Consider the following 114000-nt stretch of genomic DNA (forward strand, 5'->3'; position numbering starts at 1 on the left):
GGCCTTCTCCATGACGGGCGCCAACGCCGTGACCAGGCCGCCGGGAGAGCGGCGCCAACCCGTAGAGCCGTCGTCGTCCGTTACACGATCCACCGGAAGCCGGTTGGACACAACAATGAACTCGAACTCGCCAAACTCGGGTTGTGTGCTCTCTGCTGGACTCACTGTGCTCCCTTGGGGTGTCTGACATACCTTAGTTCGACTTTAGCCCTTGTGGAAGTGTTCTGTCCGGCCCCGAACCCCGATGGCCAGTTGCTACACGAGCCGCTGTTTCGGGGAGGTTGTCTTCGAAGGGTCCCGTTCAGCGAGGGAGCCGATGGCCTCGTCGATCTTGCTCATGGCCTCGCCGTCGAGTTTCACACCGGATGCCTTGACGTTGGACTCAACCTGCTCCGGCTTCGACGCCCCCATGATGGCCGCTGCGACGTTCTGGTTCTGCAGCACCCAAGCGATAGCGAGCTGCGCCATTGTAATGCCGAGCCCATCCGCGACCGGCTGGAGCTTCTGCACGCCGGTGAGGACGTCGTCGGACATCCACTGCTTGATCATGTCGGCACCACCGCTGGTGTCCGTGGCACGGCTACCGGCCTCGGGCTCCTGACCGGGCTTGTACTTGCCGGTCAATGCGCCCTGGGCCACTGGGGACCACACGATCTGCGAAATGCCCAACTCTTCCGATGCCGGAACAACCTGATCCTCAATGACCCGCCAGAGCATGGAGTACTGCGGCTGGTTGGAAATGAGTTGGATGCCCAGATCCTTCGCCAGGGCGTGACCGGCGCGCAGTTGTTCTGCATCCCACTCGCTCACCCCAATGTAGAGTGCCTTGCCCTGACGGACGACGTCGGCGAACGCCTGCATGGTTTCTTCCAGCGGTGTCTCATGGTCGTAGCGATGGGCCTGGTACAGGTCCACATAGTCAGTGCCGAGGCGGCGGAGCGAGCCGTTGATGGACTCCAGAATGTGTTTGCGCGATAGCCCGGTGTCATTAGGGCCTTTGGGGCCGGTCGGGAAGTAGACCTTCGTGAAAATTTCCAGCGATTCGCGGCGCTCGTCCTTCAGAGCGTCGCCCAGAACTTTCTCAGCAACCGTATTGGCGTACGTGTCAGCTGTGTCGAACGTGGTGATCCCCACATCCAACGCCGCTCGCACACACTGGGTGGCGACGTCGTTCTCCACCTGGGAACCGTGCGTCAACCAGTTGCCGTAAATGATCTCCGAAACCTTGAGCCCGCTATTACCTAGATACCTGAATTCCATGACTCCGATGCTAGCCCTGCTTTCGGGGTGGCGTACAGGTCCGAGTGTTCACCGGGAAGTCACCTGAGCCACTACTCGACGTTCCCTTCCACGCCTACGGTCGGAAATTACCGGACCACTGATCCATCGCCTCCAAGGAGAATAGTTATGTCCAAGTTCCCCGCTGCGGCCCTCGCCGTCGCTCTCACGGCTACGCTCAGCGCCGCCGTCGTACCCGCCGCCACCGCTGCCCCCACCAATGAAATCGTGTCGGACGCGACGTCGTCGCCTCTGCAAGCCAACGAACGCAACGGCAGCTTCGATCTGCAGTCCCACCGTGGCGGGCGGGGTGAGTGGACTGAAGAGTCACTTGCCGCGTTTGCGAACTCTTTGGAGCTGGGGGTGAGCACCCTGGAGCTCGACACGCACCTCACGCAGGACGGGAAAGTTGTGGTGTGGCACGACGACGTGCTGACGCCAGCCAAGTGCGCCGATACTGCTCCAGCGTTCGACGGCGACCCTGAATTTCCGTACGCAGGTGACCGTGTGCGCGAGTTGACGCTGGCGCAGATCCAGACGATGGACTGCGGATACCAGCAGCTGCCGGGCTTCCCCGAACAGGACAATATTGAGGGGAACCGTATTGCCGAACTTGCGGATGTGTACAGCTTGGCCGGGCAGTACAAGGCGAAGAAGGTTCGGTTTAATGTGGAGACCAAGGTGGAGGTTCACGGGCCCGAAGGTCAGGCGGAGATGGAAGTGCTGACGTTGCGTGTGCTGGAGGAAATCCGGTCATCGGGCCAGGGACGCAGGACGACGCTGCAGAGTTTTGACTGGGCGTCCTTGAACCTGGCCCAGCAAGAAATGCCCGGGCTGTCGCTCGTGGCGTTGTCCAGTGGCGACAAGTGGTTGGGCGTTGGCCAGCCGGGGGTCACCGAGCACCTGGGCGGAGCCGATATTGACGACTACGACGGTTCGCTGGCTCTCGCCGCGAGAGCTCTGGGGTACGACGCCGTCTCGCCGACGTGGAAGTCGGTAACGCCGCAAATGATCGCTGAGGCACATTCATTAGGTCTGCCGGTGGTCCCCTGGACTGTCAACGACGCGTCGGAGATGGAACGGCTCATGGATATGGGGGTGGACGGGATCATCACTGATTACCCCACAACGCTGCGTGAAGTCATGGACATGCGGGGGCTGAAGCTACCGAAGGCGTACGCGTTGAGATAGGTCTTTATAGTAACTGGAAACTGTTGCGCCCCCTCATGCGTTGCACGAGGGGCGGTATGTTGTCTGGGATCACCTAAACTTGGTTCGGGCGGCAGGATCGCCCGTGCATGCCCATGATTCAACAGACTCACATGAGGACTTATGACTCCGCAGAACTCCAACACGCCCAGTAAGGCTGAGCGCAATTCCGCTGCACGCGAGCGGGCACGCCAGATCCGCGAAGGTCAGCAGAAGAAGGAAAAGCGCACCAAGACGCTCACCATCTGGGGTGTGGTGTTGGCGGTTGTCGCGATCATCGTCGTTGTGGCCCTGGTTGTGGTCAACAGCATGAAAGCTGAAGTGCCTGATGCCGGCCCTGCGCCTCAGTACGGCAATGAGCACGGTGGCGTGACTCTGATCAAAGACGGTTTCGCGGAAACCCCCGATGTCACGGTGGATCTGACCAGCCTGCCCGCGCAGGGTGATATTGAGGAAGGTGCGCTTCCCCCCGGAATCGAGGCTGCGCCGGACGGCGAGCCAGCACAGATCGTTATTTACGTGGACCTTGGATGTCCCGCCTGTAAGCAGTTCGAGCTGGCGTACGAGGACTACCTGACGGAGCTTGTTGACAGCGGCAAAGCAACAGTTGAATACCGTGTTGTGAACTTCCTGGACCGTGTGTCCAGCACCAATTACTCATCACGGTCTGCCAACGCAGCAATGTGCGTGCTGGATTCGCAACCGGAGAAGTTCAAAGATTACGTCGCTGCACTGTTTGAAAAGCAGCCGGAGGAAGGCGGTGCTGGTCTGGATAATGACACGCTCCGTTCCATCGCTGAAGACGTAGGCGTGGACACCTCGGCCATAGAAGACTGCATGAAGGAGGACACCTACCGCCCGTACGTGAACTACGCAAATGGTGTGTTCAATGTTTACGGAGTTGGCGGAACCCCCGGAGTCTATGTTCAGGGTGTGAAGTACAACTCGCAGGAAGACGGCGACTTCCAGGCCTACGCCGACGCCGCGATCAGTGGCGAAAAGCCCAAGAAGTAGATTGATTTTCGCGTGAATGGGGCCGGTCAGTTTTCCTGCCCGGCCCCATTACGCTAATCTTGTCTAGCTGATACGCGCTCCAACGCCGTCAGCGGCTGCAGTTTATCTGCCGCCACGCCTCCTTAGCTCAGTTGGCCAGAGCACCTGTCTTGTAAACAGGGGGTCGCCGGTTCGAATCCGGCAGGAGGCTCCAGCAAAGAACATCTGACTCGACGTTTCGTGAAAAACGAAACGTCGAGTTTTCTTTTCGTCGCGCTAACCGTTACCAATCCGCCGAGCCTGAAAACAGTATTGAGATTCCGGTGGACGTCTTCGCGACTAACCAAATGTATAAGCCGTAACCACGAATTCGCCGTCGCCGTCATCTTTGCCGTCGCCCACGGGTTGCCCGGCCCAGCCACCGTAAACTCGCTCAACATCGAACCCAGCTCCAACGAGGAGTCGGTGGATGGTCTTCGCGGACCTGAAGTAAAGGGACGCATCGCTGACCAACTCTTCGCCGTCGGGCCACGTGTAGTGGTGCGTGAAGTCAACACGGTCTCCCTCGATAGCCGTCACCTCCGTCCAGATATCAACCGTGTCGCCGTCGTCCAGCGTCACCTGATGTCGAGAGTCGACAGGATTCCAACCCTCCCAAGCCCGGTAGCTGGGATCGCGAGAATCAAAGATCAAGCGCCCGCCCAGGACAAGGGCGCGTGCCACATCGCTGAACGTATCCCCGAACTCGTCGTCACTGAGGAACTGGGCAACATGGGCTGACATAACAGCCGTATCGAAAGCGGAGTCAGAAAGATCTGAGGCAACACCCTCAACCCACGTGACCTTCTCTGAGCCGGCCTTGGTCTGGGCTCTGTCCAGGGACGCACGCGCTGGATCAACACCCGTGACGACATGCCCCGCGGCAGCGAGCGCCAGCGTTACCCGGCCGGTGCCACAGCCAAGATCGAGAACCCGTGATCCCGGGGTCTTATTGGCGAATGCCAAGAAAAACTCGTCATCACGTCCCCACAAGCACTCGACGTCGTAGACCTCGGTCAGTCTCGGGTTGTTGAACTCAGCATTTCGCATACCCTCAGGCTAGCAACGGCTGGGCAGCGCAGAATCAGCACAATGGTTCCGAAAGTAGTGTGGTGCGCCTATTCTTCAGTCAGATAAGCTCTTTTCGGAATGATCTTGCCGAATAGGCCATAGTGCCGCACAATTGAACGCGTAAGGATCGGTAATCGGAAAAATACTTCTGCTCAGGGGGATCGCATGGAAGATGCGGCTGTGGTTGGTCATGCCATCCGCGATGCTCGAAGGAATCTGGGACTGACCCAGACGCAGTTGGCAGAGTTGGTAGGCCTCTCCGATCGAACTATTCGCGATATCGAGAAGGCTGCAGGCGGCCCGAGCTTCACTTCTGTAGTTACCGCCGCTAACGCAGTAGGGCTTCGGCTGGTGGTCAGCTGATGTCCTCAAAAAGTCTTGAGGACTTGCGGTTTGTGGCAGCCGCAGACGTTTACAAAGCTGGACAGATAGCAGGCAAACTACAGCGTACGTCCACCGGGGCCGTCGAATTCCGATACTCGCCCGACTATGAGGGTGCTCCAGTGGCTTCGACTCTGCCGATCGACGAAACAATCCACTGGTCCGGCGTCGGGCTGCCGACGTTCTTCGTTGGGTTGCTGCCCGAGGGGCATCGCCTGACGGTATTGCGCCGAGCGACCAAGACGAGCATGGACGATGAACTGACCCTGCTTTTGGCTGTAGGCGCCGATACGCCAGGGGATGTGCAGGTTGTACCTGCGGGCCAGACGCCGAATCCTCAGGACGCACTTGCTGCCACTGGTCCGTCCGACCTCGACTTTGCGACTCTGGCTAACGTCCCAGACCGTCATGCCATACCCGGCGTCCAGTCCAAGGCGAGCGCAACAATGTTGACCACTCCCTTGGCGGGCCGCGGGCTGCGTTCTATCCTCAAGCTCGACCCTCCAAACCACCCCCACCTCGTGCTCAATGAGGCACTCCATTTGGAGGCGGCCAGATCATTGAAGATTCCGGTAGCGAACGCAGCTGTAGTTCGAGACCGAAATAGACTCCCGGGGCTCCTGATCGAACGGTTCGATCGCGTGAATGACGGCGACAGGTGGCAGAGCCTGAGCATGGAGGATGCCGCGCAGGCCATGGACCTGTTGCCTGCAGCGAAGTATTCCGTCGACGCCGAAAAAGTAGTCGCATCTCTCGTGTCCCTTGTGAGAGCCAAACCCGTGGCGGTGCGGAACTTATACCTGCAGTTCGTGTTTGCCTGGTTGACGGGCAATGGAGACTTGCACGCAAAGAATGTCTCGGTCCTAGCGGACAAGTTGGGCAATTTCACTGTTTCCCCCGTTTACGACATTCCCTGTACCTTGCTCTATAGGGACGAAACCATGGCGTTGCCCGTGGCAGGCCGTACAAACAGGATCCGCGCGCGTCACTGGGCCGAATTCGCGGACGCCATTGGCCTACCGCAAAAGGCAGCACGAAGCGCCAACAGGCTTGCCATGAAGGCCGCTGGATTCGTGGACCTTTCATCGCTTCCGTTTGAAGGCTCACCGTTGAATGGGGCGCAGCGAGAACTCCGGCACCGCCGGGCGCAGCTCGATGGGTAGGCAAACCTCCAGCCCGGAGATCGATAGGATCACCTCATGACCTCCGCGTACCAAGCCATCCCCGCGTTACTGGTGGCATTGGCAATTCTGGTCATTCCAGGCACAGCTGTCATGGTCGTCCTGCGGGTCCGCGGCCTCACGGCGGTGGCGCTCACCCCGGCGATGTCGATTTCGATCGTGGGCGTCAGCGCCGTCGTCGGGCCCCTGATCGGTCTGCGATGGAGCTGGCTGGTGGTCGCCGTCGGGCTGGCCGTAGTGCTCATAGCGCTACTGGTCCTGCGACGGCTGGCGCCGGTCCTGGCCAACGCCGTCGCGAGTACCAAGGTAGAGGCGGGCCCCCTGAAGTGGGCTCTCGCAGGAGTGACGGTTGCGGCCGTGGCGATCACGGCACGGTTCCTGCTCGCCATCGACAATCCCGAGCAGTTTACGCAGAACTACGACACCGTCTTCCACCTGAACTCCGTCCGCTACATTCTCGAGGAGGGGAACGCGTCGTCGTGGTTCGTCAACGAATTCACACGGCCCGACGCTGGTGCGCCAGCGTTCTACCCCGCTGTCTGGCAGGGCCTCGTCAGCCTCCTCATTCAGCTCACCGGCATCAGCATCCCCGTGGCAACCAACGTGATGTGGTTGGCGGGAGCCGCCGTCGTCTGGCCGCTCAGCGCCGTCTTCCTCACCCGCATTCTGGTCGGTGCGCGCCCCGTTGTCCTTGCGGCAGCCGGGGTCCTGAGCGCAGCCTTCGCCGCGTTCCCCTTACTGCTCCTTCAGTACGGCACGGTCTATCCCAACGGGCTGTCAACGTCGCTGCTGCCCATCGGCGTCGCGCTGACCCTGGTGATCCTCAAACAGGGCCGCGAAAGTCCACTGCCCCCTGTCGCCGCCTGGTTGCTGCTGGTCCTTTACCTTCCCTCGCAGGTGCTCTCGCAACCCAACGGCATCTTCTCCATCGCGTTTCTCTTGACTCCGCTGCTGCTGATTCTGTTGGTGCGCTGGCTTCGCGCCGGTTTCGACGTATCCAACAGCAACGGTCGACGCCGGATCCTCCTGGCTCTTGTGATCGCAGCTGTCGGCTCAGTCCTGTTCTTCACGAACCCCACGATTCAAGCATTGGCAACCTGGGCGAATCCGCAGACCATGCCGTTCATCGAGGCACTCTGGCGTGCGGCAGCGAACTTCCCAGTGCCTGCGTGGACGCCAGCCATTGTCCTCACAGCGCTGGTGCTCGGCGGGCTCATCCTGCTCGGCAAACGCGACGGTAGGGGGTGGCTCACCGTCACATGGGTCATGGTGGTCATCGTTTATGGGCTGGCGATCGGATCCGCTAACTCAGTGGGCAACGCACTCATCTCTCCCTGGTACGGCAACCCAGACCGGTTGGCGTCGATCATGCCCGTCATCGGCGTCCCCCTCGCCGCTGTCGGGATCGAATGGCTCGTCAACGCAGCCCACCGCAAATCCGGTTGGGCCGTGTTGAAGAACAACGCGCCGTTCATGGCTATGGCCGCCGCCGTCGTCGTCGCGGCGGCCAGTCCACCGCTGTGGCAACTCAACGCGCGCACCGCCATGGCGTTCACGATCCCCACGACACCCGATGAATCCAAGCAGCTGGACACCGACGAACTTGCGCTACTGGTTCGGCTGGACGAACTAGCCCCCGAAGACGCGGTGCTGGCAAACAACCCGTGGAACGGCTCCGCGCTGGCCGTCGCGCTCGCAGACCGCGACGTCCTGTATCCGTACATGACCATGACCGCGATGGGTGCGGACCGCACGCTGTTGAGTAAACGACTCGACGACGTCGGGACCTCCTCCCGCGTTTGCGACGCAGCTCAGCGGGTAGGTGTGACCCATCTGCTGGACTTTGGCGATGACCTCATCTCTGCCTCCGAAAATGAGGGGGCCCGTGCTTATCCTGGGATTGACGGCGCGGCCGAATCGGGGGCGTTTGAGCTCATCGCTGCTGAAGGACACGCGAAGCTGTACCGGCTGAAGGACTGCGACTAGGCGGTGGAGCGTCACCAGATCGCCCTGTATTTCACGGCCATCGCTGCCGGAGGAGTCATAGGGTGGTTTGTGCCCGGAGCACAGGGCCCACTGGCAAACGTGATCACCCCCGCTCTGGGACTGCTGCTTTACGCAACGTTCCTCGGTGTTCCCTTCGTGAAGATCGGCGCCGCCATTCACGACGGACGTTTCATGGCAGCCATACTGGTGCTGAACTTCCTCATGGTGCCTGCCGTCGTGTTCGGTCTATCCCGCTTTGTCGCCGATGACGTTGCGCTCCTGACGGGCGTGCTGCTGGTGCTGCTGACGCCGTGTATTGACTACGTAATCGTCTTCTCCGGACTGGCCGGTGGAGCCACTGACCGGCTGTTGGCGGCAGCTCCGATCCTCATGCTGACCCAGATGGTCCTCCTACCGGTGTATTTGCTGATGTCCATGGGACCGAATCTTGTGACATCGATCGAGCCGAAACCGTTCATCGAAGCACTCGTTTTTCTGATCATCGTTCCCTTGGCACTGGCTGCTGTAACGCAGCGGTGGGCGCGCAGAGCAGGCACAGGGCGGACCATCATGTCGTTCATACAAGGCCTCATGGTCCCTCTCATGATGCTCACACTGGCCGCCGTCGTCGGTTCCCAGATAGCAGACATCGGTGCGCAGATTGGATCGCTGACGCGCGTTGTCCCGGTCTACATCGCTTTTCTAGTGCTGATGGTTCCGCTCGGGTTATGGGCATCGCGGATAGCTGGCCTGAACGCCGCCAGCGCGACGTCAGTCGTCTTCAGCGGAGCAACGCGCAACTCCCTCGTGGTGCTGCCGCTGGCTCTTGCGCTTCCGGAGTCGCTGAGCCTGGTGCCACTGGTGGTCGTCACGCAGACCATCGTGGAACTCATAGCCATGGTCATCTTCGTGAGGTTGATCCCGCGGCTGGTCTCCCGAAGTAGGGCCCGTTAGTCGCGGCGATGGCCGATCGTTTCAAAATCGCTCCCCGAACGCCCCTGTAACCGGCGGTGGATGGACTGGGCAATACGCTGAGCTTGAATCTTGGCCAACTCCGCTTTTGGTCCCGACCAGTGCTCGTCGACATTCGTGGTCCAGAGGCTGAGCCAACGGTTGAAGTGTTCGGCCCCCAGCGGCGTCTTTTCGTTTAGGTCCAGGTGCTGCTGCAGAGCATTGCGTTTATACAGACCCGCACGGAAGAGTACGGTTTCCCAGAAATCACACATGATCGGCATGTGTTTGGCCAGATCCATCCGAGCCACGTCAATGAAAACAGGGCCTAAGAGTGGGTCCGCGAAAGCCCTCCGATAGAACTCGCTGACCAGCTCATAGACGTCGTCGCGATCCTTGAGATCATGCAGGGCGGTATCCATACCAGTCATTCTACAGTTCGTAGAAAAGGTGTACGTTGGATGACATGAGCACAGCGCCGCTTCCCGCAGAAACACCTCCACGAGCCCCCGAACGCGTATGGGGGACAAACCCCTTCCGCATCCTCGGAACAGCATGGGTCATTGCCGGCGGTCTCGTGGCCGCCGTCACCAGTCCACTACAGTTGGCCCACGGATCCTGGGCGGCGGCCTATCAGGTGCTCGTAGCCGGTGTAGCGCAGAACGCGTTTGGCACCGCCCAGCGCGCACTGGCGCCCGCACCACCGTCGTCGCGCGTTGTTGCAGCCGAACTGCTCACCTGGAATGTTGGCAGCGCAGCGGTTATCGGCGGAACGCTCATCCGCAACCCCTACGTGGTCGACGGCGGAGGACTGCTGCTCGTCATCGCGCTGGCCATTATGATTCGTACCGTCCGCGGCAAGGGGGAGGGCCCCGCATGGGCGCTCTGGCTGTACCGGATCCTGCTGGTGGTGATTCTGGTCAGCATCCCGATCGGCCTGACCCTCGCTCACGTCCGCGCCGGGTAGAGCGGCCCTATCCCGCTTCCATCACGGTCTTCAGCTTCTTCAAAGTGCGCCGGATGTTGCCCTTCTGAAACTCCGCGAAGGTACTGCCTCCGGTCGCAGCCCAGTCGAAAGCCCGGACGAGCAACCGTGGCCAGCGCCGGTTGTCAGTCCACGTTTCCGTGACCAGTGTGCCGCCGTCGGCTGCCTCAAAGAGGTAATCCCACGAAGCAACCCGGCCGCGGATCCGCGGAACCCGCACGCCAATCGCCTCGACCCGGAAAGCAAAGCGCTCGCCGGGATCAGCAACCGTCACTGTGCAACGGGTCACCCAGCCGACTCCTCCGCGCTTATTGGTGCCCTCGAACTCAAGGCCCACTTGGGCCCCGGTGCGCCCGCCAGTGACGGTCGCACCCGTGTTCTCAGAACTCCATTCGCCCATGCGCGTCACATCACTGACTGCTGCATAGACGGATGCGGGGTCCACCGCGATAACAACGCTGTCTGAGACAGCCAAAATTCGGTCCATGTGCGCCAACGTTACCGCCCAGTAGAGGTCTGCGCCCCTCTGTCGTGCAAATCAGGGGCTGTGCAATCGGAAAGCGGCCCATAACCTGCACGACAGACGCGGAACGACAGGCGGGGCGCGATGGACTGAGGCGGACACACGCGGCAGATCCGTCTAACGGTCGCTGTTCTCCGGGTCAAAGTCGCTGAGCGGCGATCCACCAAGGTTCGCCGGGTCATCACTAGCGTCGGCCGCGTCTGGATCGCCGGACTGCGGGAAATCCACATCCTGCGCTGCCTCTCCGATCGTCGGCTCTTCCGGTGGCACCTGCTCTTCGCCATCGCGGTAGCGTTCTTCTTCGGTTTCGTCCCGTAGCTCCTGGTCCGACTCCGGTAGGCCGCCATCTGAGGTTTGCTCACCTTGGATCAGGGGATCCTCATCCCAGTGATCTGGATTGTTCTCCGCAGCTTCCGGATACTGGTCCGGAGCCGCCTCGAGATTGCCATCCAGCGTCCCTGGTTCCACGGCGTCCACACCTTCGTCGGGAATCAGGGGGTCTTCGCCCACCACTGTCAGCTCTTCATCGGGGAGGTTCTGTTCAGTCATCGCTGCACCCTTTCGTGGAAGGAATTGAACGGGGCTGACCACGCAGCCAACCCTTGCCAGTCAGCCTACTGATGATTAAATGATCACGCCATCTCGTACGTGAACCGTCGACCGCTCATACCAGCGACTTCACAGAGCCCGCTGGTATGCTCAAATGCGATGAAACTCCGTTCAGCAACACTCCAGGAAGCCCAGCAGTGGGACCGCCACATCCTCACCAACCCTGACGGCGGGGACCTGCTCCAGAGCACTTTCTTTGCCCAGCAGAAACGGGCCAACGGATGGGTCCCGCGCTACATGGTCTACGAGGCCGAGCACAGCATCTACGCCCTGTTCCTCGTCAAGAAGGTTTATGGCCTGGGCCAGCTCTGGTATTCACCAAAGGGGCCGGGAACGCCCGACGGCGGTCTCTTGAAGGACATCGAGGGAGCCAATGCCGACTACGCACGAAGGCACAAGGACATCTTCCTGTTCACCATGGAACCGGAAGTTCCCGCGGACACGGCTCTGCCGGCGTCGTTCGTCGCTGTGAAGCCCATTCAACCGAACGTGCACACCATCATCGTGGATCTCACACCGAGTGAAGAGGATATTTTCGCAAGCTTTCGCCAGCGCGGTAGGCGGTCCGTCCGCAAAGCAGAGAAGCAAGGCATCACCGCAGAGACGCGTCCAGCGACAGCCGAAACCATGCAGCTGATGTACGCGCTCTACAAAGAGACGGCTGAACGCGGGGGCTTTTACCTGCGTGACTACGCCTACTACGAGCACTTCTGGGGCTCGGCAGCGCAGCAAGGCCGCGGGTCTTTCCACTTCGCCATCAAGGATGGTGAACCCGTCGCCGGCATCTTCGTCACCCACTTTGGTACCAAGGGCCTCTATAAGGACGGCGCCAGCTCGAAGGCTGTCGGCAACTCAGGGGCTCCGTACCTACTGCAGTGGGAAGTCATGAAGCACCTGAAGTCACAGGGCGTCACCAGCTACGACCTCCACGCCACCCCGCCGCCAGAAGCGATGGAAGATAAAGACCATCCCAGCTATGGGCTCGGGCAGTTCAAATCCGGCTTCTCCAACGACATCGTGTCCTACATCGGTACCGTTGATCAGCCCGTCCGGAAAATTCCTTACATGTTCTGGCAGCGGATCGGTCAACGGGCGGCGTTGTCCCTCTCCCACCGAATCCGCCACCGAATCTACTTCTAGACCACCGTTCACCACCACTGACTGATGGGGGCCCGCCTTGGCTCGTTTCGAAGCACGTCACGCCTCGGCCCAGGAGATCGCCGCCTGGGACGAGCACGTCATTGCCAATCCCAATGGCGGCAACATGATGCAGTCACAGCCGTTCCTTGAGGTGAAGCAGGAGCAGGGATGGACGCCCATTCACCTGGTCATCGAGGGCGAAGGGGTAGTTTCCTATAACCCCGTACTGGAGAAGAGCTTTCCCGGTCTCGGGAAGCTCTGGTACATGATCAAGGGCCCAGACACAGCCTTCGGTGAGGACATCCCGGACATGGTGGAAGCGGTAGCTGGACTGGTCCGCCGTGACCGGCTCAGGGTCTTCGCCATCAAAATAGAACCCGACGTCGTCGACTCGGTTGGTGTTCGCGAACAGTGGACAGCCAGGGGGCTGGTGAAGTCTTACAACATTCAGGTCAACGACAGCACAGCCATCCTGGACGTGAGTCTGGACGAGAACCCGTTGCTGCGTACCCTGCATTCACGTGGCCGCAATGCTATCCGCCGGGCCATCCGTGAAGGTGTTGAAGTACGGAACGTGCACGGCAACGAAGAAACCTTCCAATCGATGTACTCCATGATCTGCACCGCGCAGCAGGGCAAACTCTCTGCCATCCCCAGGCCTTATGAGTACTACAAGAGTTTCTGGGAGAAGTTCCTTTCTGCCGGTCTTGGCCGATTCCTGTTCGTCTACGAGGACGGAAAGCCTTCGGTGGGAGCGTTCGTCGTCAAGTACGGAAACAAGGGAACCTACAAGGATGGTGGGTCCGTACCCAACCGGAACCAGTACGGCGATTCGCACCTGCTCCAATGGACAGCGATCAACCAGCTCAAGGCCGAAGGCATCACAGAGTACGACTTCTGTGGCACGCCTCCGGCAGACGATGTGAAAGACAAATCACACCCCCATCACGGCATGGGTTTGTTCAAGACGAGCTTCACCAAGACTGTGACGGACTTCGCGGGCTGCTATGACTTGGTGCTCAGTCCAGTGAAGTACCGTTTGTGGAATACCGTGGGCGAGCGAATTACACGACAACTCTACTGGCGTAAATACCAGCAACCGTTTTACTGACAGACACGGGCCGTCGAAAGGCTGGCCAACCGGAAGAGGTGATCCTGTGAACAACGAAACAGACAACGATCAGGAACGCCCTGCCACGGACAGTCAGCCCAAGGCAGGCCTCATTCCGCGTGTGCCGGCGCCGTCCAGGGTTCAGAAGCCCGAGCCACGGCCAGCTGAGCAGCGGAAACCGGTACGCAAACAGTCCAAGCCGCTGAAACAGGCAAAGTCGGGCAAGACGGTGCGCCCATTGCCCACGGACGCACTGCCTACCACCCCGCACACGGTCAAGCCGGACAAGTCTCAGCTGGCGTCGCGAAGGATGCTGCGCAAACTCGTCCAGGGTGAATCTCCGCCAACCCAGGCGATGAGTATCGTTGAGCGACTCGCCGGAAGCCCGTACTCAAACCCCTTGATCGCACGCAATGGGCCTGATGCCAGCGCTCGTAAAACTCTGGACTTCGCCCTTGGCCTAGCCGAAACCATGTTCCGGTACGGCGCGGGTGCCCTGGAAGTAGAGACAAGCATTATCGCGGTGACCACGGCGTTCGGCCTCGAAAACATCGAAGTCGACATCACCAATCAGTCCGTGGTGTTGAATTACTCGCCCAAGGAGCACACGCCGACGTCGGTCCTGCGCGTCGTCCGGTCGTGGACCAATAACTATGCTGGCCTCACCCAAATTCACCAGTTGGTGACGGACATCATCGATGGTGGGCTCACACGTGTCGAGGCCTCCGAAAGACTGAAAGAGATCACCACACGCACCAAACCCTTCGCTCGTTGGATGGTGACGGCCGCGTTCGGTATCTTCGCCGCAGCGATCGTCGCGTTCATCGGCGGAGGCCTGCTGGGCTCACTCATAGGCTTTGGGATCTGCATGGCGGTGGATCTCGTCTCCCGAACGCTGGGCAAATGGCGTGTTCCCGAGTTCTTCGCTGTTGCGACGTCAGCGGCGCTTGTGACGTTCACCGCCATGGGGTTCTGGTGGCTGAAAGTGGACATCGAGCCTGCACTGGTGGTCTCCGCCGGGATACTTCTCCTCTTGCCAACTGGACGTCTTGTCTCAGCTACCCAGGACGCGATCAACGGTTTCCCCGTCACCGCCGGCGGAAGGTACCTGTCCGCCTTCTTTGTCTTCGCTGGCATTGTCGCCGGAATCGCCGTCGCGCTGGTGGTTGGCCTCATGTTGGGTATAGAGCAGTTGGACGTCATCGTCTCGCAGGGATCCATTTATCCGCTGCCCGTGGTGGTGGTGCTGGTGTTCATAGCGGTGGCCATGATTTGTATCGCGGAACAGACCGACGTGAAACTTGTGCTGCCGACGTCGCTGGTCGGTGTGGCAGGCTACCTGCTGTACTACTGGGTGCTGACGTTGGGCTTCGGATACCGGCTGGCACCAGCCGTAGCTGCTGTTTTCATTGGAATGCTGGCCAGGATCGTGTCGCTGAAACTCGGTGCACCTCAGCTGGTTGTCGCTGTCCCAGCCGTCATGTTCCTCTACCCCGGGCTGACTATCTTCCGCTCCATGTATGACCTGAGCGTGGAATCAGAAGTCATGACCAGCGGCGCCGTCGGGTTGTTCAATGCCTTGACTATCATTCTGGCGATTGCTGGCGGCGTGGTCCTTGGCGACAACTTGGCCAGGCCCTTCACCCGTGGTCTCAGCAGCAACGAACGTCGAAGCAACCGACGCCGCTAGCAGCCCGGGAGCTACTCACGGATCTAACCGCCAGTCCACGGGGTCCCCACCCTGTGCGACCAGCATTTCGTTGACGCGGCTGAACGGCCGCGACCCAAAGAACCCGCGTGCGGCGGACAACGGACTGGGGTGGACGGATTCCACAGTGGGAATATCTTCAAGGAGGGGCGCTAGCTTCTGTGCGTCGCGTCCCCAAAGAATTGCCGCCATTGGTTGACCGGTCCGACGTCGGCTCGTCACCAGTGCACGGACGGCCAGATCTGTCACGTTTTCCCACCCTCGGTTTCGGTGGGAACCGGCATCGCTGACACCAACGGTGAGGCATCGGTTGAGCAGAAGTACCCCCTGCCGAGTCCACCCCGAAAGATCCCCGTGCGGGGCAGTCGAGATCCCCACATCCGTGGCCAACTCGCGGTAGATGTTGTTCAGGCTTCGCGGCAGTGGGCGAACCCCTTTGTTGACAGCGAACGCGAGGCCCACTGAATGCCCCGGTGTGGGGTAAGGATCCTGCCCAACGATGAGAACACGGACCTGTTCCAGCGGTTGCTGAAAGGCGCGCAGAATGTTCTCCGATGACGGCAAGAACGGCCGTCCAGCGTCCAGTTCGCTCTGCAGAAACGCTGCGAGTTCATGCAGCTGAGGTTCCGCGGACGCCATTGGCCCCGCCCATCCGGGCCCAACCACGTCGTCGACTGTTGCCGGGGACGCGAAGAGCAGGGGCGCAGGTTCCTCACTGGGCAGGGTGAAAAGTGCTTCATCGGAGTTCACTCCTCCATCTTGGCCGACTTCTACCGTCTACCGCGAAACGGGCCTACGTTGTTGTACTGCTGAATGACACGTGTGTCATTCGCGATTATCATTGAAGCGGGACAGCTTTGTTCACAAAAGATTTATTCACTACAGGGAAGCGCGGTGCACCATGGCCCAGCCCGAAGCAATCATCCATGAGGATGCCGTTGACCAAGAAAGCCCTCTGAGCGCTCGTGACCAGCAGATGCTCGCCCTGGAGCGGCAGTGGTGGAAGTACGCTGGGGCCAAAGAGCAGGCCATCCGCGAACTGTTTGATCTCTCCGCTACGCGTTACTACCAAATCCTCAACGCCCTCATCGACACAGAGGACGCGCTGGCCCATGACCCCATGTTGGTCAAGAGATTGCGTAGACTACGAACAACCCGGCAGCGCGCCAGAACGGCCCGGCGGTTGGGCCACGAAGCTTAACCTCTAGTCAACGCCTTAAGGACCCTACCGGACATGACCCAGTATCCACGCGACGAGTTCGATAAGGTTCCGGAGTCAACGTCCCGTCAGGGTGTTCACCGCGAACGGCTCGTTACTCCTGGTTCCGGTGGCCTTGGCTTGATCATCACGGTGGGCCTGCTGGCACTGCTTGTGGGACTCGCGGCCTATTTTGTCCTCCCGAGAATGGGGTTGAACGCCGGTGATGACGGCACGGCATCGGTGTCTACAGCACAGACCTCCTCGCCCGCCTCCACGGATTCAGCCAGTGCGTCGGCAAGTGCTTCCGCGAGCGCGGATCCAACCGAGGACCCTCCGGCCAACCCCGAAACGAGCGAACCAGCCGTGGAAGAAAGCGCTGAGCCCACCGAGCCCGCTGCCACGGTCAATAAGAGCCAGTCTGTAGCGGTCATGAACGCGACTGTGGTCCCGGGGCTGGCCAACAGCGCAGCCCAACGCATCAGCGCTAATGGCTGGACTCCTGGAGCCATCACGAACTGGGCTGGACAACCATTGCAGGCGTCGATCATTTACTACAACGGATCTGAGCAGCTACCGAACGCCCAAGCGCTAAGCGCGTTGCTTGGCATCCCAACGCTTGTGGACTCCGCTGCCGTTGGACCTCTTGCCGTTGTCCTGGGACCTGGATTCCAGTAAGTCGCAGCGCCCTCCCACCCAATGGGACATTCCTGCCGTTTTGAGACCTAACAGGAGCGTGGAATGAGCAGTTTTCTGATGGACGGGGCTCAAGTTCGTCTTCGTGACTGGCAGCCAGATAATCTACCTGTCTACCGTGAGTGGCTGCGTCCCTACCAGCAATGGCATCTCTGGGACGGACCGTATTTTCCGCCTCCGCCGCCGCCGCCGTCGGATGCGGAGGCCGACGCCGCCGTCGAACGTCTTGAGCATCACATCACCACCGACGATTGGCCGGATACGCGTACCCGGGTTGTCATCGCGGACAGTGTCACAGACCAGCGCATCGGCATCACAGTGTTCGACGTCGGTACCCGCGGGTGCGGCGTTGGCACAGAAGCGTTGGGGCTCTGGGCGGGCTACCTTTTCGGTGGGACCGATATCCGGCGCCTCGACTACTCCACGTGGTCGGGGAATACGGCCATGTGCAGGGTGGGGCAGAAGCTCGGGTGGAAAGAGGAAGCCCGTTTCCGGGACGCCCGGGTGGTGCGCGGTGAAGTCTTTGATTCCGTGGTGTACGGCATCACGCGGGATGAGTGGCACCGAGCGCGCACGATGACGGTGGGACAAGAACTTTGACAGCCAGCGGCACTACCTCCACTGATGCTGGAAGGGCGCACACCATCTCGCCGTCGGCGTAGACGTTCAACGGTTTGTTGGCGGTGATGGTCACTCTTGAGCCCCGGTCGAAGCTGATGCTGCGTTGTTTCAGGTGCGTGCCGCGGTAGGAGCGCAGGAATGTGGCAATCATGGAGAGAACTCCCGCCCGGCCGAGCGATACCACGTCGAGCAGGCCGTCGTCGGCTTTGGCTTCCGGGCAAATTCGTAGCCCGCCGCCGTACTGGCCCACATTCCCGACGGCGACAAACCAGCCGGAGAACGTCGTCGGCCGGTCATCGGTTGTGACGGTGAATGTCACGTTGCGCCAGTTTAGAATGGCCTTGAGCCCGCCGTAGAGGTACACGAACGGACCGAGGTACAGCCGGGCGTTGTTGCCGTATTCGTTGGCGAGTCCGTCAAATCCGACGTTAGCGACGCCGAAGTATGCTCGCCCATTGATCAGGCCCAGATCGAGTGCCTTGACGTCGAGCGTCGTGAGCGCACGCACGGTTGTCACCGGGTTCAACGGAAGACCGAGCCGGCGGACCGTATCGTTTCCCCTCCCGCCAGCCAGGGGGAGGATGACGGCACCGGAATCGCGCGCTCCGGCTGCGGCCGCTCCGAGGAAACCGTCCCCGCCGAGAACTGCGACGAGATTGCCGGGTTCAGCCTGGCGTGCCTGAGCGGTGGCGTCGTCAAGGCTCTCGGTGATGGTGACAGTGAGGGTGAATCCGACCGCACGCAGGGCACTGGCCGTCTCTGGCCAGAGTTTGAGGCCGCGGCCGCTCCCCGAGACTGGGTTCACCAGAAGCAGAGCCTCGCGGCCAGTGATGGCGGTCATTCGGGCGTCCCTTCGCCATGGGCGTATGGATGGGGGATGCCGGCTGCAAGGGCGATGATCTCTTCTGCCATGGGCTGTGCCTTGGCGGCATCGGCGGGTACCAGAGCCAATCGTGTGCGGCGTTCTAACAGGTCCTCCACGGTAGTGGCGCCTTCGGCGAGCACGCTGAACAGCAGCTCTGCGCCGGTAATGTCGGTGCCCTCGAAGAGTGGCTCTCCCAGCGCTGGATACTGTCGCTGGAGCGCGCAGACGCTGACGGCATCTGTCCCATATTTTTGGATCAGGCGGGCGGGCGCCTGGACGTCGTCGAGCTCGTTCAGTCCGGAGGCTCCCACCAGCGGTAGGGTGCGCGTGTTGCACGTGCGTCCGTAGCCCAGCCGACGAGTCACGACGTCGACGGCGTCCTGTGCCATCCGCCTGTACGTGGTCAGCTTTCCACCGACAACGGTGATGGGCTCGCCAGCGACATCCTGGATGAGATGCCGGCGTGAGATGTCCGCAGTGCCGCGAACGTTGTTCTCATTGGTGGACTGCACCAGCGGCCGCAGCCCGGCGAAGGAGCCGACGACGTCGTCGCGCGTCAACGGGACAGCAAGGGTGGTGTTGACAACGCCGAGGAGGAAGCCGACGTCGTGCTCGGGAACCTGTGGTTGGTGGCCTTCCGCCTGCTGATCCTCTTCGTCCGTCAGCCCAATGTAGACGACGCCGGTGGATTGCGGCAGGACGAACACATACCGGCCAAAGAGACCGGGAACGGCGACGGTGTGCGCGGTGTGCGGGTTACCCAGCCGCTCCGCGCGCACCACGAGATGCGTTCCCCGGCTGGGAGTGATAGTCAGACCTGGCTCAAATTCAGCGGCCCAGACGCCGGTGGCGTTCACCACTGTACGGCCGTGGATCGTTATCGCCTGAGCTGTTCGGGTATCGACCGCGTTCACCGAGGTAGCCGTCATACCGGTGGCTTTGAGGTTGCGGATCACGTGTGCGCCGAGGCCCGCCGCCGTCCGCACAATGCCCAGGACAAGGCGGGCGTCGTCGATCACCTGTCCGTCCCAGTAGAGGATGCCGCGCCGTATCTGATCCGCATCCAGTGCCGGGACCATGGCCGCAACGGCTTGGCGGGACAGGAGTTGTGGTCGGGGGAGTATGGCACCACTCATGCCGGAGAGCCTGCGCAGGACGTCGTAGATGACGACTCCAAGTCCGGCGGTCGCCGCCTCGAGCGGATGCGCCCTGCGGCTGTCGGGGATAATGAATCCCAGCGGATGGACCAGATGTGGCGCGATGCGGCTCATCAGCCAGCGCCGTTCCACCGCGGATTCCCATGCCACCGCAAAGTCCATTTTTGCCAGATAGCGCAGCCCACCATGGACAAGTTTTGAGCTGTAACCGCTGGTTCCTGAGCCGAAGTCGTTGCTTTCGACCAGAGCGACACTGAGTCCCCTGCTTGCAGCGTCGAGGGCAACGCCCGCGCCCGTCACACCTCCGCCCACCACCACAACGTCGACAGTGTGGCTGGCTACGTGATCCAGTGCCAGCTGGCGTGTGGCGTCGTTGATCCACGTTTGATTTTCCGCGGAGTTCGCGTTCATGGAAGTGCCCCAGCCGTCTTGGTGCCGGGCGGCGTCAGATAGCGATCCAGCATTTTCCGCAGTTCCGCAATCGAGTCCTCAAAGGCATCGATCCGGAGTAGCATCCGCGATGAGAGTGCTACTCCCTGCAGGGCTAGCAGCAGTGTTGTGGCAGTCCCGGGCCCGGCTTCGATGGTGCCGTCCGTGACGCCGTCGTCGATCAGAGCACCCAGTTGGTCGAGAATGAGCTGCTGGCTTTTTCCAAACCTGTCCGTCACATACGGGATGAGGAATTCCGGATCGCGCTCGCCGATCGAGGTGAGGAGGTCCGACGTCGCGAAGACGCGGACGCTTTCGACCGCAAAGTGGACGAGTGTTTCGCGTGCCGGACCGGACGGGGATACTACCTGGACAGTGCGCGTGTAAACGCGGAATTCGCGGGTGAGTGCCTGCAGCACTGCGTTCTCCACAGATCCCATTCGCCGGTAGAAGGTCATGCGGGATATGCCTGCGCGGTCCGCGATGTCATTGGCTGTCGTTCGCCTGATTCCATGGAGAATCACTGCGTCTCTGGTGGCGACGAGAAGTTCCTCGTCGGCATCCCGAGTGATACGTTGCGACTTCATGTGTAACACTGTATCTCATGGTGACTAACATCACAGAAGAGGTCGGCCGCTCAGTCTGGTACGGCTGGGGCAACCCAGACAGGGCCAGACCGCTCAGCCCCAGCGCCCGGAAATTTCTGCGGCGAACGTTGAAGCTCACGAGCGTCGACGACGCCCGCCCGCCCGTTGATTGGTCTGGTGCCCGGGTTGGTGCCGTTGCCATTAGCGACGAGGTGCTGAGCGAACTCCGTACTGCGCTCGGCGCGGACCATGTCTCTACCGAATCCGTGGACCGCATCCTCCACTGCGGCGGAAAGAGCACCCCGGACCTCCTGCGCCGCCGCAGCGGAGACGCATTGTACGCGCCCGACGTCGTCGTCTTCCCCGGCAACACCCAAGACGTTCGCGAGATTCTGGACATCAGCCTCCGACGGCGGCTGGCAGTGGTGCCCTTCGGCGGCGGAACCTCCGTGGTGGGCGGGGTAGAGCCCGTGCGCGGCCCGTTTGAAGCCGTCGTCGCACTGGACCTGCGGCGCCTGAACAGCCTCCTGCACATTGACCCGCTGAACCGGACAGCAACCTTCGAGGCCGGCATCAGGGGCCCTGCTATTGAGGCGGCGCTCGAACCGCATGGCTTCACGCTGGGCCACTTTCCCCAGAGCCATCAGCAGGCCACCCTGGGCGGCTACGTCGCCACCCGGTCCGCCGGCCAGGCTTCCACTGGTTACGGCCGGTCCGATGACCTCGTGAAGTCCGTTCACGTCGAAACCCCGGCCGGACCGCTCGACGTCGGATCCTCCGCGCCAGGCACGGCCGCTGGCCCGCAGCTGCTCGACGTCGTCGTCGGAAGCGAAGGCACCCTTGGTGTCATCACGACGGCCACGGTCAAGATCACCCCGAAGCCGGACCACAAGACGTATGGGGCGTGGTCGTTCCCATCGTTCGCCGCTGGAGCCGAGGCGATGAGGCGATTGCAGCACGACGGCGTGCGCGGCGACATGCCGCACGTCTGCCGACTCAGCGATACGGATGAAACGGCGTCGACCTTCAAACTAGGCGGTTGGAAGACCGGTGCGCTCTCGCGGTATCTGGCAGTCCGCGGCCAGAAGACTCCGTCGCTCGCCCTCTTTGTCTGGGAGGGAAGTGCCAGCGAAATCGCTGGCCGTAAGCGCCGGAGCGCCCGGATCCTGAGGGAATCCAGGGGCATAAGATTGGGCCCCATGCCCGCGCTGGCCTGGGAACATGGCCGGTTCAGCGGCCCGTACCTGCGTGATGAGCTGCTGACCCGGGGCATTTACGTTGAAACCGTCGAAACCGCGGCGACGTGGAGCAGGGCGGAACAAACGTATCGGAGCGTGCGCGCCGCGATCCTCGAAGCACTTCGGACGAACGGTGGCGGTGCCTTCGTTCAGACGCACATTTCACATGTGTACTCCGACGGTGTGTCCCTCTACTTCACGTTCCTTGCCGGACTCGAAGATGACGGTTTGGCGCAAAACGCGCGGGTCAAGGAAGTCGCGTCGAGCGCCATCGTGGCAGCAGGCGCAACGATCACGCATCATCACGCCATCGGAATGGACCACTCTCCCTACCTTGAAGCAGAAATCGGTGGGCTGGGCGTGAAAGTCCTGCGTGGCATCAAACATACTCTCGACCCTGACGGCATCATGAATCCGGGAAAACTTATCCCGGCACACAAGGAGGAACAGCAATGAGCAGTACTTTGGGATCTATTGCAGGATCATCAGTTCTGATCACCGGCGCCGCGATGGGCATGGGCAAAATGTACGCTGAACTCGCGGTGAAGGACCATGCCGCGCACGTGATCCTGTGGGATATCAACGCCGAGCTGCTCGAAAAAGCTGCCGCGGAACTATCCGGTCAGGGATCGCAGATCCACCCCTACGTCGTGGACATCAGCCAGCTTGAAGCCATCGAGGCGGCAGCCGAGAAGGTAAGAAACGACGTCGGCAATCCCGACATTCTGTTCAACAACGCTGGAATCATCCGCGGGAAATACTTTTGGGAGCACGACCAGCGCTCAGACATTGCTGCCACCATGGCAATCAATGCGCTGGCCCTCATGCACATCACCCGCGAATTTCTGCCGGGCATGATCGAGGGCGGACGAGCATCCAGGATCGTGAATGTGGCTTCGGCGGCAGGCCTGATCGCGAACCCGCGGATGAGCGTCTACACGTCATCCAAGTGGGCGGTCGTGGGGTGGAGTGACTCGCTGCGGCTGGAACTGAAGCAGGCGGGGCACCACCATATTGCGGTGACCACGTTCTGCCCGGCCTACATCAAGACTGGGATGTTCGAGGGGGTGCGTGGGCCGCTGATGACCCCGCTGATGGAGCCCAAAGCCGTCACAGAGCGCGTGTGGCAAGCCATGAGAGAGGGAGCCCCGATCCTGATGATGCCGTGGACAGTGAAGCTCAGCAAGGCACTGCGCGGAGTCCTCCCGCTTCCCGTCTGGGACATTGTTGCAGACAAGGTGTTTGGCGTGTACAAGTCCATGGAGCACTTCACCGGGCGCAAATAGTTCACTCGTGAGGCGTTATTCCTTGAGCGGAACGCCGCGCGCATCTCGGCGGAACGGCTCTGCGCCAACCAGGATCATGATGCCCTCGATAAAGCCCCACACCGCGCCAACACCAAACGTTACTAACGTTACGACGATCTGCAGGATGCCGATACCTGTGTGACCCAGATAGAAACGGTGAACGCCGAAGCCGCCGAGCAGGATACCAAGCAGCCCGCCAATCAGCTTTGACTTCTGTTCCACGTATGGCTGGCCCGGCATCCCATAGGGCTGCTGGCCGTAAGTGGGCGGCTGTTGCCCGTATTGCTGCTGTTGGCCGTAGGCCGGAGGCTGCTGCCCGTATTGCGGCTGCTGCCCATACTGCTGGCCGTACGGCGGCTGTTGACCGGAGGGTGGGGGCTGTTGCCCGTACTGCTGCTGGCCGGGGGTGGACTGCGGGTTCTCCTGCGGGTTGCCGTACTGGGGCTGCTGATCCTGATCGTCAGGAGTCTGTGACTGGTGGTCGTCCGGAGAGTCCGGGGTGCGTTCTGACATGTTTGTCTCCTAGCTAGTGTTCTTCTGCAAATAACGTATGTCACCTGACAGGCTTTCACCATGGGGACCTTCCCCCATTCTGCCGTCAGGGTTCGTTATCGTCATGCGGGTTGTGGTCCGCCTGAGACGACGAAGATGTACTCCATGGCTTGCACTCGGCAGGGTAGAGTGCTAATTATGGAGTTAGCACTCTCGCGTGTGGACTGCTAAAACTTCACGCGTAAAGTGAACCTGACAGTTCCTGTGGTGAGGGATGGTGTCGGAACGTACAGAGATCGTTCCGGGGCATTCCGTCCGTCGCGGGCACCTCCGGAATTGTCAAGACCTTGCATTGAGGCAGACCTGTCCCTGAAAGGACCCAAGCCGTTATGGCCAAGATCATTGCATTTGATGAAGAGGCGCGTCGCGGCCTCGAGCGTGGGTTGAATATCCTCGCCGATGCCGTCAAGGTAACGCTCGGCCCGCGTGGTCGCAACGTTGTCCTTGAGAAGAAGTGGGGCGCCCCCACGATCACCAACGATGGTGTATCCATCGCCAAGGAAATCGAGCTCGACGATCCTTACGAGAAGATCGGCGCAGAGCTCGTCAAGGAAGTTGCCAAGAAGACGGACGACGTCGCTGGCGATGGCACCACGACCGCAACGGTGCTTGCCCAGGCACTGGTCAAAGAAGGCCTGCGCAACGTCGCAGCCGGCGCTGACCCGCTGTCCCTGAAGCGCGGCATCGAGAAGGCCGTTGAAGCAGTGACACGGGAACTGCTGGCCTCCGCTGTGGAAATCGAGACCAAAGAGCAGATCGCAGCCACCGCTTCGATCTCCGCCGGTGACCCGCAGATCGGTGAGCTGATCGCCGAAGCGCTGGATAAGGTTGGCAAGGAAGGCGTCATCACGGTCGAGGAGTCCAACACCTTCGGCCTTGAGCTGGAACTCACCGAGGGTATGCGCTTCGACAAGGGCTACATCTCCGGTTACTTCGTGACGGACGCAGACCGTCAGGAAACGGTTCTCGAAGATCCGTACATCCTGATCGTCAATTCCAAGATCTCCAACGTGAAGGATCTCGTTGCTGTTCTGGAGAAGGTCATGCAGTCCGGCAAGCCGCTGCTGATCATCGCCGAGGACATCGAAGGCGAAGCACTCGCAACGCTCGTGATCAACAAGATCAAGGGAACGTTCAAGTCGGTCGCCGTCAAGGCTCCGGGCTTCGGCGACCGCCGCAAGGCACAGCTTGCTGACATTGCCATCCTCACCGGTGGCCAGGTCATCGCTGAAGAAGTGGGCCTCAAGCTCGAGAACGCGACGCTGGACCTGCTAGGCAAGGCCCGCAAGGTTGTTGTCACCAAGGACGAGACCACCATCGTTGAAGGTGCCGGAGACGCTGAAGAGATCGCTGGCCGGGTCAACCAGATCCGTGCGGAGATCGAGAACTCGGACTCTGACTACGACCGCGAGAAGCTGCAGGAACGTCTGGCCAAGCTGGCCGGCGGAGTTGCAGTCATCAAGGCTGGTGCCGCAACGGAAGTTGAGCTCAAGGAGCGCAAGCACCGTATCGAGGACGCTGTGCGCAACGCGAAGGCTGCCGTGGAAGAGGGAATCGTCGCCGGTGGCGGCGTTGCCCTGATCCAGGCTGGCAAGACTGCTTTTGAGGGTCTCCAGTTGACGGGCGACGAAGCAACTGGCGCTAACATCGTCCGGGTTGCCATCGACGCACCTCTGAAGCAGATTGCGTTCAACGCGGGCCTGGAGCCAGGCGTTGTTGCAGACAAGGTCCGCGGTCTTCCCGCTGGCCATGGTCTGAACGCTGCAACCGGCGTCTACGAGGACCTGCTCGCCGCAGGCGTCAATGACCCAGTAAAGGTAACGCGCTCCGCTCTGCAGAACGCTGCTTCCATCGCGGGTCTGTTCCTGACCACCGAAGCCGTAGTGGCCGACAAGCCGGAGAAGAACGCTCCTGCTGGCGGTGGCGACGACATGGGTGGCATGGGCGGTATGGGCGGCTTCTAGCCACTCAACCGGTCGGCCAGGCACGGCCTGGCTGCACCATCTGAACACCATAAATGGAGCGTCCCGCATCACGCGGGGCGCTCCTTTGTTTCGTCCTCTCGACATCCCGCGGTCCCATACGCAGAAACGTGGCGGAGGTGCAGATACGTGGTTTCGGCACAACGCCTCTGCACCTCCGCCACGCGTTTGTGGGTACCGGGCATCGGACCGGCAATGCGGGTGTTGAGCGTCACCGCAATCGCGGTTGCGGGCTTCGCGCTGTTCCGTGCACTTAGACGAGACCGATAGCACGCTTTGTCAGCTCCGGGTGGGCGATCTGACGGCTCGCAACCTCACACAGCAGAAGGCCCTCGGTGGGCAAACGGTGTACTGAACCACTTCACCCTGGAAGGCCTTCGTCACGTAATGAGGTCGCCCTCTCGACATCCCGCGGTCCCATACGCAGAAACGTGGCGGAGGTGCAGAGGCGTGGTTTCGGCACAACGCCTCTGCACCTCCGCCACGCGTTTGTGGGTACTGGGGCGTTGTTCCTAATGCATGAACAACTGGGTGTTGGCCTGCTCCGCCTGCGCGTATTGCTGCGATGCCATGGACAGCGCGGAGTTGATGTTGGCGAGGGACTCCTCAACTTTGGCCTGTGTACCGCGCCAATCGGCAATGAGCATCTGAAAGTTGGTGGCCGCTGTACCCTGCCACAGGCCTTCCAACTCCTGAAGGCCGGCCTGCATGGCGTTGACCTCTCCCTGAAGCCGTCCAATAGTGCCCTGAACTGCGCTGCTCTTTACGGCCAGTGCTTCGCTGTCGACGTGAAAAGTTGCCAAGGTGTTTCCTCCAGAAGTAGTTCGTTCCCGTAACTCTCTAGACATTATGGGAGTTGCGGCAGGCCCGAACGTGATTGCGAATATCTGTGGATAAACCCTGCTGTGGAGGACTCGTCACGGGTTGTCGAGCTCGTCGTCGTTAGCTGTGTGAGGCAACCGAATCGACATGGTAGCCCCACCCCCATGGGTTTCCGTGAGGCGCACGCTGCCATCGTGCTGGGCAACAATGGCAGCCACGATGGCCAAGCCAAGACCCGTGCCTCCTGTGCCACGCTGACGCGAGGAATCCGCTCGGTAAAACCGCTCAAAAACCCGTGCGGCATCCTCATCCGAAATACCCGGGCCGTGATCGCGCACCTCGATCACTGAATCCATTCGGTCATCAATCACCGGGGCAACACCCACAGCGATCTCCAGCGGCGTGCCAGACGGCGTGTACCGGAGAGCATTCGTGATCAGATTTCCGATGACTTGCCGGAGTTGGGCTTCATCGCCGGTGGTGGGGGCTGGGGCTGGAACACCGCCATCGAGCCCGATGACCTTGATTTCGCGGTTCTGGGCGCTGGCCCGCGCATCCAGAGCTGCATCGTTACCCAGCAGCATCAGGTCCACTGGACGCACTTCGTGTTTTCGCTGCTCATCCATTCGTGCCAACATCAGCAGGTCCTCAACCAGCTGGCCCATACGTTTGGCCTCACTTTCGATGCGTCCCATAGCCGCATCGACATCTTCCTTCTCTGGAATACCACCATGGCGGTACAGCTCCGAGAAGCCACGGATCGTTACGAGGGGGGTACGCAGCTCGTGCGATGCGTCCGCGACGAACCGCCGCATCTTCTTCTCCGACTGTGTGCGCGAGGCAAACGCCGACTCGATATGGGAGAGCATTGCGTTGAGTGAACGGGAAAGCCTGCCCACTTCTGTACTCGGATTCTCCACGTTCACGCGGCGGGACAGGTCCCCAGCGGCGATCGCCGCGGCAGTCTGCTCCACCCGACGCAACGGCCGAAACTGGCGCGTTACAGCGAGATACGCAACACCTGAGGAAATGACCGTGCTCAGCAAACCGATGCTGAAGAGGAGATTCGCTGTCTTCTCCACGGCGACATCCACCTGATACATAGGAAGAGCTACAACCACGTATCCACCGTTGTCCACGGTGAAGACCCGGGCCCGCCAGCCGCTGCTGTTGGGGGCAGTTCCCGGCACGAAGACACCGGACTGCTCATTCTGCGCAAGTTCTGAAACAACGTACTCATCCATATCCGGAGTGTCACCCTCGCTCGCCGGATAGGTGGTTTTTCGAATCACACCATCAGGGTCCGCCAGCATTCCGTAATAGCGCTGCAGCGATTCGTCGCCGCGGGTCTCGTTGTAGAACAGCGAGTTTGCTACCTGCTGTTTATTGGTCCCGATGTCCGTGTCCAACCCATCAATCAGGTTGTCACGCAGAAGGTTGATGGTTGCCAGGCCAGTGATGCTTACGGTAATCACCATGAGCACGGTCATGATGGCTACGAGTTGGGACCGCAGGGACGCGGACGTCCATCGGTGCATCACAGGGTGGGAATTCCTAGCGTTTTTCGGCCGTGCGCAACAGGTATCCGACACCGCGTTTAGTCTGAATCAGAGCCGGTGAGTCGGAGCTGGCGTCGATCTTGCGGCGAAGGTAGGAAATGTAGGATTCCACGATCGACGCGTCGCCGTTGAAGTCGTACTCCCAGACATGGTCCAAAATCTGGGCTTTGGACAACACGCGGTTGGGGTTCATCATGAGATAGCGCAGGAGCTTAAATTCCGTGGGGGAGAGGTCAATGTTCTTGCCACCTCGGCGAACCTCATGGGCGTCGTCGTCGAGCTCAAGATCGTCAACGCGGATCACGGCGTCGTCATTGTCCTGCGGCTGCGTGCGGCGCAGGACCGCGCGAATTCGGGCCACGACCTCATCGAGGCTGAAGGGCTTGGTGACGTAGTCATCGCCGCCGACGGTGAGGCCCGTGACCTTGTCCTCAGTGTCATCTTTGGCGGTCAGGAACAGGACGGGGAACAGCCTGCCAGCGGCGCGGAGCCTGCGGGTTACGGTGAAACCGTCCATGTCTGGCAGCATGACATCAAGAACCGCGAGGTCAGGGTTGTGTTCCTCAGCGGCGATTAGCGCCTCACGCCCGTTGGCCGCGGCGACGACGTCGAATCCTGCGAATCGTAGGGAAGTGGACAGCAGTTCCCGAATGTTGGGTTCGTCGTCCACTACGAGCAGCTTGGCTTCTGTTCCGGTCTTTTTCACGTGTCCAGTCTCTCTCGTGTTTCTGGGAGTCTCCTGAGAGTTCGCTGTAGGTGAAAGGCTATTCGGTGCCGACGTCCGTCGCGTCCAGTATGCGGTAAGCATATCCCTGCTCGGCCAGGAAGCGCTGGCGTTTGGCAGCAAATTCCTGGTCCAGAGTGTCCCGGGCAACCACTGTGTAGAAGCGTGCTGCCCTGCCGTCTGCCTTCGGCCGCAGCAACCTGCCCAAGCGCTGCGCCTCCTCCTGACGGGAACCGAAGGAGCCGGAGATCTGGATGGCGACGGACGCTTCGGGAAGGTCGATCGAAAAGTTCGCGACCTTGGATACCACCAGGGTGTGAAGTGTTCCTTCGCGGAACTCCTGAAAGAGACGTTGGCGCTCCTTGACCGACGTCTCGCCCTTGATAACCGGCACATTCAAACGATTTCCGATGTCGTCCAGCTGATCAATGTATTGTCCGATCACCAGCAGCTGCTCGCCAGTGTGCGATGCGACGAGCTGTTCGACTACACGGCTCTTGGTTTCCGAGGTCGAGCACAGGCGGTACTTATCGCCGTCGTCGGCCATGGCATATGCCACGCGCTCATCACGAGGTAGGTCAACGCGGACCTCGACACAGTCGGCTGGCGCAATATAACCCTGCGCTTCGATGTCCTTCCACGGCGCGTCATAGCGTTTGGGCCCGATGAGGGAGAAAACCTCTCCCTCACGACCGTCCTCACGGACCAGCGTTGCAGTCAGTCCCAGACGACGGCGCGCCTGGAGGTCCGCGGTCATGCGGAAGATCGGGGCGGGCAGCAAATGAACCTCGTCGTAGACAATGAGTCCCCAGTTATTGGCATCCAGCAGCTCCAGGTGCGGATAGAGCCCGCCGCGACGCAGGGTGAGCACCTGATATGTGGCGATGGTCACGGGACGGACTTCCTTGACGGCACCGGAATACTCCCCGATCTCGTCCTCCGTCAACGACGTGCGCTTCAGCAGTTCTTCCTTCCACTGCCGAGCCGAGACTGTGTTGGTGACCAGGATCAGTGTGGTGGTCTGGCTAGTAGCCATCGCAGCAGCGCCTACGAGTGTTTTACCCGCACCACAGGGCAGGACAACGACGCCGGACCCGCCGGCCCAGAAATTCTCCGTTGCCAGTTTCTGGTACGGACGCAGTTCCCAACCGTCTTCCTTCAGCGCGATCGGATGCGGGGTTCCGTCCACGTATCCAGCGAGGTCTTCGGCGGGCCAACCCAGCTTCAGGAGCAACTGCTTGAGTTGCCCTCGCTGCGAGGACTGCACCACCACGGTCTCGCCGTCGATCCTTGGCCCCAGCAGCGGCTGGATCTTCTTGGCGTGAAGCACTTCTTCCAACACGGGATAATCCGTTGTCCGCAGAACCAGTCCGTGCTGCTCATCCTTCTCCAGCCGCAGCCGACCGTACCGGGACATCGTTTCCTCAATGTCCACGAGAAGAGAATGCGGGACAGGGAATCGTGAATACCGAAGCAATGTGTGCAGCACTTGTTCGGCGTCGAGCCCTGCGGCCCGCGCGTTCCACAGGCCCAACGGCGTCAACCGGTAGCTGTGGACATGCTCGGGTGCCCGCTCGAGTTCGGCAAAGGGCGCGATCGCGTGACGCGCCTCCACGGCTTCCTCGTGGTCCACTTCGAGAAGGATGGTTTTGTCGCTCTGGACAATCAGCGGGCCGTTAGCCATGGGCAGGCGTTCCTCCAGGTGGATCAAGAAGTTCCACGTCCATGACGCGGTGAATGGATACTACGTGCTCGGTCTCGCGTGCCGGATCGAAGACCCTGACGCGACCACCGGACACAGATAGGGGAACAAGTTCGTCTTGCCGCTGATTCCCGGCACGGTCGACGACGCCGATGCGGACTTTGCGTTTCAGCCGGATGGCTTTGCGCAGGGTTTCCAGTCCAAGCAGTTGTTCACTCTCCGCGGCACCAGCGGATGGCCCGGCCGCAGCACCCCTTAGGGTGCGCACCTGGGCGGCGGCGTCGTCGTCCGTTAACTCCCACGGGTTGGTTCGGACGTCCGATGCGGGCGCGCTCTCCGGTGCGTGCGGGCGGCGTCGCGCACCCCCCGACGCGGAATTTCGTCCTAGCGACGCTGCCGTGCCACCAACCCTCGACGTTGTGTAGCCCAAGCTGCGCAGCGTCGCGACGAGTTCATTGGCGCTGGCCGCAGAAACGACGACGGTTGGGGCAATTCGTTCCAAAGCGAGCGTCGTGGTCCGTGCATCGGCGAGGAGCTCCGTCAGCAGATCCGCGTGATCACTGCGCAGATAGCTTCCAGCCTGCCCGACCTTCAGCTGTCCGTGCCTGATCGCTGTGTCCTCCACCAGGTACATCAGCGGTTGGGGGACAGGTGTGGCGGAGCGTTGGGACAGGAACGCGAGAATCGACTCAGAGGTCAGACCCGAGTCCAGCCCGTGCCGTATTGAGGCCTCTGAGAACCGGTAGACCGCCGCTGGGCCCTGACCCTCCGGGGTGGAAATCAGGGCAAGGAACTGCGCGACTTCGGGGTCCAGATAACCCGGGGCAACTGCGGTGAGGTCAGCTTGGACCATGAAATGGCTCAGTGCATCGGGGAGTTCGCTAGCGAGCGTGGCGACGGCGTCGTCGAACTGTTCCGCCTGAACCTGCCGCCCCAGCTCGGTCAGCGCAGAGGACCCGAGCAGTCCTAGATAGGAGGTCTCCAGCAGCATTCCGGGTACCAGCCGCGCGAACCTGCGGTTCAGCCTCGGCTGGTACCAGCTCAGGCGGTCGACGACGGCGGCGCTGTGAAGGATCGCTGGCCCGTCATCCGATGAGCACAGCGAGTCCAATTCGGAGAGGGTCGCGAAGAGGCTCCGACGTACGTGTGGCGCATCCGGCCGTGACGCTTCGGCGGCCAAAGCATTGACCGTTCCCCCGGAGGACACGGCTGTACCGAACAACGACGGCGCTCGGGGGCTCGACAGCCATCCGCGAACGAGCCGCTCCCACTGCCGGCTGCGATCGAGTTCCTGCCAGTTATCGTCAGGTGCGGGAATCCATCGAGAGGTGTCCACATTGAGTTCGATAAGTGACGCCATGGAGGCCAGTTCCAGCAGCCACGCTGTTTCGGGTTGTGGAATCCGAAGTTTCTCCGACAGCCGCCGAACTTCACGGACGCCGACCCCACCGGAGCGCAGAGTGGTGACGGCACCATCGTGCACCAGGTGCAGCAGGTCAGTCACGAGCCGGAGGGTCTCTGCCACGGCGCTGTGAGCAGCATTGTCCCGGCGTGCTGCGGTTGTCCCGGGAAGATCAGGGACGGGCGGGTTCAACCGCAGTCGAGAAATGATGAGATGTCCGCGGGCGGCCTGGCCCACGGCCCTGGGCAACTCGACGTGATCAGCGTCGACGGGGGCCAGTAGCCCGCTCTCGAGCAGCCATTGGATGGTTGCCATGGACTCGCCACGGGGCAGTGTTCCCACCGGGGAGGACGTGAATCGGTGTAGCAGCTCCATGGTGCCGGCAGGCGCAGATTCGCTCACTGCCGCCCAACTGTCCGGCTGGCAGACCCAATGTTGCATGGCGAAGGCAGCAGTTTCAGGTGAATCCGCTTCCTCCAGACTGAAACCGCGGGAACGCAATTTTGCGACGACCCGGACAAGTTTCTGACCAAATTCTGGGTTGGCTACAACAAGAGACGAGTAGGGACGACCAAGGCCAGCGGGGTAGGGCCCGAGTGCTTCCTGCAGGGACGGCACCGGAAGGTAAAATCGGCGTCGATGGTCGCTTTTGGGGGTTCCAGGATGCGCTGGGGCACGGCGGATCAACGCCAGCGAGTGCAGCCGGTCAAGGATGGGATCAAGGCTTTTCGCTGTGGAGCCGCCAATGTAGGGCTTGAGCCAGGAAGCTGTGGTGCTGAGCTGGGATTCCTCGCTCGTGGTGAGCTCGATGGTCTGCAGCGTGTCCATCTCGGGTTCGGTCAACCGCTCTAGAGCACGTTGGACGCTGACTCGCGTGGAAGCTCGTGCCGACAGCGCCGAAAAATCTGGGACGGGAGGAAGCGCCAGATCCGGCCGTGCCAGCAGGAAAGAGCGCAGCTCATCGTCACTACGCGAAATCAAGTCTTCAGCCAAAGCACGGATCGCAGACATTGTCTTAACCGTACCCCTACCGCTATCAATCATGGCACGCCTTAGCCGTTGCAGCGGGCTGATCAGCGGTCAATGCCGGCGGCGGCGCACCAGACCGACAACCACCATCGCAGCCAACACGATAAAAGCAACGGGTAGACAGGTATAGGCCAAGAGCAACAGTCCGGGCCATACCTGCACTCCGACCGCAGCGCTGATGAGCACTGCTACCAGCGACGTCAGGCCAATGGCAGCAAGAACGACGGCGGCAACCGTGCCCGCGCGCAGAATCCGGTCCTGCGGAGCATGTTCGGGCGCAATCTCCGGTGAGCTGTTCGTCATGGCGATAACGCTAACAGCGGACATTCCACCATCAAAGTCACCGTCGGGGGCGCGGACGGGTTAACCTTGGAGGACAGACTTCTCCCGTTCGCGGCTCCTGTCGAAGGGCCGGCACCGATTGCTAGCAGGACTGGGAATGTAGAAAACGCGGCAGCGGGCGTCAACAGCTGCACCCGCATGAGTTAAGAAGAGGTAAGCACAGTGCCAGTTGGCAAGGTCAAATGGTTTGATACCGAAAAAGGTTTCGGGTTCTTGGCGGCCGATGACGGTCAGGAAGTATTCCTGCATGCGTCGGCGCTTCCAGAAGGCGTTAAAGAGGTAAAGCCGGGTACGCGGTTGGAGTTCGGTGTCGCCGATGGCCGGCGTGGTCTGCAGGCGCTGTCGGTCCGCATCCTCGAATCCCAGCCATCCGTCGCGAAGGCCTCGCGGAAAAATGCAGATGACATGGCGATCATCGTCGAAGATCTCATCAAGTTGCTGGACTCCGCCTCCAACGGGTTGCGCAAGGGCCGCTACCCGGAACGTGAGCACGCCCGCAAGGTGGCATCGGTGTTACGCCATGTCGCCGATGAGCTTGACGCTTAGGTAGCAATGACCGATTCAATAGATACGCCAGTATTGGAGGCTGACTCAGTGTTGAAGGCTGATCCAGTGTTGAAGGCTGATCCAGTGTTGGTAACGGAGCCTGCCACTGTGCCTGTCAAGCGACGGGCGCCGCGCAAGCCCAGCAAGCCCGATGCCGTGTTAGCTGCGGCCGTTGATAAGGCCCGCGAGGGTTTACTTGACGTGGTTCCGCAGACGCAGCTCGGTGAGCACATCTCGGTCGCTCCTGAGGCCGATCGGCTGGTCACGCACCGGTTCGCTGCCCGGCTTCCCGGTTATGAGGGCTGGCAGTGGTACGCCACCCTCTCGCGGATGCCCCGGGGAAAGGACGCCAGCGTGTGCGAGGTCGGTCTGCTGCCGTCGGCCGACTCCCTCTTGTCGCCTGAGTGGGTCCCCTGGGCGGATAGAGTTTTGCCCGAAGATGCCGGCGATACTGAGGAAGCCGGTCCGGAAGTCCACGGAGGCAAATAACTTTCTCGGATCCGATTGCGATTGAGGGCGGAAGGAGCACTGACATCTGATGTCCATGTTCCGCTCACTGCAATTCTTCAACTACCGCATCTGGTTCGTCGGCGCGATGGTCTCCAACGTCGGCACGTGGATGCAGCGGACAGCCCAGGACTGGCTCGTCTACGACATCCTTACAGAGCAAGATGCAACGGCCATGGGCATAGTCCTTGCCCTGCAACTTGGACCGCAGTTGCTGCTCGCCCCATGGGCAGGGCTCGTCGCTGACAGCTTTGACCGCCGTCGGATCCTCATGGTCACCCAGATTGCTATGGCACTACTCGGCGTAGCCCTAGGGCTTATGGTGTTGGCCGATACAGCGGTTCTTTGGCACGTGTACGCCTTTGCCCTAGCGCTCGGCGTCGTCTCGGCAGTGGATGCCCCAGCGCGCCAGACGTTCGTGTCCGATGTCGTCCGCGATGACTTCCTACCCAACGCCGTGGCCCTGAACAGTGCTTCCTTCAACGTTGCCCGAATGATCGGTCCCGCGATAGCGGGCCTCCTGATCGTGGCTGTGGGGCCGGGCTGGGTATTCCTGATCAATGCACTCACATTCGGTGCGATGTTGGTCGCGCTGGTAAAGATCAAACAGGATCAGCTGCGCGACGTTCCGAAGGCGCCACCAGGCAAGGGTCGAATACGGGCAGGGCTGCGCTACGTTCGCTACCGACCGGACCTGATCATGGTGCTTGTAGCGATATTCATTATCGGCACATTCGGACTGAACTTTGCGGTTTTCATCGCCGTTATGGCCAGAACTGAATTCGGGCAGGACGCCGGAATCTTCGGTGTCCTTTCCTCCGTGCTGGCCATTGGTTCAGTTGGTGGTTCACTTCTCTCCGCCCGAAGAGATCGGCCACGGCTGCGCTTCATCTTCGGCGCCGCGGGCGCATTCGGGGTCACCTGCGCTTTCGCGGCACTGGCGCCCACCCTCTGGACTTTTGGGCTGGCCCTGATTCCTGTCGGTTTCTGTGCGCTGACCATCATCACCAGCGCCAACGCCTACGTCCAGACGACCACGGACCCGGTCATGCGGGGCAGAGTCATGGCTCTCTACTTCGCGATCTTCCTCGGTGGAACCCCGCTCGGCGCACCTCTGGTGGGTCTCGTGGCGGACCTCGCAGGGCCGCGCTGGAGCCTGGGGGTCGCAGCAGCGGCTGGGCTGTTGACCGCCTTCATTGGATTCGTATGGAAAGTACGTTCGGCGCCTCGAATTGGCGGCGAACCAGTTAGGCCCTAACTGTTTTCCACCACATAGTCGATGCAGTTCAGGAGAGCAGTCACATCCGCTGGCTCGATCGCGGCAAACGTGGCTATCCGCAACTGATTACGTCCCAGCTTGCGATACGGTTCTACATCGACAATCCCGTTGACGCGCAGGGTACGCGCCACTGCTGCCGCATCGACGACGTCGTCAAAGTCCACCGTTGCAATGACATTCGACCGCTGGGACGCGTCGACGACAAAGGGGCTGGCGACGTCGGATGTCTCAGCCCAGTTATAGACGCGTCCGGCCGAATCCGCTGTCCTCGCCGTCGCGAAGGGCAGCCCGCCGTTGCCGTTTAACCATTCGAGCTGGGCGTTGAGCATCACCAGAGTGGACAACGCCGGAGTGTTATAGGTCTGGTTCAACCGCGAGTTATCGATGGCGGTCTGCAGGTTCAGGAAATCAGGGATCCAGCGGCCAGACACATTGATCGACGCGGCGCGCTCCAACGCCGCCGGAGAAAACAGCCCCAGCCACAATCCGCCGTCGGATGCGAAGTTCTTCTGCGGCGCAAAGTAGTAGACGTCCGTTTCGTTGACATCAACGTTCAGCCCGCCTGCCGCTGACGTGGCGTCAATCAAGACCAGAGCGTCGTCGTCGGCGCCCTGCACACGTCTGACGGGCGCGGCCACTCCCGTGGAGGTCTCATTCTGGGGCCAGGCATAAACATCGACGCCGGACTCCGCGCTCGAAAGCGGATGGGACCCAGGTTCGGACGTGATAATCGAGGAATCCTCAAGAAATGGGGCTCTGTTCGTGGCAGCGGCAAACTTTGAGCCGAACTCGCCGAAGGACAGATGCTGGGCTTTGTCGCGAACGAGCCCACATGTGGCCACATCCCAGAACGCGGTTGACCCACCTACGCCGAGAACAACCTCGTAGCCGTCAGGGAGCTGGAACAGCTCACTCAGTCCGTCACGGACCTGACCTACAAGGTGCTTCACCGGCGCTTGTCGATGGGAGGTGCCTATCAGGGTTCGCGACGCCGCTACCAGGGCATCAACCTGGGGTGCACGGACTTTTGACGGGCCGGCCCCAAACCTGCCGTCCGCAGGCAGCAAATCAGCGGGAATTATGGTCGAGGGGAATTCACTCAATGCTGGCTCCAAAAGGGTGTGATGCCGGTGCTGGTGTGGTGAAGTCCATTGTGCACCCGTGGGCGCTGCGAGCCTTCTTTGTTAAGTGGGGGCACTCACCTGACCACCTGAGCCCATGAAGTAACGTAGGGGGCGTGACAGACCTGATTGATACCACAGAGATGTACCTGCGAACCATACTGGAACTGGAGGAGGAGGGCATTGTTGCCCTTCGCGCACGCATAGCCGAGAGGCTGCGCCACTCCGGTCCCACAGTGTCCCAGACGATTGGCAGAATGGAGCGCGACGGACTCGTCATAGTCTCCGGCGACAGGCATCTCGAATTCACCGAGGTCGGCCGCCGTCGGGCGGTGGAAGTGATGCGCAAGCATCGTTTGGCGGAACGGCTCCTCGCGGACGTGATCGGGTTGGACTGGGCCTACGTCCACGAAGAGGCATGCCGCTGGGAACACGTCATGAGTGAACGCGTGGAACGGCGGCTCTTCGATTTGCTGGACCGCCCGAGCGAATCGCCGTACGGTAACCCGATCCCCGGGCTTGAAGCTCTCGGCGGAGCCCCGGCGCCGGATTTCACCTCAGGAGTGGCCAATCTGTCGACCATCATGGCTAGCGGGAATCTTGAGGATACTTATCTGGTGAAACGGCTTTCAGAGCCTATCCAGGTGGAACCGGAGCTGCTCGGGCAGCTGGAGGAGGGTGGGATTAGGCCGGGGGCCACTGTAAGTCTTGAGGCAGTCGGAGACTATGTCTCTGTGCGCGTCCCCGGGGTGGCTGGTGCACTTGAACTTCCGCCCGAGGTGGCTTCCCACATTTTCGTTGCGACCTCCTAGCCCTGCACAGACCCCATGACACCGGCCATAACGAGTGCTATGATCGCTCTCGATAGTGCAGAAGACCTGGCGTAGGATAACAGGATTGTTACGACGGCGTCAGGCAACCTATAGTTGTTCGCGGACGTCGAGACATCGGCGTTACCTTTCCGTCAGCCGAGCCCTGCCAGCGGAAAGCGTTCAGTCAAAAGTTTGGCAGGGGTGGAGGATCCATTTTCGGCGGCCCAGCAATGGTGCCGCCTTGGGGTGAAGTCCCAAAGACCGTCAGCACAACCGTGTGCCGCCGCGTCCAGGGGCCGGGCTACTCTCTAGCCCGAATCCGACAGCTAACTTCGCAGGCGTATCGGAGAGGAAAATATGTCGAAGCACAGGGCTTCGCCGCGTCACGTTGCGCCGGAATCCATGCCGGAACCGCGCCCCCGTGATGCTCATCGGGCGGCTAGGCGTCGTCAGCCCGTGACACCACGCAACACCTACTCATTCACGGGTATTGGACAAAAGGTAGCGATGGTAGCGGCCGTGTCCGGGATCGCCCTCACCGTAGCCTTGCCCACCACAGCAGCAGCCCCCAACGCGGAAGCTGAAGCACCCAAGCCGCAGACGAGCAAGCTGGTTTCCGCTGCATCTACAGCACAAGTCAGCTTTCAAAGGGTTCAGCTCGGCAGCGAATTCGATCCAGAGCGCAAACTAGACTCCATCATGGCCGCGTCCGGTGGGAATCTTGAACTGGCCCAGGCGGAAGGTTCACTCGCCGCACCCCTGAAGACTCTTGAGCCGACGTCGAGCTTTGGATACCGTGGCAGTCCCATCACAGGAATAGCCGAGATGCACTCGGGCCAGGACTTCGCCTCTCCCTGCGGGTCGGATGTACTGGCGGCGGCCTCCGGAGTCGTGAAATCCGCCGGGTGGCATGCTTTCGGCGGTGGTAATCGGGTTGTAGTCGATCACGGCAACGGCTTGGAAACCACGTATAACCACATGTCGGCCATTACCGTCACGGTAGGGCAGCAAGTGGAACGCGGAGACAATGTTGGAGCCAGTGGAAGCACAGGCGCCTCCACAGGGTGTCACTTGCATTTCGAGGTTCTTGTTGACGGCAAAGCCGTCGACCCCAATGGCTGGCTGTGATAAGCAACACGTTCGTTCGTGACCTGAGCGTGACATCATCACGAAACTGTTGTACCGTCTAACTCGTGCCAAATTCGCAAAGATTTGGCACACTCGGACAGATCGCCAAACTCTGCCACTGACCGAGGTCCGTTCGCATAAATCGCATGGCAGAGGCGGGGGAACCAATTTTGGGTCTGGTATCACCAGATCCTTGGGGTTAAGTCGTGGAAGTTCGTCTCGTACGAAAGCCGCGGCCGGGTGACTCCCATCCGAATCCGACAGCTCACCCCGCAGGCATTGGGAGAGGCAACTTCTGTGTCTATTAGTACTATTTCAGGACGCCATCGTGCGGCCACCGTCAAGTCCAGCCCTCTGACTGCCATCTCCAAGGCAGTCTCCTCAAACGCAGGCACAGTGGGCCGTAACGCTGCTGTTATAGCCGCCACGTCGGGGCTCATCCTCACCGCGGGCCTTCCCGCACAAGCTGCTGAGAGCATGGACCGCGAGGCTCTGTCCACCACGGTGCTCAGCCAGACCAGCCTGCAGCCAACCACAGTCTCTGTCCCGGCAACTGCCAAGGTGTCCTTCGAGCGCGAAGCCGCCGTCGTGGCCGAGCCATTTCAGGCTCCGATTGTAGAAACCGAGACTGCACCGGCACAGGTTGTCGAAGCTCCCGAGGCCGTTGAGGCCCCCGCAGCTGAACTGGCCACGGCACCGGCGCAGGCGTCCGAACCTGCACAGCCAGCCGCGCAGGCCGCTCCCGCACCGGAAGCCGCTCCCGCACCGGAAACCAAGGAAGCACCGGCACCCGTAGCTTCCAGCAGCGTCGGCGCAGCCCTCGTTGCTTCGGCATACGGCCAGCTTGGCATCGGGCAGGACTGCACTGCGATGGTCGAGAAAGCTCTGCGGTCCGTCGGTAAGACCGTCGGAGACATCGGCCCGGCCGGCTTCTACGCGTACGGCACTGTCGTGAGCACTCCTGCTCCCGGGGATCTCATGATCCGCCCAGGCCATGTGGCCATCTATGTCGGCAACGGACAGGCCATCAGCGGTGGCTTCAACGGCTTGAACACCGTCCTTCACGATGCATCCGTCCTTTCCGGCTCCACCTTCGTTCGCGTCAGCTAATCCTAGAATCAACCGGAGAAACGAATATGACACCTCGTGCCACTATCTCGCGCCACCGCGCGGACGTTCAGCGGTCAACCCCGCTGACGTCACTGGCGAAAGCCGTCACCTCGAACGCTGGGGGAGTCGGCCGTTCAGCTGCCGTCATCGCAGCAGCTTCGGGTCTTGTGCTGACGTCCGGCGTTGCAGCTAATGCGGCGCCCGTGAGCCCCGATCGCCAGTCCGTCACCACGACGCTGGAAATGCAAGCAGCACCGACCACGGTCACCGTTGCCCCAGACGCCAACGTAAGCTTCGAGCGCCAGGCTGCGGTAGCAGCCGTTGCTGCTCCAGTGGTCGAGGCGCCCGTCGTGCAAGCGGTAGCCAATGAAGTAACTCAGACTCAGCCAGCTGTCGTTGAGCAGGTTGCAGCTCCCGCTGCACCCGCAGCGCAGACGCCTGCTCCGGTCGTTGAAGCGCCTGCCCCCGTCGTCGAAGCTCCGGCTCCTGCTGTTACCTCCGGCGTGGGCGCAACTGTCGCTGCCGCCGCGAAGGCCCAGGTGGGAGTGTCTCAGGACTGCACTCGGCTGGTCAGCAACGCTTTGGCGGCTGCTGGCATCAACTTTCATGGATGGCCGATCGGCTACATGTCTCTCGGCACGGTTGTCGGCGCCGCTCAGGCGCAGCCCGGGGACCTCATCTACTACGACGACGCCGGTGCAGGAGTTCCCCACATCGCCGTATACATCGGTGGCGGCCAGGCCGTACACGGTGGCTTCAATGGCGGGACCACCGCTATTGCACCGGCCGAGCTCGGCTCCGGTGGCGTCTATATCCAACTCGGTGGCTAGAACGTCACAGACTTGTCCAACGAACTCCGTCCACAAGGACGGGGTTCGTTGTGCTTAACGAGCCCGGTGTTAGCGCGACAGCGCTGAACCGTTTACTCTTGCACTGTTGAAGATGCCACCCATGGTGGTGGATCCAACGCCGCCATGTGCGGGCAAGGTTCGGTCAACGGTCAGTATAAAGGGAACGTGTCATGCGCACTCTCGTTCTGAATGCAGGATATGAGCCACTGGCGGTTGTCACCTTCCGCCGGGCGATCGTCCTTGTGCTGACCGGCAAAGCGAGTGTCATTGCGGAAGAGGATGAACCGGTGGTTGGACCCAACGAAATCTTGGCGCGCCCCTCCGTCATCCTGCTCAACAGGTACGTTCGAGTACCCCACCGTAGCGGCACAGAAGTGTCCCGACGCGGCGTGCTCCGGCGCGACAATCACCTCTGCGCCTATTGCGGTAAGCCAGCCTCAACACTTGACCATGTCTTTCCCCGTTCCCGCGGAGGAGGGGACAGCTGGGAGAATCTGGTTGCGTGCTGCCTCCCATGCAACAACCTCAAAGGAAATCGGACCCTCGTCGAAATCGGCTGGCAGCTGCGGTCCCTGCCACGGCCGCCTCGTGGCCGCATGTGGCAGATTCGAGAACTGGAACGCCCCGCACCACGGTGGGTCGAGTTCCTCGAACAGAATCCTGCGGCATAGCAGTGCCCAGTCTCGATGCGATCATTGTTGCGGGTGGTCGTTCCAGCCGGCTCGGCGGAAGCTCCAAGGCTTTGCTGGAATATAAGGGGGTTAGTCTGCTGACCCGGACCGTGACCGCGGTTCAGGATGCTGGGGCTAACCACACAGTCGTCGTCGGCCCGGATGACGTACTGCGCCCACGCTTACCGGGCATCGTCCTTATGACACGTGAAGTCCCACCCTTTTCTGGGCCGGCCGCGGCCATCGGGGCGGGATTGCGTTCACTACTTGAGGCGCGGGGGCACTTGCTTGACTCAGCGTTGGACAGTGACGACATCACCCTGTTGCTAGCGTGCGACATGCCACAAGCGCCGTCCATCGTCCATACCCTGCTGAACGCCGTCGAACTCCGGCCAGGCTTCCATGCCTGGGTGCCGCAAGACCCAAGCGGCAGGGCGCAGTATCTGGCGTGCGCTGTCAGAACGGCGGCCCTCACCGACGCTGTCGGGGCAGCTGGGGACCTGGCTGGCAAGCCAGTAAGAGTTCTCCTTGCTAGTCTGCAGAGGTACACCTTCACCTCCGATTCAACGGCCGACGTGGATACTCCAGCGGACGCCGCGATGTTCGGGATCACGGTGCAGAACGGGACACGTCACTGACGAGGAGCGGATAATGACTGGGCACATTGAGGTACTTGAACCCTGGGTGGAGGAGCTGTTGACCGCTCTTGAGATCGAGGGTACTCCCATAGACATCGAAGCCGTTCTTGATCTAGCTGGCGAAGCCGCGCACCAAATTGTTCGTCCTGCGGCACCGGTGACAACCTTCATCGTGGGCTATGCGGCCGGACTCGCGGCAGCTACGGACCAAGCTACGTCGGTTGTCGCGATGAAGGCTGCTTCGGGGGTGGCCAGTCGTCTCTGCGCCGAACGCGCGGAACGCGCCGGAAACAGCGCGGAATCACCCGCAGCGGAAGAGTAATGAAATGACCGCCAGTTCGTGGCCGTATGCCCGAATAGTCGCCTACAGTGCCTTACGACCACTTGAACCGAAGCAGTATCCACTTGCTGCCTGCGTCGGCGCCGCGGTGGCCGAGGATGTCCATGCTCTCGGGCCAATGCCGCATTACGCATCCTCTGCCATGGACGGGTGGGCTGTGACAGGGGACGGACCCTGGAGGCTGCAGGAGCCAGGCGCGCTGAGCCCCGGGGTGGCGAGCACGATCATCACGGGCGCGCCGATTCCGCAGGGTGCTACAGCAGTGCTCCGTAGTGAGTCGGGAACGGTGACGGACGGCATTCTCAGCCTCAATTCCAGAGCGAAGGCACATGCGCCCTGGGCGGGCCAACACATTCGCCCGGAAGGCACGGAAGCCTCAGCCGGTGAACTGCTGATTCCTCAGGGGACCATCCTGACACCGGCATGGGTGGCGGTAGCGGCAGGCGCCACCCGCGACGAGCTGTGCATCACTCGCATGCCCGTGGTGGACCTGGTCTCCACCGGCGACGAAGTCATCGCTGAAGGAACTCCTTCGGCTGGCCAGGTCCGCGACACGTTCAGTCTGCTATTGCCGGACGCAGTGCGCGGTCTCGGTGCGAGGACGCGCACAGTGCTGCATGTACCGGATGACTCACAGCAGCTCACGGCTGCTCTTCTCCGCCCAGGGGCCGACGTCGTCATCACCACCGGAGGAACTGGAACCTCGAGCGCGGATCACCTGCGGGAGGTTCTTGCCACACTGGGCGCGAACGTCATAGTGCATTCCATAGCCATGAGGCCGGGTCATCCCGCTCTATTGGCACTCCTGCCTGATGGCAGGGCTGTCGTGGGTCTGCCTGGAAATCCGCTCGCTGCCATGATGGCGCTGCTCACCCTCGCCGGACCGTTGATTGCGAGGCTGGCGGGAAGACCGCAGCCAGAGACGCGGAGCTCAGTGTCGGCGTTGGACGTGACGCCGCTGCCGGGGCGTCACCGACTGCTCCCGGCGAAGGAATCGGCGGACGGCGTGACAGCTGTGGAACGCATCGGTTCAGGGATGCTCCGCGGGCTCGCCACCGCAGATTGTGTGCTCGTGGTTCCACCAGAAGGGCTGGTCCGCGGTGCTACCGCACAGGTTATGCATCTGCCGTGGTAGCGGAAGGCTGGCGGGGGTTTCCGCGGCCGCCGTCGGTCCACCAGCTGAAGCCAGTGCGGAGCATCGCAACCGTGGACAGCAACCAGACGATGCCCGCTACCCAAATCCCTGCGTGTCCAATACCGATCATGAAGGCCAGATTTTTCTCAACGCCATAAAACATGCTGGCAACGGAGTACATGCCGAGGGGAAAGACGATGCTCCATAGTGCGGTCTCGTATTTTAGCGGAGCCCTCCGTACGCCGTGGCGCCAGATCCCAAAAATGATGAGCAATGGTATCCACCACAGACCCAGTGCCCAGAGAAGGTAACTCATACCGGAGACGAAAGCTCCGGTGGTGGCCATGATCGGTAGGTCATCCGGTAGAAGCAGAATTCTCGAGCCGGCGAGCACAGAGATTGCGGTTGCGCCCATGTAAATCCAGTAGGTGGGGCTAAGGTTCGTGGGTGAATTCTCGTTGACGAGCATTCTGAGCGTCACCAGGGTGGCCACGAGAAGATAGAGTGCGATTCCGACACCCCATAGACCCACTGCTGCGGGTCCGAGAAGTTCTGGGTGAAAGGACGGTGCTGTGATGGCGGCCGCCGTCGCTACGGACTGCGTGCCGACCACCCAAAGGAACCAACTGCCATTGACATCCGCCATGACGGAGCGCTCGCCGTGTCCGAAGAGGACGAGCGCCGGTAGAAGATAGGTGAGCACCAGCCATACCAGGGCGGCGAATACAAAGAGAGCGATCGCGAACGCGGTGAATTCTGTGCTGCTCAGGTAGGCGCCGAGGACATTCGCGGCGGCGACAATGGTGAAAAACCCAAATGTTTTTGTCGGGTTCTTAACGTCGCTGATGACGCTGGCGCGATAACGGACGAAGCGCCATATAGTGGCGACAGTGAGAAGGAACGCGCCGCCCATAGAACAATAGAAAAGTACCAGAGAGATGACGTCGCGTTCGATGATGCGGAATCCCAGGGCGGTAATAGCGCTTGCCATGACAAATGCGAATGAGGCCGGTGGAAGGTTGCGCATGGCAGCGTCCACCCTCGGCATACTTACAAGCTGGCTCATGTTAATTTTCATCTCCACACATCTACCTTGCCGGTGAACCTTCGTCCACATTCTACGAAGCTAACGGTTGAGTCACAGGCTGGACGTTCCGTTACTGACGCGTGTAATGCCCTTCAATCTGTATCATTATGATCCTTCCAGGAGACGTTCCGTATGCCGCACGCTTGCCCGCGTGGACAATATGAGCTGAATCACATCTAATAATGTGTGCACAACATTTCCGATCCACCGGTTCTGTTGTGCAGCGCCTCTATGAGGTTGTCGGAGCGTGTTCGGCAACCTGCGCTGGAAAGGCACGGGCCGATCCAGCGGGATTGTCCTCGAAAGGATCATTTGATGAAACGTACAGCCAAATCTATTTTCGGCGCCGGGTTGCTTACCGCAGCACTGGCACTGACCGCCTGCGGAGGATCCGACGACGCCGGGCAGAAGAGCGCCGAAGACAAGCCCGTTCAGATCGGCATCACGCAGATTGTCGAGCACGACGCTCTCAACGCTGCTCGCGAAGGCTTCAAGAAGGCACTGAAAGAAAACGGCTATGAGGACGCCGTCTTCGATGAGCAGAACGCCCAGGGCGACCAGGCGACGGCAACAACGATCGCGAGCAAGTTCGCCAGTGACAAGAAGGATCTCATCCTTGCCATTGCAACGCCTACGGCTCAGGCCGCAGCGCAGTCCATCCAAGACATCCCGATCCTCATCACGGCCGTGACCGAGCCCGAAGAAGCGGGTCTTGTAGACAGCTGGGAAGAGCCTGGCGCAAACCTGACCGGCACCAGCGACCTCAACCCGGTTGAAAAGCAGTTGGGCCTCATAACAGAACTGGCCCCGGACGCTAAGAGCATCGGCGTCGTCTACAGCTCCGGTGAAGTGAACTCCGAGGTTCAGGTTGAACTGGCCCGCCAAGCCGCCAAGAAGATGGGGCTGGAGCTGAAGGAAGCTACCGTCACCAACTCCAGTGAAGTGCAGCAGGCAGCCAACTCACTCGACGTCGACGTAATGTACGTCCCCACGGACAACGTTGTTGTTTCGGCTCTGAAGTCAGTTGTCCAGGTCGCCGAGTCCAAGAAGATGCCACTAATAGTGGCTGACACGGGCAGCGTGGAGGGTGGCGGCATCGCAACGTACGGCATCGACTACGAGAAGCTTGGTTACCAGACCGGCATGATGGCCATTAAGGTCCTCGAAGGTGAAGACCCGGCAACCATGCCCATTGAAACCCTTGAAGAGGTCCAGCTGATCCTCAACCCTGCCGCTGCCAAGCGCATGGGCGTCACTATCCCGGACGAGCTGCTTGAAAAGGCCGACCAGGTCATCAAGTAACGCGCCATCGCGCTTGTTTGTTCTGAACCGCGAAATGACAAAGGTAACGCTTAATGATTACAGCTGTTGAATTAGGGCTGATTTACGCGGTAATGGCTCTAGGGGTCTATCTGACCTTCCGCATCCTGAACTTCCCCGATCTGACGATTGACGGGAGTTTCACCACGGGGGCCTCCGTTGCGGCCATCATGATTGTCAACGGAGTGTCCCCGCTCCTGAGTACGGTGGCCGCCTTCGCGGCCGGCCTGATTGCAGGCATCATCACGGGCCTGCTCCATACCAAGGGGAAGATCGACGGTCTCCTGGCCGGAATCTTGACCATGATCGCGTTGTATTCAATCAACCTTCGGATAATGGACGGGAGCGCAAACATACCGCTCCTGCGTGAGGACACGCTGATCACGCCGCTGCGGGAGAATGACTGGCTGGGTTCTTGGCAGTCCATCCTCATTTTCGCCGTTGTTGCACTCCTCGTGAAGTTTTTCCTGGACTGGTTCCTACACACTGATCTCGGCCTTTCCATGCAGGCCACGGGCGATAACCAAGAGATGATCCGAAGCTTCGGCGTCAGTACGGACCGGATGAAAATTCTGGGTCTGGCGCTATCCAATGGATTCGTCGCATTGTGCGGTGCACTCATCGCGCAATATCAGGGATTCTCTGACATCAGTATGGGTATTGGTCTCATCCTCGTTGGTCTGGCATCGGTGATTCTGGGCCAGGCGATTTTCGGAGCGCGTCTGATCATGATCTCCACACTGGCGGTCATTCTGGGGTCCATCCTGTACCGCATCGTCATCTTCGGTGCATTGGAGGTCGGTCTCAACCCCTCGGATATGAAACTTATCTCCGCGCTGTTGGTTGTTGTTGCGCTGGTGATGCCCCAGTGGAAATTTATCAAACGGCTACAGGGGCTGACCACGCTGAAGAAACTGAGCACTAGTGCAAAGGCCAGGGGTAGCTATGTTGGAAGTTAGCGACGTTCGGAAGACGTTCTTTGCCGGTACCGTCAATGAACGGATCGCACTGGATAACGTCTCGCTGAAGCTCGACGCCGGAGACTTCGTCACGGTCATCGGCAGCAACGGCGCCGGTAAGTCGACCCTCCTGAACATCACGTCAGGAAAGCTGAAGCCGGATACAGGGACGGTGAAGATCAACAACAACGATGTCACCAAACTGGATGACTTCCAGCGGGCAAAGTTTATTGGCCGTGTCTTCCAGGACCCCATGGCAGGGTCCTCGCCAACCATGACGATCGAGGAGAACCTGTCGATCGCTCATGGACGGGGAAAAAGGCGGGGTCTGCGCAGGGGAGTGACCAAACGCAAGCGAGAGTTCTTCTGCACAGAATTGGAATCGCTGGAGTTGGGATTGGAAAGCAGGCTCAAGTCCAAGGTTGGTTTGCTCTCCGGCGGGCAACGGCAGGCGCTTTCGCTGCTTATGGCCACCTTCAGCCAGCCGGACATCCTTCTCTTGGATGAGCACACCGCCGCACTGGATCCGCAGCGTGCGGAACTGGTGTCCCGGCTGACCATGGACGTGGTGGAACGCCACAAGCTCACCACCCTCATGGTTACGCACAATATGGAGCAGGCCCTGCGGATGGGGAACCGCCTCATCATGATGCACGAAGGACGCATCATTCTGGACATCGATGAGGAACAGAAGCGGAAAACCACCGTGGAAGATCTCCTCAAGGAGTTCGAGAAAATCCAGGGGAGCAAGTTCGCCGACGATCGGGCGATGCTTCAGTAACGCTGGAAATTTCGTACAGTTGGTACGGGCCTGATCTTTCAGGTCCGCACCAATTGCATGCTCAATGCGAGCAGCCTGACGGCGAGGAGACCGCGTGGGCCGGATGACACAGCGAGTCAAGGTCACCACCTACTCGGCTAATGCCCCTGCACGAAGCGTGCAGGATGTCCTCGCAGCCGAAGAGCCGCTGGAAATCCGTGTGAACGGCCGCTCCTTGAGCATCACTATGCGCACTCCGGGCGACGACTTCGACCTCGTGGCTGGTTTTCTGGTATCTGAGGGCATCATCGGGCATCAGGAGCAGCTCGCGACGATGCGCTTCTGCGCCGGGGAGGACGAAAGCGGCCTCCAGACCTACAACGTCATCGACGCTGAGCTGGCTCCCGGCGTTGAACCTCCATCGAGGAACCTGCATCGGCAGGTCATTACCTCCAGTGCTTGCGGTATTTGCGGAACTGCGTCCATCGATGCTGTGACTCGGAGCTCCAGGTACACACTGAGCCTGGATGAGGTACGGCTCGACGTCGGCACGCTCCTTGGTCTGCCGGACATCCTCCTTGCCAACCAAAAACTTTTTGACCGCACCGGTGGAGTGCACGCGGCCGGGCTCTTCAGTAGCGGAGGGGACCTGCTGTGCCTACGGGAAGACGTGGGCCGCCACAATGCTGTCGACAAGGTCATAGGGTGGGCGCTGCGGGAGGACCTGTTGCCACTGTCGGGGACCGTCCTGCAGGTCTCCGGAAGGGCGTCCTTCGAACTCGTGCAAAAAGCGTTTCTTGCGGGAATCCCCGTCCTCTCGGCCGTCAGCGCGCCGTCGTCGCTCGCCGTAGCGCTGGCAGAAGCCTCTGGCCTCACTCTGGCAGGTTTCAGCAGGGGTGCGCGAGTCAACGTCTACACACATCAAGAGCGGATCACCTCGGGAGGACACTGACGATGTCGGTGCCGGCGAGTAGGCTGGAGTCCGATCAGATGGAGGCCCTTGCATGAGCATGGAAGGCGCGGCCTGGAGTTCCCTTCACCGGATCTCCACCGCCAAGGACAGCAAGAACAAATTCTCGAAGGAAACGTTCAAACGGATCTTCTCCTTCGCTGAACCGTACAAGAACAAACTCATCGCCTTTGTGCTGCTCTCGGTCGTTGGCGCCTTTCTGGCCATCGCCACGCCCGTTCTGGCCGGCGAAGTAGTCAACGCCATCGTTGCCAAGGATCCCGTCGACGTCGTCATCCGGCTCGCCATCATCATTGCGGTAGTGGCGCTGTTGGACGCCGCTGTCAGCATGTTCACCCGGTGGTACTCCTCGCGTGTCGGGGAGGGCGTGATCCTCGACCTCCGCACTGCGGTATTCAACCATGTTCAAAAGATGCCGATAGCTTTCTTCACCCGTACTCGCACCGGTGCCTTGGTAAGCCGGCTGAATAACGACGTCATCGGCGCCCAGCAGGCCTTTAGCGGCGCGCTGTCCGGGGTGGTGAGCAACGTTGTACTGCTGGCGCTGACGCTCATGGTCATGTTGAACACCTCGTGGCTTGTGACACTGCTTGCGGTGATCATGTTGCCGGTCTTTCTCCTGCCCGCGCGGCGGATGGGTCGCCGGCTGGCTGCCCTGCGGAGGGAAGCTGCGGATCACAACTCGGCCATGGGGACGCAGATGACTGAGCGTTTCTCTGCTCCGGGAGCAACACTCGTGAAACTTTTTGGCCGACCTGCTGAGGAGTCGCAGGAGTTCGAGGTCCGGGCCTCGCGGGTGCGTGACATTGGTATCAAGATGGCCATGATGCAGTTCATCTTCGTCGCAGCCCTGATGCTGGTCTCAGCCCTGGCTCTGGCGCTGGTCTATGGACTGGGCGGCTCCCTGGCAATTCAGGGGCAACTGGATGCCGGCGAAGTTGTTACCCTGGCCCTGCTGCTGACGCGTCTTTATGCGCCGCTGACCAACCTGGCCAATGCACGGGTGGAGATCATGAGTGCCCTCGTCAGCTTCGAGCGGGTATTCGAAGTCCTCGATCTGGTTCCTCTGATCCGGGAACGGGACAACGCCCGGGAGGTCCCGGAAGGTCCCGTCGCAGTAGAGTTCGACGACGTGCGATTCGGTTACCCATCGGCGGACAAGGTGTCTCTGGCGTCCCTCGAGGAAGTGTCCACCCTTGATACTCGGGGTGGCGAGGAAGTCCTGCACGGAATTTCCTTCCGGGTTGAGCCTGGGCAGACCGTTGCGCTGGTGGGTTCATCGGGTGCGGGAAAGTCAACCATCGCTCAACTGATGGCCCGACTGTACGACGTTGACGGCGGGACGGTGCGTCTGGCGGGAACCGATATCCGGGACGTCACCTTCCAGTCGCTGCGCGAAACGCTCGGCATGGTCACCCAGGACGGTCACCTCTTCCACGAGACCATCAAATCGAATCTGTTGCTGGCCAACCCGGAAGCCACGGATGAGCTGATTTGGGACGCGCTGCGGCGGGCACGGCTCGAAGCTTTGATCCAATCACTCCCGGATGGGCTGGATACCATGGTAGGGGAGCGAGGATACCGACTGTCCGGCGGAGAGCGTCAGCGCATGACCATTGCGCGGCTGCTGCTGGCAGAACCGCGCGTGGTTATCCTCGACGAGGCGACTGCGGCGCTTGATTCAACGTCGGAAGCTGCGGTGCAAGCGGCCCTGAGCGAAGCGCTGCACGGACGAACAGCTGTCGTCATAGCTCACAGGCTGTCCACCATTCGTTCGGCACATCAGATTCTGGTGGTTGAGGCTGGCGAGATCATTGAGCGGGGTAGCCATTCTCAGCTCTTGGCACTCGGTGGTCGTTACGCCGAATTACACCGCACACAGTTCGCGTCGCAGGACGATGATATTTCTGCGGCTAGCTCCGGGCTGAGGCCTGCGTAGATAAGGGTCCGTCAGGACTTCTCTCCATCCCCATTTCCTTGGCGAGCGGTAACCTCGCGGACGCTGGGAGCGCCCTGGCGATTCCACATGAAGAGTGTCAGGTGCCAAAGCTGCGGCTTCTTGCGTGATGGGTCAATCAAGCCGTGGGCACCTAACCGCTCCAGAGCTTCTCGAACTCGCCATGAGGCGGTGACTCACCTCTCGCGAGAGTCTCCTGCCAGTCTGCCGCCGCCTCCGCAGGGTCAATCCCCAGTGACCTCAGTGCATCATGTTCACGAAGATCAACGATCCAGCCGGCATCGACTTCGAATCTCAGCACCTTGAGGTCGGGAGTGCGATCGTCAGTGTGCGCAATCATTGCAGCGGCGACACCGTCCAGTGAGGCGCTGAGGTAAAGCGTTGGGACGTCCGGTGGAGAATATCGACCAGCGGACCGCGATCCAGCAAGCGCGAGGGCACGGTAGGCAGGATCCACTGCACGATAGAACGAACCTTTCACTGTGCGCATGAGCGGATCGTCCCCGCTTACAACTGGTTGGTCTTGCCGCATCCTTACGCACAGCGGGTATCGAGCCGGTATATCGAGACGTGGCTTCGGGACTCCGCAGTGAATGCGCTGCGGTCCAAGTCTGCCCATCGGGTTTCCAGTTCGAAGCCGGCAAGCCGTGCCATAAGATCGAGCTCACTGGGCCAGATATAGCGGTGCGGTGTACGACTGATCCGCGCCTCCCGCCCGTCTGCCAGGTCCGGACCGAACCTCACGTGATGGGAGATCACCTGCTGGCGAAGCGTGTCATAGGTGTCGACGAGGAGATACCCGGGGTTACTCACCTCGACACTTCCACCGTGGCCCCGTGGTAGCGACCGCAGCTGTGGTACCCATAACTCGATGACGAAGCGCCCACCCGTCTGCAGATGCCGCGCAGCGTTGCGGAAGCACTCGACTTGGTCATGCTGTGTCAGGAGGTTCGCGATGGTGTTGAACACCAGAAAGGCAAGCGTGAAGTTCTTGCCAACTACCTCTGTGGTCATGTCGCCCTGTGTGACGGGAATGCTGCCCTCGTCGACCTTTAGACGCAGCTGAGCGATCATTGCATGGGAGAGCTCGATGCCGCTCACTTCGATCCCCGTCTCCGAGAGAGGAATGGCAACACGGCCGGTGCCGATGGCGAACTCCACCGCTGGACCGCCCTCCGCGAGCTCAGCCAGGACTTCCACCGTGGGGCCTAGAACTCCATCCGAGAACATCGCCTCGCCAGGAGTGTCGTAGTTCTGCGCGGCTTCTACATCCCAGAGCTGCTGTTGATCAACCATCCAATCATCCTTTCGGGCGACCAGCGTCGAGCGCAACCAGGAAACCGACCCCGCAGCTCATCTAGGATCGAAAATCGGCGCCAGGGGTGCGATGTGGATGGGTAGAAGTGCCCACCGTGGTGCCCCCGACCGGAATCGAACCGATGACCTGCCCTTTAGGAGAGGGCCGCTCTATCCTACTGAGCTACGAGGGCGGAATATCCGCACCTATCCTACTATCTGGCTGGCTCAGCTGGGACAACAGTGTCCCTGCCGTGGTGGCTGCGACGCGACAGAATCAGTGCGAGCAAGGCAGCCAGTACGCTGAGGCCCAGCAAGATCCAGCGCGCTACGGTCAACGTGCTGGCCAGGGCGATGGCGCCGTCGTCTGGAGCGGTGGCGCCCAGAAGTGCATCGATGGCGAAGTTCTCCCAGATGTCGATGACGGCAAAGAGGATTGGCGGAAGCCACAGGAGCCGACGCAACCCACGTTTGATCGTATTGCTGCCGATGAGCAGCAACCATACGACCGCAAAGAACAGTGGGAAGAGCAACCCCGCGGTCTTGTGCAGATAGTTGAGCTGACCGCGTGCGTCTTCGTTCATGGCGTTGCGAAGTGACTCGATATAGGCGGGGTCATAGCCGCCGATCAGTGAGTCCGGCATGGCGAGGCCGCCACTGAGTTGCGTCATTTGGTTGAGCGTCAGCAGGTGGAAGTACCAGAACAGAAAGAGGACAGCTACGACGCCGGCTATCAACACGAGGTTCCCGTTGCGCTGGCCCTCCGAGGGGGAGTATGACGACGGAGCGGTGCCTGGGTAGAGCCGAGACTGGAGCCCGGGTGCCGGACGGCTGGGTCGCTCCGCACTGCCATGTTTGGCGGCGCGCTGTGCTGGTGTCTTTCCCATAGGTTTCCAGTATGGCTGATGCGAACGCGTTGGTTGCAATTGATCGTTATAGCAGGCACAACCACAAACGACCAATTTAGGTCTCGGTTTGATTAAGTTGTGCCGTGAATCACATGGCGGGCTTGCGATTGTGTAGCAAATGTCTGTTTCTTGTTAAGTATGTCCTTAGGATCACTCGCACCCCTGGCCAATCCGGCCGACCAAGTTGGTTGGCTATCCGCTCTTGAAGACGGCATCGACGCCGTCTTCAAACCGATCACGGAAGTATTCTCGACAATAGTCTTTTTCCCCATCACCATTGGGGAGATCTCGTTCCCGTTCGTGGTGGCCTGGCTCATCGCAGCTGCCGTCATCTTTACCATCTACTTCGGTTTCATCCAGTTCCGTGGCCTCGGGGTCGCCCTGGACGTTGTCCGCGGAAAGTTCTCAAAACCCTCCGACCCCGGAGAGGTACCCCATTTTCAGGCGCTGACTTCAGCGCTGTCCGGAACAGTCGGTCTCGGCAACATTGCCGGTGTCGGTGCATCCATGGCCCTCGGCGGCCCGGGGGCAACGTTCTGGATGATCCTCGCCGGTCTCCTCGGCATGTGTACCAAATTCGCGGAATGCACCCTCGGTGTGAAATACCGTGAGATCCACGCAGACGGAACTGTCACAGGTGGCCCGTTCAAGTACCTGCCCGTAGCGTTCAGCAAGTTCGGTAAGTGGCCCGCAAAAATTTTGACCGGGATCTTCGCTGCAGCCATTTTGTTCTTCGGCGTTGCCGGCGGCAATATGTTCCAGGCCAACCAGACGTTTGCACAGATTCAGAACGTCACGGGCGGCGAGGACGGCTTCCTCGGAAGCGTCGGCGCCGCGTTCATTTTCGGTATCGTTCTGGCCGCACTCGTTGCGGCAGTAATTCTCGGTGGGATGAAGTCCATCGGCGCTACCACCTCAAAGCTGGTGCCCTCCATGGCCATCGTTTACGTGCTCGCCTGTCTTGTGGTCATCCTGACCAACCTCAGCAACGTTCCGGATGCATTCGCCTCCATTATCAACGGCGCATTCAGCCCCGAAGGTATGGCCGGTGGTGTCATCGGCGTCATGATCGTTGGGTTCCAGCGGGCCGCGTTCTCCAATGAGGCCGGTCTTGGTTCGGCTCCGATTGCCCACTCCACCGTCAAGACGCGCCGCCCGGTGTCGGAGGGCTTCGTGGCGTTGTTCGAACCGCTGGTGGACACCGTGTTGATCTGTACCATGACGGCATTGACCATCATCATCGCAGGAGCTCCCAGCTTCGGCGAAGGAATGGCTCAGGTTCAGGCTGGCGGGGCGACTCCCGACGGCGTGACGCTCACTTCGGATGCGTTTGAAACGGTTATTCCGTGGTTCCCGATCGTCTTGGCCATCGCGGTTGCGCTCTTTGCCTTCTCCACACTGATCACCTGGTCCTATTACGGCCTCAAAGCCTGGGGCTACCTGTTCGGCGAGAGCAAGGTCTCCGAGATCATTTACAAGTGCGTCTTCCTGTTCTTCACCGTTGCAGGTTGTGTGCTGACCTTCGGTCAGGTTCTCACGTTCGCAGACGCCGCACTGTTTGTCTGTGCATTCGTGAACCTGCTCGGTGTGTACATGCTGCTGCCGGTCATCAAGAAGGAAATGAAGGAGTACCTGGCAGACCGCAAGAGCGGAAAGCTATACGACCTCGGCGAGGAAGAGTCAGAGCTCGCCGAAACCAACCGTTAGTTCCATCGCTTCATTACATCGCATCGGGAAGGAAGCCCGCCGGGACCATGGTCCAGGCGGGCTTCCGCTTTAAGCGATGGGGCCTTCGGGCGTGGATGTCAGTGCCACGCCCTACACTGGAAACCACCATGGATATGCTGTTTGACCCCTATGAATCCGCCCCCGCTACCCGCCGCTCCGCCCTGCAGGAACGTGAGACTGACGCAGGCAGTGCCGGCGTGGGCCCCGTTAATGACGTCCCGACTACGCTGCTGCCTGAGGAGTTGCTGGCGGGGCTGAATCCGCAACAGGAGGCCGCCGTGCAGCACAGCGGCTCACCCCTGCTGATTGTTGCTGGCGCAGGATCCGGCAAAACCCGTGTGCTCAGTCACCGGATTGCCTACCTGTTGGCTACCCGGCGTGCTCATCCCGGGCAGATCCTTGCTATCACGTTCACCAATAAGGCCGCGGCGGAAATGCGCGAGCGGATTGAGGCGCTGGTTGGTGATGCAGCGAAGCGCATGTGGATTTCCACCTTCCACTCATCGTGTGTGCGGATCCTGCGGCGGGAAGCACAGAACGTGGGGATGCGCTCTAATTTCTCGATCTATGACTCCGCGGACACGTTGCGGCTCATCACGCTCGTTGCCAAGGGACTGGACCTGGATCCCAAGCGCTTTGCACCAAAGATGATCCAGCACAAAATCTCCGCCCTGAAGAATGAGCTGATCGACGACGAATCATTTGCTTCTACGGCTAACCATTCGGATCCGATTGAGCAGGCGGTCGCTCAGGTCTACTCCGGGTACACGCAGCGCATGCGTCAGGCCAACGCCATGGACTTCGATGACCTGATTGCACAGACCGTCTTCATGTTCCGTGCGTTCCCGGGAGTGGCGGACTATTATCGACGCCGGTTCCGCCATGTGCTGGTGGATGAATATCAGGACACCAACCATGCCCAGTATGCGCTGGTCCGCGCACTTACCGGTGCTGTCGCGGAGAGTGGGGATCCTGAGGCGGAGCTGACTGTCGTGGGCGATTCTGACCAGAGTATCTACGCATTTCGTGGTGCCGATGTCCGCAACATCGTGGAGTTCGAGAAGGACTACCCAAGGGCTCGCACCATCCTGCTGGAACAGAACTACAGGTCCACGCAGACCATTCTCATTGCTGCCAACGCGGTCATTTCGCGCAACCCGGACCGCCCCGACAAGCATTTGTGGACCGCAGAGGGCAACGGGGAAAAGATCGTCGGCTACGTTGGCGAGAATGAGCACGAAGAAGCCCGCTTCATTGCTGACGAGATCGACCGCTTGCAAGATGATGCAAACCTTCGGCCCGGCGACGTCGCTATTTTCTACCGCACCAATGCACAGTCGCGGACCATCGAGGAAATTCTTATGCGGGTGGGCCTGCCATACAAGGTGGTGGGCGGTACCCGGTTCTACGAGCGCAAGGAAATCAAGGATGCGCTTGCGTACCTGCGCGTGCTGGTGAACAAGGATGACGTTGTGAACCTGCGGCGCATCCTCAATGAGCCCAAGCGCGGCATCGGCGACCGCGCGGAGGGAGCCGTGGCCGCGCTGGCGGAACGGGAGCGCATCAGCTTCATGGACGCGCTCCGCAGGGCCGACGAAGCCCCCGGTCTGGCAACCCGCTCACTGAATGCGGTCAACGGCTTCGTGAAGCTGATTGACGACCTCGCAGAGGTTGCAGATGGATCGGGTGCCGCTGCAGCGCTGGAAGCCGTTCTGGAGCAAACCGGTTACCTCGAACAACTGCGGCGAAGCGCGGATCCCCAGGATGAGTCCCGGGTGGAGAACCTCGCCGAGCTCGTGGCCGTCATCCGTGAATACGTGCGTGATAATCAGGACGGAACGCTGGGAGACTTCCTGGAGCAGGTGGCTCTCGTCGCTGATGCAGACCAGATCCCGGATATGCCCGAAGGGTCATCAGAGGAGATTGCTGCGGCCGTTGAGGAATCCAGAAGGCAGGGGGTTGTCACCCTGATGACTCTGCATACCGCTAAGGGCCTCGAATTTCCTGTTGTCTTCCTGACTGGTCTGGAACAGGGCATCTTCCCGCACCAACGATCCGCCACGGATCCCAAAGAGCTCGCGGAGGAGCGCAGATTGGCGTACGTGGGCTTGACCCGTGCGCGGCAACGCCTGTACCTGACGCGCTCGGAAGTCCGGAGCATGTGGGGCCAGAGCCAGTACAACCCTGCAAGCCAGTTCCTCTCCGAAGTGCCCGAAGCGCTCATCGATTGGAAGCGTGAAGGTACTGAAAAACCATCGTGGGGCGGCGGTACCACCACGAGCCGATATGGAGGCTCTCACTGGGGCACAGGGTCAGGTGGGGCAGCCCCGGATACAAGTCCGCGCCGCTCCGCCGTCGGGCGTGTTCAACCGCAGAAGGAGGTCATCTCCGTCAGCGTTGGCGACAAGGTGAACCACACGTCCTTCGGAAATGGAACTGTCATCGGTCTTGAAGGTTCTGGGGACAAGACGGTGGCGAAGGTCAAGTTCGACATCGGAGACAAGCGGCTGCTGCTACGGTATGCGCCGTTGGTCAAAGTTGATCAGTGACTTAGCCGGTTCGCGGCGAAAGCTTGGGGGAGAACGTTGAAGGCCAGGGCGCGCATGCACGCGGATCGAATCAGGCCCATTCTCGTGTTGGCGTGCCTGCTGCTGGCTATGCTCACCGGGTGTGTCCAAGTGCCAACGGGAAATGCCTCACCCACCAGCCAGAGCCCTGAGCAGTCACCCAAGGAGCAACTTCTTTCCATGAAAGAGGTTGATTACGAATCACTATCCGCGGATCAGGATGCACTCCCGCTGGCGTTCCTCTCCATGGACCGTAATGCCTACTGCGTCATCGGGCCCAAACAGGGCGGGGTGTTGCAGAACCCCGTTGATCCACTGATGGGTTCAGGGGAAAAGGACGACACCAAACTTGAGGTCGCGGCGGTCTACTGTGAGTTCGCAACCTATCCCGAGCCCGCGGAAATTGCCGATGACTGCAACGGGACGAACCTGGGTTTCAAGGGCGGAACCATGATGCTGACCGCCAAGGATGCTACGTACGGAGGCTGCCGGGTAGGAGTGACGGTGATGGAATCAGAATTCGGTCCTGGCGCAACACCCTCTGATGGGCCCGTGGCTTCCCTGCCGCTCCTGCGTCAAGGGAATGCCGTGGAAGCTGGCGGGTACCGTTGCGGTGATAACGGTGCGGGCATGATCTGCATGGAGCTCGACAGCGGACTCGGTTTTCACGTTTCCGGGGACGAGTACATAATCTTTGGCAAAGCGCCTACCAAATAAAGTGTCATTTCTACAACCGATAGAAGAAGTGGGTGGTGTGTGCTTCATCACTAAAGCGGTAGTCTGGGGACGGCCCCAGACGCCAAGGGACTAATGTTCGGTAAGTAAACCTACTTCGACGTAGAAGGACGCAAGCCCGTGGACCTGTTTGAATATCAGGCGCGCGATTTGTTCGAGGCGCACGGAGTACCCGTGCTTGCCGGCATCGTGGCGCACACACCCGAAGAAGCAAAAGCAGCAGCCGAAAAGATTGGCGGCGTAGTTGTCGTCAAGGCCCAGGTGAAGGTCGGAGGCCGCGGTAAAGCTGGCGGTGTGAAGGTCGCAAAGACACCTGATGAGGCCTTTGAGCACGCGTCAAACATCCTCGGAATGGATATCAAAGGCCATACCGTCAACACCATCATGATCGCCCAGGGCGCAGACATCGCTGAGGAGTACTACTTCTCCGTGCTGCTGGACCGGGCAAATCGTAATTACCTCGCCATGTGCTCTGTTGAAGGCGGCGTGGAAATCGAAGTGCTCGCTGTCGAACGTCCGGACGCGTTGGCCAAGGTAGCCATTGACCCCGCTGTGGGGATTGACCGGGCCAAGGCCGATGAAATCGTTGCAGAAGCCGGTTTCGCCGAGGAGCTGCGCGACGACGTCGCCAAGGCAATTCTGAAGCTGTGGGATGTCTTCACCAAGGAAGACGCCACGCTCGTTGAGGTCAACCCGCTCGTCAAGACCGGATCCGGTGAAATCCTTGCCCTCGACGGCAAGGTATCCCTGGATGAGAATGCTGAGTTCCGTCAGGAAGGCCACGCGGCCCTTGAGGACAAGGACGCCACGGACCCGCTCGAAGCGAAGGCAAAGGCTGCAGGCCTGAACTACGTGAAGCTCGACGGCGAGGTTGGTGTCATCGGAAACGGTGCCGGTCTGGTCATGTCCACGCTCGACGTCGTCGCCTATGCCGGTGAAGCACACGGGGGCGTGAAGCCAGCCAACTTCCTGGACATCGGCGGTGGAGCCTCGGCTGAGGTCATGTCGGCAGGTCTGGACGTCATCCTGAACGACGACCAGGTCAAGTCCGTCTTCGTCAACGTCTTCGGCGGCATCACCGCATGCGACGCTGTGGCAACGGGAATCGTCAAGGCGCTTGAAATCTTGGGCGACGAAGCCGACAAGCCCCTGGTTGTCCGCCTCGACGGCAACAACGTGGAGGAAGGCCGTCGGATCCTTGCTGCAGCAAATCACCCGTTGGTAACTCTTGCCACCACCATGGACGAAGGCGCCAACAAGGCTGCCGAGCTGGCCGCGTAGAAAGTAAAGGTTTCGAGAATGTCTATCTATCTCAACAAAGACTCCAAGGTGATTGTCCAGGGCATCACCGGGGGCGAAGGCACCAAGCACACTGCGCTGATGCTCAAGGCCGGCACCCAAGTTGTTGGTGGCGTTAACGCCCGCAAGGCCGGAACCGAAGTGACCCACGGTGACGTGACGCTGCCGGTTTTCGGTACGGTCAGCGAGGCCATCGAAAAGACGTCCGCGGATGTCTCAATCGTTTTTGTGCCGCCAGCCTTCACCAAGGACGCGGTCATGGAGGCCATCGACGCAGGTATCGGCCTTATCGTGGTCATCACCGAGGGCGTACCCGTCCAGGATTCCGCTGAGTTCTGGGCCCACGCCCAGTCCAAGAAGGACGCCAACGGCAAGCAGGTTAGTCGTATTATCGGTCCAAACTGCCCCGGCATCATTACCCCCGGCGAAGCACTCGTTGGCATCACGCCCAACAACATCACTGGCAAAGGCGGCGTCGGTCTGGTTTCCAAGTCCGGCACCTTGACCTACCAGATGATGTACGAACTGCGCGATCTCGGATTCTCCACGGCCATCGGTATTGGTGGTGACCCGGTCATCGGGACCACTCACATCGACGCCCTGGAAGCTTTTGAAGCTGACCCGGAGACCAAGGCAATTGTGATGATCGGTGAAATTGGCGGCGACGCCGAAGAGCGTGCCGCCGAGTTCATCAAGGCCAACGTCACCAAGCCTGTTGTTGGCTACGTTGCCGGGTTCACCGCTCCGGAGGGCAAAACCATGGGCCACGCAGGTGCCATCGTTTCGGGCTCTGCTGGAACGGCCCAGGCCAAGAAGGAAGCTCTCGAAGCTGCCGGTGTGAAGGTTGGCAAGACGCCGTCCGAGACAGCGCAGCTGCTGCGGGACATCTACGCAACCCTCTAAATTCGCTGTTGCATGCACTGTGCCCGCTGAGTCCAATGACTCCGCGGGCACGGTTGTTCCTGGGAACTAAAGGCGGGGATCAAGCAATGACGCCGCCAAAGAGTAAGCCCAGAAGATAAGTTGCTGCCGCTGCGCCGAGCCCAATAGCGAGCTGGCGCAATCCGCGCTTCATCGGGGATGCGCCCGAGAGAAGCCCTACAACCCCACCAGTGCCCAAGAGTGCCAGACCGACCAGAACGCATGAGACGGTAACCGCAGCCAGGCCAGACATACCGAAAATATAGGGTAAGACGGGAATGATGGCGCCGGAAGCGAAGAAGCAGAAGCTCGCCGCAGCTGCTCCTATCCCGGTGCCCACTGCCTCGTGGTCATCGCCCTCGTCCAACTGATCTGGACGGAGCGACAGGCTGGGGTCGCAGTCGCAGTTGTGGACCCCCATGCGTTCGGCAGCTCTGTGCTCAGCATTCTCAAGCGACATCCCACGTGCCCGGTAAACCAACACCAGCTCATTCGCCTCGATGTCCAGTGACTTCGCGGCGGACAGGGTGATCTGCGTGGGCTTCGATGCGCTAAGCAGCTCGCGTTGTGAACCGACCGACACGTACTCACCGGCGGCCATCGACAGCGCTCCGGCCAAGAGCCCAGCGAAGCCGCTGAAAAGGATGAAGGCGCTCGAGGCACCTGTCGCGCCGATACCCATGACCAGCGCGAGGTTACTCACCAGGCCGTCGTTGGCGCCGAACACCGCCGCTCGAAAGTTACCGGACAAGCGGTTGCGCCCCCGCGTTGCCAGTGCACGGACTACCTCCTCGTGAATTTTCTCATCTGCAGCCATACCGGCCGTGGCATCCGCGTCCTTGGTGTACGGAGAGTCACTCTCCGCCCGCTGGGCCAGAGCGAGGACAAAAACAAAACCGAAATGACGGGCTAGGAACCGCAGCACGACCCGGCGCTGTGAGGGCCGGTGTCGTCCCGGCCCGTGCTCACCCAACAACTGACGCCAATGGTCTTCGTGGCGTCCTTCCGCGTCCGCCAGCGCTAGAAGAATGTCTCGCTCCTCGCCCTGACGGCGCTGCGCGAGGTCCCGGTAGAGGGCGGCCTCAGCCTTTTCATCAGCAAGATAACGGCGCCAACGGCTGATCTCGGCTGGTGTTGGATCCCGGCGCTCGTGATCGAGGGCTGGCATGGGTGGCACAGATAACTCCTGAGTTTGACGAGGATGATCAATTCTACCAACCGGCCGGGTCCCTCTGAATTTTGTGGAACCGAACCGCTAGAGTCAGACAAGTGAGTAAAGATGAAATTCGCATCGGCGAACCCGTCCTGGAAAAGTCCCCCGCAGAGGGCAGAAGCACGAGCTCCATGTGGGGCGACAGCCTGGGCAAGGCGGGTCTGCGCTCTGCCCAGATCCTCCTGATCCTCTCCGTCGCGGTCATCTCGATCTACGGGCTGCTACAAGTCAAACTCGTGGTCATCCCACTGCTGCTTGCCCTGATCCTCGCAGCCGCCATCGGACCAGTGGTGCAGTGGCTGCATAGCAAGGGATGGCCCAGCGCGCTGGCAACCGGAACGTCGTTCCTCCTGCTGTTGGCAGTATTCGGTGGCGTAGTCGCTGGCATTGTCGTTGCCATCCGGAGCGAAATGGACACTCTTGTCTCTCAAGCGGTCGAGGGCTTCGACCAGCTCGTGGCATTCGCTCAGAACGGCCCCATACCCCTTGACAGCACGGCGATTGAAGACGCCAAGAACGCGGCTGTCGACTTCTTGACCAGCAGCACGGTGGGGAACACCGCCCTGGCCGGACTGTCCGTGGCCACCAGCATCATCACAGGGTTTCTACTCATGGCAGTGGTGCTGTTTTTCTTTTTGAAAGACGGCGAGAAGATCTGGGGCTTCTTCCTCCGCCTGTTCAAGGGCGCGCAGCAGGACAAAGCGCGGGTAGCAGGCTATCGAACCATGGAAGTCCTCGGTGGTTACGTTCGTGGAACAGCCCTGATTGCTCTTGTGGACGCCGTCTTCATCGGTGGTGCCCTCTTCTTCCTTGGGGTACCGCTAGCGTTGCCGTTGGCGGTCATCGTTTTTGTCAGTGCTTTCATCCCCATCGTCGGCGCGACGGTGGCCAGCGTGCTCGCAGCACTGGTGGCGCTCGTGGCCAACGGACCGTTCGTGGCGCTGATGGTCATCATCGTGGCTATCGTTGTGAACCAGTTGGAGGGAAACCTTCTTCAGCCCGTGGTCATGGGTAAGTCACTGAGTATTCATGCATTGGTTATTCTGCTAGCACTGACCGCGGGAACCATCCTGGCCGGAATTATCGGCGCCATCCTGGCGGTGCCGATCACCGCCGTCGCTTGGGCCGTGATCAAGGTGTGGACTGGCGAAGATGAGGGCACACCGGAAGTCCGCGGCAAGACGAAAAAGTTCACGGACTCTGACGACAGCAGCGACGGAGGCATCAAGGCAGCGGCGAAATTCGCCGAAGCCGAGGTGCACCAGAGCTAACGCCCTCTTTCTGTTCAGGCTGACTGCAGGAAAAGCGTGTAGGACGGCCAGCATAGGAGCCAGACGCAGCTACGGTGACAACTAACTCGGCCCGATCATGAATCCAGACGGTGGGTCGCACAGCACAGCTCAGGGTGTGGGCAAGATGCTCAGGATCTGCTACCAACCAACTTTGCCAATTGCCTCCCGCTGTGAAGCTGACCGTGCCGCGGCTCAGGTCCACAACAGGCAGCACCGGAACAGAGTGTGTGGATGGGGCAGGTAACCGGGCGCCTGCAGGGGCCGTCGTCGAACTGGTCAGGGTGGGAGCGAACATGTCGCGGGCCTTCCGATTGCTCTTGCCCGCACCAGTGAATTGAAGTGCAGGCCGCTTCCTCATCCGAACCACCCGTAAGCATGGGGTTGGTGCGCGGCCAGTCGGAGCTTGGCGCCGCATCTCTTGAAGCTTCCTTTACCCTACCGTCATCCGATTCCGAGTGCACAGGCCCGGGGCCGTCGCGGGTATGCTCGGAAAACAGTCAGTCGAAGTGCCGGAAAGGGGAATTGATGAAGGCCCTCCCCGTGGAGACGAGCAACGCGCCCATCGCCATCGGGCCGCACATCCGTGCCGCGCGTCAGGCGCATCGGATGACTATCGGTCAGGTCGCCGAGGCCACCGGCCTGACCAAGGGATTTCTCTCCCGCGTTGAGCGGAACCTGACCTCGCCGTCGGTCGCTTCGCTGGTAACACTGTGCCAGGTGCTCTCCATTTCCATTGGCGACCTGTTTGCCGTTCCGGAAACACATCACACACGCTGGGCCGAAGCGCCTCACGTCAGTCTGGGTGGAACCGGAATCGACGAAAGGCTGGTCACGGCCCATTCAGAGAGACGACTGCAAGTGATACGGGCCGTCGTTGAACCGCACGGGCGCGGGGAGTCGGAGCTATATACGGTGGACTGCGACGTTGAGGTCCTCCACGTGGCGTCAGGACGGCTGACGCTGATTCTTGCCAATGAAAATTACGAGTTGGAGGCGGGAGACACCGTCACGTTCCCTGGCCGTGAACCGCATTCGTGGTCCAATCCGTGGGATGAGGAGGCTGTTGTTCTGTGGACCCTTGTACACCCTTCCGGCCAAGGATAGCCGTCTCGAAAGACATGACCGCCACAGGCACGTAAAATAGCCTCGAGGCAACTGTTGATGCTTATCAGAAAACAATCCGGCGTTCGACGCCGTGGGCTCCAAGGCCCGGAACGGAGTTCATTCCGATGGAAGAAATACGCGTCACCGAGAACGGCAACGTGGGACCAATCGACTCCTCGCGGATCCCGCGATACGCCGGTGCAGCCACGTTCGCCCGCCTTCCACGCCTGGATCAGGTAGAACATGCGGATATCGCCGTCGTCGGTGTGCCCTTTGACACCGGTGTTTCCTACCGTCCTGGAGCCCGTTTCGGCGCGAACCACGTCCGCGAATCCTCCCGCCTCCTGCGCCCCTATAACCCGGCACAGGATGTGTCACCGTTCGCGAATGTCCAGGTGGCCGACGCCGGCGACATGGCCGTGAATCCCTTCAACATCAATGAAGCGATCGAAGAGGTTCAGCAGAACGCGCTGGACCTCACGGCGAAGGGGACCTCGCTCGTCACCCTCGGCGGCGATCACACCATTGCCTTGCCGTTGCTGCGCGCTGCAACTGAGCGCGCTGGACAACCCGTGGCCATGCTTCACTTCGACGCACACCTTGATACGTGGGACACCTACTTCGGAGCGGAATACACGCACGGAACACCCTTCCGACGCGCGGTCGAAGAAGGAATCCTGGACACCGAAGCAATCTCCCACGTTGGCACCCGCGGACCGCTCTACGGCAAGAAGGACTTGGAGGACGACCGTCGGTTCGGCTTCGGAATCGTCACCTCCTCGGATGTCTTCAGGCAGGGCGTGGACGAAGTCATCGCCAAACTGCGCGATCGGATCGGTAATCGTCCCCTTTACATCTCCGTAGACATCGATGTCCTGGATCCGGCCCATGCGCCCGGAACCGGAACACCGGAAGCCGGCGGAATGACGAGCCGTGAACTGTTGGAAATCATCCGCGGGATGCGCGGCATGAACCTGGTGGGGGCCGACGTCGTCGAAGTTGCTCCTGCCTATGACCACGCGGAAATTACAGGTATCGCCGCCTCGCACGTGGCGTACGATCTCGTGACACTCCTGGCCGATAAGGCCACCGACACCAGCGACGGGAAAAAGTAGATGGACACTATTGACAGCGGCACCGTGGCTCCGGCTGAGCCCGTAGGAAATGCGGAAGCGACATCAGGTCAGCGAAACGGCGGAGACCTCGTCGTCGAAACACTTGCCGCCCTCGGCGCGCGAACGGTCTTCGGCATTCCGGGCCAGCATGCACTCGGCCTTTTCGACGCGCTCTCGCGCTCCAGCCTCGAATTTGTATCCTCCCGCGTGGAAAACAACTCGGCGTTTGCTGCGGATGGATACTCCCGCGCTACCGGCGAGGTCGGCGTTCTGTTTCTTTCCACTGGCCCCGGCGCGTTGACGTCGCTCGCTGGCCTGCAGGAAGCCTATGCAACTGGTGTACCGGTAGTTGTCGTGGCAAGCCAGATCCCGCTCGAAGGGCTGGGAGCCCGCCGTAAGGGCATGCTGCACCAACTCGATGATCAGAAGGCATCGGCGGCGAACGTGACCAAGAGTCAGCGGTTGGTCCAGTACGCTTCCGGCATTCCCTCAGCCATTCAGGACGCCTGGACTGAAGCGATTTCCTCCCCGCAGGGACCTGTCTGGGTGGAAGTACCACAGGACGTGTTGCTCGATGTCACCATGGTGCCACAGGTCGAAGACGCCCTCGCCGAGCCCTTCGATAACCCACCGCGTGTGGAACTCACCCGCGAAGCTGTTGCCTGGCTCTCTGAAGCAAAGCGGCCGGCAATCATCGCCGGCGGTGGAACCCGCAGAGGCCATGCCGAGAAACAACTGCTCTCCATCGCCGAGAAGCTGCGGGCGCCGGTGCTGTGCTCACCCGGAGGCAACGGGGCGTTTCCCTGGAAGCATCCCCTGTCCCTGCAGTCATGGGCTGAGGATCGCTACGTGACCGAGGTACTCGAGGACGCAGATGTCCTCGTCGTTATCGGATCCTCCCTCGGTGAGGTGACGTCCAACTACTTCACGCTCGAACCACGTGGCCGGATCATCCAGATCGACGCCGAACCGCGCGTCCTGGAATCCAACCGCCCTGCACTCGGGATCCGCGCCGACGCCGGCCAGGCGCTCAGTGCCCTCGACGACGCCCTGGGGACTCCGGGACTTGCCGACTGGCACGGGCGTACCCCGGAAGAGGTTGTCACCGAAACACTCGCCAAAGTGGAATCTCGTCTAGACTCACAGGGTCTCTCCAAGGAACGAAAGTTCATGGCAGACATCCGCGCAGCAGTGCCAGAGCGCATGCAGACGTTCTGGGATATGACGATCTCCGCCTACTGGGCATGGAGCTGCTGGGATTCCCGGACCGGAGAATTCCACTCCGCCCAGGGTGCCGGTGGGCTGGGCTATGGATTCCCGGGCGCTATCGGCGGGGCCGTCGGTGCCGGTGAACGCGTCCTGGCCGTTGCCGGTGACGGTTCCGCGATGTACTCGATCGCTGAACTGGCCACGGCAAAGCAGCATAATCTACCGGTTACCTGGCTCATTGTTGACGACGGCGGTTACGGAATCCTGCGCGAATACATGGTCGGCGCCTTCGGTAAGGCAACAGCAACAGAGCTTGCACGGCCGGACTTCGTCAAGCTGGCCGAAGCCTTCGGTGTTCCGGCGCGGCGGGTCGCTCCCGAGGACATCCAGGGTGCACTCGAGGAAAGCTTCGCTGGAGACGGGCCCAACGTCGTCGTCGTCGAAACGCTCCTGAGGATGTTTGAACCGACCCACATGTAGCTCCCACCTCTCCCACCAAATGAGTCATTCCGGCCGTTTTGGGACGAGTGAAGGCTATCAGCAGCGCTGTTCCTCCATTAGGGTCTGACCATGACTGAACAGCAGCAGACGGACGTAATTGTTGTTGGCGCCGGGCTCGCAGGGCTTGTTGCCACGGCTGAACTGGCGTCAGCGGGGCGCCGGGTTATTCTCGTGGATCAAGAGAATCAGCTCGGCGGTCAGGCCTGGTGGTCCTTCGGTGGTCTTTTCCTCGTGAACACCCCTGAGCAGCGCCGTTTGGGGGTCAAAGACTCCGCAGAGCTGGCGTGGCAGGACTGGCTCGGTACCGCGGGGCACAGGCCCCGGTATCGTCGAGCCTTTCGAACGGGACGTTCAGGAAGCCGTTGCCCAGGGACGAGTCACTCTGGCCCTGCGACACCGTGTCCAGAGCCTCATCCTAGAGGACGGCGTGGTCACGGGCGTACGCGGCACTGTCCTGCAGCCGACGACGGCCAGCCGCGGGGAGGCTACCAGCCGGGAAGCTGTGGGAGACTTCGAATTCCGTGCCGGGGCCGTCGTCATGACCTCGGGTGGAATCGGCGGTAACTCCGATATCGTGCGCGAGGCGTGGCCGAAGCGTCTTGGAAATCCGCCGAAGCACATGATCGCAGGTGTGCCCGAGCACGTGGACGGATCCGGGATTCAGCTGACACAACGGGCAGGCGGCCGTGTCATCAATCCCGACCGGATGTGGCACTACGTTGAGGGCGTCAAGAACCACTCCCCCATCTGGAAGAACCACGGGATCCGGATCCTGCCGGGACCGTCCTCGCTCTGGCTTGACGCAACGGGCAAGAGGCTGCCTGCGCCTCTTTTCCCCGGGTTCGATACGCTCGGGTCATTGGAATACCTCAGAAAAACAGGCCACGATCACAGCTGGTTCATCCTCAATGCCCGAATCATCGAGAAAGAGTTCGCGCTCTCTGGATCGGAGCAGAATCCAGATCTCACGGGGCGGTCCGTCAAGGAGGTTCTGGGTAGAGTGCGTCCAGGTCCGACGGCGCCGGTCCAGGCGTTCATCGACCGCGGCGAGGACTTCGTTCAGGCCACCACCCTGGAAGAACTAGTCAGCCGCATGAATGCGCTGGAACCCCAGGGGCCGTTGCTCGACATCGGGCACATCTCGGCAGTGGTCCACGCCAGAGACAGGGACGTGGTCAACACTTTCGGCAAAGACGCGCAGATCGCGGCGATCCGGAGCGCACGCGGTTTCCTGGGGGACAAGTTGATGCGCTCGGTTGCGCCACACCAACTACTCGATCCGAAGGCAGGCCCGCTGATCGCCGTCAGACTGCACGTCATCACGCGGAAGACGCTCGGCGGCCTCGAAACGGATCTTGCCGGACGCGTGCTGGCCGAGGGTGGCGCGCCGATTCCAGGACTTTTCGCCGCGGGGGAGGCGTCCGGGTTCGGCGGCGGCGGAATGCATGGCTACCGGTCGCTTGAGGGGACGTTCCTCGACGGGTGCCTCTTCAGCGGGCGGGCGGCGGGTCGGGCCGCGGCGGCTGCGGTCGGCTGAGAAATACCAGCGCGAGGTCACCCCCTAGCCTTCGAAATCACCCCGCACAGGAGGATCTAGGGCGACTAGGGGTGACCTCGGGCGGTGAGTGCTCCGCGCTAGTGCATCGTGAAGCGCCGCGCCACAATCAGTCCAACGGGTCCGGCGCCGATCGCGGCTGCCATGATCCGGTTTCTGGCGGCCAGAACGCGTGCTGGCAGCGGACGTCCCAACATCATGTTGAGGTGAGCCTGACGGGACGCAACCACGGCAGCGCGCCGTCGTCGGCTGTCAAAAGAGGCGAGAGCCCGTCCGCGCGCCGGGCCGGATAGAGCAGCGCGCAGTGAGGCCGTGATCAGCGGTGCAAGGTCGGCTGCATCCAACCATCCGAGGTTCATTCCCTGGCCGCCGATCGGGCTGATCTCATGGGCCGCATCGCCGAGCAGCACCGTCCTGCCGTGGATCATTGTTGTGACCAGCTGGGAGCGAACCTCGAAGGCACTGAGCATCGTATTGGAGGTGGGATCGAGGACGACGCCGGTGCGGCGCCGAATTTCCTTCGCCAGAGAGGTGGCCGTCGGTTCCCGGTCAAGGGAACGTGTTCGCATCACCCAGCGGCGGATTCCGCCGGGCAACGGGAAGGACTCAACAATGCCGTCTGGTTCCAGGTAGAGGACGGCGTTGCGATCCTCGTTCGATTCTGGTGCGTCGGCGAAGTCGCCCATCAGGTACGTGTCCGGGTACTTGGTTCGACGCACGCCCACGTCCATTCGATCACGCAGGACTGACTTCGCGCCGTCTGAGGCAACCCCGATCCGCGCTCTGAACTCGCGGGGGCTGCCCTCTCCTGATTCGGGAACGGCGCGTACCACCACACCATCGCCGTCGTCATCCATGCTGAACACCTGGACACCGCGCACCAGGGCATCCGGGTCCAGTTCCAACAGCCGACGTTCCAGAATGTCATCGGTCCGGCACTGCTGCAGAGCCAGGACGAAAGGGTAGATGGGAGAGACGTCCTCGAAGGGCAGTGTGGCGACGAGTCGGCCCCGGCTGCGCGCCTCACCGCGGCGGATTGCGGTTCCTTCCCCTACGAGTTGGTCCACCACGCCAGCGGATGCAAGTACCTGCAGCGCCGGTGGGTGAATGCCGATCGCGCGCGAATGTCCGCTTCGCTGCGACCGACGCTCCAGAACCCGAACGCTGACACCGGCCTGAAGCAACAGAATTCCAAGGAAAATCCCCACCGGACCGCCGCCAGCAATCACGACGTCCGTCGTCGTTCGCTGCTCAGGGCTCATGCCGGTCCAGACACAGCAGGTTGACCCACGGCGCTCGCGGCTCAACGGTCCAGGGCGTGGGTACGACGGCGGCCAGTTCAGCGGGCTTGTAGCTGCGGCGGATGGAGGTGAGGCCATCACGGCGGATGAAGGAGCCGGGGAAGAATGGCAGTGTTCCCACGGAGAAAAGGGCGTAGGCGATGGGGCTGCGCACTATGTCGCTGTGGATGGCGGTCTTGGTGGTGAGCGCCTCCGAATCGCTGAGCAGGCCCTGGAGCTCGGCTGCTGAGAGGTGATGCAGGATGTGGTTGGAAATGACGAAGTCATACTGCTGCCCCTCGGATACGAGTTCCGAACTAAAGGCCGCGCGAAACGTTACCCCGGGTGGTGCGGGCCTCGAAACGGCGTAGTCGTAGGCGCGGCTGTCCGGGTCGATTCCGGTGATAGCCAGGGACAGGCCGTCCCTCTGCGCCCAGTGTGCGAGGGCCCGGGCGAGGTCCCCGCCGCCGCAACCGACGTCGAGCAGTGTGGAAGCCGACGTCGGGCTCAGGTGCGGCCGGATTCGCTCCCGATAGACTGACCGCCAGCCGGACACCACAGAGTTGATGAGCGGAAATTGATCATAGGTGCGGGTCAGCATGGTGGGATCGGCGTTGGCCCGGTCCATTTCTTCGACAGCGCCCGTAGCCCGAAACCGGAGTGGGTAGTCCATGCTGCTCAGACGCTGGCGTCGCTGAGAGCCTGCGTTGCGTCGCTTTCTGATGCGGCGGTGGGGCTGACCTTGGTGAACAGGCCCGTTTCCACGGTCAGTCCGGGCCCGAAGGCCATGGAGCAGATGCGTTCGCTCTCTTGACCGGCATCGAGCTCCATGATTTTTTTGAGGACGAACATGACGGTTGCTGAGGACATATTTCCGTAGTTCCGCAGCGTCTCGCGGGCTGGGCGAAGCTGGTCTTCGGTGAGACCGAGTTTCGCCTCGATCTTGTCCAGGATGCTGCGCCCACCGGGGTGAATGCCCCAATGGGTGATGTCACTGTACGGTTTGCCGTTCACGGACGGATCATGGGCGAGCAGAGGCTCGAGTGCTCCGATGATGTTCTCGTCGATGATGTGCGGGACGTAGGTTCCCAGCACCATTTCGAACCCTTCGTCGCCGATGTTCCACGCCATCGATTCCTCACCGACGGGCGTCAGCGTTGTCTCGAAGTGGTCTAGCCGGATCGTCGGTTTGGTTGACGGGATGTCGCGGGAGGTAACAATGGCGGCCGCCGCTCCATCGGCGAACAGTGACGAGCCAACTATGGTGTCCGGATCATTCGCGGTCCGTACGTGCAGCGAACACAGTTCAGCACTGACCACCAGGACGACGGCGTCGGGATCCGCTTCGCTGAATGCTTTGGCGGTGCGCAGGGCAGGGAAAGCGGCGTAGCAGCCCATGAAACCGAGGTGTGAACGCTGCACGTTGGGATTCAAGTCAAGGCCACGGACAATTTTGTAGTCGGGTCCGGGGTTGAAGAAGCCGGTGCAGCTGACCGTGATGACGTGGGTGATGTCGGTGGCCTCAATGCCTTCGCACGCGTCGAGGGCTTTGCGGGCCGCTTCGATGAACAGGGGAGTGGCCTGTTCGGCAAAGATCTCGTTGCGGACCCGGGTGCTGGGGCTGAGGATCGTTCTGTCCACGGGGTTGAAGAACCGCGGGTTCTCGGCTGTGCTGGTGAGGGAGAGTTCCTCAACGGCGCTGTAGCGTGTTTCGATTCCGGATTGGTCGAACGAGGTGCGGACCAGCCGCTGTCCCAGTCTGGTCAGTCCGGGCTGTTCGGCGAACACGTCACGGACTTGCGGCTGGATCAGCACGGTGGAAGGAACTGCTGTCTCGAGTGATCTCAGTGTTGCCGTCATAGTCCATTCTTAGTGGACGCCGGGGGAGAACACAATGTCAGCAGGTTGATGAGCAGCTCGCTGACATCGTGTTCTAGTCACTTCGTACGAACGTTCCGGGCCTCATCTTCGATGACGTCGCTGGTTGCGACTCTCGAATCACCTTCGGACAGTGAGTCCGCGGCGATGTCACGCTCAATGGTGGTGGCCAAAGGTACTTCCTTGACCAGGGCCAGCAGCACGGCGGCGACCAGGGCCAGTGGCACCATGAACAGGAAGATCGGCGTCAGGGCCTCGTTATAGGACTCGATGATCGGGTTCCGTAGTGCGTCCGGCAGCTTATCCACCACGCCTGGTGTCAGGCTCGTGGCCCCGCCGGTGGCGGAAGCGGCATCCGCAGGCAGTTTTTCAGATAGCAGCTGCAGTAACCGGCCGGTGAACAGGCTACCGACGACGGCGGATCCGAGGGATGCGCCGATCTGCCGGAAGTAGTTGTTGGACGCCGTCGCGGTACCGACCTGCGAATTGGGGAAAGTGTTCTGCACGATCAGTACCAGAACCTGCATCGACAGGCCGAGGCCGAGGCCGAGAAGACCGATGAAGAAGCACATGGTCACTAGTGGCGTATCGATCTGCAGCGTGGACAGAAGTGCCATTGCGACGCCGACAATCAGTGTGCCGGCGATAGGCATCCACTTGTACCGACCATATTTGCTAATCAGAAACCCGGAGGTGACGGAGGCAATCAAGATTGAACCCATCATGGGCACCATCAGTAGGCCTGCGTGGGTGGCTGAAACTCCAGTCACCATCTGGATGTAGGTGGGCAAGTAGCCGAGGACACCGAACATCGCGACACCAATAAGTAGCCCTGCACCAGTGGTCAGGTTGAAATTACGCTCCTTGAAAAGGTGCATGGGGATGACCGGCTCGGTAGCGCGGCGCTCGACGACAACAAAAGTTACAGCGCCCACCAGCGCCAGGGCCAGCAGACCGAGGATCTCCAGTGACGCCCAGTCGTAACGGTGGCCGCCCCAGGAGGAGGCCAGAACCAGTGCCGTCGTCGAGATCGCAAGGACTGCCATGCCGAGATAATCGACCTTTGGGCGTCTGGTGTGGCCCTTGGGCAGATGCAGCAGGAACACAGCGGCCACGAGTGCAAGGACACCCAGCGGCAGGTTGATCCAGAAGGTCCAGCGCCAGCCGATGCTCTCCGTGAACCAACCGCCCAGCAGCGGCCCAGCAACAGAGGACAGAGCAAAAACGCCACCCATGATCCCCATGTACTTGCCACGCTCCCTGGCCGGAACGACGTCGGCAATGATTGCCTGCGACAGGATGATTAGCCCACCGCCGCCCAGCCCCTGGATGACACGGCCAGTGATGAGGACGGACATGGACTCAGAGAGACCACCCACAACGGATCCCGCCATGAAAAGCGAAATGGCTGCGATGAGCAGTGGCTTGCGGCCGATGAGGTCGCCCAGTTTGCCGTAGATGGGCATCATGATCGTGGAGGCGAGGATAAAGGCGGTCATCACCCAGAGCATCTGGTCAACGCCGTCGAGCTCTCCAACGATAGTGGGCAGGGCGGTGCTCAGAACGGTCTGGCTCAGCGAAGCCAGCAGCATGGACAGCATGAGGCCCACGAAGAGCAGGATAATTCCTGGTTTCGCGGATGTTTCCGCCGGTGTTGGGGCCGCGGTGGCTTCAGTCCGGGTCATTGGACCTTCCTTAGGATCGTGCGCAGAAGTGTTGTGGCGTCGTCGAGGGCGACAAACTGCGCCTCGCGGCTCTTGGTGGGCTTAGCACTCTGCATGGCGAAGCGCATGGTGGCGCTGGCCATGAGGACGATCAAGCGGGCGGACTCATCCGGCGGCGCATCGGGGAAATCTGAAAGCCATTGCTCCGAAAGTTCCAATCGGGCGCGGACGAGGTCCATCACCAGGGTGTCCACCTTGGCGATATAGGCAATCCTGCGGTGCATGAGTTCGGGATACTTTTCAAGAACTTCGAACCGTAGGCTCGTTTCCCTGTCACCCGCGAAGGTGCTCTGGCCGACCGTCAGCAGCAGGTGTGACACTCGTTCGAGGACGTTGCAGGAGAGATCGAACTCATCACGAACGTGCTCGTCAATGACAGGCTCCTGCAGGCCCAGGATCGCATCTTCCTTGGTGGCAAAGTAGTTGAAGAATGTTCTCTGCGAAACGTTGGCCTGGCTGGTGATGTCCTCAACTGTCACGTGGGTTGGCCCTTTGACAAGGGTCAGCTCCGTTGCGGCATTATGGATGGCGGACCAGGTTTCGGTTCGCTTGCGGTCTCTGAGAGAGGTGGAAAGTAGTTCGCTCACACAACTATTCTCGCACTCCCGTTGCATAACTGCAAAGTTGCAGCTGTGCAATCTCCATCACATGTGCAGACGAATAGTCTGGTTTAGTTGAGTTATGGAACGGATTATTTGCCGCATCCCGCTGCGCTGGGGTGACATGGACGCCTATGGGCACATCAACAACGTGCAGATCGTTCGGATTCTAGAAGAGGCACGGGTTCGAGCTTTTGGGCAGCCGGCCGGAACGGGCCTACCCGGTAACGAGCCTCCCGTCCCGCTGTTCTCGACGGTTCGCGACGGCGGCCAAACGCTCGTCGTCGAGCACCGCATTCGCTACGTATCAGCGTTGGAGTACCGGAATATCCCAGTGCTTGTGGAGACCTGGGTTAGTTCCTTGAAAGCTGCGAGCCTGGAGCTTAATTATCTGGTGCGCGACGGAGTGACTGGCGAGGCTTGCGTCAAGGCGGCCACGGTGTTGGCCTTCGTCTCTGGGGAATCGGGCGGGGTTTGCCGCATTACGGCAGAACAGCGTGCGGTAGTTGCTCCATGGGTGGCCGATTCCGTTTTTGGCACCGTCGCGCCATAACGAAGCTGTAACTTCACTGGATCCGCGTCAGCTCGGGGTCATATGCCATTCGCTGGCTGTGCTGAAACGTTAAACCATGCGTACCCATGGACTATTTATGCTCTGAGCGAACGGCTGCTTGTTAGGCTGGCCGACGAACACTAGAGGGTGCCTCGTCGCCCCATCCACTCATCGTCCCTTTGTCAAGGGTCGACGGGGGCCGCGGGGCATATCAAAGACTAGCAATGGTGCGCGTTCCTGGTCTACGCAGAGTGTTGTATCAGGGACCCACGGATGGGTACGAGTGAACGAATCAATTGTTGTCAAGGCCGAAGGTCTGTACAAAATCTTTGGCCGTCGACCGGCCGACGCCGTCAAGAAACTCAGCGCTGGAGTCAGTCGTGATGAGTTGGGCAAATCCGCGACAGCCGCTGTCATCGACGCCTCCTTCGAGGTGTACAAAGGTGAAATCTTTGTGGTCATGGGACTCTCCGGATCAGGAAAATCTACCCTGATCCGCATGCTTAACGGTCTGCTGCCTGCGACGGCGGGCTCCGTGACTGTCGCGGGATCGCCACTGACGGGTATCTCCGACAAAGAGCTGCGAAAACTGCGCCAAAAGAACGTCTCCATGGTCTTCCAGCACTTCGCGCTCATGCCGCACCGTACCGTGCTCAACAACGCCGCCTACGCCCTGGAAGTTCAAGGAGTGGAAAAGACGGAGCGCGAAGAGCGTGCGCTCAAGATTCTCAAGCTCGTGGGTCTCGACGGTTGGGACCAAAAGTACCCCTCGCAACTCTCCGGAGGCATGAAGCAACGCGTGGGCCTTGCTCGGGCGCTCGCTGCGGAAACAGACATCCTTCTCATGGACGAGGCTTTCTCGGCCCTGGACCCGCTGATCCGACGAGAAATGCAGGAGCAGCTGGTCACGCTCCAGAAGGAACTCGGCAAGACCATCATCTTCATCACCCACGACCTCAACGAAGCCATGTTCCTCGGCGACCGGATCGCGATGATGCATGACGGCCGGATTGTCCAAGTAGGCACTCCGGACGAAATTCTGACCCGCCCTGCCAGCCACTACGTGGAGCAATTTGTTCAGGATGTGGATCGCACCCGTGTGCTGACCGCAGGCGTTGTGATGGATAGTTCGCCCGATGACGTCCGCTCGGCTTCTTTGCCCGGAGCAACCGCCGTCAGCGAAGATGCTCCGCTTGCAGAGATTTTCGGGTTGGCGGCGGACAGCGACCGGCCATTGGCCGTCGTTGACGATCATGACAATGTGGTGGGCTCGCTGGGGCAGGAAACTCTCCTGTCCGCGCTGAGCCACACTCCCGCAAACGGCCCGCTCTCCGTCGTTGAAGACGAGCAGGCCACCGACATCACGGATGGGGAGGCAGCGCGATGAACGAATTCCGTATACCCCTCGGAGACTGGGTTGAAGCTGGCATCGATTGGATCAAGGACAACCTCGCTGGCCTCTTTGACATCGTTTCTCTGATCTTCAAGTACTCCTACGATGGCCTTGAGTGGATTCTTCTCACACCGCCGTTCTACGTCATCATGCTCGCACTGATCGCTATAGGATGGGCCGTCAAGAACTGGAAGTTTGCGATCGGCACTGCTGTGGGCGTGGCGTTGATCTTAGGCATGAACCAGTGGGAAAACTCCATGCAGTCACTTGCACTGGTGCTATTTGCCAGCTTCATCGCCGTGGTGCTCAGCGTTCCGCTGGGCATTCTGGCGGCAAAGTCAAATCGCGCATCAGCAATCCTCAAGCCCATCCTAGACTTCCTGCAGACCATGCCGGCGTTCGTGTACCTGATTCCTGCCATTGCACTCTTCAGCGTTGGCGTGGTGCCAGGAATTTTTGCCACCATTCTCTTCGCCATGGCGCCGGGTGCCCGCTTCACTGAACTAGGTATCCGCGGAGTCGACACGGAAGTGGTGGAAGCTGGGCACGCGTTCGGATCTTCCCCGTGGCGCGTACTCCGTCAGATCCAGATTCCACTGGCCATGCCCACCATCATGGCGGGCATCAATCAGGTCATCATGCTGTCTCTGTCCATGGTGGTCATCGCAGGCATGGTGGGCGCAGGCGGCCTTGGCGGTGACGTAGTAGGTGCATTGCAGGGCCTCGACACTGGCCTTGGCTTCGAGGCTGGAATTTCAGTGGTCATCCTGGCGATTTACCTGGACCGTCTATCGGCCTCTATCGGTAAATCACGGGTGTCGACGGCTACAGCTTAAACAATTGAACCGGCGGCCGAGGCTGCCCAACGAAAGGAAATCACATGAACAAGCGTTTTATGTCAATAGCAGCAATGAGCATGATTTCAGCCGTGGCGCTGACTGCTTGCGGCGGATCCGATTCTAACTCAGATGGCAGCTCCGAAGGCGGCGAGGAAACCAGCAAGGCTATGACCATCGGTGTCTTCAACGGCTGGCCGGAAGGCGAGGCCGTGTCAGAACTCTGGCAGTCCATCCTTGAAGAAAAAGGCTACGACGTCGAACTCAAGTATGCCGATGCCGCCCCTGCTTTCACCGCTCTGGCTGGCGGAGACTACGACGTCGTGATGGACGTCTGGCTTCCCCAGACCCACGAAAAGTACTTGGACGACAACGACATCAAAGACAACGTCACTGAACTGGGAGCCTGGAATGATGAGGCCGTCTTGACCATCGCGGTCAACGAAGACGCCCCGATTGACTCCCTCGATGAACTAGCGGCCAACGCGGACAAGTTCGATAATCGTCTCATCGGGATTGAAGCAGGTGCGGGGCTGACCGAGGCTACCAACGAACAGGTCATCCCCGGGTATGGTCTCGAGGACATGGACTACATCACCTCCTCAACTCCCGCCATGCTCGCGGAGCTGGAGTCGAAGCTTGAGGCCGACGAGAATGTTGCTGTCACCCTGTGGCGCCCGCACTGGGCCTATGACGAGTTTGCCATCAAGGACCTCAAGGACCCCAAGGGCACACTCGGTGACGCGGAGAGCATTTACTCCTACGGTTCTTCCAGCTTCAAGGAAGACTTCCCCGAGGCCTCGGAGTGGATCTCGAACTTCACCATGGACTCGGAAAAGCTCTTCTCCCTGGAGAACGCCATGTTCAACGATGACAAGGACAAGTCGGACTACGACGACGTCGTTGAAAAGTGGATTTCAGAGAATCAGGATTATGTTGACGGCTTGACCAAGTAATTTCCGTCTCCGCATGACCTTGTGGGCCGTCGTCGTACCTCAGCGTACGACGGCGGCCCACTTGCGTTTCGGCTCTCGGCAGGGAAGTCTTCGAAGATGACTGAGACAGTTTTGATCACGGGCGCCACCGCTGGGTTAGGCGCCGAATTTGCAACGCAGCTCGCAGCGCGCGGCTCCAACCTTGTCCTGGTGGCACGCACCCAGGAACGACTGGAGCAATCGGCGTCGGACCTTCGCGTCCGCTACGGCGTCACGGTTGAAGTGCTTCCGGCGGACCTGCACGACGACGACGGCGTGGCTCGCGTGGTGGCACGGTTGCAGGACGAGGTCTCGCCAGTAACCACGCTTATCAACAACGCCGGTTACGGCCTTCGCACGGCCTTTGCCCAAAGCCCGATCCAGGATGAGCTCAATCACCTGAAAATCCATGTTGAAGTACCCCTGACGCTCAGCCACGCAGCGCTGCAGGGAATGCTCGCGCGGAAGACTGGGTACATCATCAACGTGGCCAGCGTTGCCGGCTTCACTCCGCGGAGCACTTATGGGGCCGTCAAGGCCGCGATGATCAGCTTCAGCCGCTGGGCAAATATTGCGTATGGCCGGAAGGGTGTCACGGTGACTGCCCTCTGTCCAGGCTTTGTGCACACTGAATTTCATCAGCGAATGAAGGTGGATAAGGCAACTGTGCCGTCCTGGATGTGGCTCAACGTTGAGCAGGTGGTGTCCGAGGCTCTGCGCGATGCAGCTGCTGGCAAAGCGGTGTCGATTCCTAGCGTGAGGTACAAGGTGCTGGCCTTCGTTGCGCAGCTGTTGCCGGCATCGTTCGTGGCCCGCATTGCCGCGAAGGGCCGCTGACGGTCAGGTGGCTCAGCCGGTCAAGGACTCAGCAGGCCCTTGATGTCCTCCGCTGTCATCGCGGAGCTAAAAACGCCGTCGTCGTTCATCACCGAGGCAAACAGGTCCGCTTTCTTTCCCTTGAGCGCCATGACCTTCTCCTCGATGGTTCCAGCGGAGACCATGCGGTACACCATGACGTTGCGGGTCTGCCCGATCCGGTGTGTGCGGTCCACAGCCTGCGCTTCCGTAGCCGGATTCCACCACGGATCCAGCAGGAAGCAGTAGTCCGCTTCCGTCAGGTTCAGACCAAAACCGCCCGCCTTGAGGCTGATGAGGAACACCGGTGCGTCCCCGGACTTGAAACGGTCGATGACCTCGGAACGACGCCGCGTCGAGCCATCGAGGTAGCAGTACGGGATTCCGCGTGCTTCCAGCTGCGCCGCGATCTTCTTAAGGAAAGACGTGAATTGACTGAAGACAAGCGCCCGGTGTCCTTCTGCGACGACGTCGTCGAGCTGCTCAAAGAGAACTTCGATCTTGCGGGATGGCACGGAGGCATACTTATCATCGAGCAGCGAAGCGTCCAGACTCAACATCCGCAGCAGCGTCAGTGAGCGGAAGACTGCGATCTTGTTTCGGTCGAAGTCCTCCAGCAGACCCATGAGTTTCTGCCGTTCGCGCTGCAGGAACGTGTCATAGATCTTGCGGTGTTTGGGGTCCAGTTCGACACGGAGTTCCTGTTCCTGCTTTTCCGGCAGGTCTGCTGCGACTACTTCTTTGGTGCGGCGCATCATCAATGGGGAGATGCGCCGCCTGAGCCGTTGCAGCAGTTCATTACTCCCGCGACGCTCAATGGGCCGTTGATAGTCCTCGGTGAATCTGCGGGCCGACGGAAAAAGGCCAGGAGCCACGATCGCCAACAAACTCCACAACTCCATGAGGTTGTTCTCCATGGGCGTTCCAGTAATGGCCAGTTTGAACGGCGCCTTGAGGTCCCGGGCGCACTGATGGGCACGCGTTGCCCGGTTCTTGACGAACTGCGCCTCGTCCAGGATCAGCCCATCCCAACCCTGCTGCGCGTATGTGCTGCTGTCCAGCCGGAACAGTGTGTAGGAGGTGATGACAACGTTGGCCTCTCCGATCTGTTCAGTCAGCGACCTGCGCGCTTTGGCTTCGGTGTCCATCAATGCCACGACGGACAGGTCGGGGGTGAACTTGGCTGCTTCCGAGACCCAGTTGGGAACCACCGAGGTGGGGGCAACGACGAGGAATTTTTTGTGTTCGCCCGAGGTAACCCGCACATGTTCGAAGAGTGCCAACGTCTGTAGGGTTTTGCCCAAACCCATGTCATCGGCGAGGATGCCACCAAGGTTGTGCTCCCACAGGAATGCTAGCCAGTTGAAGCCCTCGAGCTGATAGGGCCGCAGCTCAGCGTTCACGCCAGAGGGCAGGGGAGTGGGTTCGACCTGTTCGAGTTGCAGCAGGCCGGTGACCGTTGCACGCCAGTCCTGGGCTTCAACGGTCTCATCAGCGAGGTCCTCGAACTCGGACCACAGACTGGCGTTGTACTTACTGATTCGGGTGCCAGCCTCCCACTCCTGCAACTCCTTTGCTTCGTGGATGAGACGGTGAAGTTCCTCGAAAACAGGCTGTTCCAGGGATAGATAAGAGCCATCTGTCATGAGCAGCTTCTTCTTGCCCTTGGCCAGACCACGGAAAAGGTGGTCAAAAGGAATGGTGTGTCCGGAGACGGTCACCATGACACCGAGATCGAACCAATCTGGCTGATCTGATTCCACGGTGGAGACGGTCAGTTCAGGGGTCTCCGTCAGCTCACGGTAGTCCGGCTTTTCACCGACCACGTCCACTCGGACGCCATCCACCGCCTCAATGGCAGGCAAGAACTGCTCCGTGAACTCGGCCGCGGCCATGTCCTCAAACGTGGTTTCTGCAACCACATTCCCTTGGACGGCTGTGGTTGCGACAGCCAGAAGCGCAGCCTCCGCCGTCCGGTCCCGATAGGCTCCACTGCCGTCGTCGTGCAGTGGCCGACGGGCCGCCGTCGTGCCCTCGCCGTACTCCCAATCCCAGCCGAGCCGCAGACGGTGCTCAGGCTGAGGCTCAAACGTGGCCGTAGCCACCAGCGTAGGCGGCTTGATCTGAGGCAGTTCCACCGATTCGTCACTGCTGATCACGGCGATGCTCTGCCTTAGCTGAGGGTAGAACTTCTCGAGAAAGAGCCCAGACTCGTTGTCCGGGATGATCACCGGGGTCTTTTGATGCAGTAGCTTGTTGTCCTGCTCCGTCAACGCACGGGCAACCGGCGCGAGCGCTATACAGTCCCCAGTTCTTGCATAGACTCCATGGGTCCCGATGGTGCCGGCGAGGTCTACGGAGTGATGGCGTTCGTTGATCTTCAGCATGGGACAAAGTTTTATGGTCTCATCAGCGCGGGTGGCGTCCAGGCAGAGAGCCGCTTCAGCGCCCACGAACACTTCTACGTTCTTCTTGCTGCCCACCAGCTCGATGCCTAGCCTCTGGGCCTCCCGCAGTAACTGCCACAACAGCGGATTCGAGAAGTGATCGAGGTAGAGCCAGGAATCGTTCTGCCCGAAGTACCGGCTGCCGTTGTCTCGGTGCAGGGCCGGGAACTGGGTAAACCAGCGGTGCTGATCCTTATCCAACAGCAGGCCTCGAGTCTGGAAACCGATGTTCTTCCACGAGAGGCTGTTCATAACCCAGTTGCCGCGCTTGTTCTGCACCACCGGGCGGACGCCCAACCTGCGCTCGGTGGTGGCGCGTCCGGGATGCGCAGTCCAGGCAGCCCCAGAGGTTTCGCTGCGCAGCTCGAACTGTAGTCCCATGGGTGTGACCTGCGGCGCGACGGGCGAGGAGGGCCCACGTGCGGTGCTGACTGGTCCGCCCAGCAGCGCGTTGAGGGAGTCTTTCCAGCCGGTGGGAGCCGAAACTTCCGAGCGGGCCATCTGGGGGCCGTGGAGGATGTGTGTCATATTACTTTGCACGACGGCGGCGGCAACGTGTTTGCAGTCATAGGACATGGGACAGGTGCACAAACCGTTCACGATGGAATAGGTTCCGCCGCCCTTGCGGGCCAGCTGCACGTTGGCGCGGTACGGTACGGCGTCGTTGCCCTGAACCCTGGCGGTCAGCCGTTGATCGGCGAGATCCCAGTCCAGTTCGACGACGGCTCCGCCCTTTGCGTAAACCTGACCGCGGTAAAAAGTAGCGCCACCAACAGCACGGACGATGTCGTTGACATCGACAAGGGGAAAGGCTGTTTCAGGCATGGTTAAATGCTCTCACGGGGCTCTGACAGTCCGCTCATTTCGGTCTCTACGGATGAAACTTGGCACCGGGGTGGCACCGACCGGGGGATCCGTGTACACTCAAAACCAGTTGTAGTGTTGCGCATTTTGTATTTCAAGCGGCGAAACCTAAGGGTCTAGTCGCTTTTCTGTAAAAGCGGAAAGACGCCGCGACTGAGGCTCCGCGAAGTGCGGGAACTTAACAATTTTTCAGAAAGTAGTTTCAAAAATGGCAACAGGTACCGTGAAGTGGTTCAACTCCGAAAAGGGCTTTGGTTTCATTGCTCCCGATGACGGAAGTGCCGATGTTTTCGCCCACTACTCCGCCATCAACGCCAATGGCTTCCGTTCACTGGACGAGAACCAGAAGGTCACCTTCGAGACCGAGCAGGGCCCCAAGGGTCCTCAGGCCACGAACATTCAGATTGCATAATTATCTGATGTGATGGCTCTAGAGCCTTAGAAGCAGGACGGGATTCAGTTCCCGTCCTGCTTTTTATTTAAGTACCATACTGGATTCATGGGTATGACAATTTTCACCATCGGCCACGGCACCTACACCCCAGAAGAGCTCACACAGCTCCTCCAGGGCGCAGGAGTGCAAACACTGGTGGATGTCCGCAGATATCCGGGTAGCCGCAAACACCCAGAGATGGGACGTGACGCACTGGAGCAGTGGATCCCTCAAGATGCTGGGATCAGGTACCAGTGGGCGGAGCACCTCGGGGGCCGCAGGCATATCCCAGCGGGGCAGCCACAGCCAGACTCCTGGTGGCGTGTGGAAGCGTTCCGCGCCTACTCCGCCTACACCAGAACCCGTGAATTTCGGGACGGCATCAAAGTCCTTCTCGACACGGCAGCGGAAGCTCCGACGTCGATCATGTGCAGCGAGACGGTGTGGTGGCGGTGTCACCGCCGCATCATCTCAGATGTCCTCACCCTGAAATACAACATCGACGTCCGTCACCTCATGCCGGGCGGGAAGATTACGGAGCACCCGTTAGCCGCAGGAGCTCAGCAAAGGGGTAACGGCACCATTTTCTGGGACGCCGAGGAGAGCGAGAAATAACTACGCAGCCGCCGTCGTTCTCATGGGTGAACCCAGGCAACTATCAGGCTGCCGGGTCAGAGTATTCTCCGTTGTGAAAGGCCCCCGCGCATGAGCACCCCCTTGTCCATCCTTGATCTGGCAACTATTGGTGAAGGAGAAACGGCGACGGAGAGCTTTGCCGCCAGCGTTACGCTGGCGCAGCAGGCCGAGAAATGGGGCTACCGGCGGATCTGGTACGCGGAGCACCACAACATGCCGACCATCGCCTCGTCTGCGACGAGCGTGCTCATTGCCCATGTGGCTGCTCATACGACCTCCATTCGTCTTGGTGCCGGTGGCGTCATGCTGCCCAACCATTCCCCGTTGACGATCGCTGAGCAGTTCGGCACCCTGGAAACTCTGCATCCCCACCGGATCGATCTGGGGCTCGGACGTGCCCCGGGTAGTGATCAAAACACCATGCGGGCGCTGCGCCGTGACCCTGCGTCCGCTGAGAGCTTCCCGCAGGACGTGCAGGAACTGCAGGGGTACCTCACCGGTAATACGCTCATTCCTGGCGTCAACGCGACCCCTGGCTACGGGACCAATGTTCCGCTGTACATTCTGGGCTCCTCCCTATTCGGCGCAAAACTAGCGGCTGCACTCGGTCTGCCGTACTCGTTCGCGTCACACTTCGCGCCACAGGCACTTCAGGATGCAGTGCGGATCTACCGCCGTGACTTCAAACCCTCCGACCAGCTAGAGAAGCCGCACGTCATCGCTGGCGTGAACGTTATGGTGGCCGATACTGCCGATGAAGCGCAACAGCATTTCGATGATGCCGTGCGACGCCGCGTGGTGCAGATGCTCGGGCGTGGTCGGACGTTCACGCCGGAGGAAACTGACATGTTGCTCGAATCGCCTGCGGGGCAGAACCTGATGCAGATGGTGAAGTTCTCGGCTGTGGGAACTCCCCAGACAGTTCGGGACTATCTGGACTGGTTCACCGGCCACGCGGACGCTGACGAACTCATTGTTGCTACCCAGGCGTCCACACTGGAGGCGCGGCTTCATTCCTTTGAGCTGCTCTCCGAAGTCAGCGGTCTTGTTCGCTAGCTCGTTCCCTCTCGATCCCGGGGCGGTTTAGTGCTATTCCTTGAGGTAAGACACCCGATGAAGGAGTAACGATGACCGATCTTGGCGACGAAACCCGCACCCTCAACGAATGGAGCCGGCAGCTGACGCAGGCCCTGCAGATCCTTGATCTGGAGGTCGATCATGAGCGGATCGTGCAGGTGGCGCGTGAAACAGCCGACGCCGTCTCGCCGTCGGCCGGTGTCGTCAGCGCATTTCTGGTTGGCTACGCTGCCGGCAGCAAGGATACCCGTGGGCGTAAAGGTTCCGCGGAAGCGGTTGAGTCAGCAGCCGACGTCGTCATGCAGGTGTGTTCCAAGGGCGTGGTTGATGGTCCGGATAAGAACGGTTGGGCCAAGACCGGTCAGTAACCCGGTCCAGGCGCGGCCTGGAGCGCAAGCGGATCAGACGGCGTTGGCGGGTTCGAGCCGCACGATGACTGCCTTGGAAACCGGGGTGTTGCTGCCGTCGGCCACTTCGTCCAGCGGCACCAGAGCGTTGGCCTCCGGATAATACGCCGCGGCGCAGCCCTTTGGCGTCGGGTAGGACACCAACCGGTAACCTCGCAGCACCCGATCGGCGCCGTCGTGATACTCACCGTGTACGTTCACGAGCTGTCCGTCTGTCAGCCCGAGCTCGTCGATGTCCTCCGGACTCACGAACACCACATGACGGCCGTTGCGAATGCCGCGGTACCGATCATTGTGGCCATAAATGGTGGTGTTGAACTGGTCGTGCGACCGAAGAGTCTGCAGGATCAGGGTGCCCGCCGGGCGTTCCACATGCTCCAGCGCATTGACGGTCAGTATCGCCTTGCCTATGGGCGTGTTGAAGGTCCGAGAGTCGCGGGGCCCATTGGGCAGGACAAAACCGCCTTCCTGCCGGATCTTCTCGTTGTAGTTCTCGCAGCCGTCGACCACGTGCGAGATGTGTTCGCGGATGAGGTCGTAGTTGTTCTCAAAGCCTGCCCAGTCCACGGTGACCTTCTGACCCAGAACGGCGCGCGCCAGCCGAGTGACGATCGCCACTTCTGAGAGCAGGTTCTCAGCCACCGGTTCTACTTTGCCCCACGACGGATGCACGGCGCAGACGGTGTCCTCGACCGAGACGAACTGCGTTCCGCTGGCCTGCCGGTCAATTTCGGTACGTCCCATGGTGGGCAGAATCAGCGCCTCGCGCCCGACGACGGCGTGTGACCGGTTGAGTTTTGTGGAGATCTGCACCGTCATGTCGAGGCTGCTCATGGCTGCTTCAGCCGCGGCGGTGTCAGAGATTGCCGCTACCAGGTTCCCGCCGAGCGCGGTGAAGACCTTGATGTCGCCGTCGCGCATTCCGCGGATGGTTTCGACGGCGTCGGCTCCGTGCGCGCGCGGTGGGGTGAACCCGAATTCGCGCTCAAGGGCGTCGAGGAACGACGGCGGCATCTGTTCCCAGATGCCCATGGTGCGGTCGCCCTGGACGTTGCTGTGGCCGCGGATGGGTGAGGCGCCGGCCCCGGGTTTGCCAATGTTGCCGCGTAGCAACAGGAGGTTGATGATCTCCTTGATCGTGGCCACGCCTTTTTTCTGCTGGGTGATGCCCATGGCCCAGGTGATGATGACCTTGTCGGCGCGGAGGTAGCGCTCTGCGAGTTCGTCGATTTCGCTGGTGGTCAGACCCGTGGCCGCCAGCACGGCGCCTTCATCGAGGTAGGTCAGGTGGTCGCGGAGATCATCGAGTCCGTGGCAGTGTTTGTTGAGGAACTCGTGGTCCAGCACGGTCCCCGGATTCGCTGCCTCGGCGTCGAGCACTCGTTTGGAGATGGCCTGCAGCAGCGCCATGTCACCGCTGAGCCGGATCTGCAAGAACTGATCGGCAATTTCTGTGCCCCGACCCACGATGCCACTGACGCGCTGTGGATTTTTGTAGCGCTTCAGTCCCGCTTCAGGGAGCGGGTTGACTGCCACAATCTCGGCGCCGGCGTCCTTGGCTTCTTCAAGGGCAGTGAGCATCCGGGGGTGGTTGGTACCGGGGTTCTGTCCCATGAGGATGATGAGATCGGCTTGGGCAAAGTCGTTGTAAGTAACAGTTGCCTTGCCGATGCCGATGGTTTGCCCCATGGCCCAACCGGAGGATTCGTGGCACATGTTGGAGCAGTCCGGCAGATTGTTGGTACCGAAGGCCCGGACGAACAACTGGTATGCAAAGGCGGCCTCGTTGGAGGTGCGGCCGCTGGTGTAGAAGGCTGACTGATCCGGCGAATCCAGGCTGTTCAGCTTCTGCGCAATGATCGAGAACGCTTTGTCCCAGCTGACGGGCCGGTAGTGGTCTTCGCCTGCCGGTTTGTAGACGGGTTCGGTGAGTCGGCCCTGCATGCCCAACCAGTATTCGCTGCGGGTCAGGAGGTCGCTCACGGAGTGTTCGGCCCAGAACTCGCGGGTGACGACGACCGGCGTCGCTTCCCAGGTGACAGCTTTGGCCCCGTTTTCGCAGAACTCGAAGGTCTTGCGATGGTCGGGATCCGGCCACGCGCAGCTCATGCAGTCGAAGCCATCTTTCTGGTTCAGCGCAAGCAGGGTCTTGGCGCTGCGTTGGATTCCCATCTGTTGGAGTGCAGGCTTCATGGAGTGGACAACGCCAGGAACTCCGGCTGCCCAGTCCTTGGCTTCGCCGACTTCGGGACTGTTTTCGTCGACGTCCTCCACTGGGGGATTGCTACGCGTCATTGCGGACCTTTCTTCACCTGGTGTCACGACCTCCAACCAGTATCCCAGCCGTGGCGCAGAAGGAAAGGGGCCTCCAGCGAATTGCTGGAGGCCCCTTCACCTCTAGAGGGCCGGATAGTCCGTGTAACCGGTGGCTCCCGGGGTGTAGAAAGTGGAGGGATCCGGTGTGTTCAGCGGCAGGTCTTCCTGCCAGCGGCGGGCCAGATCCGGGTTGGCGATGGCGGCACGGCCTACAACGACGGCGTCGGCTAGTCCGTCATCGAGGATGGCGAATGCTTCCTCTCGGTTGGTAATGACCTTGAACCCGCTGTTGACCATGACGGGGCCACGGAATCGTTGACGCAGGTCCTGCACCAGGGGCGCTGAGGGCTGCTCAAAAAGAATGCTTAGGTAGGCGAGGTTCAGCGGTGCAACGGCGTCGATCAGCGCCCCGTACGTTTCCCGCACGTCGATGTCGTCCAGCTCCAGAGTGCTTTGGACGTTGTGTTCCGGAGAGATACGCAGTCCCACGCGTTCGGCGCCGATGGCCGCAGCCACGGCTTCGACGACCTCGATGACAAGGCGCGCCCTGTTCTGGGGCGATCCGCCATAGTTGTCCTCGCGCACGTTAGTGCTGGCCGAGAGGAACTCATGCAGCAGGTAGCCGTTGGCACCGTGGAGCTCCACACCGTCCAGCCCTGCCTCGATAGCATTTTTTGAGCCCTGTACAAACTCGTCAATGATCCCGGGCAGTTCCTCCTCGGTGAGCGCGTGCGGGATCGGAAAAGGCTGTTTGCCCTTGTACGTGCGGGTTTGGCCCTCGACGGCGATGGCGCTTGGTGCAACTACTTGGTGCCCGCCGTTGGTGTCCTGGTGGGTGACGCGCCCGGCGTGCATGACCTGCGCGACTACCCGGCCGCCGGCGTCGTGCACGGCATCTGCGACGTTCCGCCAGCCGGCGATCTGTTCCTGGGTAGCCAGTCCGGGTTGGCCGGGGAATCCCTGCCCAGCCTTGCTGGGGTAGGTGCCTTCGGTAACCAGCAGCCCCAGGGATGCGCGCTGTGCGTAATGCTCAACGTTGAGGGGATTGGGGACACCATCAGCACCGGAGCGGCAACGGGTCAGTGGGGCCATGATGATCCGGTTTGGCAACTCGAGGCTACCGAGGGTCAGGGGGGAGTAAAGCTTCAAGGACGTGCCCTTCTTGACGAACTGCGGAACTCTTTTCACTGGTGGCAACCGGTGGGAGCGGCACAGTATTCCGGTCTCCGGCGGACCCCACGAAGGCCTTCATCGATGATTGAATGGGGCCATGATCTTCATTGTGGTGAAATTCAATGTCAAACCCGAGTGGTCCGAGAAGTGGCTGGACCTGACCAGGGAGTTCACGGAGGCAACTCGTCAAGAACCGGGAAACCTGTGGTTCGACTGGTCGCGCAGCGTCGAGAACCCCAACGAATATGTGCTGGTGGAGGCGTTTCAGGACGACGCCGCTGAGGTGCATGTGAACAGCGAACATTTCAGCGAAGCGATGCAGGCTATGCCGCAGGCGCTCGTGGAAACGCCGCGTATCATCAGCGAAAAGCTCGACGCCGACGGCTGGGGCCTGATGGGCGAACTGTCGGTGAAGTGAAAATACCCAACCGCCCGGTTTCATTGAGACTGACCAGCTACGGTCATACACTCGGAAGATGACTGCCCAGACCAAGGAGCCCGCCTCCAAGATTGACATTCCTGATTCCGTCGGCGGCGGAGAGGTACCTTCTTTCGAGGTGACTCTTCGTATCAGGCGATACAATCCGGAAGTTTCCGACGAGTCCTGGTGGGAAGACTTCCAGTTGACCATGTCCGGCACCGATCGAGTCCTAGATGCGCTACATAAAGTTAAATGGGAGCAGGACGGATCGGTGTCTTTCCGCCGCTCCTGCGCTCATGGGGTCTGCGGCTCTGATGCGATGCGCATCAATAGCCGCAACCGGCTGGCCTGCAAGGTCCTGCTCAAAGATCTCAATCTCGATAAGCCAATCACCATCGCCCCGCTTCAAGGTTTGCCCGTGGAGAAGGACTTGATTGTGGACATGGAACCCTTCTTCCAGTCTTACCGCGAGATCATGCCGTTTTTTGTCAGCAAGGGCCATGAGCCGACGCGCGAACATCTGCAGTCCGTCGAGGAACGTGAACGTTTCGATGACACGACCAAATGCATCCTCTGCGCCGCCTGCACCGGTGCCTGTCCGGTTTTCTGGACTGACGGACAGTATTTTGGTCCTGCCGCTATTGTGAATGCGCATCGTTTCATTTTTGATTCACGCGATGATGCCGGTGACATGCGACTGGATGTCCTCAACGACAAGGAAGGCGTGTGGCGATGCCGCACAGTATTCAACTGCACCGATGCCTGCCCGCGGGGCATCAAAATCACGCAGGCCATATCGGAGGTCAAACAGGCCATCTTGAGCCGCACGGTGTGAGTCCGTCAGTCTGCTAAGCGTCGGTTTGGGGAGCTGCCTCGTGGAGAGCGTGCAGGGCTAAAGTGGAGTGCGCGTAGGCTCCACCGGCGCGCATTTCTGCTGCCACCCAGATAGCTTCCATCACTTCCTGATCCGTAGCACCCTTTCTACTCGCCAATTTCGTGTGACCGTCAATGCAATAAGGGCATTGCGTCACATGCGCAACAGCGACGGCGATCAGCTGTTTGGTCTTCTCATCCAGAGCCCCGTCCTTGAAAACTTCCTTACTGAACCGGGAGAAGGCATCGTGAATTTCCGGCGCGAGCTCTTTGCGGCGCGCGGCCATTTCAGGTGTTGCCTGCGGGTACAGATTCTCAGCCATGGTGTGATTCCTTTACCTTGCGGGCCAGTCCGGCCCCTGATGGGACGTCTCATCCACGTGTAGGCTACCGCGTGTGCATGCGATAAAAGAGATGAGGGCAAACTTTCTTGCCCTACACGTCACCGGTCAACCTCTCTTAATGCCTAACCCTTGGGACGTCGGATCAGCGAAGCTGTTCGCATCCCTGGGATTCGCGGCGCTGGGTACAACCAGTAGCGGCCATGCCGCCACGGTGGGGAAAATGGACGGTTCTGTTCATCAGGATGATGTGCTCGCTTATGCTTCCGGTATCGCCGACGCCGTCGATTTGCCCGTATCTGCCGATCTGGAGAACGGCTTCGGCATCGCCCCGGAAGCGGTGTATTCTGCGGTCCGCCAAGCCGCCACCACGGCACTGGCTGGCTGTTCGATTGAAGACTTTACCGGCGACGCCAGTGCCCCGCTCTATGACCGACACCTGGCCGCCGAGCGAGTCAGGGCTGCAGCCGAAGCGGCACACAGCGCAGAGAGCGGGCTGGTCCTGACGGCACGAGCCGAAAACTTCTTCCGCGGCGTACCTGATCTAGCCGATACCATCGCGCGTCTGCAGCTGTATCAGGAGGCCGGCGCCGATGTTCTCTACGCCCCGGGTCTAACCACCATCGAAGACATTCGTAGCGTGGTTGCATCCGTCGATGCGCCCGTCAATGTTTTGGTACGCCCCGGCATTGGTACGCTGCAGGACTTAGCTGATGCCGGTGTAGCGCGCCTATCAGTAGGTGGTGCGTTCGCTCAGGTGGCGTTCGCCGCAGTGGCCCGCGCTGGGAGAGAACTGCTCGCTGCAGGCAGCTTTGAATTTCTGGATGCCGCCGCTGAGGGACGCGGAGAAATGACCAGGGCATTTACCGATCAATAGCGGATACGCCGCTACTGCTGCAGCGTCCGGTAGGCGCCGTCGTCTGTTAGATGCGTAGACTCGGACTATGAGCAACAGGGTCCAGATCGATAAACAGGGTGCCGCAGCAAATCGTTCGTTGGTCGCGTTATCGACAACGGTGGAAGAGGCGGCGGCTGCCGTTAACATAGGGCCCGCATTCATGGAATTGATCCGGTTGCGGGTCTCCCAGTTGAACGGATGCGCCTTCTGCTTGCGCACGCACACCCGGGCAGCGGTGGACGCGGGCGAGGACGTCGACCGTCTCGCTGTGCTCTCCTCGTGGCGGGAGACCGAGTATTTCACCGAGCGAGAGTCGGCGGCCTTGGAATTGGCCGAAGCTGTCACCCTGGTGAGCCACGGCCCCATCAGCGAAGATGTGTACACGCGAGTCGCTCAGACACTCAGTGAAGCCGAGATCTCCGCGGTTTCCTGGATTGCGATTGTGATGAACGCGTTCAATCGAGTGCGGATCACCAACCGGCAACCCGTCGGCCCCTCTGACTAGTGCGCCTTCACGCCTCGGTCTGTGCCGTGGACAACGAAGGAGTCAAACGTGAGTGAAGAAATAGCCGGCATCACCATCCCCGACACTGATCTGGTCCGTGCCGCCACCAAACTGGTCCGCGGAGCCACCGACGACCTGCTGTTCCACCATTCGCGGCGCGTGTTCCTCTTCGGTTCGATGCAGGGCAAGCGCCTCGGCTACGATTTTGACCCGGAATTACTGTACGTGGGTGCGCTCTTCCACGATCTGGGCCTGACCGACACCTACCGGACGGAGAACCTCCGCTTCGAGGTCGATAGCGCCAACACCGCCAAATCCTTCCTGCTGGAGAACGGGCTGTCGGAATCCGACGCCATGAAAGTGTGGACTGCCGTCGCGCTCCACACGACGCCGGGCGTACCCGAATTCATGGACCCGGAGATCGCGTTGGTGACCGCCGGCGTGGAAACGGACGTACTGGGTATCGGCTACCGGGACCTCGACCGGGCCGACCTCGACGCGGTGACTGCGGTGCACCCGCGCCCGGACTTCAAGAAGCGCATCTTGGCTGCCTTCACGGACGGCAATCAGCACCGCCCCGAGACCACGTTCGGCAACGTCAACGCAGATGTGCTCGATGCCTTCTGCCCTGGCTTCCAGCGCACGAACTTCGTCGACCTCATCCAGAACTCTGACTGGGCCGAGTAGCACCCCGGGTTCGTGGAGGGCGGACTACTCCGGATGGATCAGTCCAGCGAAGCGTGAGGAGTTAGTCATGAATCGGATCCACGGCAAAGTTGCAGTCATTACCGGAGGTACCAGCGGCATTGGACTTGCCGCGGCCAAGTTGTTCGCCGCGGAGGGGCGGCGGTGGTGATCGGAGACCTGAAGCAGGAGCAGGCCGAGTCTGCAGCGACGGAAATCACGGCTGCCGGAGGAAGGGCTATGGGGCTGGCCGTCGATGCTATGGACGAGGCCTCAATCATCGCCCTCGTGGAGGCAGCGGTGGATAAGTACGGCGCACTGCACATCATGTGCAACCACGTTGGTGGCAGTAACCCCCGCAAGGACCTGGACCTGCTGCGCCTGGACATGGATGAGTTCGACAGAACCATGCGCCTGAACGTGCGCAGTACCGTAGTCGGCTCACGGGCCGCACTTCCGCACCTCATCGCTGCCGGTGGCGGGTCGATCATCAATACCGCGTCCGTTGGCGGGCTTTCCGAGGACTTCCTACAGGTGGCCTACGGTACGGCCAAGGCAGCAGTGATCCGGCTGACACAGTACGTGGCCATAACGCACTGCCATTCATTGGGGCAGCCGAGGATATTGCGCAGGCGATGCTGTATCTCGCATCCGATGAATCCCGTTATGTCACGGGGCAATGCTTGGTGGTGGACGGTGGAATGTCCAGCCACTCATCCATTGCCGAGGACCGTCGAGACCAGCTCCCGGAGAAGCCGGCGTCCTGAAAGCAAGCTGAAACAGGCTGAGCAACGTGGGCCGTAGGAGACCTACCCCTCGCTCCGATGACGGATAGTGCCGCCGACGGCGGTGGCCAAGACCGGTATGTCGCGCAGCTCGGACGGGTTGACCAGATACGGATCGGCTCCGAGGACGGTGAAGTCAGCCAGCATCCCCGGACGCAGACGGCCCTTGATCGTTTCCTCACCGGAGCCGTGCGCTGGCCCGATGGTGAAGCCCGCGATGGCCTCGCCGACGCTTATCCGCTCACCTGGCTGCCAGCCGCCGTTGGGCTCATTATCCTGATTCTGCCGGGTGACTGCAGCATGGATCCCGTGCAGTGGATTTGGCGGCGCCACAGGTGCGTCCGAACCGAAAGCCGGGATAGCACCTGCGTCGATCAGTGACCGCCAAGCGTAGGAGGCCAGATCACGGCCCGCCAACAGAGATGAGACCAAGGCAATGTCCGCGGAGCAGTGCTGGTGGTCGCATGGAGGGCACGACGCCGAGGCGTGCGAGTCGGTGCACATCTTCCGGCCGAAGGTGCTGGGTGTGTTCGATGCGGTGTCGTAGCTTTCCAGCCGATGCGGCGTCGTCGAGCCGGTTCAGGATCAGGTCCTCGTAGGCTTCCAACACCAGCTGGTTGGCTCGGTCGCCGATGGCGTGGGTGGCGACGGCGATCCCAGCCCCGGCAGCGCGCCGGACCAGGGCCAGCAGGTCGCGGTACGGGGTGACTTCGATGCCGGTGTTGCCCTCGTTGCCGTGAAATGGTTGGTTCATATGGCAGCTGTGCGAGCCCAGCGCGCCGTCAGCAAAGAGCTTGACGGGACCGGTGCGCAGCCAGGCGTCGCCATCTCCAGTGGTCCGTCCGGCATCAATAGCAGCCTCCAGGCCCACCTGCGGAATGGACTTGTGCACGCGCAGCTGCTGGTCTCCACCAGCACGCAGTGTGCGGTACGCCTGCTCGCATTCAGCGCCATCGAAATCGTGGGCGCCGGTTAGCCCGACAGCGAGCATCCGGCGCTGGGCGTCCACCAGCAGGCTTTCCAGAGAGCCAGATTCGCTGCTGTGCATGATGGTTTTGAGCGGTTGGCAGGCTGCCTCGCGCAGGATGCCCGTTGGGTGGCCATCAATGTCGTGGACGATTTTCCCGCCGATGGGCTCCAGCGTCTGAGCGTCGATGCCGACGGCGGCCAGGGCTGCGGTGTTAGCCCAGAAGGTGTGCCCGTCGATGCTCGGCAGCGCGGCAGGTCGGCCTCCGGTGGCGGCATCGAGTGCTTGCCGGTTCGGCAATACCGGGACGTCCCAGGTGTTGAAGTCCCAGCGCCCTCCGAAGACCCACCCGGTGGCGGGCAAAGCGAGGGCATAACTGCGTACGCGGGCCAGTGCGTCCTCAAGGCTGGTGGTGCCGCGCAGATCCAGGGCAGCGATTTCGCGAGCGTAGTTGGCGCTGTGGAAGTGCGCATCGGTCAGGCCGGGGATAACGGTAGCGCCGCCAAGGTCTATGGTCTTGACTGTCCCCGTGGCGTGGGCGCGTAGGTCCTCGGCAGTGCCGACGTCGAGGATGTGCTCTAAAGCTCAGCATGCAGGACGCAGGTTTGAGGACCAGCGAACCATACTGATACATGTCGGCGCGATTGGCAATGGCCCCCTGTTCGCTGTCAGCCCTGCGCGATAGCCTTCAAATAACCTGAGCAACGGGATGCGGCAGATGCGAGACAGGAGCTTGATATGAAACAGACCATCGGTAGAGGCTTGGCAGCTGGAGCAGCTGGAGTCACGGCACTGAATGCAGCCAGTTTTGTGGACATGTTGTTCCGCGGGCGTCCGGGCAGTGAGGCCCCGGGGCGCTTGGTGGAGGAACTCCTGAGTAGGGCGGGGATTGATATCCCGGGCCGCGGCCAGGAAAAGGCCAATCGGCGCACGGCTCTGGGTGCTATCGCCGGTATGAAGGCGGGTCTTGGCGTCGGCATCGTGGCGGCAGCCGCGCGCAGTGCCAAGCTCCGGGTACCGGCTCCCATTGGTGTGGCGCTGACGGGGGCTGCAGCCATGGCTGCAGCCGATGTCCCCCTCGCGAAGCTGAATATCACCGATCCGAGCACGTGGTCCAGCAGAGACTGGGCGGTTGACGTCGCCGGTCACCTTGCTTATGGCATGAGCGTTCAGGCGGTACTGCACGCCACGGAACCGCCAGTTGACCGCAACGAAAAAGTACGACGGCGGGCGTCGCTGCCACTGCTGGGGCGCTCACTGATGTTGGGTGCGGCTACGGGCTCGCGAAGCACTCTGGCGTTCGCCGGGCCAGTGTTGGCCAAGAAACTGGGTGGCCGGAATAAGCCATCTGGCAGAACTGCGGGATTGACCGCGGTGGCTCTGGGGTCCGAGCTGTTGGTGGACAAGCTCCCCATGACGCCTAGCCGGCTAGGGAAATCGGGGCTGCCGCCTCGCTTCATTTCTGCTGCCGGGGGAGCGATTGTTCTGGCTCGCAGGGACCGTTCGAATGCTGTCTTGCCCGTCATTGCGTCTGCCGTTGGTGCGGCGGCGGGGTCTTTCGGCGGTGCTGCGTGGCGCGATTACGCCCAGCAGCTCGGGTGGACGTGGCAGGCAGGGCTCGTGGAAGACGTTCTGGCTGTTGGGCTTGCCGCAGGCGCCAGTTGGCCGACGTCGGCGAAGATTACCGCTTAGCGGGGGAGGTCACTGTTTAGTCGGGAAGCCCGGCGAAACCACGGAGAGCCCGGCGTCAGTTGCTGCCGCCATGAGTTCATGGTCGTAGGCGAGGACTGACTGAGCCTGCACCCTAATTGCCGTAGCCAGATGGATGGCGTCCGCACTTCGGAGTTGGTGCGGCATAGCGGCTGCGTACATCAGGTCGCTGCGGGCCACGTCCACCAGGTTGATGCTGTTCAGGACAGTATTGATCAGCTCGGCCGGGATGTTCCGCTGCCGTCTGGCAGCGCAGTGCATATCCGCGTGAAGCAGCATCGACGCAACGAGCGTGTGTTCCGCCGTTGCCGCAGACAGGTGATCGGCAAGGGCCGCTGACTCCGGCTCGTCGATCACCAGCTTCAGTGCTGCCGAGGTGTCGATGTAGATGATCAACGTTCACCACGCAGGTCGGTGAGGATAGCTGCCGTTGAGTTTTCCTGCTCAACGCGCGGAAGGAGCCGGAAGTCGACCGCTCCAATGGATGCTTGCCGAACCTGGCCGGAAAGCAACAGCGACTCGAACACTGACGACGACGGCGGGATCAGCGTCGCTGCCACGTCCCCATTGTTCGTGACGCTGATGGTCTCGCCATTCTTTACTCGGTCAAGAATGCTGCTGCTGTTGTTTCGTAGTTCCCGGTGTGGGATTGTTGTCATGATTGCACCTCCGTAGCAATCGTAGCAGTCGACCGAAGGACAGTGCCTTGACTACACCGGACATCAACAGCGACTACTTCCTTCTGGACGAGGAGCTGACCGACGGCGAGCGCGCCCTCCGCGACAAGGTTCGGGCTTACGCCGAGGCAGAGATTCTGCCCATCATCAACGACTACTGGGAGCGGGCCGAATTCCCGACGGAGTTGCTGCCGGGCCTCGCACAGTTGGGCATTATCGGATCCACTATCGAGGGCTACGGTTGCCCCGGGCTGAGCCGCCGTGCCTCCGGCGTTGTTTCCAGGGAGATCGCCCGCGCAGACGGTTCGGTCAACACCTATATCGGTGTCCACTCGAGCCTGGGCATGGGCTCCATCAACATGCTCGGCAGCGACGAGCAGAAGCAGCGCTGGCTCCCCGCCATGGCCAAACTGGAGAAAACCGGCGCGTTTGCCCTGACGGAGCCCGAACACGGATCTGATTCGGTGGCACTGGAAACCAGTGCCCGCCGCGACGGCGACAGCTACATCCTGAACGGTCACAAACGGTGGATCGGCAATGGTGATGCGGCCGACGTCGTCGTCATCTTTGCCCGCGACGAGGCAGACGCCAAGGTCAAGGCTTTCATGATGGAGAAGAACGACGACGGCGCGTATCCCCAGGGGTACAGTCCCACCGTCATCACGGGGAAGATGGGCAAGCGCGCCATCCTGCAGTCGGACATTGTGATCGAGAACCTGCGCATTCCAGCGGTGAATCGACTGGAGCACTGTGAGTCCTTCCATGACGTCTCCCGGGTGTTGACCGCGACGCGTGGGGGAGCGGCCTGGGAAGCGGTGGGCCACGGCATGGCAGCCTACGAAATCGCGGCGACCTACGCACTGGAGCGCAAACAGTTCGGTCGGCCCATCGCTTCATTCCAACTGGTGCAGAACAAGCTGGCCAACATGTTGAGCGAACTCACCGCCATGCAACTGATGTGTTATCGGATGACTGACCTGGCCGAGTCTGGACGGTTGACCGGGGCCATGGCGTCGATGGTGAAAATGGCGAACGCGCAGAAAGGCAAGTGGATCTGCAGCGAAGCCCGCGACATCCTCGCGGGAAACGGTGTGCTGCTGGAGCGCCATATTGCACGGCACCTCACCGACATGGACATCGTCAGCACCTACGAGGGCACGGATTCCATCCAGTCCCTGCTGGTGGGCCGCGACATCACCGGCATCTCAGCCTTCAAATAGAACCCGCATTCGCATTCGCAAACGAGAGCGAGAACATGACTTCACAGCCAGTTTCTGTCCAGATTACCGACGGCGTAGCGCACGTCCGCATGGACAATCCGCCCGTCAACGCGCTTGGCTTGGCCCTCCGCGAGGCTCTCATGGACGCGCTCGCCGAGCTTGAACACAATGACGACGTTATGTCCGTACTGCTGATCGGCCAGCCCAAAGCTTTCTCGGCCGGAGCGGACATTACCGAGTTCGGAACCGGCACCAGCTCACCGACGCTTCCCGAGCTCGTGGCTCGCGTGGAGGACTTCCCGAAACCGGTTGTCGCAGCGATCACCGGCGTCGCACTCGGTGGAGGACTGGAGCTCGCGATGGCCGCGCACGCCCGAGTCGCACTGACGACGGCGAAGCTGGGCCTGCCCGAAATCAGTCTTGGACTGCTTCCCGGCGCCGGTGGTACGGGCAGACTGCCGCGGCTCGTCGGGCCCGAAAAGGCGCTCGAACTGATCCTCGGCGGGAAGCAGATTCCGGCCGAGGCTGCCCTACAGGATGGCCTCGTAGATGCGGTGCTCGACGGCGGCTCGGACGCCGGTTCCGCCGATTCCGACGGCGGCAGCGGCTTTGAAACCGAAGCCGCCCGGTGGACCGCGGAGTTCGCCGCCTCTGGTGGTCCCATGCGTACGCAGGACCGGACCGATAAAATTGCCGACGCCGCCGCGAAGCCGGGAACCGTCGTCGAACTCGCAGCGACGGCACTGCGCAAGGTCAAGGATCCGTTTGCGGGCAAGGCCGCTGTGGAAGCGGTCACCGCGGGAGTTGAGAAATCCTTTGAACGAGGCGCTGTGGTGGAGCGCGCGAAGTTTCAGGAGCGGTTGAAGAGTTCGGAGTCCGCCGCCCAGCGGTACCTGTTCGCTGCCGAACGTGCTGCCCGCAAACCACGGAATCTGGATCCAGCTGCAGCTCGAGACGTGAAGCAGGCCGGCGTCGTGGGGGCTGGCACCATGGGTGGAGGAATTGCGATGGCGCTGGTTTCCGCGGGAATCCCGGTCACCGTGGTGGAAGCCCAGCAGGAAGCGCTGGAACGTGGGCTGGGCATGATCGAGAAGAATCTAGCTGTCTCCGTTTCGCACGGCAACCGAACCGAGAAGCAGGCAGCGCAGCAGCGCGCGCTCATCACCGGAACCATGGATTACGCGGATCTCAGCGACGCAGATCTGGTCATTGAGGCAGCGTTCGAGGATCTGCAGGTCAAGAAGGAGATCTTCGCGAAGCTGGACCAGCACGTGAAGCCACAGGCCGTGCTCGCAACCAACACCTCCTACCTGGATATTGATGAGATTGCGTCCGGTACGGAACATGCGGATCGCGTTCTCGGGATGCATTTCTTCAGTCCGGCCAACGTCATGCCGCTCGTGGAGGTGGTGCGCGGCGCACAGACCAGTCCCGAAGCACTAGCCACTGGATTCGCAACGGCTCGGCGAATCGGGAAGACGCCCGTCGTCGTCGGAGTGTGTCACGGCTTTGTGGGCAACCGGATGCTGGGAGTGCGCTCGCGGCAGGCCGAACAGCTCCTGCTGGAGGGCGCACTGCCGTCCCAGGTTGATGATGTGCTGACCGAGTTTGGGTTCCGAATGGGGCCCTTTGCCATGGCGGACATGGCCGGTCTGGATATCGGCTGGCGGAACCGGAAAGCGCAGGGCACCACCGCGCCGATCGGCGATGCTCTGTGCGTGGAGGGCCGTTTCGGGCAGAAGACTGGCGCCGGTTACTACTCCTACGAGGGCCGCGATCGCCAGAACGATCCCGAGGTGGAGGAGATCATCGAACGGGTTTCGGCCGAGCACAATATGACGCGACGCGGGATCTCAGACGACGAGATCCTCGAACGGTTGCTCTTCCCGATGATCAACGAAGGCGCCCGCATCCTTGAGGAAAAAATCGCGGACCGCGCCAGCGATATCGACGTGATCTGGGTCAAGGGCTACAACTGGCCCGCCTACCGCGGAGGGCCCATGTGGTACGCGGATCAGGTGGGCGCGGCCGTCGTCGCCGAGCGTCTGACGCACTATGCGGAGGCGACCGGGGATGAGTCCCTGCGGCCCGCGTCGGCATTGCAACGAGCGGCCGACGTCGGCGGGAGCCTGACGGGCGCGTCGTCGTCGTGAGCTTTCAGGAGCCGGAAAGCGCTGAGCAGGGGGCGTCGGAAAGCAGAGAGCCGGAGGGGCCGGAAGCACCACTGCTCGACGGGCGCAGTGCCCGGGCGCTGCGCACTCGCCGGACCATTTCCGACGCTCACCTTGCGCTGATCAACGACGGCGAACTCAGACCGTCCGCGCGGCAGGTCACCGAGCGGGCCGGAGTGTCCCAGCGGACGCTGTGGGACAACTTCAAGGACATGGAGAGCGTGATGGCGGAGACCGCGGCGCGTCAGCTCGCCGAGCAGGACGCGGCGCTTGTCCCGATCGACGCCGGACTGGCGCTCGCAGAACGGATCGAGCTCTATTGTGCCCAACGGGGCAACGTGCTCGAGGCCGTCGCACCGATGGCGCGGGCAGCGGACGTCCACCGGCCGTTCTCACCGGTGCTGCAGCGGAACCTGGAATCGAACCTGGAACGCATCCGGGCCGAGATTGAGCGGCTGTTCGAGCCGGAGCTATCCCTTCTGGATGAAGACCGCCGGAACCGCATCACGCTGGCGCTCTGCACGGCGTCGGACTGGGCCAACTGGCAGCTGCTGCGCGCATATTTAGGGCAGTCGGCCGAAGAGGCCCGTCGTGCACTGGAGGTGTCGGTGGGCGCGCTGCTGGTGAGGTCGTGCTCGCCAAACGTGGTCGATCACGAGAAGAGGAAGTCATCATGACGGTTTTGTCCCTTGCCGCGGTTCTTGCCGAATCGGCGCGTAGATACCCCGAAAAGACCGCAGTCATCAGCGGCGGCCAGCAGTACTCCTATTCCACGCTCTGGCGCCAGTCGCTGCGCTACGGTGCGCAGCTGCAGGAAGCTGGAATGGAACCGGGCGATGTTGTCGGCATCATGGCGCCCAACGTCGTCGAATTCCCCCGCGCCTATTATGCGGTGGAGGCGGCAGGCGGCGTCGTGGTTCCCGTGCACTTGCTGCTCACCGTTGAGGAAGTGGTTCATGTCCTCCGCGACAGCGGCGCGAAGATGCTGATCTGTCATGCCAGCTTCCTGAGCGTCGCCGGTCCAGCCGCGGAGCAGGCCGGAATTCCGCTGCTGCTTGCCGGGCCGGCTCCCCAGGGCGCTGAGGGCGCTGAGGGCCTGCAGGTCCTGGATGCCGATAGCGGGAAGGAGCTGCGTAACTACGTCAGCCGTGAAGCGGATGACCCCGCCGTCATTTTCTACACGTCCGGCACCACCGGCAAGCCCAAGGGTGCCGTGCTGACACACCTGAACATGGTCATGAACGCAACGGTCTCCGCCGTGGACGCCAACGACGTCCGCACCGACGACATTGCGCTCGCCTGCCTGCCCCTGTTCCACGTCTTTGGCCAGACTGCGAGCATGAACGCCATCTTCCGGTTGGGTGCCACCCTGGTGCTGCTGCCGAGGTTCACCGGGGAAGCGGCTCTTGAACTGATCCGCGAGGAGAACGTGGATGTTTTCCATGGCGTTCCCACCATGTATATGCAGTTGCTGGAGGCGGCCGAGGGCCAGGAGAAGCTGCCGAAGCTGAGACTGTGTGTCAGCGGTGGAGCAGCGATGCCGGTGGCGGTGATGGAGAAGTTCAACGAAGCTTTCGACGTCACCATTTACGAGGGGTACGGCCTGTCCGAAACCTCGCCCGTGGTCAGTACCAACACACCGTATTCGGGGGTGAAGCCCGGCACTGTTGGGCCCTCCATCTGGGGTGTGGAAGTGGAGATCGCGGATCATCGCGAGCCTGACAAGGTGGTCCCGCTGCCGAACGGCGAACTCGGGGAGATCCTGGTCCGCGGTCACAACGTATTCGCGGGTTACCTGAACAACCCAGAGGCGACGGCGGCTGCCATGGTGGACGGCTGGTTCCGCACCGGTGACCTGGGGACCATGGACGACGACGGCTTCATCACCGTGGTGGATCGCACCAAGGACGTCATCATCCGCTCTGGCTACAACGTGTACCCGCGCGAGGTTGAAGAAGTGCTGATTCGCCACCCTGCCATTGCGCAGGTGGCTGTGATCGGCATTCCCGATGACCTGCGCGGGGAAGAGGTGTGCGCCGTCGTCGTGCTGGATCCTGCCCATCAGGGACCTCGTTCAAGTGCGGAAGAAATCATCGAGTGGAGCCGCGAGCATCTGGCGAAGCACAAGTATCCGCGCGAAGTGCGCTTTGTGGAGAAGTTCCCACTGGGACCGAGCCACAAGATCCTCAAGCGCGAGCTGCGACGGGATGTGACGGAGGGGCGTTAGCGGCGGAGGCGGCTGCTAGCGCAGTCAATGCAGAGCCGGGTTTCCGGGCGGACCTCCAGTCGTTCGAGTGAAATCGGGCCGCCACAGTGTTCGCAGACATCGTAGGTTCCGTCCGCCAAGCGTGTCAGGGCTTGCTGGAGATCGGTCAGACTGCGCTGGGCATCTTCGTGCAGTTTGACCTCCAGAGCCCGGTCCTGGGAAATAGTTGAGCCCTCAGGGTCGTGTTCGTCGTCTTCAGTCGTGCCTGATCGCGCCTTGGTCAGTTCGTCGATACGCCGGCCAGAGGCTTCGATCCGTGCGCGAGTGTCCGCGATGCGAACGTCTATGAGTTGTTGAAAGCGTTCAGCGTCGACTGAGTCCATGGCTCAATCAAAGCACGACCATACCGCCGCAGGATTGAGGTCTAGTAAAATCAGTTCATGTTGCCGTTCCTGTTGCTCTCCACCCGTGCCGAAGACGTTGCGACCGAGCGCGAGTACCAGAGCTTTCTGAACTCAGCCGGGCTGGAGCCGGAGCACTTGCACCGCATTCGCGCGGAGGCTGGTCCGCTGCCGCTGATTGACCTCGATGACTATTCAGGAATCATGGTGGGCGGCAGCCCGTTCAACTCATCCGATCCCGAAGAGCTGAAGTCCGATACGCAGCGCCGCGTAGAGCGTGAGATTGGCGAGCTACTGGACCGTGTAGTCGCAGCCGACGTCCCATTCCTCGGAGCCTGCTATGGGGTGGGCACCCTCGGTAAGCATCAGGGCGCGGTGATCGACCGCACCTTTGCCGAGCCCATCAGCGCGGTCACCATCACGGTGAACGACGCCGGAGCGGCCGATCCGTTGCTGGCCGGCCTGCCGCCGTCGTTCGCTGGCTTCGTGGGTCACAAGGAAGCGTGCACCATCCTGCCGCCTGGCGCAGTGGTGCTGGCGTCGTCGTCGACGTGTCCCGTCCAGATGTTCCGCATCCGTGAGAATCTCTATGCCACACAATTCCATCCGGAGCTCGACGTCGCTGCCCTGCTGGAGCGGATCGACATCTACCGCAATGCCGGATACTTTCCGCCCCACGAGGCGGACGAGGTCATGGACCGTGTCCGGACAGCACAAGTGGACCAGCCTGCGCGGATCCTGCGGCATTTCGTGCAGCGGTACGCCCGGGGTTAGGTTGTCCGGGATGGCAGTCTTCCGTCCGCAGCTCCAGACCACTGCCCCCAACGATCCAACCAACCAGTGCCTAGGCACGCGAGCGGGCCAAACTCTGCTGTCCTTGCCGATGGCCCGCCGGATAAGATCAAGCCATGGCCGGACTTGCAGATGTTCTTGGCCCCATCTTGGAACTGATGACCTGGGTGGGCTTCGTTACGGGCGTGCCGCTGCTGGTCTGCGGCTGGATTATCGACAAACGACGTTGCAGGTGGGCCAGCACCAGTGGCGAGGTCTTTGCCGCCGGTACCTACAAGGGCCTCCGATGGACCGACAGTGCGAACACCTCCCGGCTATCCCTGCTGCGTCCCGAGGATGCGCAGGAACTGGTCCCCGGAAATGACATCGTCCTTCACTACGACGTCTGCCACCCTGTTCGGTGGTGCCTGGGCCCGCCACGACTCAATACTGCCCTGATCATTGGATGGACCCTGACCACGGTCGGGATTGTGTGCGCTGTGGCTGGATTCGTGCTGATGATCCTCTAATTCTCGTTTCCGTCCTCACGGATCGACGGACTGGCCTCCAATTCTACCGACCGCTCGGAGGCGGCATAGAGTTCGGCGAAACCTCGGCAGACGCGCTTCGCCGCGAATTCACGGAAGAACTGGGGTTCGACGTCACGCCCACGTCACTGCTCGGCGTCCTGGAGAACCACTTCGAGTTCGAAGGGGAACCCGGGCACGAGATCGTTCATGTGTACGCCGTTGAGTCCTCCGAGATCGATGCCCTGAGTCTGGACACCGAACTCACCGTCCTTGATGACGGGTCACCCGTGATCTGGAAGCGCAGAGATGAGCTGGAATCCGGGCGCCGACCCTTCTATCCAGCCGGAGTTCTGGAGCTTCTACCCAATTGACCGAGGCTAGCCACCATGACGACGGCGGGGTCCCGCCTAAACTGTTTCAGTGAGTAACCCAGCAGCCCCGGTCCAGCCTTCCGTCCCAACCCCCAACCCGGCAGACGTGAACCGGAAGATCCATGCCCAGATCGCATCCGAGCTTGGTGTGCAGACCTGGCAGGTCAAGGTTGCGATAGAACTGCTCGACGGCGGGTCAACGGTTCCGTTCATCGCTCGGTACCGCAAGGAAGTCACCGGAACGCTCGACGACGCACAGCTGCGTGATCTCGAGGAGAGGCTGCGGTACCTACGCGAACTCGAAGACCGCCGCGCAGCCATACTCGCTGCCATCAGCGAACAGGGAAAGCTCACGCCCGAACTGACCGCAGCCATCCATGAAGCCGAGACCAAATCACGACTGGAAGACCTCTACCTTCCGTTCAAATCCAAACGCCGCACCAAAGCTCAGATTGCCCGCGAAGCTGGTCTCGAACCGCTCGCTGACGCACTGCTGCGCAACCCCGAACTCGATCCGGTCGAGGAAGCGGCGAAATACCTCAACCCGGCGCACTCCATCAACGCAGCCGAGGACGCTCTGGCAGGTGCCCGCGCCGTCGTCGTCGAACGCGTCAGCCTCGACGTCGAACTCACCACCACCCTCCGCGAACGGCTCTGGACTACTGGACGCCTCCGCTCCCAGGTCCGCAAAGGGAAGGAAGCCGAGGGCCAGAAGTTCGCCGACTACTTCGCCTTGACTCAGGTGCCCAAGTCCATGCCGTCGCACCGAGTACTCGCACTGCTGCGCGGTGAGAAAGAAGGTGTGCTCGACGTTTCTTTCGCCGAAGCAGACCCAACGGACAAGGAAGCATACGAGGACGCCCGCGGCCACTACGAAAACGCCGTCGCCAGGGCCGCTGGCATCTCAAACCGTGGACGACCGGCGGACGCCTGGCTCCTGCAGAGCGCGCAGGTTGCGTGGCGTACCCGGATTCACACTCGACTCGCAACCGACCTGCGCTCGCGGATGGCGCAAGCGGCCGAGGACGACGCTGTTCGAGTGTTCGCGGCGAACCTGCGAGACGTACTGCTCGCCGCGCCCGCCGGGAACCGGTCCACCATGGGGCTGGATCCGGGCCTGCGCACGGGCGTGAAAGTTGCGATTGTCGATGGGACGGGGAAAGCCACGGCGACCGACACCATCTACCCGCACGCGCCCTCCAACAGGTGGACCGATGCGTTGACGAGCTTGAAAAAACTCGCTGTGAAGCACAACGTGGAGCTCATCGCGATCGGCAATGGCACGGCGAGCCGTGAGACGGACGAGCTCGCCGCCGAACTGATCAAGAGTCTGCCCGAGCAGAAGATTCGCAAGCTGGTGGTCTCCGAAGCGGGGGCGTCCGTTTATTCAGCGTCTGCGCTGGCCTCGGCCGAACTGCCCGGCATGGACGTGTCCCTACGCGGCGCCGTGTCCATCGCGCGGCGGCTCCAGGATCCACTGGCGGAACTGGTGAAGATTGATCCCAAAGCGATCGGCGTCGGGCAGTACCAGCACGACGTCGCTCCCGCCAAGTTGGAACGCTCCCTTGGTGCTGTGATTGAGGACTGCGTGAACTCAGTGGGCGTTGACGTCAATACTGCCTCGCCTGCGCTGCTGAGTCGCGTTGCTGGCCTGGGGCCGTTGCTGAGTGAGAACATCGTCGCCCACCGGAATGAGACGGGGCGCTTTGCGAAGCGCAGCGACCTGAAAAAGGTTCCACGACTCGGGGCGAAAGCATTCGAGCAGTGCGCAGGGTTCCTTCGGATCAGCGGGGGAGCGGAACCGCTCGACGCATCGAGCGTGCACCCTGAAGCCTATGGAGTTGCCCGGAAAATCCTCAGCTCCGTGGGTGCTCGAAAGGCCGACGCCGTCCGTGGAACCGGGACCTTGGCTACCGTCAATGCCGCAGATTTTGTTGATGACACTTTTGGCCTTCCCACCGTGCAGGACATCCTCGCCGAACTGGAAAAACCCGGCCGTGATCCCAGACCTGAGTTCACCTCCGCCTCCTTTGCGGAGGGGGTCGAGAAGATCTCGGACCTTCGTCCCGGCATGATCCTCGAAGGGATAGTCAGCAATGTGGCCACCTTCGGCGCGTTCGTGGACATCGGTGTTCACCAGGACGGGCTCGTTCACATATCCGCGATGTCCAACACTTTCGTTTCCGACCCGCACGACGTCGTCAAATCTGGGCAGGTTGTACGAGTGAAGGTTCTCGAGGCGGACCCCGAACGCAAGCGCATCGCACTCACGCTTCGATTGGACGACGAGAGCCCTTCGGGCGGCGGGAAGGCTGCTAGCGCCTCGGGCTCTGGCGCTGCCCGCTCGGGCCCCGGTGCTTCCCGTGGGGCTGGTTCTTCGCCTGAGTCTCGTGGGTCTCGTGGCTCGAGCGGCAAGCGTGAGTCCCGCGAGCCGGAGAGTGCGATGGCGAAGGCACTCCGGGAGGCCGGGCTCCGCTAACCAGGCCGGGCCCCGCTGACCGGACCCGTCCGCACTTATTGTTGGAATAACTCGGGAATCGTCCCTATTCCAACAATAAGTGCGGAGGCGTCAGGGATGCAGACCCCGAGCGCCGGGGCCGGCAAGGTGGGGTGTAGAGATCGGGATCCGCTAGATTGCAGCAAGAACGCTGACTCTGATGAGGGTCAATGATGGCGGAACTCGTTTCAGCTACCTTCCGGAATACCTGGCACGGGGCCAAACCGCGATTGCTTCTTCGCTTCCGTTGTCAGCAGAGCCAGTGGTCACGGGGAGCGGATCAGTTCCGCCCTTCTTTACTCACCTGCTGCCTGAGGACCGGCGTCTTTCGTCATTGCGTCGAGCCGTAAAGGCCTCGTCCGACAACGAGCTAGCACTCCGTTTGGCCGTTGGAGGAGGCCGGTGTGGATCCTCGTGCGATTGCCAGCGTGCAGGAGAAGGTCTCCGCCGGAATGGTCTCGGTACCCGTTGAGGCCGCTGGCCGAACATTTTGGGGTGGAGGACATGCGCCGTTACAGCATGGAGCCGAGGTCGGAGCCGATAGATGGATAGGTGGCAGTCATGGATTTGAGCTGTCGGGAGGTCAGCCCCACTTTGATGGCGAGGCTGAAGATGTTGATCAGTTCGGCGTAGCCGGGCCCGAGCAGATGCGCGCCGAGAATATGGTCGGTCGTTTTGTCGATGATGATCTTCGTGCTGGCGGTTGTCTCGCCCACCCGGTAGTTGGAGTACCAGCCGCTGGTGTCGTTGTGCCGCACCTCGATGTCTAGGCCGCTGGCACGGGCTTCCTGTTCGAGGATGCCAACCCGGTTGAGTTCCGGGATGGTGAACACGGTGGTGGGAACGGCCGTGTAGTCAGGGACGGTGGTGACACCTTTGAGCATGTTGGAGGCGGCGATCTTGCCTTCGAACACTGCGACGGGGGTCAGAGGTTTTCCGGGGGTGTCAGCGGCGTCGCCCGCCGCGTACACGGAGGGGTTCGTGGTGCTTTGCAGGTGCCCGGCCACGGTGACACCTTGGGGTCCGGATGCGATGTTTGCTGCGTCGAGGTTCAGCCCGTCTAGGTTGGCGACGCGCCCAGCGCCGTGGACCACCAGGTCGGCACCGATGGTGAAGACCTCTCCGCCCTTTTCCATAGTGACGTCCAGCCCGGTTGCGGTGCGGGTCACACTTGTGACCGCGGTGGCGGGTTGAACCCGGATTCCGGTCTGCTCGGTCCTTTTCACGAGGAGTTCCACGAGGTCGGGGTCGAACCCGCGGAGGGGCCGGTCACCGTGGTCGACGATCACGCAGGTCGCCCCGGCGCGGGCGGCGATGTGAGCGAACTCGAATGAGACGAACCCTCCACCGACGAACACGATCCGCTGCGGCAACGCGTCGAGGTTCAAAAAGTCGGTACTGTCGATCAGGTACTCGTGTCCGGGGAAACTCAGCGGGCGAGGGTGCGCGCCAACTGCGATCAGGAACCGCTTCGCACGATGCTCGGCTCCGTCGATGTCGAGCTGGTTCGGTCCGGTGAACCGGGCGCTGCCGTGGAAAGTCGTCACCCCGTTGCCAGTGAGTTCGTCTTCCATCCCTTGCGGCACACCATCGGTGAAGCCTCGCTTGTGGCGCATCAGTGCAGACCAATCGATCGATACCCCGTCCTCGGTGATGCCCTTGTCGCGCATCAAGTTGGCCGCATCGATCACTTCCGCGCCACGACGGAGGATCTTCTTGGGATCACAGCCACGCAGCGCACAGGTGCCCCCGTAGGGGAGAGCATCCACGATTCCCACCCTCCACCCCTGGGCGGCACATTTGTTCGCCGCCGTCGTGCCGGCCATCCCTGCGCCGATGACAAACAGGTCGTATTCCTCGTTCATGGATTATTTCCTTCCCGCCGGCACTATCACCGAATCGGATCATGGTCTTGATCGGAGTCATTCTGCTCAGGTCGGGGGGAGCGCTGCTCGTAGTTGATCTAATGTCGGCGCCCCGACCAACCCATCGGGCGTTGGGTAGATGCGGCAGGATAGCCCCACGGAGGAGGCCGGGTCTGGAAAAAGGTCTGCGCCGTCGAGCAGAATGCTCGGTGATCCGCGGAAACCGGTAGCCTCCGCATCCTCGGGCGTCTCCACCAGAAGGTGCGTCACGATCATGTCGGTGCGGTCCTGTGCGATGACGGCCAGCCGGTCCGCGACGATCGTCCAGTTCGGGCATCCGTTGAAGTATTGCAAGGTGATCTGCATGGCCCCAACAATAAACCTTGCACCGCACTTCAAGGTCAAATGATGTAATAGGACTATGCGAATTGGAGAACTAGCTCTTGTCACGGGAGTGAACACACAAACCCTGAGATTCTACGAACGCCGCGGACTCCTGCCCTGCGCGTCACGTGAAGCGAACGGGTACCGCCACTACGACGAGGCCACTGTCTCTCGTTTGCAGTTCATCCGCGCTTCACAGGCGGCGGGGCTGACGCTGACGGAGATCAGCAGCATCCTTGCTCTCCGCCAGGTCGGCGAGGTGCCCTGCGAGCACGTCATCACTCTCCTTACCGGGAAACTACAAGACGTCCACACCCGGCAACGAGAACTCGCACTCCTCGAAACAGAACTGCAGCATCTCATCGAGGTGAGCCAGGACCTCGACCCAGCCGACTGCACTGCAGGGGCCGTCTGTCAGATCATCCCGCACCCCTAGACATCGGTATCAAACTCCTTTGGAGGGATTCAAGACAGCCGTAATACGCCTCGGGTAGGTTTCCCGGGCGCTCCGCCTTATCTAAAGTGGGTCCCGTTTAGATTGCCCTGGTGGGTCTCATTTGGGTCGACATAGTCCTACGCCCGTCGGCTGAAGCTGCCGCTGGCGGTGCGGAACCTTGGGCGACGCCGGACTACCTCAGCGTGCGGCCGAAGGTGTCATAGTCACAGCTCTGAGCGCAACGCGAACCCTGGTCGTGACTTACCCACCAGCAGCGGATCCGTCCTCAGTTATTGTTGGAATAACCTGGAAATTGGCCCTATTCCAACGATAAGTGCGGGGGCGTCAGGGGTCCCGAGTGCGAGGGCGTCGCGAGGGCGCTGAGGCAGGAGCGGGTCAGGCCTCAGTGACAGTACGACGACGGACCTCGGCTGCACCAGAGCGGCAGAAGATCAGCACCAGCTCCTTCACGCTGAAAGCGGTGATCCGCTGAACCATTTCCGCGTAGGTACCGAGCTGCCGCCAGTACGCAGCGATGGTCTCCTCGGTGACGCTGATGTCCGTCTTGAAGTCCGCAATGACCAGCGCGCCGTCGTCGTCCTGGTACATCAGATCGATGACGCCCTCCACCGTCACACCTTCAGAGGAGCCGACGACGGGCAGCTCCAACCAGTGCTCACGCTCGGCAGCCTGCTGGACCGGTTCACTGGAAAGCGCCGAGCGGGCCCGTTCAGCCAGGCCAGCCGGATCAGTTAGCCCCTCGGCGAGGGCCACGGAGGACGCCAGCTCCTCGAAATCCGCAGAATCGCGTAGACCGCTCAACTCCAATACCCGGTGCAGCACTGTCCCGAACACCGCACCATGCTCACCGCCGGGCTCCGCAAAGGTGGGTAGGCCGTCGTCGTTCACATCCACGAAGCGCATGGCCGACGCTGGCTCAGTAGGCTCAGAAGCTCCCTTGGCCAGAGCCGTCACAGAGGTAGTCGATGCAATGGCCGACGTTTCCTGCCAGCGCAACCGTCGAGATTCCCATTCGGCGAACGGTTCAACCAGCGCTGCCTCCGTCCCAGCCCGCAGACCAAAGGGCAGGTCAGTAGGCAGCTTGAGGGAGGGAACGGCGTCGTCGTCCTGATCCACCAGGAGCTGACCAAGACTGCCCTTCGCACCAACGTAGTGGGACACCACCAGGTGACTCTCGGCGCGGGTGCAGGCAACGTAGAGCAGGCGTCGTCGTTCGGCTTCGATGAAGTCCGACTCAATCTGGGACGCCTCACGGTAGCCGCTGGACTCAATATCGCCAGCGAAGTGCACCTGCAACTTACCGCGCTCATCCCACAGCGCGGCGGCCTTCTGGTGGTTGGGGCTGGACCCTGTACCGGCCAGGATCACCATGGGGAACTCGAGCCCCTTGGACGCGTGGATGGTCATGATCCGCACGGCTTGGGCGTCAGTTTCGGGCACCACTGCTTCCTTGACCTTCGAATTGTCCTCCTGTTGGGTGCTGGCCCAGACGAGGTAATCGCGGAGACTTCCGTGCGTGGCTTCCGTCCAGGCCCGCGCCTGGTCCACGACGAAACGCACGCGCCGCCAGATCTCGCGGTAGCGGGGGCGGACGGCGGCGGCCTCCAGTACGCGGCGATCCGTCACCAACCGGTCCAACAGATCTCCGGGAGTGAGTTGCCCGATGTCTCGGCATAGCTCGGCGAGGTAGCGCATGGCGACGGCGACCGTGGAGTCAGTCAACTCGTCCGGGGCTGGGGCGAACATGTTCCAGCGCCCGCCCGCCTTTTTCCATTCGAGCAGTTCGTCGTCCGCGCAACCGAAGAGCGCCGAGCGTAGTGAGAGAACAAGGGAGGCCTCGTCGGCCGTGTTGGCGATGGCCCGCAGGCTGAGTAGGAGGTCTGTGACTTCCTGCGTTGAATACACCAGCGACGAAGCCTCGGCCCGGTACTCGATGCCGGCATCGTCCAGCGCGTCTTCAAGGGCGGGTAGCGAGGTGCGGGTGGGGAGCAGGATGCAGATGTCTTTGAGCTCGACGGCGGACGTGGCGAACGCGTCTGTTCGTTTACTCTGCTTCTGCCAGACGGGGCCCCCACCGGATCCGGTCGCGAGTTTCACAGCAGCAGCAACGTCCGCCGCTTCGTGGGCGCGGAGGATGTCCGCGGAGACCTTGCCGTTCTCATCCGGCGTCGCACCCTCGCGGCCAATGACGCTGACAGCCGGACCGTGTTCTTCAAGCCATTCTGGACGCTGAGGGTCAGCGTGAAGAGCCTGATAGGCGGGCTGCAACGTGCCGCTGAGCTGAATCAGTTGCCCGAACGTCGCGTTGACCCAATCCAGTAATTTCCCGGTGGATCGAAAGTTGGTGTTCAGCGAGGTGACAGCCGACGCCGGATCGCCAGCGAAGCGCTGCTGCGCAGCTAGGTATGTGGCAATGTCCGCTCGCCGGAAACGGTAAATCGACTGCTTCGGATCACCCACGGTAAAGAGCCGGCCCGCCGGAATCGCGAGCTGCTCCCAACCATCCGGACCACAGATGTCCGTGGCGGCAATGCGCGTCGCAATCTCGGCCTGCACCGGGTCAGTATCTTGAAACTCATCCAGCATGATGCACTGATACCGCTGGTGAATGGAGGCATGAACCTGACGCTTGTCCGTCCCCACCAGCAGGTCGCGGGCATGAATGAGGAGATCGTTGTACTCAAGCTCACCGCTGCGTTGGCGCTCGCGGGCGGCGGTGCGCAGTACCTCTGACATTGCGGCCGTGACGGTTTCGACGGCGGGTGCGACGAAGCTGTTGCGAAGATCCTTAGCGACTGCGGATAGTGCTTTGCAGGACGCGGCAACCTCATCTTTGCGCCCGGACCAGTTCTCTTTTCGACCGCCGCCTAGCCTTGTCGGAAAGTTACTCAGGATGTCCAGAACCGCGCTCATCTCCGCAACATCCACGGACGACAGCTGGCCGTGCCAGCTCCGGATGTTTTCAATCGCCGCCAGTAGATTGTCGGCTGGATCCGTGCAGTGTTCCGCATGTGCCAAGACGTCACCGGTGCGGCGCAGCAGCGGCCCCAGGTGTACGGCGGGAATGTGCCGCCGCTGTGGTGGATGGGTTTCGAGACGGTCCCAGTTGCCATCGAGGACCTTCGCGACCTTCTGTAACTGGTCCAAGTTGACGCCGACGGCGAGCAGAATGCGGAGGGCGCCGTCGAGCGTTGGGTCCGTGAACAGCGCGTGCCGTGCGGCTTCCCACCGCCGTGTGAAGGCCACTTGCGAACGCAGCTCGTCCACCACGGTGATCAGGGGAGGGACGCCCGCTTCGATGGGGTGTTCGCTGATGAGCCGCGCCGCGAAGGAGTGGATGGTGCCAATAGGGGCGGTGTCGAGCTGCTCCAGCGCGATATCTCGGGTGGGGCTGGGCGCATCGTCCTCGAGCCGCCGTCGTACGCGTTCCCGCAATTCACCGGCAGCTTTCTCCGTGAAGGTGATGGCCGCGATGCTTTTCAGTTCGACGCCGCTCGCCACCATCGCGCAGATGCGTTCCACCAGTTCGTGGGTCTTCCCGCTGCCAGCGCCGGCTTCGACAAAGACGTTGGCATCGAGCTTTTCCTCGATCAGGGTGCGGTCCTGCTGATCTTTCAGTTCCATGACGGGGATACTCATTTCTCCACCTTCAGCAGCTCAGCATAGGGGGCGAGTTCTGGCGCGTTCTGAACCCGCAGCCACTGCTGCTTGGCCTCCTGCGCGCCCATGAGGTTGGTGAAACTCGTGAAGGGGGTCGATTCCGGTCGCATCGGGAAAACGCCGCCGCGGATGGCGGAGATGATGAGGCTCGCGTCTTCGCGGAGCTGGGCGATGACGTCCTCGCTCACCTCGTAGCCGATGGTCGCGAAGCCGCCGTCGCTGGAGATGAACCAGTACTGCGCGACCACGTCCGACGCCGGTTTCCTGGCCAGGGTGCGGGCGAACAGGCCGTAGACGGGGAGCTGGAAGCGGCTGCCCTCCGCGGTCCGGTGCTTCTTCAGCTCTTGGTAGCGCTTCGCTTTGCCGGTCTTGTAGTCGATCACTTTCAGGCGGCCGTCGTCGTGCTGATCGATGCGGTCTACTTTCCCGCGGAAGTAGATGCTGGAACCGTCGTCGAGCGTGAGCTCCACCGGCGGGTGGGTGTCAGTGTCCTCCGGACCGAAGCTGGCTTCCGCTGCGAGATAGGACCATCCCTCATCAGCCGTCTTGTGATCGGCGTCGAACACCTGGCGCAGGTCCTGGCGGATCCTGGCCTGAGTGCGGTCCCAGACGTGCGCGAGCCAGACGGGGTTGGCGAACTCAGTGAACGCGCCCTCGGCCAGTTCCAGCAGGCGGTCCGACGACGGCGGCTGGCCTTCGTCTGCGACCTCGCGAACATAGTCCTCGAGGATCTTGTGCACCAGATTTCCGCGCTGCATGGGGTTGATCTGCACTTCGAGCTCGACGTCCTCGAAGATCGTGACCTTGAGGACGTGTTTGAGGAAGTAGCTGAAGGGGCTGGTGACCCAGTCCTCGAGGCGCGTGGGGGAGAGCGGCCGGTCCGGGTCCATGATGGTTCCCGCGTGGGCGCCCAGGTTGCCGTTGAAGCGAGAGAAGACGCGTCGTGCCGGTCCCGGGTGAGGGCGATCGACCGGTTCAGCACCGGGTCTTCGGTGATCACTGCCGCGCGATCGCTGGCGGTGAGTAGGTGTCGTATCCGCCATTCCTGTTCCGTGACGGCTAGGGCATTGGCGGTGGGAGAGCCGTGTTCAATGCTGTGGGCGAAGGACGGCAACTCGCGCTTTTCGGCGGAGGTTTTGGCGCCCGAGATCCAGCGGGTGAGTTCGTAGTTTCCCGCGGCGCGTAGGTCGCCTCGCGGGCTGGTGATGGTGCGCTTGGTTCCCGACGCCAAGGCCGCGAAGAACTGTTCCTTCTTGGCCTGGGCGCGCTGCTCTACCGTGGGCAGGTTGCCGTTGAGGCTGGCGCGGATGGCGTCCGGCAGCAGCGGATCTTCCGAGATTCTGGTCGGCGCACGACCCTCAGCGGCTCCCATCAGATAGACGACGTCCAGGTCTCGTCCCACGGCATCTGCATAACTGCCGACGACGACGCCGGCCCCGACCTTCCCAGCCCAGCCACCCTTGGACGCGATGGCGTCCTCCAGCGTGCTGCGGATCAGGGCTGGCCGGGGGAGTGGGCCAATGCCGTCGAGTTTGCTCAGGTCACTGCTGAGCTGGGTCAGGGTCTCGCGGGCGTTTGCCCGTTCGGGCAGTTCCTGCGCTGAGCGGGGCCCCATGAATTCGTTAATAAGGGTGGTCAGGGATGTGCTGACGTCGGCCCAGGACTGCGCTGCTTGGACGTGCTTGATCTGGTTGGTCAGGGCGGTGAGGAAAGCGTTGAACAGGGCAAAGTTTTCGCGGTCCCGGGTGGATCGCGTCGGCGTTGCTCCGGTGTGGGTGGGCCCGTCGTCGTTCTCCTCGTCGCTGGGCGGGTTGGAGTGCAGCCGCTCGCAGGTGGCGCTGCCCGGCAGCTCGTGGTCGCGCCAGACCAGTGTGCCTTCGGCCAGGATATTGAGGATGGTGCGCTTGTCCGGATCCGCTGTGTCCAGGGCGAGGAATTGGAGGAGTCCGCGCGCAAACGGCGAATCGGTGAGCGTGCGCGGCGCGGGGCCCACGAACGTGACGCCCGCTTCGGTGAGCCGCTGGACGAGGAGCGCGTTGTAGGGCTGGGCTACCGAGTAGAAGACGCCGATGCGGTGGCCGGGTGTCCCGGCGTCGAGCTGTTCCACGACCAGACGGGCGACGGCGCGGGTTTCGTCGTCGGCGTCGGAG

At 61.2% G+C, this 114000-nt stretch carries 109 protein-coding genes, 2 tRNA genes, 1 pseudogene and 3 riboswitches (2 of these 115 running past the window's edge); of the genes and pseudogenes, 70 read left to right on the plus strand and 42 right to left on the minus strand.

What is annotated here, in order from left to right:
• Positions 1-165 carry the 5' portion of a trehalose-6-phosphate synthase gene (locus JOE65_RS04675; protein ID WP_205162135.1) on the minus strand. 1281 nt of this gene lie to the left of the window's left edge, so 165 of the gene's 1446 nt are visible here — the first part of the coding sequence; it begins with the start codon at positions 163-165; its stop codon lies off the left edge, out of view.
• A 90-nt stretch (positions 166-255) separates the two neighbouring features.
• A complete protein-coding gene (locus JOE65_RS04680; RefSeq protein ID WP_205162136.1) occupies positions 256-1260 on the minus strand; it encodes an aldo/keto reductase family protein in 1005 nt (334 codons plus the stop codon).
• Between the two features lie 147 nt (positions 1261-1407).
• Here JOE65_RS04680 and JOE65_RS04685 point away from each other — a divergent pair, with 147 nt between their 5' ends.
• The 3 genes from JOE65_RS04685 to JOE65_RS04695 all read left to right on the plus strand — a co-directional run bounded on the left by JOE65_RS04685 (position 1408) and on the right by JOE65_RS04695 (position 3694).
• Positions 1408-2469, plus strand: coding sequence for a glycerophosphodiester phosphodiesterase family protein (locus JOE65_RS04685; RefSeq protein WP_205162137.1), 1062 nt, complete (start codon positions 1408-1410; stop codon positions 2467-2469).
• A 141-nt stretch (positions 2470-2610) separates the two neighbouring features.
• Positions 2611-3501, plus strand: a complete 891-nt coding sequence (locus JOE65_RS04690) for a DsbA family protein (protein WP_205162138.1) — start codon at positions 2611-2613, stop codon at positions 3499-3501.
• 116 nt (positions 3502-3617) lie between these two features.
• Positions 3618-3694: transfer RNA gene (locus JOE65_RS04695), tRNA-Thr, on the plus strand.
• 125 nt (positions 3695-3819) lie between these two features.
• Here JOE65_RS04695 and JOE65_RS04700 read toward each other — a convergent pair.
• Positions 3820-4569: a class I SAM-dependent methyltransferase gene (locus tag JOE65_RS04700; RefSeq protein ID WP_205162139.1), complete on the minus strand. Its 750-nt coding sequence runs from the start codon at positions 4567-4569 to the stop codon at positions 3820-3822.
• 186 nt (positions 4570-4755) lie between these two features.
• Between JOE65_RS04700 and JOE65_RS04705 the strand changes: the two genes are divergently transcribed.
• The 4 genes from JOE65_RS04705 to JOE65_RS04720 are packed head-to-tail and all read left to right on the plus strand — an operon-like array spanning position 4756 to position 9092.
• Complete coding sequence (locus JOE65_RS04705) at positions 4756-4953, plus strand: helix-turn-helix transcriptional regulator (protein WP_205162140.1); 198 nt, start codon at positions 4756-4758, stop codon at positions 4951-4953.
• Entirely contained in the window at positions 4953-6134 is a 1182-nt protein-coding gene (locus JOE65_RS04710) for a type II toxin-antitoxin system HipA family toxin (RefSeq protein WP_205162141.1), read from the plus strand. Before JOE65_RS04705 ends, JOE65_RS04710 begins: the two co-directional genes overlap by 1 nt.
• Before the next feature lie 36 nt (positions 6135-6170).
• The gene (locus JOE65_RS04715; protein ID WP_205162142.1) at positions 6171-8138 is read left to right on the plus strand and encodes a DUF6541 family protein; all 1968 of its coding nucleotides are present in this window, start codon (positions 6171-6173) and stop codon (positions 8136-8138) included.
• Between the two features lie 3 nt (positions 8139-8141).
• Positions 8142-9092 carry a bile acid:sodium symporter gene (locus JOE65_RS04720; RefSeq protein WP_205162143.1) on the plus strand — a complete coding sequence of 317 codons (951 nt, stop codon included), beginning with the start codon at positions 8142-8144 and terminating at the stop codon, positions 9090-9092.
• On the opposite strand, the gene JOE65_RS04725 is transcribed toward JOE65_RS04720, so the two are convergent.
• Positions 9089-9511, minus strand: coding sequence for a group III truncated hemoglobin (locus JOE65_RS04725; RefSeq protein ID WP_205162144.1), 423 nt, complete (start codon positions 9509-9511; stop codon positions 9089-9091). The two genes, JOE65_RS04720 and JOE65_RS04725, sit on opposite strands and share 4 nt — an antisense overlap.
• A 44-nt stretch (positions 9512-9555) precedes the next feature.
• Here JOE65_RS04725 and JOE65_RS04730 point away from each other — a divergent pair, with 44 nt between their 5' ends.
• Positions 9556-10056 carry a hypothetical protein gene (locus tag JOE65_RS04730; protein WP_239536617.1) on the plus strand — a complete coding sequence of 167 codons (501 nt, stop codon included), beginning with the start codon at positions 9556-9558 and terminating at the stop codon, positions 10054-10056.
• Between the two features lie 7 nt (positions 10057-10063).
• Here the strand turns inward: JOE65_RS04730 and JOE65_RS04735 are convergent, their stop codons facing one another.
• Both JOE65_RS04735 and JOE65_RS04740 read right to left on the minus strand, forming a co-directional pair.
• On the minus strand, positions 10064-10561 hold the full coding sequence (locus tag JOE65_RS04735; RefSeq protein WP_205162145.1) for an SRPBCC family protein: 498 nt from the start codon (positions 10559-10561) through the stop codon (positions 10064-10066).
• 153 nt (positions 10562-10714) lie between these two features.
• Positions 10715-11146, minus strand: coding sequence for a hypothetical protein (locus JOE65_RS04740; protein ID WP_205162146.1), 432 nt, complete (start codon positions 11144-11146; stop codon positions 10715-10717).
• 159 nt (positions 11147-11305) lie between these two features.
• On the opposite strand from JOE65_RS04740, the gene JOE65_RS04745 reads away from it, so the two are divergent.
• From JOE65_RS04745 to JOE65_RS04755, 3 genes are all read left to right on the plus strand, one after another.
• Complete coding sequence (locus JOE65_RS04745; protein WP_205162147.1) at positions 11306-12346, plus strand: lipid II:glycine glycyltransferase FemX; 1041 nt, start codon at positions 11306-11308, stop codon at positions 12344-12346.
• A gap of 37 nt (positions 12347-12383) precedes the next feature.
• Positions 12384-13457 (plus strand): lipid II:glycine glycyltransferase FemX, encoded by a 1074-nt coding sequence (locus JOE65_RS04750; RefSeq protein WP_239536618.1) that lies wholly within the window; start codon positions 12384-12386, stop codon positions 13455-13457.
• Between the two features lie 202 nt (positions 13458-13659).
• On the plus strand, positions 13660-15147 hold the full coding sequence (locus JOE65_RS04755) for a threonine/serine exporter family protein (protein WP_420827517.1): 1488 nt from the start codon (positions 13660-13662) through the stop codon (positions 15145-15147).
• Between the two features lie 15 nt (positions 15148-15162).
• Here JOE65_RS04755 and JOE65_RS04760 read toward each other — a convergent pair whose 3' ends face one another.
• Complete coding sequence (locus JOE65_RS04760; RefSeq protein WP_205162148.1) at positions 15163-15915, minus strand: uracil-DNA glycosylase; 753 nt, start codon at positions 15913-15915, stop codon at positions 15163-15165.
• A 151-nt stretch (positions 15916-16066) separates the two neighbouring features.
• Here JOE65_RS04760 and JOE65_RS04765 point away from each other — a divergent pair, with 151 nt between their 5' ends.
• The 3 genes from JOE65_RS04765 to JOE65_RS04775 all read left to right on the plus strand — a co-directional run bounded on the left by JOE65_RS04765 (position 16067) and on the right by JOE65_RS04775 (position 17659).
• Positions 16067-16366: a DUF3263 domain-containing protein gene (locus JOE65_RS04765; protein ID WP_205162149.1), complete on the plus strand. Its 300-nt coding sequence runs from the start codon at positions 16067-16069 to the stop codon at positions 16364-16366.
• A gap of 33 nt (positions 16367-16399) precedes the next feature.
• Positions 16400-17041, plus strand: coding sequence for a LytR C-terminal domain-containing protein (locus JOE65_RS04770; protein ID WP_205162150.1), 642 nt, complete (start codon positions 16400-16402; stop codon positions 17039-17041).
• A gap of 63 nt (positions 17042-17104) precedes the next feature.
• Positions 17105-17659, plus strand: coding sequence for a GNAT family N-acetyltransferase (locus tag JOE65_RS04775; RefSeq protein WP_205162151.1), 555 nt, complete (start codon positions 17105-17107; stop codon positions 17657-17659).
• Here JOE65_RS04775 and JOE65_RS04780 read toward each other — a convergent pair.
• From JOE65_RS04780 to JOE65_RS04790, 3 genes are read right to left on the minus strand one after another with little or no spacing between them, the layout of a single operon-like run.
• Positions 17604-18521, minus strand: a complete 918-nt coding sequence (locus JOE65_RS04780) for a diacylglycerol/lipid kinase family protein (RefSeq protein WP_205162152.1) — start codon at positions 18519-18521, stop codon at positions 17604-17606. The two genes, JOE65_RS04775 and JOE65_RS04780, sit on opposite strands and share 56 nt — an antisense overlap.
• Entirely contained in the window at positions 18518-20113 is a 1596-nt protein-coding gene (locus JOE65_RS04785; RefSeq protein ID WP_205162153.1) for a glycerol-3-phosphate dehydrogenase/oxidase, read from the minus strand. The genes JOE65_RS04780 and JOE65_RS04785 overlap by 4 nt, the downstream gene beginning before the upstream one ends.
• The gene (locus JOE65_RS04790; RefSeq protein WP_205162154.1) at positions 20110-20718 is read right to left on the minus strand and encodes a TetR/AcrR family transcriptional regulator; all 609 of its coding nucleotides are present in this window, start codon (positions 20716-20718) and stop codon (positions 20110-20112) included. Before JOE65_RS04790 ends, JOE65_RS04785 begins: the two co-directional genes overlap by 4 nt.
• Before the next feature lie 17 nt (positions 20719-20735).
• On the opposite strand from JOE65_RS04790, the gene JOE65_RS04795 reads away from it, so the two are divergent.
• The gene (locus JOE65_RS04795) at positions 20736-22412 is read left to right on the plus strand and encodes an FAD-binding oxidoreductase (protein WP_205162155.1); all 1677 of its coding nucleotides are present in this window, start codon (positions 20736-20738) and stop codon (positions 22410-22412) included.
• Complete coding sequence (locus tag JOE65_RS04800; protein WP_205162156.1) at positions 22409-23242, plus strand: SDR family NAD(P)-dependent oxidoreductase; 834 nt, start codon at positions 22409-22411, stop codon at positions 23240-23242. Before JOE65_RS04795 ends, JOE65_RS04800 begins: the two co-directional genes overlap by 4 nt.
• Positions 23243-23257: 15 nt before the next feature.
• Here JOE65_RS04800 and JOE65_RS04805 read toward each other — a convergent pair whose 3' ends face one another.
• Complete coding sequence (locus tag JOE65_RS04805) at positions 23258-23776, minus strand: TM2 domain-containing protein (RefSeq protein WP_205162157.1); 519 nt, start codon at positions 23774-23776, stop codon at positions 23258-23260.
• Between the two features lie 368 nt (positions 23777-24144).
• On the opposite strand from JOE65_RS04805, the gene groL reads away from it, so the two are divergent.
• A complete protein-coding gene (groL, locus tag JOE65_RS04810; RefSeq protein WP_205162158.1) occupies positions 24145-25779 on the plus strand; it encodes a chaperonin GroEL in 1635 nt (544 codons plus the stop codon).
• 530 nt (positions 25780-26309) lie between these two features.
• Here the strand turns inward: groL and JOE65_RS04815 are convergent.
• The 6 genes from JOE65_RS04815 to JOE65_RS04840 all read right to left on the minus strand — a co-directional run bounded on the left by JOE65_RS04815 (position 26310) and on the right by JOE65_RS04840 (position 33338).
• Positions 26310-26600, minus strand: coding sequence for a WXG100 family type VII secretion target (locus tag JOE65_RS04815; protein ID WP_205162159.1), 291 nt, complete (start codon positions 26598-26600; stop codon positions 26310-26312).
• Between the two features lie 114 nt (positions 26601-26714).
• Positions 26715-28157, minus strand: coding sequence for a sensor histidine kinase (locus JOE65_RS04820; RefSeq protein WP_205164023.1), 1443 nt, complete (start codon positions 28155-28157; stop codon positions 26715-26717).
• Between the two features lie 16 nt (positions 28158-28173).
• Positions 28174-28884, minus strand: coding sequence for a winged helix-turn-helix domain-containing protein (locus JOE65_RS04825; protein WP_205162160.1), 711 nt, complete (start codon positions 28882-28884; stop codon positions 28174-28176).
• A gap of 58 nt (positions 28885-28942) precedes the next feature.
• Positions 28943-30586, minus strand: a complete 1644-nt coding sequence (locus tag JOE65_RS04830) for a DNA repair helicase XPB (protein WP_205162161.1) — start codon at positions 30584-30586, stop codon at positions 28943-28945.
• Complete coding sequence (locus JOE65_RS04835; RefSeq protein WP_205162162.1) at positions 30579-33017, minus strand: helicase-associated domain-containing protein; 2439 nt, start codon at positions 33015-33017, stop codon at positions 30579-30581. The genes JOE65_RS04830 and JOE65_RS04835 overlap by 8 nt, the downstream gene beginning before the upstream one ends.
• Positions 33018-33086: 69 nt before the next feature.
• A complete protein-coding gene (locus JOE65_RS04840; RefSeq protein WP_205162163.1) occupies positions 33087-33338 on the minus strand; it encodes a hypothetical protein in 252 nt (83 codons plus the stop codon).
• Between the two features lie 201 nt (positions 33339-33539).
• On the opposite strand from JOE65_RS04840, the gene JOE65_RS04845 reads away from it, so the two are divergent.
• The 3 genes from JOE65_RS04845 to JOE65_RS04855 are packed head-to-tail and all read left to right on the plus strand — an operon-like array spanning position 33540 to position 35688.
• Positions 33540-33923 (plus strand): cold shock domain-containing protein, encoded by a 384-nt coding sequence (locus JOE65_RS04845; RefSeq protein ID WP_205162164.1) that lies wholly within the window; start codon positions 33540-33542, stop codon positions 33921-33923.
• Positions 33924-33929: 6 nt separating this feature from the next.
• On the plus strand, positions 33930-34412 hold the full coding sequence (locus JOE65_RS04850; RefSeq protein ID WP_205162165.1) for a DUF3027 domain-containing protein: 483 nt from the start codon (positions 33930-33932) through the stop codon (positions 34410-34412).
• A 49-nt stretch (positions 34413-34461) separates the two neighbouring features.
• The gene (locus tag JOE65_RS04855; protein ID WP_205162166.1) at positions 34462-35688 is read left to right on the plus strand and encodes an MFS transporter; all 1227 of its coding nucleotides are present in this window, start codon (positions 34462-34464) and stop codon (positions 35686-35688) included.
• Here the strand turns inward: JOE65_RS04855 and serC are convergent.
• On the minus strand, positions 35685-36812 hold the full coding sequence (gene serC, locus JOE65_RS04860) for a phosphoserine transaminase (protein ID WP_205162167.1): 1128 nt from the start codon (positions 36810-36812) through the stop codon (positions 35685-35687). The two genes, JOE65_RS04855 and serC, sit on opposite strands and share 4 nt — an antisense overlap.
• 134 nt (positions 36813-36946) lie before the next feature.
• Here serC and JOE65_RS04865 point away from each other — a divergent pair, with 134 nt between their 5' ends.
• The 8 genes from JOE65_RS04865 to JOE65_RS04900 all read left to right on the plus strand — a co-directional run bounded on the left by JOE65_RS04865 (position 36947) and on the right by JOE65_RS04900 (position 43515).
• On the plus strand, positions 36947-37642 hold the full coding sequence (locus tag JOE65_RS04865; RefSeq protein ID WP_205162168.1) for an iron-dependent transcriptional repressor DtxR: 696 nt from the start codon (positions 36947-36949) through the stop codon (positions 37640-37642).
• A gap of 167 nt (positions 37643-37809) precedes the next feature.
• Positions 37810-37998: riboswitch (cyclic di-AMP (ydaO/yuaA leader) on the plus strand.
• A 1-nt stretch (position 37999) separates the two neighbouring features.
• Positions 38000-38770, plus strand: coding sequence for a M23 family metallopeptidase (locus JOE65_RS04870; protein WP_205162169.1), 771 nt, complete (start codon positions 38000-38002; stop codon positions 38768-38770).
• 124 nt (positions 38771-38894) lie between these two features.
• Positions 38895-39063, plus strand: a riboswitch (cyclic di-AMP (ydaO/yuaA leader).
• 4 nt (positions 39064-39067) lie between these two features.
• The gene (locus JOE65_RS04875) at positions 39068-39880 is read left to right on the plus strand and encodes an NlpC/P60 family protein (protein WP_205162170.1); all 813 of its coding nucleotides are present in this window, start codon (positions 39068-39070) and stop codon (positions 39878-39880) included.
• Between the two features lie 26 nt (positions 39881-39906).
• Positions 39907-40710: an NlpC/P60 family protein gene (locus JOE65_RS04880; RefSeq protein ID WP_205162171.1), complete on the plus strand. Its 804-nt coding sequence runs from the start codon at positions 39907-39909 to the stop codon at positions 40708-40710.
• A 191-nt stretch (positions 40711-40901) separates the two neighbouring features.
• A complete protein-coding gene (locus tag JOE65_RS04885) occupies positions 40902-41402 on the plus strand; it encodes an HNH endonuclease (RefSeq protein ID WP_205162172.1) in 501 nt (166 codons plus the stop codon).
• 2 nt (positions 41403-41404) lie between these two features.
• Positions 41405-42040 (plus strand): NTP transferase domain-containing protein, encoded by a 636-nt coding sequence (mobA, locus tag JOE65_RS04890; RefSeq protein ID WP_205162173.1) that lies wholly within the window; start codon positions 41405-41407, stop codon positions 42038-42040.
• Positions 42041-42053: 13 nt separating this feature from the next.
• Positions 42054-42362, plus strand: a complete 309-nt coding sequence (locus tag JOE65_RS04895) for a DUF6457 domain-containing protein (RefSeq protein ID WP_205162174.1) — start codon at positions 42054-42056, stop codon at positions 42360-42362.
• A gap of 4 nt (positions 42363-42366) precedes the next feature.
• Entirely contained in the window at positions 42367-43515 is a 1149-nt protein-coding gene (locus tag JOE65_RS04900; RefSeq protein WP_205162175.1) for a molybdopterin molybdotransferase MoeA, read from the plus strand.
• Here the strand turns inward: JOE65_RS04900 and JOE65_RS04905 are convergent.
• A complete protein-coding gene (locus tag JOE65_RS04905; RefSeq protein WP_205162176.1) occupies positions 43496-44581 on the minus strand; it encodes a tellurite resistance/C4-dicarboxylate transporter family protein in 1086 nt (361 codons plus the stop codon). The two genes, JOE65_RS04900 and JOE65_RS04905, sit on opposite strands and share 20 nt — an antisense overlap.
• Positions 44582-44917: 336 nt before the next feature.
• On the opposite strand from JOE65_RS04905, the gene JOE65_RS04910 reads away from it, so the two are divergent.
• From JOE65_RS04910 to JOE65_RS04930, 5 genes are all read left to right on the plus strand, one after another.
• Entirely contained in the window at positions 44918-45904 is a 987-nt protein-coding gene (locus tag JOE65_RS04910) for an ABC transporter substrate-binding protein (protein WP_205162177.1), read from the plus strand.
• Between the two features lie 53 nt (positions 45905-45957).
• Positions 45958-46881, plus strand: a complete 924-nt coding sequence (locus JOE65_RS04915) for an ABC transporter permease (protein WP_205162178.1) — start codon at positions 45958-45960, stop codon at positions 46879-46881.
• Entirely contained in the window at positions 46868-47662 is a 795-nt protein-coding gene (locus JOE65_RS04920) for an ABC transporter ATP-binding protein (RefSeq protein ID WP_205162179.1), read from the plus strand. Before JOE65_RS04915 ends, JOE65_RS04920 begins: the two co-directional genes overlap by 14 nt.
• A 94-nt stretch (positions 47663-47756) precedes the next feature.
• Complete coding sequence (gene fdhD, locus JOE65_RS04925) at positions 47757-48593, plus strand: formate dehydrogenase accessory sulfurtransferase FdhD (protein ID WP_420827486.1); 837 nt, start codon at positions 47757-47759, stop codon at positions 48591-48593.
• 52 nt (positions 48594-48645) lie between these two features.
• Positions 48646-50550: an ABC transporter ATP-binding protein gene (locus JOE65_RS04930; RefSeq protein WP_205162180.1), complete on the plus strand. Its 1905-nt coding sequence runs from the start codon at positions 48646-48648 to the stop codon at positions 50548-50550.
• Between the two features lie 151 nt (positions 50551-50701).
• Here the strand turns inward: JOE65_RS04930 and JOE65_RS04935 are convergent, their stop codons facing one another.
• The 4 genes from JOE65_RS04935 to JOE65_RS04950 all read right to left on the minus strand — a co-directional run bounded on the left by JOE65_RS04935 (position 50702) and on the right by JOE65_RS04950 (position 52751).
• On the minus strand, positions 50702-51058 hold the full coding sequence (locus JOE65_RS04935) for an RES domain-containing protein (RefSeq protein ID WP_239536619.1): 357 nt from the start codon (positions 51056-51058) through the stop codon (positions 50702-50704).
• 44 nt (positions 51059-51102) lie between these two features.
• A complete protein-coding gene (locus JOE65_RS04940; RefSeq protein ID WP_205162181.1) occupies positions 51103-51864 on the minus strand; it encodes a methyltransferase domain-containing protein in 762 nt (253 codons plus the stop codon).
• A gap of 117 nt (positions 51865-51981) precedes the next feature.
• Positions 51982-52058, minus strand: a tRNA-Arg gene (locus JOE65_RS04945).
• A gap of 21 nt (positions 52059-52079) precedes the next feature.
• On the minus strand, positions 52080-52751 hold the full coding sequence (locus tag JOE65_RS04950) for a hypothetical protein (protein WP_205162182.1): 672 nt from the start codon (positions 52749-52751) through the stop codon (positions 52080-52082).
• Positions 52752-52910: 159 nt separating this feature from the next.
• Between JOE65_RS04950 and JOE65_RS04955 the strand changes: the two genes are divergently transcribed.
• The 5 genes from JOE65_RS04955 to sucD all read left to right on the plus strand — a co-directional run bounded on the left by JOE65_RS04955 (position 52911) and on the right by sucD (position 60004).
• Entirely contained in the window at positions 52911-54479 is a 1569-nt protein-coding gene (locus tag JOE65_RS04955; RefSeq protein ID WP_205162183.1) for an alanine/glycine:cation symporter family protein, read from the plus strand.
• A gap of 128 nt (positions 54480-54607) precedes the next feature.
• Positions 54608-57049, plus strand: coding sequence for a DNA helicase PcrA (pcrA, locus tag JOE65_RS04960; protein WP_205162184.1), 2442 nt, complete (start codon positions 54608-54610; stop codon positions 57047-57049).
• Positions 57050-57247: 198 nt separating this feature from the next.
• Positions 57248-57784, plus strand: coding sequence for a hypothetical protein (locus JOE65_RS04965; RefSeq protein WP_205162185.1), 537 nt, complete (start codon positions 57248-57250; stop codon positions 57782-57784).
• Between the two features lie 138 nt (positions 57785-57922).
• Positions 57923-59083 carry an ADP-forming succinate--CoA ligase subunit beta gene (gene sucC / locus JOE65_RS04970; RefSeq protein ID WP_205162186.1) on the plus strand — a complete coding sequence of 387 codons (1161 nt, stop codon included), beginning with the start codon at positions 57923-57925 and terminating at the stop codon, positions 59081-59083.
• A gap of 18 nt (positions 59084-59101) precedes the next feature.
• On the plus strand, positions 59102-60004 hold the full coding sequence (sucD, locus tag JOE65_RS04975) for a succinate--CoA ligase subunit alpha (protein ID WP_205162187.1): 903 nt from the start codon (positions 59102-59104) through the stop codon (positions 60002-60004).
• Between the two features lie 79 nt (positions 60005-60083).
• Here the strand turns inward: sucD and JOE65_RS04980 are convergent, their stop codons facing one another.
• Positions 60084-61190, minus strand: a complete 1107-nt coding sequence (locus JOE65_RS04980; RefSeq protein WP_205164025.1) for a VIT1/CCC1 transporter family protein — start codon at positions 61188-61190, stop codon at positions 60084-60086.
• Positions 61191-61291: 101 nt separating this feature from the next.
• On the opposite strand from JOE65_RS04980, the gene JOE65_RS04985 reads away from it, so the two are divergent.
• From JOE65_RS04985 to JOE65_RS05005, 5 genes and pseudogenes are all read left to right on the plus strand, one after another.
• On the plus strand, positions 61292-62506 hold the full coding sequence (locus JOE65_RS04985; RefSeq protein WP_420827487.1) for an AI-2E family transporter: 1215 nt from the start codon (positions 61292-61294) through the stop codon (positions 62504-62506).
• A 329-nt stretch (positions 62507-62835) separates the two neighbouring features.
• Positions 62836-62951, minus strand: a riboswitch (SAM riboswitch).
• A gap of 101 nt (positions 62952-63052) precedes the next feature.
• Positions 63053-63631 (plus strand): helix-turn-helix domain-containing protein, encoded by a 579-nt coding sequence (locus tag JOE65_RS04990; protein WP_205162188.1) that lies wholly within the window; start codon positions 63053-63055, stop codon positions 63629-63631.
• A gap of 125 nt (positions 63632-63756) precedes the next feature.
• Positions 63757-64746, plus strand: a complete 990-nt coding sequence (speB, locus tag JOE65_RS04995) for an agmatinase (protein WP_205162189.1) — start codon at positions 63757-63759, stop codon at positions 64744-64746.
• Complete coding sequence (locus JOE65_RS05000; protein ID WP_205162190.1) at positions 64747-66435, plus strand: thiamine pyrophosphate-binding protein; 1689 nt, start codon at positions 64747-64749, stop codon at positions 66433-66435.
• Positions 66436-66525: 90 nt separating this feature from the next.
• Positions 66526-67993 (plus strand): annotated as a pseudogene (locus JOE65_RS05005) (FAD-binding dehydrogenase).
• 98 nt (positions 67994-68091) lie between these two features.
• Here JOE65_RS05005 and JOE65_RS05010 read toward each other — a convergent pair.
• The 5 genes from JOE65_RS05010 to JOE65_RS05030 form a co-directional block, all read right to left on the minus strand.
• A complete protein-coding gene (locus JOE65_RS05010) occupies positions 68092-69273 on the minus strand; it encodes an FAD-dependent oxidoreductase (protein WP_205162191.1) in 1182 nt (393 codons plus the stop codon).
• Complete coding sequence (locus JOE65_RS05015; protein WP_205162192.1) at positions 69263-69964, minus strand: class I SAM-dependent methyltransferase; 702 nt, start codon at positions 69962-69964, stop codon at positions 69263-69265. Before JOE65_RS05015 ends, JOE65_RS05010 begins: the two co-directional genes overlap by 11 nt.
• 5 nt (positions 69965-69969) lie before the next feature.
• Entirely contained in the window at positions 69970-71151 is a 1182-nt protein-coding gene (locus JOE65_RS05020) for a type III polyketide synthase (RefSeq protein WP_205162193.1), read from the minus strand.
• Positions 71152-71228: 77 nt separating this feature from the next.
• Positions 71229-72854: an MDR family MFS transporter gene (locus tag JOE65_RS05025; RefSeq protein WP_205162194.1), complete on the minus strand. Its 1626-nt coding sequence runs from the start codon at positions 72852-72854 to the stop codon at positions 71229-71231.
• On the minus strand, positions 72851-73480 hold the full coding sequence (locus JOE65_RS05030) for a TetR family transcriptional regulator (RefSeq protein WP_205162195.1): 630 nt from the start codon (positions 73478-73480) through the stop codon (positions 72851-72853). Before JOE65_RS05030 ends, JOE65_RS05025 begins: the two co-directional genes overlap by 4 nt.
• A gap of 94 nt (positions 73481-73574) precedes the next feature.
• Here JOE65_RS05030 and JOE65_RS05035 point away from each other — a divergent pair, with 94 nt between their 5' ends.
• The 5 genes from JOE65_RS05035 to JOE65_RS05055 all read left to right on the plus strand — a co-directional run bounded on the left by JOE65_RS05035 (position 73575) and on the right by JOE65_RS05055 (position 78085).
• A complete protein-coding gene (locus JOE65_RS05035) occupies positions 73575-74045 on the plus strand; it encodes an acyl-CoA thioesterase (protein ID WP_205162196.1) in 471 nt (156 codons plus the stop codon).
• A gap of 283 nt (positions 74046-74328) precedes the next feature.
• Positions 74329-75432: a quaternary amine ABC transporter ATP-binding protein gene (locus JOE65_RS05040; RefSeq protein WP_338021547.1), complete on the plus strand. Its 1104-nt coding sequence runs from the start codon at positions 74329-74331 to the stop codon at positions 75430-75432.
• Complete coding sequence (locus JOE65_RS05045) at positions 75429-76274, plus strand: ABC transporter permease (RefSeq protein WP_205162197.1); 846 nt, start codon at positions 75429-75431, stop codon at positions 76272-76274. Before JOE65_RS05040 ends, JOE65_RS05045 begins: the two co-directional genes overlap by 4 nt.
• Positions 76275-76318: 44 nt before the next feature.
• Positions 76319-77230 (plus strand): glycine betaine ABC transporter substrate-binding protein, encoded by a 912-nt coding sequence (locus JOE65_RS05050; RefSeq protein ID WP_205162198.1) that lies wholly within the window; start codon positions 76319-76321, stop codon positions 77228-77230.
• Between the two features lie 96 nt (positions 77231-77326).
• Positions 77327-78085 (plus strand): SDR family NAD(P)-dependent oxidoreductase, encoded by a 759-nt coding sequence (locus tag JOE65_RS05055; RefSeq protein WP_205162199.1) that lies wholly within the window; start codon positions 77327-77329, stop codon positions 78083-78085.
• A 20-nt stretch (positions 78086-78105) separates the two neighbouring features.
• Here JOE65_RS05055 and JOE65_RS05060 read toward each other — a convergent pair whose 3' ends face one another.
• Positions 78106-81375 carry a DEAD/DEAH box helicase gene (locus JOE65_RS05060; protein WP_205162200.1) on the minus strand — a complete coding sequence of 1090 codons (3270 nt, stop codon included), beginning with the start codon at positions 81373-81375 and terminating at the stop codon, positions 78106-78108.
• Between the two features lie 247 nt (positions 81376-81622).
• Here JOE65_RS05060 and JOE65_RS05065 point away from each other — a divergent pair, with 247 nt between their 5' ends.
• The 4 genes from JOE65_RS05065 to JOE65_RS05080 all read left to right on the plus strand — a co-directional run bounded on the left by JOE65_RS05065 (position 81623) and on the right by JOE65_RS05080 (position 83928).
• The gene (locus tag JOE65_RS05065; RefSeq protein ID WP_205162201.1) at positions 81623-81826 is read left to right on the plus strand and encodes a cold-shock protein; all 204 of its coding nucleotides are present in this window, start codon (positions 81623-81625) and stop codon (positions 81824-81826) included.
• A gap of 87 nt (positions 81827-81913) precedes the next feature.
• Positions 81914-82462: a DUF488 domain-containing protein gene (locus JOE65_RS05070; RefSeq protein WP_205162202.1), complete on the plus strand. Its 549-nt coding sequence runs from the start codon at positions 81914-81916 to the stop codon at positions 82460-82462.
• A 90-nt stretch (positions 82463-82552) separates the two neighbouring features.
• On the plus strand, positions 82553-83539 hold the full coding sequence (locus tag JOE65_RS05075) for an LLM class flavin-dependent oxidoreductase (protein ID WP_205162203.1): 987 nt from the start codon (positions 82553-82555) through the stop codon (positions 83537-83539).
• Between the two features lie 71 nt (positions 83540-83610).
• The gene (locus JOE65_RS05080) at positions 83611-83928 is read left to right on the plus strand and encodes a DUF6457 domain-containing protein (RefSeq protein WP_205162204.1); all 318 of its coding nucleotides are present in this window, start codon (positions 83611-83613) and stop codon (positions 83926-83928) included.
• A gap of 33 nt (positions 83929-83961) precedes the next feature.
• Here JOE65_RS05080 and JOE65_RS05085 read toward each other — a convergent pair whose 3' ends face one another.
• Both JOE65_RS05085 and JOE65_RS05090 read right to left on the minus strand, forming a co-directional pair.
• Complete coding sequence (locus tag JOE65_RS05085; RefSeq protein ID WP_205162205.1) at positions 83962-86262, minus strand: FdhF/YdeP family oxidoreductase; 2301 nt, start codon at positions 86260-86262, stop codon at positions 83962-83964.
• 102 nt (positions 86263-86364) lie between these two features.
• Positions 86365-87432, minus strand: coding sequence for an alkene reductase (locus JOE65_RS05090; protein ID WP_205162206.1), 1068 nt, complete (start codon positions 87430-87432; stop codon positions 86365-86367).
• A 121-nt stretch (positions 87433-87553) separates the two neighbouring features.
• Here JOE65_RS05090 and JOE65_RS05095 point away from each other — a divergent pair, with 121 nt between their 5' ends.
• Both JOE65_RS05095 and JOE65_RS05100 read left to right on the plus strand, forming a co-directional pair.
• Positions 87554-87874: a putative quinol monooxygenase gene (locus JOE65_RS05095; protein ID WP_205162207.1), complete on the plus strand. Its 321-nt coding sequence runs from the start codon at positions 87554-87556 to the stop codon at positions 87872-87874.
• A 58-nt stretch (positions 87875-87932) separates the two neighbouring features.
• Entirely contained in the window at positions 87933-88712 is a 780-nt protein-coding gene (locus tag JOE65_RS05100; RefSeq protein ID WP_205162208.1) for a succinate dehydrogenase iron-sulfur subunit, read from the plus strand.
• A gap of 13 nt (positions 88713-88725) precedes the next feature.
• Here JOE65_RS05100 and JOE65_RS05105 read toward each other — a convergent pair whose 3' ends face one another.
• Positions 88726-89073, minus strand: a complete 348-nt coding sequence (locus JOE65_RS05105) for a carboxymuconolactone decarboxylase family protein (RefSeq protein WP_205162209.1) — start codon at positions 89071-89073, stop codon at positions 88726-88728.
• Between the two features lie 91 nt (positions 89074-89164).
• Between JOE65_RS05105 and JOE65_RS05110 the strand changes: the two genes are divergently transcribed.
• From JOE65_RS05110 to JOE65_RS05125, 4 genes are all read left to right on the plus strand, one after another.
• Positions 89165-89968 carry an isocitrate lyase/PEP mutase family protein gene (locus tag JOE65_RS05110; RefSeq protein ID WP_275587590.1) on the plus strand — a complete coding sequence of 268 codons (804 nt, stop codon included), beginning with the start codon at positions 89165-89167 and terminating at the stop codon, positions 89966-89968.
• 67 nt (positions 89969-90035) lie between these two features.
• Positions 90036-90494, plus strand: coding sequence for a carboxymuconolactone decarboxylase family protein (locus tag JOE65_RS05115; RefSeq protein WP_205162211.1), 459 nt, complete (start codon positions 90036-90038; stop codon positions 90492-90494).
• 48 nt (positions 90495-90542) lie between these two features.
• Positions 90543-91181, plus strand: coding sequence for an HD domain-containing protein (locus JOE65_RS05120; protein ID WP_205162212.1), 639 nt, complete (start codon positions 90543-90545; stop codon positions 91179-91181).
• Positions 91182-91343: 162 nt separating this feature from the next.
• Entirely contained in the window at positions 91344-91982 is a 639-nt protein-coding gene (locus JOE65_RS05125; RefSeq protein ID WP_205162213.1) for an SDR family NAD(P)-dependent oxidoreductase, read from the plus strand.
• Positions 91983-91987: 5 nt separating this feature from the next.
• Here the strand turns inward: JOE65_RS05125 and JOE65_RS15440 are convergent, their stop codons facing one another.
• Together JOE65_RS15440 and JOE65_RS05135 are read right to left on the minus strand one after the other, a co-directional pair.
• On the minus strand, positions 91988-92395 hold the full coding sequence (locus tag JOE65_RS15440) for an amidohydrolase family protein (RefSeq protein WP_205162214.1): 408 nt from the start codon (positions 92393-92395) through the stop codon (positions 91988-91990).
• Entirely contained in the window at positions 92367-93503 is a 1137-nt protein-coding gene (locus JOE65_RS05135) for an amidohydrolase family protein (protein ID WP_205164028.1), read from the minus strand. Before JOE65_RS05135 ends, JOE65_RS15440 begins: the two co-directional genes overlap by 29 nt.
• Before the next feature lie 165 nt (positions 93504-93668).
• Here JOE65_RS05135 and JOE65_RS05140 point away from each other — a divergent pair, with 165 nt between their 5' ends.
• Positions 93669-94622: a hypothetical protein gene (locus JOE65_RS05140; RefSeq protein ID WP_205162215.1), complete on the plus strand. Its 954-nt coding sequence runs from the start codon at positions 93669-93671 to the stop codon at positions 94620-94622.
• A 9-nt stretch (positions 94623-94631) separates the two neighbouring features.
• On the opposite strand, the gene JOE65_RS05145 is transcribed toward JOE65_RS05140, so the two are convergent.
• The gene (locus tag JOE65_RS05145; RefSeq protein WP_205162216.1) at positions 94632-95036 is read right to left on the minus strand and encodes a type II toxin-antitoxin system VapC family toxin; all 405 of its coding nucleotides are present in this window, start codon (positions 95034-95036) and stop codon (positions 94632-94634) included.
• Positions 95033-95299: a type II toxin-antitoxin system Phd/YefM family antitoxin gene (locus tag JOE65_RS05150; RefSeq protein WP_205162217.1), complete on the minus strand. Its 267-nt coding sequence runs from the start codon at positions 95297-95299 to the stop codon at positions 95033-95035. The genes JOE65_RS05145 and JOE65_RS05150 overlap by 4 nt, the downstream gene beginning before the upstream one ends.
• Before the next feature lie 47 nt (positions 95300-95346).
• Here JOE65_RS05150 and JOE65_RS05155 point away from each other — a divergent pair, with 47 nt between their 5' ends.
• Genes JOE65_RS05155 through JOE65_RS05170 form a run of 4 tightly spaced genes read left to right on the plus strand, consistent with a single transcriptional unit; the run spans position 95347 to position 100935 of the window.
• Positions 95347-96537: an acyl-CoA dehydrogenase family protein gene (locus JOE65_RS05155; protein WP_205162218.1), complete on the plus strand. Its 1191-nt coding sequence runs from the start codon at positions 95347-95349 to the stop codon at positions 96535-96537.
• A gap of 35 nt (positions 96538-96572) precedes the next feature.
• Positions 96573-98690, plus strand: a complete 2118-nt coding sequence (locus JOE65_RS05160) for a 3-hydroxyacyl-CoA dehydrogenase NAD-binding domain-containing protein (RefSeq protein ID WP_205162219.1) — start codon at positions 96573-96575, stop codon at positions 98688-98690.
• Entirely contained in the window at positions 98687-99385 is a 699-nt protein-coding gene (locus tag JOE65_RS05165) for a TetR/AcrR family transcriptional regulator (protein ID WP_205162220.1), read from the plus strand. Before JOE65_RS05160 ends, JOE65_RS05165 begins: the two co-directional genes overlap by 4 nt.
• Positions 99382-100935 carry a long-chain-fatty-acid--CoA ligase gene (locus JOE65_RS05170; protein WP_205162221.1) on the plus strand — a complete coding sequence of 518 codons (1554 nt, stop codon included), beginning with the start codon at positions 99382-99384 and terminating at the stop codon, positions 100933-100935. Before JOE65_RS05165 ends, JOE65_RS05170 begins: the two co-directional genes overlap by 4 nt.
• Here JOE65_RS05170 and JOE65_RS05175 read toward each other — a convergent pair.
• The gene (locus JOE65_RS05175) at positions 100932-101297 is read right to left on the minus strand and encodes a TraR/DksA family transcriptional regulator (RefSeq protein ID WP_205162222.1); all 366 of its coding nucleotides are present in this window, start codon (positions 101295-101297) and stop codon (positions 100932-100934) included. The two genes, JOE65_RS05170 and JOE65_RS05175, sit on opposite strands and share 4 nt — an antisense overlap.
• A gap of 57 nt (positions 101298-101354) precedes the next feature.
• Here JOE65_RS05175 and JOE65_RS05180 point away from each other — a divergent pair, with 57 nt between their 5' ends.
• The 5 genes from JOE65_RS05180 to JOE65_RS05200 all read left to right on the plus strand — a co-directional run bounded on the left by JOE65_RS05180 (position 101355) and on the right by JOE65_RS05200 (position 105956).
• A complete protein-coding gene (locus JOE65_RS05180; RefSeq protein WP_205162223.1) occupies positions 101355-102089 on the plus strand; it encodes a glutamine amidotransferase in 735 nt (244 codons plus the stop codon).
• A gap of 134 nt (positions 102090-102223) precedes the next feature.
• Complete coding sequence (locus JOE65_RS05185; RefSeq protein WP_205162224.1) at positions 102224-102616, plus strand: hypothetical protein; 393 nt, start codon at positions 102224-102226, stop codon at positions 102614-102616.
• A complete protein-coding gene (locus JOE65_RS05190; protein ID WP_205162225.1) occupies positions 102580-102987 on the plus strand; it encodes an NUDIX domain-containing protein in 408 nt (135 codons plus the stop codon). The genes JOE65_RS05185 and JOE65_RS05190 overlap by 37 nt, the downstream gene beginning before the upstream one ends.
• A 49-nt stretch (positions 102988-103036) precedes the next feature.
• A complete protein-coding gene (locus JOE65_RS05195; RefSeq protein ID WP_420827488.1) occupies positions 103037-105466 on the plus strand; it encodes a Tex family protein in 2430 nt (809 codons plus the stop codon).
• A 178-nt stretch (positions 105467-105644) separates the two neighbouring features.
• Entirely contained in the window at positions 105645-105956 is a 312-nt protein-coding gene (locus JOE65_RS05200) for a HipA N-terminal domain-containing protein (protein WP_239536622.1), read from the plus strand.
• 40 nt (positions 105957-105996) lie between these two features.
• Here JOE65_RS05200 and JOE65_RS05205 read toward each other — a convergent pair whose 3' ends face one another.
• Complete coding sequence (locus tag JOE65_RS05205) at positions 105997-107349, minus strand: dihydrolipoyl dehydrogenase family protein (protein WP_205162226.1); 1353 nt, start codon at positions 107347-107349, stop codon at positions 105997-105999.
• 66 nt (positions 107350-107415) lie between these two features.
• A complete protein-coding gene (locus JOE65_RS05210) occupies positions 107416-107715 on the minus strand; it encodes a thioredoxin family protein (RefSeq protein ID WP_205162227.1) in 300 nt (99 codons plus the stop codon).
• 55 nt (positions 107716-107770) lie between these two features.
• Between JOE65_RS05210 and JOE65_RS05215 the strand changes: the two genes are divergently transcribed.
• Positions 107771-108169: a heavy metal-responsive transcriptional regulator gene (locus JOE65_RS05215; protein WP_205162228.1), complete on the plus strand. Its 399-nt coding sequence runs from the start codon at positions 107771-107773 to the stop codon at positions 108167-108169.
• 396 nt (positions 108170-108565) lie between these two features.
• Here the strand turns inward: JOE65_RS05215 and JOE65_RS05220 are convergent, their stop codons facing one another.
• A complete protein-coding gene (locus tag JOE65_RS05220) occupies positions 108566-111829 on the minus strand; it encodes a UvrD-helicase domain-containing protein (RefSeq protein WP_205162229.1) in 3264 nt (1087 codons plus the stop codon).
• On the minus strand, positions 111826-112893 hold the full coding sequence (locus JOE65_RS05225; RefSeq protein ID WP_338021548.1) for a PD-(D/E)XK nuclease family protein: 1068 nt from the start codon (positions 112891-112893) through the stop codon (positions 111826-111828). The genes JOE65_RS05220 and JOE65_RS05225 overlap by 4 nt, the downstream gene beginning before the upstream one ends.
• A 635-nt stretch (positions 112894-113528) precedes the next feature.
• Between JOE65_RS05225 and JOE65_RS05230 the strand changes: the two genes are divergently transcribed.
• Positions 113529-114000, plus strand: the 5' portion of a protein-coding gene (locus JOE65_RS05230) for a hypothetical protein (RefSeq protein ID WP_205162231.1). The gene runs 464 nt beyond the window's last position; the window shows 472 of its 936 coding nt (coding positions 1-472); it begins with the start codon at positions 113529-113531; its stop codon lies off the right edge, out of view.

Origin of the sequence: Arthrobacter roseus (assembly GCF_016907875.1) — a bacterium.
In the GTDB taxonomy this organism is placed as follows: domain Bacteria; phylum Actinomycetota; class Actinomycetes; order Actinomycetales; family Micrococcaceae; genus Arthrobacter_J; species Arthrobacter_J roseus.

Bases quoted from the DNA above. Each gene is read 5' to 3' on its own strand.
- JOE65_RS04680 (WP_205162136.1), bottom strand. From the start codon at position 1,260: ATGGAATTCAGGTATCTAGGTAATAGCGGGCTCAAGGTTTCGGAGATC.
- JOE65_RS04685 (WP_205162137.1), top strand. From the start codon at position 1,408: ATGTCCAAGTTCCCCGCTGCGGCCCTCGCCGTCGCTCTCACGGCTACG.
- JOE65_RS04690 (WP_205162138.1), top strand. From the start codon at position 2,611: ATGACTCCGCAGAACTCCAACACGCCCAGTAAGGCTGAGCGCAATTCC.
- JOE65_RS04700 (WP_205162139.1), bottom strand. From the start codon at position 4,569: ATGCGAAATGCTGAGTTCAACAACCCGAGACTGACCGAGGTCTACGAC.
- JOE65_RS04705 (WP_205162140.1), top strand. From the start codon at position 4,756: ATGGAAGATGCGGCTGTGGTTGGTCATGCCATCCGCGATGCTCGAAGG.
- JOE65_RS04710 (WP_205162141.1), top strand. From the start codon at position 4,953: ATGTCCTCAAAAAGTCTTGAGGACTTGCGGTTTGTGGCAGCCGCAGAC.
- JOE65_RS04715 (WP_205162142.1), top strand. From the start codon at position 6,171: ATGACCTCCGCGTACCAAGCCATCCCCGCGTTACTGGTGGCATTGGCA.
- JOE65_RS04725 (WP_205162144.1), bottom strand. From the start codon at position 9,511: ATGGATACCGCCCTGCATGATCTCAAGGATCGCGACGACGTCTATGAG.
- JOE65_RS04730 (WP_239536617.1), top strand. From the start codon at position 9,556: ATGAGCACAGCGCCGCTTCCCGCAGAAACACCTCCACGAGCCCCCGAA.
- JOE65_RS04735 (WP_205162145.1), bottom strand. From the start codon at position 10,561: ATGGACCGAATTTTGGCTGTCTCAGACAGCGTTGTTATCGCGGTGGAC.
- JOE65_RS04740 (WP_205162146.1), bottom strand. From the start codon at position 11,146: ATGACTGAACAGAACCTCCCCGATGAAGAGCTGACAGTGGTGGGCGAA.
- JOE65_RS04745 (WP_205162147.1), top strand. From the start codon at position 11,306: ATGAAACTCCGTTCAGCAACACTCCAGGAAGCCCAGCAGTGGGACCGC.
- JOE65_RS04765 (WP_205162149.1), top strand. From the start codon at position 16,067: ATGGCCCAGCCCGAAGCAATCATCCATGAGGATGCCGTTGACCAAGAA.
- JOE65_RS04770 (WP_205162150.1), top strand. From the start codon at position 16,400: ATGACCCAGTATCCACGCGACGAGTTCGATAAGGTTCCGGAGTCAACG.
- JOE65_RS04775 (WP_205162151.1), top strand. From the start codon at position 17,105: ATGAGCAGTTTTCTGATGGACGGGGCTCAAGTTCGTCTTCGTGACTGG.
- JOE65_RS04780 (WP_205162152.1), bottom strand. From the start codon at position 18,521: ATGACCGCCATCACTGGCCGCGAGGCTCTGCTTCTGGTGAACCCAGTC.
- JOE65_RS04785 (WP_205162153.1), bottom strand. From the start codon at position 20,113: ATGAACGCGAACTCCGCGGAAAATCAAACGTGGATCAACGACGCCACA.
- JOE65_RS04790 (WP_205162154.1), bottom strand. From the start codon at position 20,718: ATGAAGTCGCAACGTATCACTCGGGATGCCGACGAGGAACTTCTCGTC.
- JOE65_RS04795 (WP_205162155.1), top strand. From the start codon at position 20,736: ATGGTGACTAACATCACAGAAGAGGTCGGCCGCTCAGTCTGGTACGGC.
- JOE65_RS04800 (WP_205162156.1), top strand. From the start codon at position 22,409: ATGAGCAGTACTTTGGGATCTATTGCAGGATCATCAGTTCTGATCACC.
- JOE65_RS04805 (WP_205162157.1), bottom strand. From the start codon at position 23,776: ATGTCAGAACGCACCCCGGACTCTCCGGACGACCACCAGTCACAGACT.
- groL (WP_205162158.1), top strand. From the start codon at position 24,145: ATGGCCAAGATCATTGCATTTGATGAAGAGGCGCGTCGCGGCCTCGAG.
- JOE65_RS04820 (WP_205164023.1), bottom strand. From the start codon at position 28,157: ATGCACCGATGGACGTCCGCGTCCCTGCGGTCCCAACTCGTAGCCATC.
- JOE65_RS04830 (WP_205162161.1), bottom strand. From the start codon at position 30,586: ATGGCTAACGGCCCGCTGATTGTCCAGAGCGACAAAACCATCCTTCTC.
- JOE65_RS04835 (WP_205162162.1), bottom strand. From the start codon at position 33,017: ATGTCTGCGATCCGTGCTTTGGCTGAAGACTTGATTTCGCGTAGTGAC.
- JOE65_RS04840 (WP_205162163.1), bottom strand. From the start codon at position 33,338: ATGACGAACAGCTCACCGGAGATTGCGCCCGAACATGCTCCGCAGGAC.
- JOE65_RS04850 (WP_205162165.1), top strand. From the start codon at position 33,930: ATGACCGATTCAATAGATACGCCAGTATTGGAGGCTGACTCAGTGTTG.
- JOE65_RS04855 (WP_205162166.1), top strand. From the start codon at position 34,462: ATGTCCATGTTCCGCTCACTGCAATTCTTCAACTACCGCATCTGGTTC.
- JOE65_RS04870 (WP_205162169.1), top strand. From the start codon at position 38,000: ATGTCGAAGCACAGGGCTTCGCCGCGTCACGTTGCGCCGGAATCCATG.
- JOE65_RS04880 (WP_205162171.1), top strand. From the start codon at position 39,907: ATGACACCTCGTGCCACTATCTCGCGCCACCGCGCGGACGTTCAGCGG.
- JOE65_RS04885 (WP_205162172.1), top strand. From the start codon at position 40,902: ATGCGCACTCTCGTTCTGAATGCAGGATATGAGCCACTGGCGGTTGTC.
- JOE65_RS04895 (WP_205162174.1), top strand. From the start codon at position 42,054: ATGACTGGGCACATTGAGGTACTTGAACCCTGGGTGGAGGAGCTGTTG.
- JOE65_RS04900 (WP_205162175.1), top strand. From the start codon at position 42,367: ATGACCGCCAGTTCGTGGCCGTATGCCCGAATAGTCGCCTACAGTGCC.
- JOE65_RS04905 (WP_205162176.1), bottom strand. From the start codon at position 44,581: ATGAGCCAGCTTGTAAGTATGCCGAGGGTGGACGCTGCCATGCGCAAC.
- JOE65_RS04910 (WP_205162177.1), top strand. From the start codon at position 44,918: ATGAAACGTACAGCCAAATCTATTTTCGGCGCCGGGTTGCTTACCGCA.
- JOE65_RS04915 (WP_205162178.1), top strand. From the start codon at position 45,958: ATGATTACAGCTGTTGAATTAGGGCTGATTTACGCGGTAATGGCTCTA.
- JOE65_RS04920 (WP_205162179.1), top strand. From the start codon at position 46,868: ATGTTGGAAGTTAGCGACGTTCGGAAGACGTTCTTTGCCGGTACCGTC.
- JOE65_RS04930 (WP_205162180.1), top strand. From the start codon at position 48,646: ATGAGCATGGAAGGCGCGGCCTGGAGTTCCCTTCACCGGATCTCCACC.
- JOE65_RS04935 (WP_239536619.1), bottom strand. From the start codon at position 51,058: ATGCGCACAGTGAAAGGTTCGTTCTATCGTGCAGTGGATCCTGCCTAC.
- JOE65_RS04940 (WP_205162181.1), bottom strand. From the start codon at position 51,864: ATGGTTGATCAACAGCAGCTCTGGGATGTAGAAGCCGCGCAGAACTAC.
- JOE65_RS04950 (WP_205162182.1), bottom strand. From the start codon at position 52,751: ATGGGAAAGACACCAGCACAGCGCGCCGCCAAACATGGCAGTGCGGAG.
- JOE65_RS04955 (WP_205162183.1), top strand. From the start codon at position 52,911: ATGTCCTTAGGATCACTCGCACCCCTGGCCAATCCGGCCGACCAAGTT.
- pcrA (WP_205162184.1), top strand. From the start codon at position 54,608: ATGGATATGCTGTTTGACCCCTATGAATCCGCCCCCGCTACCCGCCGC.
- JOE65_RS04965 (WP_205162185.1), top strand. From the start codon at position 57,248: ATGAAAGAGGTTGATTACGAATCACTATCCGCGGATCAGGATGCACTC.
- sucD (WP_205162187.1), top strand. From the start codon at position 59,102: ATGTCTATCTATCTCAACAAAGACTCCAAGGTGATTGTCCAGGGCATC.
- JOE65_RS04980 (WP_205164025.1), bottom strand. From the start codon at position 61,190: ATGCCAGCCCTCGATCACGAGCGCCGGGATCCAACACCAGCCGAGATC.
- JOE65_RS04990 (WP_205162188.1), top strand. From the start codon at position 63,053: ATGAAGGCCCTCCCCGTGGAGACGAGCAACGCGCCCATCGCCATCGGG.
- speB (WP_205162189.1), top strand. From the start codon at position 63,757: ATGGAAGAAATACGCGTCACCGAGAACGGCAACGTGGGACCAATCGAC.
- JOE65_RS05000 (WP_205162190.1), top strand. From the start codon at position 64,747: ATGGACACTATTGACAGCGGCACCGTGGCTCCGGCTGAGCCCGTAGGA.
- JOE65_RS05010 (WP_205162191.1), bottom strand. From the start codon at position 69,273: ATGAGCCCTGAGCAGCGAACGACGACGGACGTCGTGATTGCTGGCGGC.
- JOE65_RS05015 (WP_205162192.1), bottom strand. From the start codon at position 69,964: ATGGACTACCCACTCCGGTTTCGGGCTACGGGCGCTGTCGAAGAAATG.
- JOE65_RS05020 (WP_205162193.1), bottom strand. From the start codon at position 71,151: ATGACGGCAACACTGAGATCACTCGAGACAGCAGTTCCTTCCACCGTG.
- JOE65_RS05025 (WP_205162194.1), bottom strand. From the start codon at position 72,854: ATGACCCGGACTGAAGCCACCGCGGCCCCAACACCGGCGGAAACATCC.
- JOE65_RS05035 (WP_205162196.1), top strand. From the start codon at position 73,575: ATGGAACGGATTATTTGCCGCATCCCGCTGCGCTGGGGTGACATGGAC.
- JOE65_RS05045 (WP_205162197.1), top strand. From the start codon at position 75,429: ATGAACGAATTCCGTATACCCCTCGGAGACTGGGTTGAAGCTGGCATC.
- JOE65_RS05050 (WP_205162198.1), top strand. From the start codon at position 76,319: ATGAACAAGCGTTTTATGTCAATAGCAGCAATGAGCATGATTTCAGCC.
- JOE65_RS05055 (WP_205162199.1), top strand. From the start codon at position 77,327: ATGACTGAGACAGTTTTGATCACGGGCGCCACCGCTGGGTTAGGCGCC.
- JOE65_RS05060 (WP_205162200.1), bottom strand. From the start codon at position 81,375: ATGCCTGAAACAGCCTTTCCCCTTGTCGATGTCAACGACATCGTCCGT.
- JOE65_RS05065 (WP_205162201.1), top strand. From the start codon at position 81,623: ATGGCAACAGGTACCGTGAAGTGGTTCAACTCCGAAAAGGGCTTTGGT.
- JOE65_RS05070 (WP_205162202.1), top strand. From the start codon at position 81,914: ATGGGTATGACAATTTTCACCATCGGCCACGGCACCTACACCCCAGAA.
- JOE65_RS05075 (WP_205162203.1), top strand. From the start codon at position 82,553: ATGAGCACCCCCTTGTCCATCCTTGATCTGGCAACTATTGGTGAAGGA.
- JOE65_RS05080 (WP_205162204.1), top strand. From the start codon at position 83,611: ATGACCGATCTTGGCGACGAAACCCGCACCCTCAACGAATGGAGCCGG.
- JOE65_RS05085 (WP_205162205.1), bottom strand. From the start codon at position 86,262: ATGACGCGTAGCAATCCCCCAGTGGAGGACGTCGACGAAAACAGTCCC.
- JOE65_RS05095 (WP_205162207.1), top strand. From the start codon at position 87,554: ATGATCTTCATTGTGGTGAAATTCAATGTCAAACCCGAGTGGTCCGAG.
- JOE65_RS05100 (WP_205162208.1), top strand. From the start codon at position 87,933: ATGACTGCCCAGACCAAGGAGCCCGCCTCCAAGATTGACATTCCTGAT.
- JOE65_RS05105 (WP_205162209.1), bottom strand. From the start codon at position 89,073: ATGGCTGAGAATCTGTACCCGCAGGCAACACCTGAAATGGCCGCGCGC.
- JOE65_RS05110 (WP_275587590.1), top strand. From the start codon at position 89,165: ATGAGGGCAAACTTTCTTGCCCTACACGTCACCGGTCAACCTCTCTTA.
- JOE65_RS05115 (WP_205162211.1), top strand. From the start codon at position 90,036: ATGAGCAACAGGGTCCAGATCGATAAACAGGGTGCCGCAGCAAATCGT.
- JOE65_RS05140 (WP_205162215.1), top strand. From the start codon at position 93,669: ATGAAACAGACCATCGGTAGAGGCTTGGCAGCTGGAGCAGCTGGAGTC.
- JOE65_RS05150 (WP_205162217.1), bottom strand. From the start codon at position 95,299: ATGACAACAATCCCACACCGGGAACTACGAAACAACAGCAGCAGCATT.
- JOE65_RS05160 (WP_205162219.1), top strand. From the start codon at position 96,573: ATGACTTCACAGCCAGTTTCTGTCCAGATTACCGACGGCGTAGCGCAC.
- JOE65_RS05170 (WP_205162221.1), top strand. From the start codon at position 99,382: ATGACGGTTTTGTCCCTTGCCGCGGTTCTTGCCGAATCGGCGCGTAGA.
- JOE65_RS05175 (WP_205162222.1), bottom strand. From the start codon at position 101,297: ATGGACTCAGTCGACGCTGAACGCTTTCAACAACTCATAGACGTTCGC.
- JOE65_RS05180 (WP_205162223.1), top strand. From the start codon at position 101,355: ATGTTGCCGTTCCTGTTGCTCTCCACCCGTGCCGAAGACGTTGCGACC.
- JOE65_RS05185 (WP_205162224.1), top strand. From the start codon at position 102,224: ATGGCCGGACTTGCAGATGTTCTTGGCCCCATCTTGGAACTGATGACC.
- JOE65_RS05200 (WP_239536622.1), top strand. From the start codon at position 105,645: ATGAGGGTCAATGATGGCGGAACTCGTTTCAGCTACCTTCCGGAATAC.
- JOE65_RS05205 (WP_205162226.1), bottom strand. From the start codon at position 107,349: ATGAACGAGGAATACGACCTGTTTGTCATCGGCGCAGGGATGGCCGGC.
- JOE65_RS05210 (WP_205162227.1), bottom strand. From the start codon at position 107,715: ATGCAGATCACCTTGCAATACTTCAACGGATGCCCGAACTGGACGATC.
- JOE65_RS05215 (WP_205162228.1), top strand. From the start codon at position 107,771: ATGCGAATTGGAGAACTAGCTCTTGTCACGGGAGTGAACACACAAACC.
- JOE65_RS05220 (WP_205162229.1), bottom strand. From the start codon at position 111,829: ATGAGTATCCCCGTCATGGAACTGAAAGATCAGCAGGACCGCACCCTG.
- JOE65_RS05225 (WP_338021548.1), bottom strand. From the start codon at position 112,893: ATGGCGGATACGACACCTACTCACCGCCAGCGATCGCGCGGCAGTGAT.